Raw genomic sequence first — 98,719 nt, 5'->3', positions numbered from 1 at the left:
CAAAGGCGATCCCGATGGCCGCCAGGAGCCCATCATGAAATTTTATGTGCAGTTGTTCAAACCTGATGCCTTCTCACGATGCGTTTGACGTTGCTACTCTACATAACGATCTACTGTCGGTAATACCACGCGGTCGACGACAGACGCGTCTGGAACGCGCCGTATTCGGCGAGCAGATGGTCGAAAGCATCAGCGTCGTGATCGCGACAGACGATCACCAGATTTCCCTTCATGCGAATCTCCCGTTAGTGCGGTAGTGACAATCCGATATCAGGATTGATGATACCTGCTTCGTTGCGGGAGGCTCGGCGTCGTTTTCAGCGCGGGGCAGGGTGTCGGCGTGGGTTGGCTGAGCGGAGAGGGCGATACCGTCGCGCGCTGAATATTTCGGCGAGCGTCAGGCATTCACCAGGCATTCACCGCGGTGCGCGTAGGCGGCGCCGTATCGTCGGGCGGCAGTGCTTCGGTGCGGTCGCGCCCGCCGGTCTTCGCCGCATACAGCGCGGTATCGGCGCGGCTCATGAGACGCTCGGGCAGATCGTCGGGCGACAGTTCGGTGATGCCGATGCTCACGCTCAGCCCCGCCGAGGCCGGCAGCTTCGGCGAGGGCACCGCTTTCAACCGCAGCCGCAGACGCTCGACGACTTCGCGCCCGCCCCTCAGATCGGTGGCCGGCAGCAGCAGGCCGAACTCTTCGCCGCCGAGCCGGCCGACCGCGTCGGAGCCACGCAGCTCGGCGCGACACGTATCGACGAAATGTTCGAGCGCGCGGTCGCCGGCGGCGTGGCCGAAGCGGTCGTTGATCTGCTTGAAGTGGTCGAGATCGGCGATCGCCATGCACAGCGGCTCGCGCCCCGCGTGCGCGCGATCGATCTCGTGGCGTAGCAGGTCGAGGAAATAGCGCCGCGACAGCGCGCCGGTCAACGCATCGTGCCGCGCCTCCGCCGACAGCAGCGTATTGGCCGACTGCAACTGCTCGGCGAGATCGCGTGTCGCGCGATGGTGGCGCCGCTCGCGCACGTAGGACACGGTGATCACCCACGCGAGCGCGACGGTGCCGGCCAGCGTCAGGAACACCAGCAGGTGGTCGCGCTTGTGGTTGCGCAGCAGCTCCGGCCACGCGGCGAGCGGATCGACCAGGTGCGCGGAGAGCCCCGAGTTCAGGCCGCCGCGGTTCTGATAGAGCGCCGGGGCCGGCTGTTCGATCATGCCGAACAGCTGCGCGGCGACCGACGCCGGCACCCACGGCGCCTGCTCACGCACTTGCGTGTCTTCGCGGATCAGCATGTCGGGGAACGTCTCCCGGCGGTAGATGATGCGCCGCTCGGCGGGGCTCATCAGCGTGACGCGCGAGTTCGGCAACGCGTGGCCTTCGAGCGCGCTGTTGTGCGCCATGATGATGACGCCGTTGTCGTCGGACACGAAGGTGCCCGCGTGCGCGACCCAATGGCGCAACCGCGCGATGCCGACCTTCGCGACCACCGCGCCGACCAGCAGCCCGTCCGCGTACACCGGCGCGGCGATGAAGATGCCCGGCTCGCCGCTCGCGCGACCCACGCCGTAGGCTTCGGAGAATGCGCCGAGCAGCGCGTTGGTCAGATAGCCGCGCGCGCGCATGTCCACGCCGACGAACGATTGCTGCGCACCCTCGGGGTTCGACATCGTGCCGCTCGACGCAACACAGATGCCGTTCGCGTTGACGATCCAGACCTGATCGAGCCCGGAGAAGCCCTGCGCTTCGTGCAGGAACCTGCTGACCCCGGCCATCTTCGGATCCTTGAGCAAGGCGGCTCGCAAGGCGGGTTCCGCCGCCTCGCTGTTCACGGCATAATTCTGCGATTGCACGAGGGCACGCTGGACCACGTCCATTTCGGCCATGGTTGCGGGGATGGCGCGGGACATCGCGAGGTCGCTGGCAATCACTTCAGCCATGTTGTCGACGATCGACGTGGACATTTGCCGCTGCGTGTGCAACGCCGCGTCCAGCTCTTGCTGTACCATCCGGTCCGCGACCATGCCAGCCACGAACCAGCAGACGAGTACGATCAGCACGAAGCTGACCGGCCCGGCTACCTGGCGCAAGGTTGTCCTGTTCATCGACCCTCTGATCCGTCTGGCTGTGACATGCAACTTGCTCGTTCGTGGGCAGCGCGCTCTCAACGCTGTGTCGTTATCTGCATCAGCTGCGGTTTTGTCCCGTCGCGAGCGACGTGCGCTGCGCCGTCGCCATGCCCGGGATGATCCGCTGATAAACAGGTACGTCGTTTCCCGATTTTAACCGTCGCGGGGCACGATGCCACCGTTATTGCAGGGATGCCGCCCGCATATGCCGCGCCGATCAGGTTCTTAACGGCAGCCGCGCCGCTTTCTTGATAGCTGTGCGGGCCAATGAAGCGATCGAGCGACGACGGCCGGGGCGACGCGCCGATGTGGCTTGCGCGCCACGCCGCGAGACGGCCTCGCGACGTGTCACGCTGAAGCACGCGGCAGCAGGGTACAGTGCGCGCGGCGACGCGTGCCGGGGCTTGCTGAAGCCTTACGCCACGGCCTCGCGAGGCCGTATCGCAATTTGCGGCGAAAGGTTGTGCCTGAAACATGGGATGGTGTAGTGTCGTGCCGTCCAAAACGAGGAAAGCCCGCCAGCCCTCGGGCGGCGCCCGCGGCGACAGGAGTTCGGCGTGATGGTTGTGGCCGTGGGCGACGCGTTCACGAACCAGTCCATTGCCGGACCATGTGTCTCCAACGCTAACGATTTACCACGCACGCGCGTTTTGCCATGCCTGATTTCCGCTTTCCGGACCGACCCATAGACCGCCGCGGAGCAGCCGCGGCCTCCTTCGAGCGTTCGAATGCCTGTTTGAAGAGGGAGGGCATCTGATGGATTTCAGCTTCAACCTGAAGCGCACCGCCAATGCATCGGCATGGCGCGTGTTGCCCAACCGCTGGGACTTCGTCGCGTTCCCGCTGATCATCTGCCTGATCGCGATGGCGTCGATCGGCTTTCACGAGACGCTCGCGCCGATGTCGACGCTAAAGACGCAGGCGATCTCGCTCGATCCGGCCAACCTGCCCGAGTACGCGATGCGCACCACGCTGCGCATGCTCGCGGCGATGGTCGCGTCGCTGATCTTCACGCTGGTCTACGGGACGCTGGCCGCCAAGAGCCGCCGCGCCGGTCTCGTGCTGGTGCCGATTCTCGACATCCTGCAGTCGGTGCCGGTGCTCGGCTACATCTCGTTCACGGTCACGTTCTTCCTCGCGATGTTCCCGGGCCGCGTGCTCGGCGCCGAACTCGCCGCGATCTTCGCGATCTTCACGAGCCAGGCGTGGAACATGACGTTCAGCTTCTATCAGTCGCTGCGCACGGTGCCGCGCGATCTCGACGAAGTCTCGCGCGGCTTTCATCTGACTTCATGGCAGCGCTTTTGGAAACTCGAAGTGCCGTTCTCGATGCCCGGCCTGATCTGGAACATGATGATGTCGATGTCGGGCGGCTGGTTCTTCGTCGTGGCTTCAGAAGCGATCACGGTCGGCAATCATACGGTTACGCTGCCGGGCATCGGCGCCTACCTGGCGCAGGCGATCAGCGACAAGAACCTGCACGCGATCGGCTGGGTCATCCTCGCGATGACGGTCGTGATTCTCGCCTACGACCAGTTGCTGTTCCGTCCGCTCGTCGCGTGGGCGGACAAGTTCCGCATGGAGTTCACGAGTTCGGGCGATGCGCCGCAATCGTGGCTGCTCGACCTGATCCGCCGCACGCGGCTGATTCACCGGTTGCTCGTGCCGCTCGGCTGGATGTTCGCGCGCGCGGCTCGGGTGCGCTTCCAACTGCCGGCGTTCAGCGCGCCGCGCTTTCACATCCCGCAGCGCGAGAAGAACTCGAAGCTCGGCGACTTCATCTGGGCGGCGATCGTGCTGCTCGCCACGGTGTATGTGGTGTATCGCGTGTTCCTGTATGTGCGGACCGGCGTGACGCTCGACGAGATCGGCCACGTGTTCGTGCTGGGCCTGATCACGCTCCTGCGCGTGGTCGTGCTGATCGCGATCGCTTCCGTGATCTGGGTGCCCGTCGGCGTGCTGATTGGCCTGCGCCCCGCGCTCGCGGAAAAGATGCAGCCACTCGCGCAGTTCCTCGCGGCGTTCCCGGCGAATTTGCTGTTTCCGGTATTCGTGATCGCGATCGTGCGCTTTCACCTGAATCCGGACATCTGGCTGTCGCCGCTGATCGTGCTCGGCACGCAGTGGTATATCCTGTTCAACGTGATTGCAGGTGCAAGCTCGTATCCGAACGACTACCGCGAGGCGGCCAAGAATTTCCACATTCGCGGCTGGCAGTGGTGGCGTCAGGCGATGCTGCCGGGCATTTTTCCGTACTACGTGACCGGTGCGATCACCGCGTCGGGCGGCGCGTGGAACGCGAGCATCGTTGCCGAGTTCGTGCAGTGGGGCGATACCAAGGTCGCCGCGCATGGCCTCGGCGCCTATATCGCGCAGACTACCGCGGCGGGCGACTATCCGAAGATCATCGTGGGCATCGCCGTGATGTCCCTGTTCGTGACCCTGTTCAACCGTCTGCTGTGGCGTCCGATGTACGCCTACGCCGAAGGCAAGCTCCGTCTAGATTGAGAAATGAAGGCTTAACGCGATGCAAAATCCTAAAGCTGCTATGACCGCCGCGCCGATCCAGACGCCGCCGAAGCCCCCGCGCCTCGGCGAGGAAATCCTGCGCGTGAAGGACGTGTGCCGCGGCTTCAACAAGACGCAGGGCGAACTGCTCGTCCTCGACGACGCGAATCTGTCGCTGCGCGAGGGCGAGATCGTCGGCTTGCTTGGCCGTTCGGGCTCGGGCAAGTCGACGCTGTTGCGCATCATCGCCGGTCTGATCGAGCCGACCGACGGCGAAGTCACGTACATGGGCAAGCCGCTCGCAGGCCCGGCCAAGGGTGTCGCGATGGTGTTCCAGACCTTCGCGCTGTTTCCGTGGCTGACCGTGCTGCAGAACGTGGAAGCGGGTCTCGAGGCGCAAGGCGTCGGTGCGTCGGAGCGGCGCACGCGCGCGCTCGCCGCGATCGACCTGATCGGCCTCGACGGCTTCGAAAACGCGTATCCGCGCGAGTTGTCGGGTGGCATGCGCCAGCGCGTCGGCTTTGCGCGCGCGCTCGTCGTCGATCCGACGCTGCTGCTGATGGACGAGCCGTTCTCCGCGCTCGACGTGCTGACCGCCGAAACGCTGCGTACCGACCTGCTCGATCTCTGGACGCAGGGGCGCATGCCGATCAAGGCGGTGCTGATCGTGACGCACAACATCGAGGAAGCGGTGTTCATGTGCGACCGCATTCTGGTGCTGTCGTCGAACCCGGGCCGCGTGATCGCCGAGATCAAGGTGCCGTTCAAGCATCCGCGCAACCGTCTGGACCCGGCATTCCGCCGCCTCGTCGACGAGATCTACGCGAAGATGACCGCGCGTCAGACCGACGAAAAGACCAAGAAGGGGCTGGAGCTCGGTAGCTGGCTGCCGCATGTGTCGACCAACCTGATGGCCGGTCTGATCGAAACGCTCGCCGCCGCGCCGTATCACGGCCGCGCGGACATGCCGGAAATCGCCCGCTCGCTGCATCTGGAGGTCGACGATCTGTTCCCGATTGCCGAAGTGCTGCAGCACCTCGGTTTCGCCGACGTGCGCGAGGGCGACATTTTCCTGACGCCGCCGGCGCGCGTGTTCTCCGAGTTCGGCACGCAGGAACGGAAGATGATGTTCGCCGAGCATCTGCTGCGGCACGTGCCGCTCGCGGCGCGGATCAAGAAGGTGTTGAACGAGCGGCCCGGACATCGCGCGCCGCGCGTGCGTTTCGAGCAGGAGCTCGAGGACTTCCTGTCGGACAGCGCGGCGGAAGAGACGCTCGACGCGGTCATCAACTGGGGCCGTTACGGCGAGATCTTTTCGTATAACGACCAGACCGAAATCTTCAGTCTGGAAGACGTGGAGTCTTAAGCCTGGGTTGCCGCGGAAACGACTGCGGTTCAGACAAAAAAGCGGCGAGGAAAACCTCGCCGCTTTTTTATTGCAGATTGCCCCAGCGTGTAACCGCCGGCTCGGCCGTGGCCCACTTCCAACCCTTGTCCTGCTGGCACGCGCTCGCCGTGAACCACCTCTCGGGCGCGTTCGGGCCGTCGCCGTCCTGCACCGAGAACACGAAATCCTTGCACAGCGCGAGCGCCGAGCTGAACGCGCGGGTCACGCGCACCTCGCCATGGCCGTTTTCGATCGGCAAGGTGTGCTTGACCGACCACGGTTTCGCTTCGCCGACCGGCATCGTGCCGACCAGCGCCGCCATCAGATCCTGCTGATCCTTGTGCATGCTGCGCATGTAGCGCGCGACCGCTTCGTCGGTCGCGGCCTGCACGGCAACGCCGACGCCGAGCGCGACGGCCGGATTGCTGGTCACGAGGCCCGACGCGACACCCGCCGCCGCGCCGCTCGCGGCGCCGATCGACGCGCAGCCGCTCGCCAGCAGGCTCGCGCCGACGCATAGCGCGCCGGCCGCGATGAGCCGCATCCGATCACCCATCGGAACGCCGAGCGAACGTAATTTCATTGCAGCGCGCCCCAGCGCTCGGTGGCGGGTTCGGCCGATGCCCAACGCCAGTCCTTACCATCACGGCAAACCGATGCGATGTAGAACGCGCTGCTCGCGGGCTTGTCGCGCGTTGCGTTTTGATCGACGGAAAAGACGATTTCCTTGCAGTCGAGCGGGCCGGTGCTGATCAGACGGCTGACGGTCACGCGGCCGTGTTCGTCGTCTTCGATTGGGAAAGAGTGGGTGATGCTCCACGGGGCGACCGCGCCGACCTCGAGCGGACCGGCCGCCTGCGCGATGCTGTTCTGCGTATTCGTGTGAACCACGCGCTCCGAGTACTGCACACCGGCGCGCGCAGCGGCGACCGCGCCAAGACCGATACCGGTCGCGACCGCCGCATTGCTGGTGACCTTGTTGGCGACCGCGGCGCCCGCGACACCGGCGCCCGCGACCGCGCCTTCCGTGTACAACGAACTACAGCCGCTCATTGCCGACGAAACCGCCAGCGCCAGCGCGATCAGCGCTGTTACGTGGGGGCGTTTGCCAGCGACAACGGACTTCGCGTTGACAGCCCACACCATGTTCTTTTGCATTTCTCCCGTCCCCGCCCGTACAGGTGCCTGCGTTCACGCTTCGCGCGTGTAAACGAAGGACACGTCGTTCATTACGCAGCCGCATTGTGCAGGATGCGTTTTGTAATTGGCAGCGAAAAAATGCAAGAAATTGCAAAACATCGTGCGCTGCGATGTTTTCTGTCGCATGGGCGGGCTTACCTGGCTCTGCCAGGTATTGGGGACATCAGGTGAATTTGCCGTCGGCGTGAGACGTTGAGCACGTGAATTCGGTGCCGCGAAACGCGCGGCGAAAGGATCATGACGAACAGCGCAACAGCTGGCCGCCGCCATCGGCGGACGGCTCGCGTTGCACCGTGCCTATGAGTCGGCTTCGTCTTCCCCGCTTTCGTCGCCGTATGCGCTCAGCCGGTTGTACAGCGTTTTGAGGCTCACGCCGAGCGCTTTGGCAGCGCGTCGCTTGTCGCCGCCGCAGTACTTGAGGGTGCCGAGAATGATCTGCTTCTGCGCGTCGGCGAGCGGCGTGCCGATCCACACGCTCATCGCGTCGCCTTGCGTGACCGCTTTCTTGACTCGCGACGCAAGATGCGGATGCGGCAATTCGACCGTCTTTTCCGCGAGAATGAACGCGCGATATACCGCGTTCTTCAACTCGCGCACGTTGCCCGGCCACGACCATGAACGCAGCGTTTCGATCGAGCGTTTGCTGAAGCTCTTGTTGGTGCCTTCCTGCTGATTCAATTGCGCGAGGAAGTGTTGCGCGAGCAGCTCGCGATCGTTTTCGCGCTCGCGCAGCGGCGGCGCGCGCAGCGGAAACACCGCGAGCCGGTACATCAGATCCTCGCGCAAGCCGTTTTCCTTGACGGCTACGGCGGGGTCGCGATTGGTCGCGGCGATCACGCGCACGTTGCCGCTGATCAACTCGTTGCCGCCGACGCGATAGAACGTGCCGGTTTCGAGCGCGCGCAGCAGCTTGACCTGGCGCACCGGCGCCATTTCGGTGATTTCGTCCAGAAACAGCGTGCCGCCGTTCGCATGTTCGAAGTAGCCGACGCGGCCCTGGACCGCGCCGGTGAAGCTGCCTTTTTCGTGGCCGAACAGTTCGGCTTCGATCAGCTCGTCGGGAATCGCGCCGCAGTTCACGGCGACGAACGCGCCGTCCTTGCGGCCGCTGCGCTCGTGGATGGTGCGGGCGATCAGCTCCTTGCCGGTGCCCGATTCGCCGATGATCAGCGCGGTCGCGTCGGTATCCGCGACGCGTTCGATCTGTTCGTACAGATCGAGCATTACCGGCGACGAGCCGTACAGCAGCCCGTACGATTTCAGTCCCGCGACGGCGTCCGCGACGCGCTGCTTCGCTTGTGGCGAAGCACTGCCACCGGCGGACACGGTGGGCGAGTCCAGATCGATTGACGCCATAAAAAGGGAAGTCCTGTGCAAATGGAGTTCGTGTTGCGGCGCGCAGGCCTTGAATGCGATAGACCGTACAGCCACTATCTCATAAAAGACGATTTAACCACTTCGACACTGATTCCGGCAATCGAACTGGCAGCCACTGAAACAGCCGTGCGCGCAATCGGTCGAAAGTGCGCGAAATTGGTTTTATCAGCGCGCTGGAGCGGTAAATATACCGGGCACATGCATTGCATCATTGACCGTTTGATCGAGTCGTGCGAGGTTTGACGGCTACGTCGCAGCGCCGCCGGCCAGCGCAAACCGGCAACCCGCATCGTGCGCCCGAAGCCCGAACTGTTGCACCGGTCGACGCACCGATTCCGCGGCAACGCACGAACGCCGAATCAGACGAGGAGTGAACGATGACTGACACCACACAACAACTTGCACTCGGCGGACAGAAGATCGTCGAGGATCTTCGGGTGCTGCTGAGGGACTCGGAGGAAATGCTGCGGCTCGCCGCCAACGTGCCGGGCGAAGGCGTCGACGCCTTGCGCGGCCGGCTCGGCACGCACGTGGAAACGCTGCAATCGGCGCTCGGGGATGCGCAACGCAACGTGCATCGCCGGTATCGCGGGGCGGCGGTTAGCACCGAGCACTATGTGCGCCATAACCCGTGGCGCTCGCTCGCGCTCGCGGCGGGCACCGGTTTTCTGCTCGGCGTGCTGGTCGCGCGTTAGACGCGGCGCAGCGAGCGGCGCTCGCATCGGCTCGCCGGAAGGCGTGGCGCACGCTTGGCACGGCTGCATTCATCCGCATCACGATCCAAGGAGTTCATGATGACACGACCCACAATTGGTTTTTTTGGCGCATTGATGGCAATCGGCGGCTTCCTGGCGGTTCGCTACGTGCAACACAAGCGCACGGGCCAGGTCTCACCGGCGCGCGAGCTGAGCCGCTGGGAAAACGAGGGCGGCGCGGTGGCGGCGCCGGCGACCTTGTCGACCGAACTGGCGCCCGCCTCGCACAGCGGCAACGGCTCGGGGCAGGTCAACGGCGAACACCGCGCATGGCCGTTTCCGCGCGGCTGACGCGGTTCGCTCGAATGCAACGCGGCCTGCGGCCGACGCCTGGAACGGGATTGTTAAATGAATCTTATAAAGCCGTATAATAGGTAAATAGGCAACAATGACGCGGAAGTTGGCGCAAATTTGGCCATCATTGTTGCAATTGTTCATCAAATGGTCGGCGGAACGGAACGCAGTCGATTCCGCGTCATGCAGCCGACCGGACCCAGCGGCATGCCCATTGGCATGTTCCGCATATTTTCTGACCCACGCTTGCAGGCTTTCGAAACGCGATGCCACATGTACTCATTGTCGATGACGACGCAGGTACCCGCGAGGCACTTTCCGCCGTCATCGGGGAAGACGGGCTGACCACCGCCACCGCGGGCGATCTGCGCGAAGCGCGTATTCAACTGATCCGGCAGATGCCGGACGTCGTTTTCACCGACCTGAAGCTGCCCGACGGCAGCGGGGTCGATCTGTTCGAAGATCTCGATCCGCGCTCCGGCGTCGAAGTGATCGTGATCACCGGCCACGCGACGGTCGAGTCGGCGGTCAGCGCACTGAAAATGGGCGCGGCCGACTACCTCGTGAAGCCGATCAACATGCAGCGCGTGAAGTCGATCCTGTCGCGCCTGCCGCGCGCCGGCGACCTGAAGGCCGAAATCGGCACGTTGCGCGGCGAGTTGCGCCGCATGGGCCGCTTCGGTCTGATGCTCGGTAATTCACCGGCGATGCAGGAGGTCTACGACCAGATCAGCCGCGTCGCGCCGACGGCGGCCTCGGTGATGCTCGTCGGCGAATCGGGCACCGGCAAGGAAGTTGCCGCGCAGACGCTGCACGAGCTGAGCCTGCGCCGCAAGCACGCGTTCCTCGCGGTCAACTGCGGCGCGATTTCGCCGAATCTGATCGAATCGGAAATGTTCGGCCACGAGCGCGGTTCGTTCACCGGCGCGGACCGGCAGCACAAGGGCTATTTCGAGCGCGCGAACGGCGGCACGCTGTTCCTCGACGAAATCACCGAGATGCCGATCGAGCTGCAGGTAAAGCTGCTGCGCGTGCTCGAGACCGGCATGTTCATGCGCGTCGGCACGACCAAGGAAATCGAAACCGACGTGCGTCTGATCGCGGCCACCAATCGCGATCCCGAGCAGGCGGTGCTCGAAGGCAAGCTGCGGCTCGATCTGTACCACCGGCTGAACGTGTTTCCGATCAGCCTGCCGCCGCTGCGCGAGCGCGGCAAGGACGTCGAGCTGCTCGCGCAATCGTTCCTCGATGAGCTCAACGAGCGTCACGGCACGAAGAAGCATTTCCCTGTCGCGGTGAAGGACATGCTGCTGTCGTATCCGTGGCCGGGCAATGTGCGCGAGCTGAAGAACTACGTGCAGCGCGCGCACATCATGTCGAGCGGGGATTCGGATAGCACGGCGACGGTGCCGTTGCAAATCACGCTGTCGAAGCCCGCGGCCGGCACCGCGATCACGATCCCGTTCGGCACCTCGCTCGCGGAAGCCGACCGTCAGCTGATTCTTGCGACGCTCGAGCAATGCGGCGGCGTGAAGACGCGCGCCGCGGAAATTCTCGGCATCAGCCTGAAGACGCTGTACAACCGGCTCGTCGAGTACGGCAACGATGCGCGCGACGACGGCGATCCCACCGACGAATCACGCGCACTCGGCGGCGCGGACGCCTGATCCGCGCCTCGTTCGCACGTCATCCGCGTCCCAGTATCCGCCCGCCCGGGCTTCCGGGCGGGTACCCGAACGGCACAAGCCTTGCTGCGCTCCGGTGGAACGCAAAACGAGGTCACCGACATGCCGCACCTGCCGCCGCACCTGTCGCATTACGCCGCCGTTTCCGCGCCGTCCAGGCGGTTGCACGCTCATCGGCCCGAACCGGTCGAGCCGCCCACTGCACCTCCCATCGCGCCGCCGGACCCGGCCGAACCCGACACGATCCCCGGTCCGACACCCGATCCGATCGAACCCGTCGAACCGGTCACGCCGCCGATTGGCGATCCGCCGCCGCAGCCAACGCAAACGCCTCAGGCCGCCGACCGTCCGTCGCGACCGCGGCAATGTTGATACGGCGTCGATGTCGGCGCCTGACGCGCACTCGATGGAACCACATCCCGCACTGCAAGGCGTCATGCCCTGGGTCGGTGCAGAGCATGCTGTACTTGTTACAAAGCCGGCGCATGTTTTACCGGCAATTTACGGTTTCGCCCCCTAGACTGTAGGGATGCCGCGATAAGCGGCAGGCTTCCCCCGGAGGCACGATCATGAGACACCCCGCATTGCGACGTTCCGCGCGGCACTCCAAGCGCGGGCCACGGCCGGCCGAGGTCGAGGCTGAGCCGGTGGTGTCGCCGGACCCGGCCGCGCAGAATCGGATCGCCCCGCATACGCCGCCGGACGGCGAGCACAACCAGGGCGGGGTGCGTCAGGAAGGCCTCGAATACCAGCGCGATCTGGGCTCGGAGCAGGATGCCTGAGGCAGCGTAGCACCCGGGCGGGGGGTGTCCCGGCGACCGGGATACCGGTAAGAAAGACCTCCGCATTCGTCGGATTTAACAGAAAAATTTTCTTCGCCATCCGTGATGATTGCGGGGATTCGCTCGTTTGTCACATTTTCATACAACTTTATTTCTGATATCTCATATATCGGCACGATGATTGCGTGCACCGTTTTGGCGCAATTCCGCATACAACGAAACAATGGAGCACTAATGAGCAGATTGATCGTGGTATCGAATCGTGTCGCACCGATTCAGGAAGCGCGTCCGGCAGCGGGCGGGCTCGCGATCGGCGTGCTGGACGCACTGAAGGAGACCGGCGGCGTCTGGTTCGGCTGGAGCGGCGAAACGGTCAGCGAGCCATCCGCGCCCGTGATCGAGAAGCAGGGCAACGTCACCTACGCGACTGTGGGCCTCACCAAGCGCGATTACGACGAGTACTACCGCGGTTTTTCGAACACCACGTTGTGGCCGACCTTCCACTATCGCAACGACCTGTCCCGCTACGACCGCGAGGACTACGCGGGCTACCAGCGCGTCAACGCGACGCTCGCGAAGCAGCTCAAGGAACTGCTCAAGCCCAGCGACATCATCTGGGTGCACGACTATCATCTGCTGCCGTTCGCGCGCTGCCTGCGCGAGCTCGGCGTGAAGAACCCGATCGGCTTCTTCCTGCACATTCCGTTTCCGGTGCCCGAAGTGTTGCGCACGATTCCGCCGCATGAAGAACTCGTCAAGGCGATGTGCAGCTACGACGTGATCGGCTTTCAGACCGAGGCGGATCGCCAGTCGTTCGTCGACTATATCGAGCGCGGTCACCATGGCACGTCGAGCGAAGACGGCATGGTGCACGCGTACAACCGCTTCCTGAAGGTCGGCGCGTACCCGATCGGCATCTATCCCGACGCGATCGCGAAGGCCGCCGAGCAGTTCACCGACCGCAAGGCGGTGCGCAGCCTGCGCGACGGCATGCGCGGGCGCAAGCTGATCATGAGCGTCGACCGGCTCGATTATTCGAAGGGGCTGGTCGAGCGCTTCCAGGCATTCGAGCGGCTGTTGCAGAACGCGCCCGGCTGGCACGGCCGCGTGTCGCTCGTGCAGATCGCGCCGCCGACCCGCGCCGACGTGCAGACCTATCAGCGCATCCGGCATACGCTCGAAGGCGAGGCGGGCCGCATCAACGGCCGGTTCGCGCAGCTCGACTGGACGCCGATCCAGTATCTGAACCGCAAGTACGAGCGCAATCTGCTGATGGCGCTCTTCCGCCAGTCGCAGGTCGGCTATGTGACGCCGCTGCGCGACGGCATGAATCTGGTGGCCAAGGAGTACGTCGCGTCGCAGGATCCGGCCGATCCGGGCGTGCTCGTGCTGTCGCAATTCGCGGGCGCGGCCGAGCAGCTGCCGGGCGCGCTCGTCGTCAATCCGTTCGATCTGTCGCAGATGGCCGAAGCGCTCGAGCGCGCATTAGCGATGCCGCTCGCCGAACGTCAGGCGCGTCATGCGGACATGATGGAGCCGATGCGCGAGAGCAACCTGTCGGTGTGGCGCGATACGTTGCTCGATGATCTGCGCCACGTCGCGACCGCGTCTTCGGTGACGGCCAAAGCGGTAAAGCTCGCTGACGTGACGGCATCGCCCTGAGCCGACACGCGCGGCCCGCGCAGGCGGGCCGCGCGTGTGCCGCTCACGTCGTGCATGGAGTGACAGGGAAGATCAAGGCAGAAAGGCGTGCATCGCCTCGTGCGATGCACGCCTTTTATCGTGCATGTCTTGCGCGCGTAACGGCCACAGCCCTCAGGCCGGCTGCGCCGCCTTCTGCGTGACCCGCATCGTGCTGACGACCGCCGCGACCGCCGAGAACCCCGCGGCCACATACAGCGCGATGATCGTCCCGCTCTGCGGCGCGACGCCGAAGATCAGCGCGACCAGCGCCGCGCCGAGCGTTTGCCCGGTCAGGCGCGCGGTGCCGAGCATGCCGCTCGCGCCGCCGCTGCGTTCGCGCGGCGCGGACGACAGCATCGTGCGATTGTTCGGCGACTGGAAGATGCCGAAGCCCGCGCCGCACAGCGCCATGCGCCACGAAATCTGCAGCGCGTCCGGGTGAGGCCCGAGCGTCGCGAGCAGCAGCAGGCCGACCGTCATCGCGGCGAGCCCGATGCCGCCGAGCCAGCCGGCCGATACCCTGTCCGACAGCACGCCGGCAATGGGTGCCGCGATGATGATGATCGCGGGCCACGGCGTCATCAAAAGACCCGTTTCGACCTGCGACATGCCGAGCGTTTCCTGCAGCAGGAACGGCAGCGACACGAACGCGAGCATCTGCGCGCAGAACGAGCAGACCGACGTGCCTACCGACAGCGCGAACACCGGAATACGCAGCAGGTCGATCGGCAGCAGCGGGGCGGGCCGCGTCAGCTGGCGACGCACGAAGAAGTAGCCGATCACCAGCGCTCCGAGCGCCTCGAGCGTCACGTAGCCGAAATGCTCGCCGTGGCCGAGGCCATCGACCGCGATAATCAGCAGGCCGAACACGAACGCGTTCATCACCGCGCTCAGATAGTCATACGGGGATTCGTGGCCGGGGTTCATCGGCAGCGCCTTGAAGCCGCCGACGATCGCCGCGATTCCGATTGGCACGTTGATCGCGAACAGCCACGGCCAGGTCGCGATCGCGAGCACGCCCGAGGCGACCGTCGGCCCGACCGCCGACGACACCGCCACCACCATCGCGTTGATCGAGACGCCGCGCCCGAGCTGGTTAGGCGGATAGATCATGCGCACGATCGCTGTGTTCACGCTCATGATGCCGGCCGCGCCGAAGCCCTGGACCACTCGCGCGAGCGCGAGCGTCGCCAGCGAGTTCGACAGCGCGCAACCGAACGACGCGACCGTGAACAGGATCAGGCCCGACAGATAAATGCGCCGGTAGCCGATGCGGTCGCCGAGCGACGCGAGCGGCAGCAGCGAGATCGTGATCGCGAGCTGATACGCGTTGACGACCCAGATCGACGCGGCGGCGCTCGCATTGAGGTTGCGCGCGATCGTCGGTAGCGCGACGTTGGCGATCGCGCTGTCGAGCACCGCGAGCGTCAGCGAGAGCGCGATGACGAGCATCGCCCAGTAGCGTTGTGGGACCGGTAGGCCCAGTTCCTTGCCTTCGAAGCGGGAAGTGGAGGGCGTCGAGCCGTCCGTGCGCGGGGAGGGTGCGTGCATCGATTGTTTGATTTGTCGGAGATGTTGGCGCGCCTGTGCGCGGCTCACGCGCTGGCCGCTGCGGGCGTATCGGTCGGCGCGGCGCCGGCGTTACCGGGCGCCGGCGCCGCGCGTGCGTTATTTGAGTTCGTAAAGGCCCGTGTGGGTCGTCGAATCGATTTCGTTCAGGTGCGTCATGAAGCGCGCGACCGCGTTGGTGGTTTCCGCGCTGACCGGCAGATGCGGCACTTTCAGCGCATGCAGCCGGAAGATATAGCGATGCGTGCGATCGCCGCGCGGCGGCGCGGCGCCGCCGAAGCCGACCGTCCCATAGTCGTTGCGCACCTGCATCGCGCCCTGCGGCAGCAGCGAGCCGTCGGCCTTGCCGGCGTTGCGCGGCAGCGAGCGCGCGTCGGCCGGAATGTTCACGACGACCCAATGCCAGAAGCCGCTGCCGGTCGGCGCGTCGGGATCGTGAACGGTGAGCGCGAAGCTTTGCGTGTCCGCGGGCGGCGCTTCCCATTGCAGCGACGGCGAGATGTTTTCGCCGTCGCCGCCGAACGCCTTGTCGTTGTACTCGTGGGCTCTCGGCATGAAGCCGTTGGTGGGAAAATCGTCGGACCAGAGACGGAAGTCAGCCATGATGTGCCTCCCTTGTTGATTGGTTCTGGGATCGTCGGAGTTCGCGATGTCGCGGCGGGCGAGGCGCATCTCGTGGCATGCCGAAGCGCGTGAGGACGTGCCGCGAAAGCGCCTGGAAGCACCCGGAAAACGCCGCCGAAGCGTGCCTCGAAGGCAGCTCGAAAGCGCGCCGGGTGAGCCTTCCGAGTGTAGCACCAGCGGCCGCGAGACTCGCGCGAGCCGGGCAGGTCGCGCGCGGTTTTCAGCCGCGTTCCTCGAACTCCGGCGCGTCGCTTCCGATCCACGCGACGAGCCGCTCGATCACGCCCGCGATATCGCGATTCGCGCCCCGCAAAGCGCATTCCCACACGACCGCGACGCGCCAGCCGCTCGCGAGCAGCGCGGCGCGCACCTTGTCGTCGTTGCTGCGATTGCGGCCGATCTTGTCGCGCCAGAAGTCGGGCCGCGTCTGGGGCCATTTGAACAGATGACAGTCGTGGCCATGCCAGAAGCAGCCATGCACGAGCACCACCGCGCGATAGCGCGGCAGCACGATGTCGGGGCGGCCGGGCAGATCGCGCGCGTCGAGCCGGAAGCGCAGGCCCCGCCGATGCAGCAGGCTGCGGATCAGGATCTCCGGCTTGGTGTTGCGGCCGCGAATGCCGGACATCATCCGGCTGCGCGTCGCGCTATCGACGATATCGACCATCGTCAGCGGGCCAACGGGTCGCGCGGCCGCTCACGCGTAGAGCGGCAGGGAGTGTTTCGACGCATCGCGGGTCGGGTGGGCAAGCAGGGTTTGCACATGCGGCAGCATGATACGCGCCACTTCGCGCATCACCGGCATCACGACGCTATTGCCGAACTGCCGGTAGGCCTGCGTATCGCTGACCGGAATCCTGAAGGTGTCGGGAAAGCCCATCAGTCGTGCGCATTCGCGCGGCGTCAGGCGACGCGGGCGCAGCGCCTCGCCCTGATAGACGAGAATTTCGGAGCCGTCCTTGTGATAGCGCGCCGACAGCGTGCGCGTCACGCTGTCCGGATAAGCCATTCCGAAACCGAAGCCGTTGCCCGCCGCACGATGCTTGGCCGCGTAGTTTTGCAGATACGTCCACAGCTTCGGGGTGAGCGTGTACTTCGGCTGCACGCGTCGCGCGGCGTGGTCGAAGAAGCGCTCGTGGTCCCACGGCAGCACCGGTTCCGTGCCGTCCGTGCGATGCAGGATCGCGCCGAGCCGCGGACCCTGTTCGGGCAGGCGCAGGTCGTCCCATGTGAACCCGGTCTTGCCGCGAAAGCCCACCACGATGATGCGCTCGCGATGCTGAGGCGTGAAATGCTGGCCATCGATCACGCGGTAGTGCACCTCGTAGCCGAGCTCGTCGCGCAGCGTTTGCAGGATCACGTCGAAGGTGCGGCCCTTGTCGTGCGACAGCAGGTTCTTTACGTTTTCGAGCAGGAACGCGGCGGGGCGCTTCGCGGCGATAATGCGCGCGACGTCGAAAAACAGCGTGCCCTGGGTCGTGCATTCGAAGCCGTGCGGCCGGCCAAGCGCGTTTTTCTTGCTGACGCCGGCGATCGAAAACGGCTGGCACGGAAAGCCGCCGAGCAGCACGTCGTGGCTCGGCACGTCCTCGGCGGGAAACGTGACGATGTCGCCGATCAGCGCGTGCGCGCCGCCGCTCGCGGAGTTGTCGCCGTGGTTCTCGCGATAAGTCCGCGTCGAGAACTCGTTCCACTCGCTGGTGAACACGCATTCGCCGCCGTGCGCCTCGAAGCCCATGCGAATGCCGCCGATACCCGCGAACAGATCGATGAAGCGGAAGCGCGCCGCGTCGCCCGCGTGTTGCGCCTCACGCGCGCCTTGCCGCAGCAGATCGCGCAACGCGGGTTCCAGCATCGCGGGACAAGGCGTTTCACCTTTTTCCCAGCGACGCACCGTCTTGATGTCCTTGCCGACATGGGCTGCGATTTCGCGTTGGGTAAAACGGGCGCGCGCCTGCTTGAGCAGGTCGAAGGGGGCGGCGAGGGTCACGTGGCGTCCTTGCTGGGAATTTTTGCGGACATTATGACCTAAGGTCGTCCCCTTTCCCTATTGTCGGCGCCGATTGATCAGGAATTTTTCGCGATACGTCGCGCCGCTGCGTTTGTTTGCGGCGAAACATGCCTGTGACGAATGCGGATATACGCCTGTCCCGTGACACTGGCTTCCGGCGTTGCGGCGTGTGTTGGCGGCCGCGACCTCGTGCCCGGCCGCTTTTTTTGCGGCGCGCAAGACGAGCGGCGTGCCGGCTTGGCGCCACGCGTGCGGGTGCAGCGGGTGCAGCGGGTGCAGCGGGTGCAGCGGGTGCAGCGGGTGCAGCGGGTGGGGCGGATGCGGACGCGCTCAGGCCGACTTCACCTTCTTCACCGGGGCAGCCCGCTCGAATCGAGAGGTCGGCGCGGGCGCGAAGCGTTCCCATTCGGGCAGCGGCGTCGAGGCCAGCCGGTCGAGTTGCAGCAGCAGGCTGTCGACTTTGTCCAATTGGGCGGTAGAAAGCTGGCCGCTGTCGACCAGCGCGGTCAGTCGTTTGCGCCAATAGGTGGCTGGCAGGATCGGACCGCCGAAATCGCCGCGCAGCGACACGTGCATCACCCGCGCGATGTGCGCGATGTCGTGGTCGATCAACGCAGCTTGCGATGATCCCGAAATCGTAGTCTCCGTGCGGTCCATGACTCCTCCCTGAGCGCATTTACGGCGGTGCGCGGCGAGACTTTAGGCCTTTGGATAAAAAATTTGCCCGATCGCGCGTCGGCGTTCGTCGGTGCCGCGGCCCGGCGCGCGGAGCAGGTCCCGGGAACAGCCGTTGCTGCTTCCCACACACCGGCGCGATACCGCGCCGGCATTTCGGTCGACTACGCATATGGGAGCCGAGCATGAACAAGGATCAAGTGAAGGGCGTTGGCGAGCAGGTCAAGGGCAAGGTCAACGAGGCCGTCGGCAAGGCCACGAACGACCCTGCGAAGGAACTCAAGGGCGACCTGCAGCAGGGCGCCGGCAAGGTGCAGAAGGCCTATGGCGATGCGAAGGAAAACGCCAGGGACGATGCAAAGCGCGGTCGTCACTGAACCCGTTCGGTGCAGGTTGCCGTCACGGCGGAGGCGTCGCGATCGTCGCGGCGCCTTTGCTTTTTGTACGGCGCAGGTCGGACACGACGCGTCCGATTTTACAAGTTGGGTCACGGCTGACGTTGGCGCGGCGGCCGGCCTGGGAGTAACCCGTGATCGCGATGATCGGCATTCCGCACGCGCTGCGAGCCCTTTAGACTTGGCGCAATCCCATCAGGAGGTCGCGCCAATGACACCCGAAAAGATACTTTCGATGTTCGAACGGCAGTATTTGGAAGGCAAGGCGCCGCCCGATCTCGAAGCGACCTGCGCGAACTTCGCGACGTGGCTCGCGGCCGCGTGGGAACTGCTCGACAGCACCGAAAAGACGCTGCTGCTGACGGTCGGCGCGGCGCTGTGGCGCGAGGGCTTCAACGTGCGCGCGGGTACGGCGACGAAGGACTTGTGGTGAACCGCCGATCGCGAACGGCGCTGTTGCCGCAGCGTTTGTAGGGGCTTCACGCGGCCTCGCACGCGTTGTGGCGAGTCGGTTTATATTGGGCGGTCTTGCAATTTCTGTCCCATAGGGCGACCCGAACCCATGACCGACTTATCCGCTTTCGCGATCACGAAGAAATGGCCGGCCGAGCATCCGGACCGGATTCAGCTCTATTCGCTGCCGACACCCAATGGCGTAAAGATCTCGATCATGCTCGAGGAAACCGGCTTGCCGTACGAGCCACATCTGGTGCGCTTCGATACCAACGATCAGATGACACCGGCGTTTCTGTCGTTGAACCCGAACAACAAGATTCCGGCGATCCTCGATCCGAACGGTCCCGACGGCAAACCGCTGCCGCTGTTCGAATCGGGCGCGATCCTAATTTATCTCGCCGACAAAAGCGGCCGGCTGATCCCGCAGGACGCCGCCGGGCGCTACGAGACGATCCAGTGGGTGATGTTCCAGATGGGCGGCATCGGTCCGATGTTCGGCCAGGTCGGCTTCTTCCACAAATTCGCCGGCCGGGAGTACGAGGACAAGCGTCCGCGCGATCGCTACATCGCCGAATCGAAGCGGCTACTCGGCGTGCTGGAGCAGCGCCTGGAAGGACGCACATGGGTGATGGGCGATCAGTATTCGATCGCCGACATCGCGATCTTCCCGTGGGTGCGCAATCTGGTCGGCTTCTATGAGGCGGGAGAACTGGTCGGCATTCAGGACTTCCCGAACGTGCGGCGCGTGCTGGCGGCGTTCGTCGAGCGTCCGGCGGTGGTGCGCGGCCTGAATATTCCGCAGCGGCCGGCTTGATGGCCTGTTGCGCGCGCTCGTCGCGTTCATGCCGGGCGTTCCGAAGCGTTCGGTCATGCGCGCGTGAGCGCCTGGCATGCGCTGTCGTCGTTTCTGCGCTTCGACGGTTTTTCGTGTCCTTGAGATTAATACCGCTGAGCGCGTATAACCTTTGAGGTGAGTAAAGTTCTTACCGGCTTATCGGGCGAGAATCGCGCGACAGCGCTGTGACGCGACCGGACGAAAAGGTGAAGCAATGAGCGCCGTTACATTGTTCGCGTGGTCCGTTCCGGCGTATTTCCAGGATTCCGTGGTCGACCATACATGGGTGACGACCTACGACAGCCGCGTGAAGATTTACCCAGCGCTGGCGGACGTCCTGATCGCGGGCGAGCACTATTGGTACAGCTGGGGCAGCTTCCACGCCCGAGGTGGGACGCCGGTCAGTGCGGATGGTTTTTTGGCTTCCGGCGCGGCAAATCTGCTTTATGCTAGTTGTCTATGTAAGCCCGATGTGGACTCGAACATCGATCCGGCCGCTCGTGGAACGATATTCAGCTATGGTCGCGATGGTGTATGCCATCAGCTGTCAAACCAGATTCTTTGGGCGACCGGCAGCGGTGGAGCGGCTCCAGCTACCGTCCGCATGTCCAGGGGCTACTGGTTGAGCATCGCGATCTTCGGAACATACGGCAAGCAGCATGCTGCATGGGCGAGCAAGAAGATTCAGTGCTCGACACCAAGCGGGAGTGACGCGATGAAGCCAGGACATCAGGAATCCGATGTCGACGATTTTCAGGAGCATCTTCAGGCGACTTTGAAGGGTCCCGACGCGGATGCGAAAATCAAGTCGTTGATGAATCATCGACGCGCATTTATGGTGCAGGTCGAGCGTTTGCAACATGCCCCGCAGGGCGGCGATGTTCCGTCCGCCTCGGAGCTGAACCAGGCCTATTCGTCTTTTCTCCACGACGCTGCTGACATTCTGGGTCCCGAGGACTTCGAGCGAGTTTTTGGTGAACGCCCAAAGGATCAGATGAACGTCGTCGATCCTTCGATATACGAGCAAAGTGTCCGTCGGCCGATGCAAAAATAATGGAGCCGCTGGACTGGCGTCGTCTCAAACGCGTTTCGCGATCACCGTCGTCGAACTCGCAATGTCGAGATTCTTTTTTGCGCTTAGCTGCTTCACAAACGATCGATCCAGCAACGTCGGCGGTCCTTGCAGAATTTCTTCGACCGTGAGCGCCTTGAATTCCTTCAGCGCATTCTCGTCGAGACCATCGGCCCATTCGCTCATGATCCAGTAAATCGACCAGATGGCCGATGTCGATTCCGGTACGTACACACGCTCGACATTGATCGCAGATCCGAAGAGGTTGAGAATCCCCTCGGCTGTCATGTTGTAGTAGTGATGCGGGTAGCCGTGAGTGGGTTGAGTGAGCGGAACCACCACGACCAGATCGCCTCCCGGCTTCAGCACGCGAAGAATTTCTTTGGCGGCAGTGAATGGGTCCTTCACATGTTCGAGGACATTCAACGACAGAAGGCCATCGAACGATGCATCTTTGAATGGCAGAACTTCGCCGACACCTCGCACGTCGGTGGATGGATAGTTGGTGATGTCGAAATTGATCACGTTTTCGTAGATCGCGGGACGGCTGCCGGCCCCACAATCCAGAATGATCCCCGACGGATGGCGCTCGATCATACTCAGTGCATCCTGATCGTACAGATTGCTTCCGGCCAGGTCCGAGTCGTAAATGTCGAACTGGGAGCGCAGATCGGGCGACAAAAAATCGAAAAATTCTCCGTCGTCACTAAATGGCATATCAGTGCGAAGGACAGACGCTATTCTTTTTCTTCGTTCCTGCCTGGATTGGGCCGCCACCAGTGCATCTTGCCTGCGATGACTTTCGGCGCTTCCGAAAACTTCGAAATGCGATCTTCCTGATCGTAATGCGCCGAGCCTGACAGCCTCAGCGACGTCCGGATTTGCGGCGAGATAGGCCTGCTCACAAAAATTCAACGCGGTAACGCATTCAAGCGCTTGATCCATGTCGGTCCTCGGAAACGTTTCGAAGTCGGCTCGCAGATTATAGCGATCCGAGATTTCCGGGAGCGCCTGATTTTCCGGGGTTGTCGAACGGGTGGTTCGCCTGGAAGGCGGATCGGCAACAAAAAGCACCGCAGCGCAAGGTGTGCGGGGCTTTTAAGAGCGGACCTGGCAGCCGGTTGGGCGCTTGGTCCCCTTGGCCTACTACAAATACGCTCACTATCTTTCTGTTGCTTTGACGCATGCACTGTGCCGTGCGGGGTGCCGCGTGGCAGGCCGCCGCGCGAATGAATGTCATCGATTGTGTCGGATCTGTCGCTCCGTTCACAGCTTTGTGCTACGTATAACCCCTTCAAATCGATCTGGAGGGGGCGCATGTTGATGGGGCTACAGACAGATGGCGATTGACTTCGAAGTCGGAACGCATCGGTGCTGCACGCTCTACACGCGACAGGAGTATCGCGGTAGTGCGTTGAGCAACGAGGCTCGTGCCGGACGTCAGCTCATTACCTAGGCAGGATTGCGGGAACTCACGCGCGACACACGTCAGCTAGCGCGGCTCGTCGAATTCATGCGCAACGCGCGCAGTGGCGCATACGCGAGTAGCGCTGCTCCAGAGCAGACCGCCCGGGCGCTCCAGAACGCCGTCGAACGTGGCGATGTGATCGCAGTCGTGCCCACGCCGCGTACGTCGCGCGGAGGCGGTGCGCCTATTGAGCGGAAGATCCGGCCGTACTACGCGACCGTCACGCCGTCGCAGCTATTCAGGCGCGCGCTGCCTGTGGTGAGTGCCGGGCGTTCATTCCAGCGTCCAGTACTTCCGCGACTGGCCGCCGACGATGATCTCGCCATCTGGTTCGCCCGCCCCGGTGACGTGCTTCCGGATGGAACCATCGCTACGCCGGTATCAACGCCGCTGGGCGATGCGCAGGCGTTCGACTATCAGCCCGACATGCCGGGTGGCGCAGCAGATGAAGTTGCCGGGATGCCGTTCAAAGGCACGCCGGGGACGTGGATCTCCAGTATGCCGGGGACGATGCCGCAGTTGCGTCAGTTCGGGCCGAATGGCACGCCGCTAGCGGACTTTGACCTTGAAGCGCACCACGGCATCCAAATCCGCACGCGCACAATTGGGACGGCTACATCCGCGACGAGGGCGCGCCGGTCTCCTTGCTCCCTTGGTAAATCGATATGACGGATGAAATATTGAAGGCGTGGGGCTATTTCCACGATTGGTATCTGGACAGCGTGGTCATTGGCCCGAATACCGAGCCCCGGACGCTGACGCTAGGCCTGTACCTTGCCAACAGGCGCGCGTTGGTCACGTTCAACGGCGTGACGTGTGTTTCGGTTGAGCATCTTGGCTTGCTGAATATCGTCTACGGCATTCACATCGTTGCCCCGGACGACGCGAAGCACGCGCGGGCCAGTGCTGTGCTCGAAGCTGGAGAGCGACTTACCGACAAGAAAGCCGCACTGCTTGCTTTCATCTATTCCACTCTCGGTGCCGAACTCGCGATTGAGTGTGACTCGCTTGAGGTCCGTGAGACCGATGGCGGAACATGTGGCCCTCGGCTCCCGTGATCGCAAAACGAAAGCGGGACCGCCTCGCTGGCGAGCGTGGTTGCTTCGTTCAGAAGTACGCGCGTAAGGCGCACGCCCGGCATGATCGGAACGACCGCCGATACGACCGGGAGATCGAGAAAGCGATGCGGGCGGTACGCGCAGACGAGCTTTCCGAACTGCTGTCCGGCGACGGCAACGAGGACGAACTGCCAGAAGCGCTGAGCGGCACGGTGGAGATTGACGAGTACCGCTAGAGCGGGCACGAATGGATGGGCTAGTGGCAATCGAAATCCAGGCGAGAGCCGGCAACCTTTGTGTGGTCTATGCTCGAGCGGAAAATTGCGGCGACACCGGGAGTAGAGAGGTACGCGCTGGCCGCAAACGCATCGTCACTGCCAGCCCGACCACTTTGGCGAGGGACGAACCGCAACAGGTGAAGCTCGCTGAATTTCTGCGCGATGCCTCCGCACCGTCTCACGTTCGCGGCGACTCGTCAGTGCAGATTGGGCCCATGTTCAATACTTTTCTGGGCAACGCCGGGAAGCTATCTGGTCCCCCTGACAGGAATCGAACCTGTATCTAGCGCTTAGGAGGCACTTGTTCTATCCATTGAACTACAGGGAGAGGACCGGGCCGGACAGATCGGCGAGGACTTGGTGAGTCCAGACTGACCAGCGAGCGCAGAGTATATCAAACCGGCGCGGGCAAGAGGAGAGCCAAGCCGGCAGCCGCCCGCGCCTCGCACAAATCCCGCAAAAACAAACGGCCCAGCAGACATCGCCTGCCGGGCCGCGCAAACCACCTGAGCATCTGGCGAAGCGCACGCAACCGCGCCTATCGCCGCAAGCTCATCTCACTGTCAAAACTCCACCACCGCGAACTCCGCCTTGCCCACGTCGCACAGCGGGCAGCGCCAGTCTTCCGGAATGTCGGCGAAACGCGTGCCCGGTGCGATGCCTTCTTCGGGCAGACCGTCTTCCTCGTTGTAGATCCAACCGCAAATCAGGCAGACCCAGCTCTTGAATTCCGTCACTTCGATTACTTCGCTCACGACACGCTCTCTCATTCAATGCAATGGCCGGCTTGCTCTGCCCCTTTATGGGGCGGCGCGGCGACCCGCAATATTACCGGAATTTGTCAAATCAGCCGCAGACGACCGATGCGGCGCCGCCCCAACGCCTCTGCGGCGAGCCCGGGTTCGCGCGACGGGCCTCGTCACACAAGCCGTGTACGCTTTGGCCTGCAAGCTATTTGATTGGACAGATGTGGCGCTCGCATCGCACGTATTGCGACGATCGGTCTCGGAGAGGCCGCGGCCGCTGGCGGCGCCGCATCGCCCGGTTTCGTTTCCAAAGGAGAAAACGATGTTTAAAAACAGATGGTTGGTCGGCGTCGCGGCGGCTGGGCTACTCGCCGGGTCGGGTGTGGCGCAGGCGGCGGGCGTGACCTTCGTGCAACCGGCGGACGGCGCCACCGTCACCAATCCGGTGCACGTCGTGTTTGGCCTCGACGGCATGAAGATCGCGCCCGCCGGCACGCTGACGGACGGCACCGGGCATCATCACCTGCTGATCGACGGCAAGCCGCTGCCGAAGGGCGAGGTCGTCCCCGCGACCGACAAGTCGCTGCACTTCGGCAAAGGCCAGACTGAAACCGATCTGACGCTGCCGCCGGGCGACCATACGCTGACGCTGCAATTCGGCGACGGCGCGCATCGCTCGTATGGGCCGGAGATGAGCAAGACGATCACGGTGCACGTCAAGTAAGCAACTGCTTGAAAGGCCGGGCCGGCGCGCGCGTCGCCGGCCCGCGCCGATAGCGTTGCACACTGTGTCGCGCGCTTCATCGCACGGATGTTCCCGCCCGGCATACCTGCGACCGGCCCTGCGCCCGGTACAATGAGCAGTTCCGACTCATCGCTGTCTTCTCCCATTCCCATGTCGCTTTACACCATTACCGGAGCGCAGCTCGCGTTCGGTCACGTCGCGCTGCTCGACCACGCGGATTTCTCGCTCGAAGCGGGCGAGCACGTCGGGCTGATCGGGCGCAACGGCGCGGGCAAGTCGTCGCTGTTGAAAATCGTCGCCGATCTGGCCAAACCCGACGACGGCCTCGTCACGCGTCAGCAGCATCTGAGCACGGTCTACGTGCCGCAGGAGCCCGAGTTCAACGCCGACGACACCGTGTTCGACGCGGTCGCCGCCGGACTCACCGAGGCGCGCGCGCTGCTCGACGAATACGACGCGGTCGCGCATCAGCTCGCCGACACGCCTGAGGGCGCCGAACACGACGCGCTGCTCGCGCGCATGAACACGCTGCAATCGTCGTTGGACGCCGCGGACGCATGGAATTGGAGCACGCGCGTCGCGACCACGCTGCAGCAGATCGGCCTGAACGGCGAAGCCCGTGTCGGCTCGCTGTCGGGCGGCATGCAGAAGCGCGCCGCGCTCGCGCGCGCGCTCGTCGTGCAGCCCGACGTGCTGCTGCTCGACGAGCCGACCAACCATCTCGACTTCGACGGCATCCGCTGGCTCGAAGATCTGCTGGTGTCGTTGCGCGCCGGGCTGCTGTTCATCACGCACGATCGCGCGTTTCTCGACCGCGTCGCGACGCGCATCGTCGAGCTCGATCGCGGGCGGCTGCTGTCGTATCCGGGCAATTTCTCGGCGTACCAGACGCGCAAGGCGCAGCAGCTCGAAGTCGAGCGCATCGAGAGCGAGAAGTTCGACAAACTGCTCGCGCAGGAAGAAGTGTGGATTCGCAAGGGCGTCGAGGCACGCCGCACGCGCAGCGTCGGCCGCATCGCGCGCCTCGTGCAGATGCGCAACGAGCGCGCCGAGCGCCGCAACGTGCAGGGCAACGTGAAGCTCGACGTCGGTCAGGGCGAGAAGTCCGGCAAGATCGTGGCGGAACTGACGGACGTGACGAAGCGCTATGGCGAGCGCGCGGTGGTGGACCGCTTCACGGCCACGGTGATGCGCGGCGACAAGATCGGCTTCGTCGGTCCGAACGGCGCGGGCAAGACCACGCTGTTGAAGCTGATCCTCGGTCAACTCGCGCCGGACGAGGGCAACGTGCGCGTCGGCACGAATCCGCAGGTCGCGTATTTCGATCAGATGCGCGCGGCGCTCGATCTGGAAAAAAGTCTCGCGGACACGATCAGCCCCGGCAGCGAGTGGGTCGAAATCAACGGCCAGAAGAAGCACGTGATGAGCTATCTCGGCGACTTCCTGTTCGCGCCGGAGCGCGCGCGTTCGCCGGTCAAGTCGCTGTCGGGCGGCGAGCGCAACCGGCTGTTGCTCGCGCGCCTGTTCGCGCGCCCGGCCAACGTGCTGGTGCTCGATGAACCGACCAACGATCTCGACATTCCGACGCTCGAACTGCTCGAAGAACTGTTGATCGACTACGACGGCACGGTGCTGCTCGTCAGCCACGACCGCGCCTTTCTCGATAACGTCGTGACGTCGGTGATCGCATCGGAAGGCGGCGGCAAGTGGCGCGAATACGTCGGCGGCTTCACGGACTGGCAGACGCAGCGCGATCGCTCGGAGCAACTCGCGCTCGAAGCGCAGAAAGAATCGAGCAAGGAAGCGCCGAAAGAAGCGGCGCCGAAGGACAGCGCGTCGGGCCGCAATGCGCAGCGCAGCGCGAAGCTGTCGTTCAAGGAACAGCGCGAACTGGAGGCGCTACCGAAAATGATTGCCGACCTCGAGGCCGAACAGAAGGCAATCGGCGCGCAGCTCGAAGACGGCTCGGTGTTCGCGAAAGATGCACGCGAAGGCGCGCGTCTGACCGAGCGCTATGCCGAGATCGACGAAGCGTTGATGCTCGCGCTCGAACGTTGGGACGAGCTGGAAAACCGCGTCAAGTAGCGCGGCGTGCGCGGCCGGCACAAAAACAACAGAAAGCGCCGCCGCGCACGGCACCGAAATTCAGCCGGCGCGCGCCCGTGCATTTTCCGCCGATACCTATCGCGCCGCCGTCCTGCGAGCCGTCCATCCTCCATTGCATGTCCCCCAACGCCCGCCGCGCCTTATCCAGTCGGCCAATTCAGCGCGGGGTCAATTGCCGCCGTGATCGAAATCAGTACAATACCCCGCGAACAGGCTTCCCCGGCGGGCTGTGCGTCCATGTCCGGCATTCGAGCGCGCCAACGGAAGCCGCGCGACAAAACAGCTTGCCCGCATCGCGGGCGCTCCACCTAACCCCGTTGTTTCGTTTCGCTTTTTTTGAATACTCAACGCATTGTCCACGGCCCTGTCCACAGGACCTGTGGACAACGATGAACCGACGCACCGAGTCAATCATGTCTACGAAAAAGCCAAACGCCGCGTATAGCGAAGCGTCGATCAAGGTGTTGAAGGGTCTGGAGCCGGTCAAGCAACGGCCCGGCATGTACACCCGCACCGAGAATCCGCTGCACATCATTCAGGAAGTCATCGACAACGCATCGGACGAGGCCCTCGGCGGCTACGGCCGGCAAATCACAGTCACGCTGCACGCGGACCATTCGGTCTCGGTCGACGACGACGGCCGCGGCATTCCGTTCGGCCTGCACCCCGACGAGGGCGTACCGGTCGTCGAAATCGTTTTCACGCGCTTGCACGCGGGCGGCAAGTTCGACAAGGCCGCCGGCGGCGCCTATACGTTCTCGGGCGGTCTGCACGGCGTCGGCGTGTCGGTCACCAACGCGCTGTCCACGCGGCTCGACGTCACCGTGTGGCGCGACGGCAAGGTCGCCGAACTGAGCTTCGCGCACGGCGACGTCGCGAAGCCGCTCGAAGTGCGTGCCGCCACCAAGGCCGACAAGAAATCCGGCACGCGCGTGACCGCGTGGGCCGATCCGAAGTACTTCGATTCGCCGAACCTGCCGCTCGGTGAATTGCAGCGTCTGTTGCGCTCAAAAGCGGTGCTGCTGCCGGGCGTCGAGGTCACGCTCGTCAACGAGAAAACCGGCGAGCGGCAAAGCTGGAAATACGAAGACGGCCTGCGCGGCTATCTGCTCGAAGGCATGAACGGCAGCGATCTGCTGATTCCGCTGTTCGAGGGCGAGCGCTACGCGGAAAGCTCGCGTTCGAGCGAAGAGACGTTCGCCGAAGGCGAGGGCGCGGCGTGGGTGGTCGCGTGGAGCGAGGAAGGGCCGCTCACGCGCGAGTCGTACGTGAACCTGATTCCTACGCCCGCGGGCGGCACGCATGAGTCGGGCTTGCGCGACGGTCTTTATCAGGCGGTCAAGAGCTTCGTCGAGTTGCACAACCTGCAGCCGAAGGGCGTGAAACTGCTCGCCGAAGACGTCTTCGCGCGGGTATCGTTCGTGCTGTCGGCGAAGGTGCTCGATCCGCAGTTTCAAGGGCAGATCAAGGAGCGCCTGAATAGCCGCGATGCGGTCAAGCTCGTGTCGTCGTTCGCTCGGCCGGCGCTCGAACTGTGGTTGAACCAGCACGTCGAGCATGGCAAGAAACTCGCGGACCTCGTGATCAAGCAGGCGCAGGCGCGCACGCGCGCGGGGCAGAAGGTCGAGAAACGCAAGAGCTCGGGCGTTGCCGTGCTGCCCGGCAAGCTGACCGATTGCGAATCGACGGAAATCGGCCGCAACGAGCTGTTCCTCGTCGAGGGCGACTCGGCGGGCGGCTCCGCGAAGATGGGCCGCGACAAGGAATACCAGGCGATCCTGCCGCTGCGCGGCAAGGTGCTGAACACATGGGAAACCGAACGTGATCGCCTGTTCGCGAACAACGAGGTGCACGACATTTCAGTGGCGATCGGCGTCGATCCGCATAATCCGGACGACAAGATCGATCTGTCGAATCTGCGCTACGGCAAGATCTGCATTCTGTCGGATGCGGACGTCGACGGCTCGCATATCCAGGTGCTGCTGCTCACGCTGTTCTTCAAGCATTTCCCGCAACTGATCGAGCGCGGTCACGTGTGCGTCGCGCGTCCGCCGTTGTTTCGCGTCGATGCGCCCGCGCGCGGCAAGAAGCCCGCGCAGAAGCTCTATGCGCTCGACGAAGGCGAGCTCGAGGCGATTCTCGACAAGCTGCGCAAGGACGGCGTGCGCGACAACCAGTGGTCGATCAGCCGCTTCAAGGGGCTCGGTGAAATGAGCGCCGAGCAGCTGTGGGACACGACGATGAATCCCGACACGCGCCGCCTGCAGCCGGTCGCGCTCGGCGAACTCGACTACGATGCGACCGTCGCGCGCATGACGATGCTGATGGGCAAGGGCGAAGCCGCGTCGCGCCGCAGCTGGCTCGAAGAGAAGGGCAACGAAGTGGAAGCGGACATCTGAGCGCATTGCGCCTCAATGCGGCATATGACACTGCAAGCCAAACACGGACACGGAATCTAGATGGACGACGATAACACTCTCGACCTTTTCAACGAGCCGCCGTCGGACAGCGACGTGCTGACGCTCGGCAACTACGCGGAGCGCGCGTACCTCGAGTATGCGGTCAGCGTGGTCAAGGGCCGCGCGCTGCCCGATGTTTGCGATGGGCAGAAGCCGGTGCAGCGCCGCATCCTGTTCGCGATGAACGAGATGGGCCTTGGCGACAACGCGAAGCCGGTCAAATCGGCGCGCGTGGTCGGCGACGTGCTCGGTAAGTATCACCCGCACGGCGACCAGTCCGCGTACGACGCACTCGTGCGTCTCGCGCAAGACTTTTCGATGCGCTATCCGCTGATCGACGGCCAGGGCAACTTCGGCTCGCGCGACGGCGACGGCGCGGCGGCGATGCGTTACACCGAAGCGCGCCTGACGCCGATCGCGAAGCTGCTGCTCGCCGAAATCGATCAGGGCACGGTCGACTTCATGCCGAACTACGACGGCTCGTTCGAAGAGCCGAAGGTGCTGCCGGCGCGTCTGCCGTTCGTGCTGCTCAATGGCGCATCGGGCATCGCCGTCGGCCTCGCGACGGAAATTCCGTCGCACAACCTGCGCGAAGTCGCAGGAGCGGCGGTCGCGCTGATCCGCAATCCGAAGCTCTCGCATGCGGAGCTGATGCAGCATGTGCCCGGTCCGGACTTCCCCGGCGGCGGCCAGATCATTTCGAGCGAGGCGGAAATCGCCACCGCGTACGAAACCGGCCGCGGCAGCCTGAAGGTGCGCGCGCGCTGGAAGATCGAGGATCTCGCGCGTGGCCAGTGGCAACTCGTGATCACCGAACTGCCGCCGAATACGGCCGCGCAGAAGGTGCTCGAGGAAATCGAAGAACAGACCAACCCGAAAATCAAGCTCGGCAAGAAGACGCTGACGCCCGAGCAGTTGCAGACGCGGCAGACGCTGCTCGGGCTCGTCGACGCGGTGCGCGACGAATCGGGCAAGGACGCGCCGGTGCGTCTCGTGTTCGAGCCGAAGTCGAGCCGCATCGATCAGACCGACTTCGTCAACACGCTGCTCGCGCATACGAGCCTCGAATCGAACGCACCGCTGAACATGGTGATGGTCGGCGGCGATGGCCGGCCGCGTCAGAAGGGCTTGAGCGAAATCCTGCACGAGTGGATCGCGTTCCGTTTCGCGACGGTGACGCGCCGCACGCGGCATCGTCTGTCGAAGGTCGACGACCGCATCCATATTCTCGAAGGCCGGATGATCGTCTTCCTGAATATCGACGAAGTCATCCGCATCATTCGCGAATCGGACGAGCCGAAGGTCGCGCTGATGGCCGCGTTCGGTCTCACGGACCGCCAGGCCGAGGACATCCTCGAAATCCGGCTGCGTCAGTTGGCGCGCCTCGAGAAGATCAAGATCGAGAAGGAACTGGCCGAGCTGCGCGACGAGAAGGCCAAGCTCGAAGAGCTGCTCGGCAGCGAACCGGCGATGAAGCGCCTGCTGATCAAGGAAATCGAAGCTGACGCGAAACAGTATGGCGACGAGCGCCGCACGCTGATCCAGCAGGAAAAGCGCGCGACGTTCGAAGCGCGCGTGGTCGACGAGCCGGTCACCGTCGTGGTGTCGCAGAAGGGCTGGGTGCGCGCGCTGAAGGGCCACGGGCTCGATCCGGCCGGCTTCAGCTTCAAGGCAGGTGACGGCCTCTACGCGGCGTTCCAATGCCGCACGCCCGATACGCTGATCGCGTGGGGTAGCAACGGGCGCGTCTATTCGGTCGCGGTGGCTCAACTGCCGGGCGGACGCGGCGACGGCGTGCCGGTCACGTCGCTGATCGAGCTCGAATCGGGCAGTCATTTGATGCACTACTACGCGGCGTCGGCGGAACAGGCACTGCTGCTCGCGTCGAGCAACGGCTTCGGCTTCATCGCGAAGGTCGGCGATATGGTGAGCCGCGTGAAGGCCGGCAAGTCGTTCATGACGATCGACGCCGGCGCCGCGCCGCTCGCGCCGATGCCGATGCTGCCGGACGCGGCGCAGGTCGCGTGTCTGTCGTCGGGCGGGCGTCTGCTCGTGTTCGGCCTCGACGAGATGAAGACGCTGTCGGGCGGCGGCCGTGGCGTCACGCTGATGGCGCTCGACGACAACGAAACGCTCGTGCAGGCGCTCGCGATCAATCAAGCAGGCGTGATGCTGATCGGCACGCGTCGTGGCGGCCGCGTCGACGAGGAGAAGCTGGCCGGCGCCGAGCTTGCGGCGCATGTCGGCAAGCGTGCGCGCAAGGGACGCGCGCCCGCCAGCAAGCTGAAGCTCGACGGCATGCGTCCGGTGCTGCCGGCCTAGTGGAGTCGATTTAACGAAGTTTGACGCTGCAAACCCGTGAGCGCCTGCTAGCATGCGGGGCGCTCGCGGTCTGTCGCAGCAAAGTCCGTCGCGCGAAGGGCGTGGAAGCAAACGGGGCGCGGCGGCGTCGCGGCCAGATGAACGGGCCGCGATCACAACGACAAAACACGACGCAATAGACGTCGATACCCGGAACTGCCTGCATCACGTATGGTCGAACGCGCTCAGTTGGTGCTGAGCGGGATCGCGTGTCCTAAATGGTGTGGCGTCGTCGGGAGAGGAAAACTACATGAACAAGGCTATCGAAGTCGCGCTTTTTCTGCATCTGCTCGGGGTGGCGGTGTGGGTCGGCGGTATGGTGTTCGCGCATTTCTGCCTGCGCCCTGCGCTCGGCGATCTGTCGCCGCAACTGCGCCTGCCGCTGTGGGAGTCGGTATTTGGCCGCTTCTTCAACTGGGTCGGGGTGTCGGTGCTCGTGATCCTGATCAGCGGCGGCTTCCTGCTGATGCAATTCGGCGGCGCTCATGCTAGCTGGCCGCTGCATGCGATGGCCGGTCTCGGCATCGTGATGATGCTGACCTTCGGGCATATCCGCTTCGCCGTATATCCGCGCATTCGCCGCGCGGTGCAGGCGCAGAAGTGGCCAGATGGCGCGCAGGCGGTCGGCACGGTCCGCCGTCTCGTGCTGATCAATCTCGTGCTGGGCGTCGTGACGATCGGCTTCGCTGTGCTGTCGCGCGGGTTCTGATCGCCGGAGCGCCGGACCGCCGGATCGCCGGATCGCCGGATCGCCGGATCGCCGGATCGCCAACGGCGCAGCAGGCTTCGTGCGGCCCGCGACGCATCACGTCGTGGCGCCGTACGCGAGCCACAAACCGCACGCCACCGCCACCGTTCCATACACGGCATACACCGGCACCTTCAGCTTCGCGAAGCACATCGCGGAGAATGTCGCGGTCAGCAGATAGATCGGCTCCAGCGGTACGCGCACCGCAATGCGCAGTACCGCGACCGCGAGAAACGCGGTCGTGACCGCGCGCAGAATCCTCATGCCGTGCTCGAAGCGCGGGTTCACCTTCAACTGATGCAGATGCCGCTGCGCGAGCACGACGAGGCAGCCTGACGGCACGAATAGCGCGAGCGTCGCGATCAGCGCGCCGAGCCAGCCATCGACGAGATAACCGAAGAACGGGACCACGTTCAGCAGGGGTCCCGGGGACAACGGCGACAGCGTAAACGCGAGCGTGAAGTCGTTATCGGACACGCCGACCGCCGGCGTGACGAACAGCGTCTTCAGCACCGGCAACGCCGAGAAGCCACCGCCGAACAGCGTCATGCCGGCGCCCGCGAGGCGCGGCCACAGCAGCGCGAGGTCATAGCGATGCGGCAGCGGCAGCGCAAACAGCACGAGCAGCACGCCGAGCGCGGCCAGTAGCCGATAGTCGCCGCGCTGGAGCGACACGGCGAGTCGCGAGTCGCGCTCCCGACTCGCGAACCAGCCGGCGCCGAAGGCCGCGCCGAGCATCACCACATACGCCGCGGCGCTGTGCGCATAGAGCAGCGCGATGCTGCCGAGCAGCGCCGCCGTCCATTCGAGCTTGCCCCGCAAGAGCGCGCGGGTTTGCTTGTACCAGGTGAGCGCGATCAGCGTCGCGAGCACGACGCTGAAGTGATGCAGCAGGGTTTGCGACGCGATCGTGTGCACGATGGGCGTGCGATAGAAGATCGCGAACAGCGTCATCAGCGTGAAGAAGGGCAGTACGCTCGCCACCCCAGCGACCCATGCGCCCGTGCGTCCGCGCAGCGCGTGCCCGAGCTGCACGGCGACGTTGCAGCCGACGGGTCCCGGCACCATCCACGCGAGCGCGATCAGGTCCGAGAACGCCACGCGCGAGAGCCGCCCCTCGCGTTCCACGTAATGATGCTCGAGCTGCGCCATCAACGCGAGACCGCCCCACGACAGCGCCGACAGGCCGCACACGACCCGGAACAGCGTCCATAGCGGTTCCCGTTGCCCGCGGCGGGCAGCCTCATCGCTCGTGATGGTCTGCATCGGCGCTGCACGGGCCCCGCCGTGCGGGCGCCCGTCCTTTAATTGTTGCTGGATAGGCTGCTTGCGCTGTGGGCTTCGTGCGCGACGCGGCGGCCGCCGACGCTGTTCATGCCGCATACCCCGAAGCGCTCGAGCAGTGCCGGGATCGCCTCCACTGGCACCGGCCGCGAGAACAGGAAGCCCTGTGCCTCGATATGGCCGAGCGCGGCCAGCCACGCAATCTGCTCTTCGGTCTCCGTGCCTTCGACCACCACCGTGAGCCCGAGCGAGCGCGCGAGGTTGACGATCGCGGTGACCATCACGCAGACGCTGCGGTCGCCCGGAATCGCCTGGACGAACGAGCGGTCCACCTTCAGCGTATCGACGGCAAAGCGGTTGAGATAGGACAGCGAAGAGTAGCCGGTGCCGAAATCGTCGAGCGCGATGCGTACGCCGAGACGCTTCAGCGCGAAGATTTTTTCGGAGACCACTTCCGGAAATTCCATCATCGTCGTTTCGGTGATTTCGAGTTCGAGGCGACGCGCGGAGATGCCGCTTTCCTCGATCGCGCGCGAGACCGTTTCCAGCAGATCGCCGCGCCAGAACTGCACCGCCGAAATGTTCACCGCGAGCGATAGCGTGTCGTAGCCCTGCTGCTGCCATTGCGCGAGCTGACGGCATGCGGTCTCGATCACGAAGTCGCCGATCGGCACGATCAGGCCGGTCGACTCGGCCACGGGGATGAACTCGTTGGCCGGGATCAGTCCGTGCTGCGGATGGTTCCAGCGCACGAGCGCTTCGAAGCCGGTGATGCAGCGGCGCTTCAGATCGATTTTCGGCTGATAGGCGAGGAACAGTTGCCCCTCGGCCAGTGCGACGCGCAACTGCTGCTCCCACTTCATCAGATGGTCCGCGCGATGCGACAGATGCGGCGAATAGAACTGGTAGCAGTTCTTGCCGGCGTCCTTCGCGCTGTACATCGCGAGGTCGGCTTTCTTCAGCAGGTCGATCTCGCTTTCGTTGGCGACCGAGTACAGCGCGATGCCGATGCTCGCATGCAGCACGAACGCGCTGCCGCGCACCTCGAACGGCTTCGAGAACGCTTCGCCGGCGGCTTCGGCGAGCGCGACCGCGCGCTTTTCGACATCGTCGCCCTTGATCACGACGACGAACTCGTCCCCGCCGATGCGGCTCAGCGCGCCGTCGTCGCCGACCGCGGTGGCGAGGCGCGAGGCTGTCATCTGCAGCACGATGTCGCCGGCGTTGTGGCCGAGCGTGTCGTTGACGGTCTTGAAGTTGTCGAGGTCGATAAAAAGAATCGCGAGGCGGCCCAGGTTGAACGGCTGCGCGACGTCATGGCGCAGCGCCTGCAGCGTCGCGTAGCGATTGCGCAGGCCGGTCAACAGATCGTATTCGACGAGTTGCGTCATCTCGCGCTCGCGGCCTAGCAGTTTGCCTATCAGGCCGGTCGCGACCGCGAAGAAGCTGAGCATCGCGAGCGAGATGAAGCCCGCCATCAACAGATAGACGTTGCGCGTGTGGTTGTAATCGGCGAATTCTTCGCCCTGCGAAAGACCGACGAGCACGCCGAGCGGATAGCCGTCGATGTGCCGGTACGACACGATGCGCGTGACGTTGTCGATCGAATCGACGTAGGTGCCCGACACATGCTCCGAGGTCGGATACGTGCCGCTCGCGGTGAACGTACTGCTCGTCCTGCTGGCGTTGCCGGTGCGGCGCGCGAGCACGGTGCCGCTGTCCGAGATCACCGCGATCACGCCTTCGCGGCCGATCGCCGCGTTGTTGTAGAAGTCCGACGTAAAGTAGCTCGGGTCTTCGGAGACCACGATGACGCCCGCGAACGAGCCGTCCGGATGATTGAGACGCCGCGTCATCTGCAGCGTCCAGTGACCCGACACGCGGCCGAGCACGGGCTTGCTGATGTACAGCTGGTCGTCGTTTTCGTGCTCGTGGACCTTGAAGTGCTCGCGGTCCGACAAGTCGATGTGAGCGGGGTTGAGTTCGGCCGTATTGGCGATCAGTCTGCCGTGCTCGTCGATTATCGACACCTGCACGAGCGTTTCGCTTTGCACGACGCCCTTTTCGACCGTGCTCGCGAGATCGAAATGATTGGGCGTCTTTTCGAACTCGTACTTGACGAAGCGCGTGATCTGATCGACCTGGTGAATCGCCTTGATGGTGTGCTGCTCGAGCGCCGCGGAAAGTATTGCGGAAGACGCCATCGCTTCGCGGTACGTCGCGTCCCTTTCTACCGACAGCCGCGCGAAGATCACGGTCCACAGCAGGATCAGTACGAGTACCCCGAGCGCGGGAATGACGAGCAACGCGCGCCGGCGCGTGACCAATGGATCGCGTCGCGGCCTGGCTTCGCGCAGCTTGGAGAAGCGGGACTGAGTCATCGCGCGGGCCTTGGCTGGGTGCGGGCCGCCTGCAAACGCATGGGCATCGACTGCGCGAAATAGATGGATGGCTGCATGGTGACCAAGATGCCAAAGCTGCTGCGCAGGAGGAGAGGGCGTGGCGCCGCGCCGGACCGTCCACAGGTCATCGGATACGGTTCGATATTACTGAATGCCACTGGATTAAGGAAGCTTCCGGGCATGGGGTATACGCTCGCGCGGCCGGCGCCCACGTGTGGCTGTTCACGTTGCCTGCATCGCCGGTCTTATGACGCGACCGGTCCGTGGTTTGTCGAAGACTTCATCGGCAACGGTGCCTGCCACTCGGCAGCTTCTGGCAGGGCTTTTGCAATCCGGCCGCGATGAATTCGGAGAACCAGGTATGGCGACGCCATCGCGCTGCGGCTTTTTGTGGTGTGAAGCGGCGGCATGTGGCGTGTCGCCGTGGCGTGCGCGCGAAGCCGCAGCTCGCTTACGCGAGCCGGCACGTGCCGTCGACGATCGTCACCGAAGGCCCGCCGATCCAGATCTTGCCGCGCGCATCGTCGTAGTGGACCGACACGTGGCCCGCGCGCCCGAGCGCGGTGCCCTGACGCGCCGTGTAGCGCGCGGCGGGACGACGGTGCTGCAGGTTCAGCAGACCCGCGAGCGCGGCATTGGCGCTGCCCGTCACCGGGTCCTCGCCGACACCGAAGCCGCCGCCCGCCATCAGGCAACGGACCTCGAACGTCGCGGGGCCGTCGGCGTCGTGCGGTCCATACACGGCGACGCCGTGCGTGTCGACCGAATGCGCGAGCTCGGCGAGCGCCGCCGCGTCGGGTTCGAGCGCGAGGCAGGCGCGTGCCGAATCGACCCGCACGACGAGCCACGGCGCACCGTTGTCGACCGCGCATGGCGGCGCGCTGAAGTCGATCGCCTGACTACGTAAAGCCGTAGACAGCGCTTCGTAACGATGCCCGGCGAGCGGTGTCACGCGCGCGGGCGGCGCGGCGAACGCCCATGCGTCGTGCATGTTGTCGCCGCCGTCGAGCGCTTCGAGTTCGACGAGACCCACGCCGCATTGCTGGATCAGCTTGCCGGCCTGCTTCGGCTGGTAGCCGCTTTCGCGCAAAGCATGCGCGGTGCCCAAGGTCGGATGACCCGCGAACGGCAACTCGCCCCCCGGCGTGAAGATGCGCACGCGATAGTCGGCGGCCGCGTCGGTCGGCTTTAGCAGAAACGTGGTTTCGGACAGATTGGTCCAGCGCGCAATGGCCTGCATTTGCGCGGTATCGAGCGCGTCGGCATCGAACACGACGGCAAGCGGATTGCCCTTGAACGGTGTCGACGTAAACACGTCGACCTGTTTGAAACGAACGGTGTGAGCGGACATCGATAGGCCCCGGCGCAATGGACGTTGAGGGAGTTCGCGGATTCTATCCGCCTGCGCGGCGGCGATCCACCATCGCCATAAAACAAAAACGCGCCGCCGGTGCGTGACACCGGTCGGCGCGTTTGAATCGCAATGCGGCGTGAATCAGGTGCCGATCTCGCGCGACACCGCACGCATTGTCACATCGCGTCGATGCTATTGGACCTCGGCGATCAGCTCGATCTCCACGCACGCGCCGAGCGGAATCTGCGCGACGCCGAACGCCGAGCGCGCGTGCTTGCCGCGTTCGCCGAACACGTCGGCGATCAGCTCGGACGCACCGTTGGTGACCAGATGCTGCTCGGTGAACTCGAGCGTCGAGTTGACGAGGCTCATCAGCTTGACGACGCGCGTGACGCGGTTCAGGTCGCCGACGTGCGCATGCAAGGTGGCGAGCAGATCGATCGCGATCGAGCGCGCGGCGGCCTTGCCTTCCTCGGTGGAGAGCGTCGCGCCGAGCTTGCCGAACCACACCTTGCCGTCCTTCTTGGCGATGTGGCCCGACAGGTACACCGTGTTGCCGCTTTGCGCGCTCATCACATAGGCCGCTGCCGGCGCACCCGCCGCCGGCAATTCGATGCCGAGTTCCTTGAGCTTGTCGTACACATTCGATTGAGCCATATCGTTTCCTCGTTTCGGTGAGATTGCATGAATGCAGGCGGGGCGAAGTCCGCACGCAACGCGCGTGCAAGCTTCGCCCCGATGGCAGTGCGGCTAACGCCGTTCAGATTTTCGCGCGCACGAGTGCGGCGAGACGCGCCACGCCTTCGTCGATTTTAGCCGGTGGCACCGTGACGAACGACAGACGCAGCGTGTTGTGCTGGGCTTCGCTCGCGAAGAACGGAGCGCCCGGCACGAACGCGACATTCTGCGCGACCGCTTCCTCGAGCAGCTTCATCGTGTCGATGCCCGCCGGCAGATTGACCCAGATGAACATGCCGCCTTCCGGACGGTTCCAGCTGACGCCTTCGGGCATATAGCGCTCGAGCGCGGTGAGCATCGCGTCGCACTGGTTGCGATACAGCTCGCGGATCGTCGGCACGTGCGTGTCGAGAAAGCCGTCCTTGACCACCTCGTGCACGATGCGCTGCGTGAAGCTCGGCGTATGCAGGTCGGTGGCCTGCTTGGCCTGCACGAGTTTGAAGATCAGTTCCTCGGGCGCGATGATGAAACCGACGCGCAGACCCGGCGCGAGCACCTTCGAGAACGAGCCGAGATAGACGATGTGATCGGGCGCCATCGACAACATCGTCGGCAGCGGTTCGCCCGCGTAGTCGAGCGCGCTGTAGGGATCGTCCTCGATCACTGGGAACGGCGCGGTCTTCGCGAACTCGGCGAGCGCGCGGCGGCGTTCGACCGGCAGACGGCGGCCCGTCGGATTCTGGAAATTCGGCTGCGCGTACAGCAGACGCGCGCCATTGGTCAGTTCCGGCTTCAGGCCCTCGGGGATCAGGCCCTGCTCGTCGGTTGGCACCTGCACGTAGTGCGGCTCGTACATCGAGAACGATTGCAGCGCGCCGAGGTAGGTCGGCGTTTCGACCAGCACCGGGCTATCGACGCAGATCAGCACCTTGCCGAGCAGGTCGAGCGCCTGTTGCGAGCCGGTCGTGATCAGCACCTGCGACGCACGGATCTGCGCGCCGTTGATCGAGTAGCGCTGCGCGACCCATTCGCGCAGCGGCAGATAACCTTCGGTCGCGCTGTACTGCAGCGCCGCGGCGGGCGTGTCGCGCAGGATGCGGTCGGACGCCTCGCGCATGCGCTCGGCCGGGAAGGTGGCCGGCGAGGGCAGGCCGCCGGCGAAGGAGATGACTTCGGGCCGTTCCGTGACCTTCAGGATCTCGCGGATCGCGGAGCTCGTGAGCTTGCGCGCGCGTTCGGACAATTGCCACGTCGGGGCTTTCAGGTCGCTTTGGTCCATGATCTCCTCTGCTGGTATTTCTGGAACCGGTCAAAAACTTCAATTATCGCGCGACTGGCCAACCATTGCCGCTGGGGTGCCACCGGGGTTGCCACGGGGGTTGCCCAATCAAGCGCTGCTTATCCGAGGGTTCGAGAACCCTCGGGTGTTTCGAATTCGGCGACGAGCGCCGCCGCGCCGTCGGTCGGCTGTACGTCGAGCAGATGCGCGGCGCCGAGCCAGCGCAGTTGCTCGCCAATCAGCTCTGGCCGCGGATGCACGGCTTTCAACGCTTTCAGCGCGAGGTTCGTCGGCGCCAGCGACTGCGACGGATGCCGCGTCGAGTCCCACTGGATCAGCGAGGGCAGCACGCCGTCGCCGGCGCCTTGCCACGCCGGGAACGACCCGTCGTCGGGCACCGTCAGGCCCCACGCGAAATCGCCGCGCGTCATCGGCACGACCGGCGCGATGCGCTGCGGATACTGCGCTTGCCACGTCGCCAGATGCTTCGGCCGCTCGACGCGCGCGACCCAATGCGACAGATACGGACCGTTTTCCAGTCGCGCCTGCGTCGCCGGGTCGTCGAGCGCGAACAGGCGCGGGCGCGGCGCGGTGCCATCGGTTGCGTCGGCCGCGGCGTGCGGATCGATGGCGATCACTTCCAGGTAGACGCCGCCCCACAGGCCGAGCAGGCGATTGTGGGTCCGCATCAGCGGATGCGCGCCACCGCCGGCCGGCGCGACGCCGAGCGTATCGGCGACGTACTGGACGCCTTCGTCCAGGGTGCGCGCGGAGACGACGAGGTGATCGAGACTGAGCGATTGGGCTGTCAGGGTGGTCATGGCGGATCGACGGAAAACGCTGTTCTTCGCAAGGGCCAGTTGCGCGCCACGCTTGAAGGCTGCGCTGCCGGGGCCGTAAGCATAACCGTTTGCCGGATCGGCGGGCCATGCGGATGGATTTACATGGTGTCACCAGCCTCGCGGGATTCAAATGTAACGGCCGTGACCTGCACAGTAACGGTACAATCGGCGCGATACTATTCGGTACAGTTGGAGTCCGTCATGTCCGTCCCGCTTGCCCAGATTCCTGCCCCGCACGACACCGCGTCGTTGACGCTGGTCGAACAGCTGGTCCAGTGGGCGCGGCGCCGCATCGAGGAGCGCGTGTTCCGCCCCGGCATGCGCATGCCGTCGATCCGCAAGCTCGCGCTCGACAAGGGCGTGTCGCGCTTCACGGTGGTCGAAGCGTACGAGCGGCTCGTCGCGCAGGGTTTTCTGGAGTCGCGGCGCGGCTCCGGCTTCTATGTGCGCGAGCGCCAGGGCGGCGCGGCGACGGTCTCCGAGCTGCACCCGCGCGCCGAGACGCTGCCCACGCCGGCCAATATCGACGTCGTCTGGCTGCTGCGCAACATGCTGCACACCGGCGCGCGGCCCGAGCGCAGCCCGGGCCTCGGCTATCTGCCGGCCCGCTGGCTCGACGGCGAGTTGATCACCAACGCGCTGCGCACGCTCGGCCGGCAAAGCGGCATGCAGATGCTCGGCATCGGCACCGCGCAAGGTTTCCTGCCGCTGCGTCAGCAGTTGCAGACGCGGCTCGAGGAGCTGGAGATCGGCGCGTCGCCCGAGCAGATCGTGATGGTGTCGGGCATCACCCAGGCGATCGACCTCATTTCGCGCATCTACGTGAAGCCGGGCGATGCGGTGATCGTCGGCGATCCGGCGTGGTTCCAGATGTTCGGCTGCTTCGCGTCGCAGGGCGCGCGGCTCGTCGGCATGCCGTACACGCCGGACGGCCCCGATCTCGACGCGCTCGAAGCGCTGGTCCAGGAATGGCGCCCCAAAATGCTGGTGATCAACTCGGTGCTGCAGAACCCGACCGGCACCTCGCTGAGCGCCGCCCAGGCGTTCCGCATCCTGCGGCTTGCCGAGGCGTACGACTTCATCGTCGTCGAGGACGACATCTACGGCGACCTGTGCCCGCCCAGCTACGCGGGTACGCGGCTCGCGAGCCTCGATCAGCTAAAGCGCGTGATCTACCTCGGCAGTTTCTCGAAGACGCTTGCGCCGAATCTGCGCGTCGGTTTCATCGCATGCGCGGCAGAGGTCGCGATGGTGGTCGCCAATCAGAAGATGCTGGTCGGCATGACGAGCCCGGAGTTGAACGAGCGCGTGATCTACAAGATCCTGACCGAGGGCCACTACCGGCGGCACGTCGAGCGCATTCGCGCACGGCTCGACGGCGTGCGCGAGAAGGCCGTGCGGATGATCGAGAAGACCGGCATGAAGCTGTTTCTGACGCCGACGGCCGGGATGTTCCTGTGGGCCGACACCGGCGTCGACGCGGGCGCGCTCGCCGCGGCCGGGCACGAAGCCGGCTATCTGCTGACGCCGGGCGGGCTGTTTTCGCCGCAGCAGTCGCCGAGCACGTGGATGCGCTTCAATATCGCCAATTGCGGCGATCCTGAATTACCGGCGTTCCTGAGCCGTTATCTCGACGGCGTCGCGCGCCGCGCCTCTTGAAACCGCGCCGGAGCGCCCCCATTTGCGCGGACGATCCGGCGGTCCGGCGCTCCGGCACGGCGAGCCCGAACTGCGGTTCGAATCCGCTTCGGCCGCCGCTCATCCCCCATTCGCAACCGAGAGGAAGTCCGACCATGGCACAAGAAACCATGAGCTTTCAGGCAGAAGTGAAGCAACTTCTGCAACTGATGATCCATTCGCTGTACAGCAACAAGGAAATCTTTCTGCGCGAGCTGATTTCGAACGCGTCCGACGCGGCCGACAAGCTGCGCTTCGAGGCGATCGAAAACAGCGCGCTGTACGAGAACGATCCGAACCTGCGGATTCGCGTGTCGTTCGACAAGGCCGCGCGCACCGTCACGATCGACGACAACGGCATCGGCATGAGCCGCGACGAGACGATCGCGCACCTCGGCACGATCGCGCGTTCGGGCACCAGGGAATTCTTCGGCAAGCTGTCGGGCGACCAGCAGAAGGACGCGGCGTTGATCGGCCAGTTTGGCGTGGGCTTCTACTCGGGCTTCATCGTCGCGGACAAGATCACCGTCGAGACGCGCCGCGCCGGTCTGCCGGCCTCGGAGGGCGTGCGCTGGGAAAGCGCGGGCGAAGGCGATTTCGCGGTCGAGACGATCGAGCGCGCCGCGCGCGGCACGACCATCACGCTGCATCTGCGTGCCGATGAGGACGAACTGCTGTCGTCGTATCGGCTGAAGTCGATCATCCAGAAGTACTCGGACCACGTCGCGCTGCCGATCCTGATGAAGAAGGAAGAGTGGGACGCGGAAAAGAGCGAGATGGTCACGAAGGACGAGGACGAGACCGTCAACCAGGCGAGCGCGCTGTGGACCCGTTCGAAGAACGACATCACCGACGATCAATACAAGCAGTTCTACCAGCACATCTCGCACGATCATCAAGATCCGCTGACGTGGACGCATAACCGCGTCGAAGGCCGCAGCGAGTACACGCAACTGCTGTACGTGCCGGCGCACGCGCCGTTCGATCTGTGGAACCGCGAGCAGCGCGGCGGCCTGAAGCTGTACGTGAAGCGCGTGTTCATCATGGACGACGCCGAGCAACTGCTGCCCACGTACCTGCGCTTCGTGAAGGGCGTGGTCGATTCGGCCGATCTGCCGCTCAACGTGTCGCGCGAAATCCTGCAGGAAAGCCGCGACGTGAAGGCGATCCGCGAAGGCGTGACGAAGCGCGCGCTGTCGATGCTGGAAGAACTGGCCAACGCGGACAACGACGCCGATAAGGAAAAGTACGCCGGCTTCTGGAAGGAATTCGGCCAGGTGCTGAAGGAAGGCATCGGCGAGGACTTCGCCAATCGCGAGCGCGTCGCGAAGCTCGTGCGCTTTGCGACGACGCATACGGGCACGGCCGAGCAGACCGTGTCGCTGGCCGACTACGTCGCTCGCATGAAGCCCGAGCAGACGAAGATCTACTACGTGACCGCCGACACGTGGCAGGCCGCGTCGAACAGCCCGCATCTCGAAGTGTTCCGCAAGAAGGGCGTCGAAGTGCTGTTGCTGACCGATCGCGTCGATGAATGGATGCTGTCGTTCCTCAACGAATTCGACGGCAAGCCGCTGCAAAGCGTCGCGCGCGGCGACCTCGATCTCGGCGCGCTGAACGACGAGGAAAAAGAGGCGCAGGAGAAGATCGGCGAAGCGTTCAAGCCGCTCGTCGAGAAGATGAAGGAAGCGTTGAAGGACAAGGCGAAGGACGTGCGTCTGACGTTCCGCCTGACCGACTCGCCGTCGTGCCTCGTTGCCGACGACGGCGAAATGAGCGGCTACCTGCAGCGCATGCTGAAGGCCGCGGGCCAGCAGGCGCCTGAGTTCCATCCGATCCTCGAAGTGAATCCGGAGCACGCCCTCGTGAAGGGTCTGCATGCCGATAGCGCGAATTTCGACGACTGGTGCCATCTGCTGTTCGATCAGGCACTGCTCGCCGAAGGCGGCGCGCTGGAAGATCCGGCGAGCTTCGTGAAGCGGACCAATGCGTTGCTGCTGTCGCGCGCGGGTTGAGCGTGAGCCGAAAGCGTTGATGTCGTTGCTGGATTGACGCCCGGTAGTTGAGAAATGCGCTGCTTCGGCAGCGCATTTTTTTGCCTTCTGGTTTGCGTCGGCTCCCCTGGCTGAAGGCGCGCGCACGATCGCCGCGGTCGTCGCCGCGAAAAATTACCGTCGGAGCACGCCGCTATAATCCGACACCATGCCTATCCGTTTCGATCCCGCCGACGCCCACTGGCGCGTCGCGCCTTTGGCCACTTTCAGCGCCGCCCAGAAAGACTGGCTGACCCGCGGCGGTTCACTGACCGCGCACCTGCGCGCGCTCGGCGCGGTCGCGGTGCGCGTGACTCGCGAAGCCGTCGCGCTGCCGTGGCCCGACGAAGCCGTCGCGCTCGGACTCGCGCCGCGCGCGCCGGTGTGGGTGCGCGAAGTGGTGCTGTCGGTCGATGGCGTGCCGTTCGTCGCCGCGCATAGCGTGACGCCGCGTGCCGCGAGCGTCGGCATCTGGCAGGCGACGCGCCGGCTGCGCACCCGGCCGCTCGCGGAGTTGCTGTATAGCGATAGCCGTGTCGCGCGTTCGTCGCTGGTGAGCCGCAGGGTGGGGCAGCGGCATCCGTTGTATCGGTTGGCCGCGCATGAGATCGACGGCGGCGATCGGCATGCGCCGCATGCGCTGGTGGCGCGTCGCTCGGTGTTCGAGCGGCATGGCGCGCCTTTGATGGTGACCGAATGCATGTTGCCGGCACTGTGGGAGCATTTGCGTGCGTTGGACGCGGCCGCTCGCGCGCACGCTGCCGCGTCAGGCACCGGCGCGGCGCATATCGCGCACGCGCGGGTGCGCGAGCACGGTCGTCCGCTCGATCACACCGCGTCGCGCGCGCACAGCGTGCCGCGCAGCGCCGACGAGCGGAGCCGCTGATGTCGTTCAAGCGTTGCTTTGCGCCTGTCGTCGACGCTGATACGCGGGTCTTGATCCTCGGTAGCTTGCCGGGCGAGGTGTCGTTGGCTCACGGCCAATACTACGCACACCCGCAGAACAAATTCTGGTTACTGGTCGGTGAAGCGATAGAACGGGATCTGGTTGGTATGGACTATTCGACGCGTCTCGAGACGTTGCTCGAACACCATATCGGACTATGGGATGTCGTTGCCGAGGCTCGTCGAGCAGGAAGCCTGGATAGCCGGATTCGCGACCATGCCAGCAACGATCTGATTGCTCTGATCGATACGCTGCCGAAACTGGCTACCATCGCCTTCAACGGGGGGACGGCGGCCAAAATCGGGATGAAAGCGTTGGGCGAGCGGGCAGAGCAATATCGGCTTGTCCGTTTGCCATCGAGCAGTCCCGCCCATGCCTCGGTTTCATACGCTCAAAAGCTGGACATATGGCGACGGCTAACCTGCGTCTGATCGACCGACAGGATGCCATTCGCAGTCATAGATCGAGCGCAAGAAACCGTGTGCCTTCGACTGGATTCTCGTAGTAGGGCGCGGTTTCGACGAACCCTAACCGCTCGTAGATGAGCTGTGCAAAACGGGTTTGCGGAACCGAGTCGAGAACCAGCGTCGAGAATCCCAATGTCTTCGCTTTCCCGATCACCGATGTGACGAGCGTTTCGCCAAGCGACAACCCTCTGAATGCTTCACGAACATAGAGCCGTTTGATTTCCGCAGTCTCTGCCGTATGGCGCAGCAGCCCCGCGCAACCGGCGAGCTCGCCGCCGGCGTCGGCGACGAAGAACATGCCGGATGGCAGCGTATAAACGTGTTCGAACGCGTCCATTTCTGCATCGAATCCACGATACGACAGATCCATATCCAGCCAGCGGACATACTCGCGGATCACGGCGACGAGGTTGTGCGTGTCGGCGGGGAAAACGGCTTCGCGAACGATCGGCCGCGGCGTTTGCATGGCGGCTCTCAGATCCATACGTCGTTGTCGGCCGTTCTTTCGTTGGTCGTATCGCCGGTATTGACGACGCCGCGCGGTTCGATGAGCAGCAGCTTCACCTCGGACTCGGCATACGGCTTGTGCTCGACTCCCTTTGGCACCACCGCCATTTCTCCGGGAAACAGTTCGATCGAGCGGTCGCGGAAGTCGATGCGCAACCGGCCTGCGAGGACGATGAACGTCTCGTCCGTATCGGCATGCCGATGCCAGACGAAATCGCCGGCTATCTTTACGACCTTGAACTGATAGTCATTCATTTCAGCCACGACGCGCGGCTGCCAGTGGTCGTCGATCTGACTGATCTTGTCGAGCAGGTTGATGGTCTTGTATTGGCCGCGTTGCTCGGGTGTCGGCTGGGAATCGCTGTGCATGGTGGCTCCATTCGGGTGATACCTGGAACAGAGCATAGTCCCGCCGCCGGCGAGTGTCTTGAACGATCGTGCAAGCTTGCGTTAGCCGGCGCGCCGATCGCTCGTCATCGCGAGCCAACGTGCGGGAGGGATTCCGTATGCGTGGCGAAAATGTCGGGTCATGTGGCTCTGGTCGGCGAAGCCGGCTGCCGCCGCCGCGTCCACGAGGGAAACGCCGCGCAGCATCATCGCGCGCGCGGCTTCGAGCCGGCGCATGACCAGGTAGTGATAGGGGCTAGTGCCGTAAAAAGTTCGGAAATCGCGCGACAGGCTCCAGCGGTCCTGCCCGCTGAGGACGGCAAGTTCATCGAGCGTGACGGTGTGCGTGCACGATGCGTGCAGATATTCGCGTGCTCGCTGCGCTGCCGCGAAATCCGCGGACTTGCGCGTCTGCCGCGCGCCCGAGGCGTTATCCAGCGCGAGCGCGAGACCGGCGAGCGCGTCGTCACGTTCGAGCGGCTCCGCGTCGCCAAGCATCTGGCGCAGCGCTGTCTGCGTGGCTTCGAACAGGCGCGGATCGGTCGTGACGCCGCCTTCGACGAACGGCAGGGGGCGGCCGCCGAGGACTTCCTGGATCGCGGCGGGTTGCACGTAAATCATCTGATAACGAAATCCCTCGTTCGTGCCGGCCTGACCGTCGTGCACTTCGTCGGGATGCAGGACCATGGTCTGTCCGGGCAGGCTGGTGCGCAACCCGCGCCTGTAATGGAAGCATTGGACGCCGGCGAGGGTCAGGCCGATCGCGTAGGTGTCGTGCCGATGCATGGAGTACGCGTTGCCGTGGAAAAACGCTTCGATGCGTTCGACTCCGTGGGTGGATTCCGAACGGGAAATCCAGTCGGATTGGGCTTTGCTGGTATCGCCGTCCATCACACGCTCCGGCTTGGTTTGGCAGATCTGCGGGAACATCGATATCGGAGGATTGTACCGGTGCGAATGTTCGCACGCTTGGCATGCACGATGGCGCGACTGACGTCAGTCTCTCGTCGCGGGTCCGGTCCTGAGCAATTGCCTACTCACTCAGTAACCGTTTTACTTCATCAAGGAGGGAAGCCGTCGTGTAGCCCCACAAAACAGGATCGAACTGGCGGCCAAACCGCTCCTTGAACGCTGAGTCCAACGTCTCTGGATAGTCGGCTTTGAATGAATCTATGTCAGATATGAGCGCGTCAATGTCAGTCGTTGACATTTTGTCGGTATAGGAAGAAACGAGTTCTTCTACTGAGTTTCCGAAAAGGTCAAAATCTTCGTGGAAACGAGAGCGAATCAACCCCGTCAGATTGCCATATTCCTCACCGTCAACCATACGATAAGCCTTCACTCCCTGTCTGCGTGTTGAGGGGCGCGTGCGTGAAAATGCCCGCGACAATGGCGGGCCTTCGTTATAGTCTGTCCCGAGCAATTGCCTACTCACTCAGTAGCCGCTTCAATTCGTCAAGGAAGGAAGCTGTGGTGTAACCCCACAACTCCGGGCCGAACTGGGAGCCATACGCCTCTTCGAATGCATCGTCCAGATTGCTAAAGTTCTCTCTCTCGAAGTTTTCAATTTCAACAAGTATGTTCCTTAAACTCTCTCGTGAACTATCTCTTCTGTAGCAACCTACGATCACTTTGATGGTGTTACCCCAGTACGAAAAATCCTCGTTAAGGTACACACCAAAGAGCTGGTTTAGTTCGGGGTACAGCGGATTTTCATTCATAACTGCGTCTCATAAGTCGATGAACGCCGTCAGGACGTAATAGGGCATTCCATTGTATATCTCCCGCTTAAGTACCACCAAAACCTTGTTTCCTTTCGAAAATTGTCCTGTCTTCCTGACAACCCCGTAACCCACGTCCCCAGATATGTGCCTTGTTAAACGCAACGGAGCACTCGTCGTAGACTGAGACCAGGATCTGATGCGGGTGGTTTCACCCATCATCACTTCCGAAATGGCTTTCTCGGCAGTCTTCTGGTCTTTAATTGATGTCGCCGCTTTTATCCGCGGCTCATCTTTCAGTCTTTGTCGCAACCAGGCCTCATCCTTTCCCACATGCTTCAAAAGTGTATGCCCGCCAACCCCGCGAAGCGTCTTCGCTTCATGCATGTTCAGGTTGATCTCGCCCATCGTGATACGCGCAGCCCGCACCGCCTTGATTGACCCGGCAAAGCTGAACGGCACGACCATGTCAAGTGACAGTCCGATATTGTTGGCCATGTCAGGACTTGCCTTCATTGCCTCGGCCAGCTTCGTCGTGCCCTGCTGGGTCAATGTGGCCGTATCCTGGCCCGTCCAGACCTGACGCAAACCAGCCGCCGCCGTATCAGAACCATGTACGCCGAATACGACACACCCTGCTTTGGTGAGCATGGTCGGTTCCGGGATCACACACAACGCACTTGCGCCGACCATTTCCAGCACGCCACCGACGATTTGCAACCCGCCCCATAGCCGGTTGGAAAGCATTTCGGTCTGGGTGATTGACTGCCTTGCCAGTACCGCCGCCAATTGCGGCGCACTGAGCACCACGCGCACGCCGTCCGCATCCTGTTGATACGACATTCCGAACTTCTCCTTAGTTGTTGGGACTGCCACGCTAGCAGGCGACAACAGGGAGAGGAATGGGCGACGGATGAAAATTCGGGATCTGATTTATTCAGGCGTACTGTTCTCTTGCTCCTACTTTAGACATGGCGCGGGCTGCGGTCGCGGCGAATCTGTGCATCCCGTTGCGGAGAGACGCGTATGAGCGTTGTACCCGTCATTCTCAAATACGAAACGTACAACGAGACGCCATGCTATGTTCTGAGGGCGTATCTATACTGAGTTCGAGCAATGAGAAAATCTGAATACCCTGAGCTAAGTCAACTATTTGGTGTTTACCTGAACCAGGATTTCGACATATGGGGTGAGATCGCCTCGAAAGTCGGGTAGCCCGGAATCGACGCCCATGCCTGCGCCCGCCGTGATCAGAATGCCGCCGGCCTCGCGTATCCAGTCAGCCGCGATCGTCATTGCTCTGCCGTGTCCATGCAAGCTCCCGTTGTTCACATGCCGAATTCTCCTCGCAGCCCCAAAATGAGGCAGAATCCAACCGTGCGACCCGCTGCGCGACGCAGTCCGCCGTGTTCGCTTAATCGTTCCGCTTTGGCGTTCCAGGGCCCCGCGTCGCCATCCGCCACGCACAGCGTTTGTGTCCTAGCGTTGCCGTTTTCCTGATCGACGTTTGCGCATCCTGTCCGTATCTCGTGCGAGATGCCTCTCAACCGCCCGCCCAGAGCCTAGCAATGACGACCCAGCAACCGACCATCATCTACACCCTTACCGACGAGGCCCCGCTGCTTGCGACGGCCGCGTTCCTGCCGATCATCCGGACCTTCACCAGGCCGGCCGGCATCGAGGTCGAGACCAGCGACATCTCGGTCGCGGGCCGCATCCTCGGTGAGTTCCCCGAGTTTCTGACCGAAGCGCAGCGGGTGCCCGACAACCTCGCGGAACTCGGTCGCCTGACCTCGTTACCCGACACCAACATCATCAAGCTGCCCAACATCAGCGCATCGGTGCCGCAACTGACGAGCGCGATCAGGGAACTGCAGGCGAAGGGCTACAAGGTGCCCGACTATCCGGAAGATCCGAAGACCGACGAACAGAAGGCGATCCGTCAGCGCTACTCGAAGTGTCTCGGCAGCGCGGTGAATCCGGTGCTGCGCGAGGGCAACTCGGACCGTCGCGCGCCGGCCGCGGTGAAGAACTACGCCCGCAAGCATCCGCACAGCATCGCCGAATGGAGCATGGCGTCGCGCACGCACGTCGCGCACATGCGGCACGGCGACTTCTATCACGGCGAAAAATCGATGACGCTCGATCGCGCGCGCGACGTAAAGATGGAACTCGTCACGAAGAACGGCAAGACGATCGTGCTGAAGCCGAAGGTCGCGCTGCAGGACGGCGAGATCATCGACAGCATGTTCATGAGCAGGAAGGCGCTGCTAGCGTTCTATGAAGACCAGATGGAAGATGCGCGCAAGACCGGCATGATGCTGTCGCTGCACGTGAAGGCGACGATGATGAAGATCTCGCACCCGATCGTCTTCGGCCACGCGGTGAAGGTGTTCTACAAGGACGCGTTCGCGAAGCACGGCAAGCTGTTCGAGGAACTTGGCGTGAACGTCAACAACGGCCTCGTCAATCTGTACGAGAAGCTCGAGACGCTGCCGGAATCGCAGCGCGAGGAGGTGATCCGCGACCTGCACGCGTGCCACGAACATCGTCCGGAACTGGCGATGGTCGATTCGGCGAAGGGCATCTCGAACCTGCACGCGCCGAACGACGTGATCGTCGACGCCTCGATGCCGGCGATGATTCGCCTCGGCGGCAAGATGTGGGGCGCCGACGGCCGTCCGAAAGACACCAAGGCGGTGATCCCGGAGAGCACGTTCGCGCGCATCTACCAGGAGATTATCAACTTCTGCAAGACCAACGGCGCGTTCGATCCGGTCACGATGGGCACCGTGCCGAACGTCGGCCTGATGGCGCAGAAGGCGGAAGAATACGGCTCGCACGACAAGACCTTCGAAGTGCCGGAAGACGGCGAGGCGCGCATCGTCGATCTGGCCAGCGGCGAGGTGCTGCTCACGCAGAACGTCGAGCAGGGCGACATCTGGCGCATGTGCGAGGTGAAGGACGCGGCGATCCGCGATTGGGTCAAGCTCGCGGTCACGCGCGTGCGCAATTCCGGCATGCCCGCGGTGTTCTGGCTCGACCCGTATCGCCCGCACGAAGCGGAGCTGATCAGGAAGGTCGAGGCCTACCTGAAGGATTACGACACCACGGGCCTCGACATCCAGATCATGTCGCAGGTGCGCGCGATGCGTTACACGCTCGAGCGCGTCGTGCGCGGGCTCGATACGATCTCGGTCACCGGCAACATCCTGCGCGATTATCTGACCGACCTGTTCCCGATCATGGAGCTGGGCACGAGCGCGAAGATGCTGTCGATCGTGCCGTTGATGGCGGGCGGCGGCATGTACGAGACCGGCGCGGGTGGTTCGGCGCCGAAGCACGTGAAGCAGCTCGTCGAAGAGAACCATCTGCGTTGGGACTCGCTCGGCGAATTCCTCGCGCTCGCGGCGTCGCTCGAAGAACTGGGCATCAAGACCGGCAACAACCGGGCGAAGATCCTCGCGAAGACGCTCGACACCGCAACCGGCAAGCTGCTCGACAACAATCGCAGCCCGAGCCCGAAGACGGGCGAACTCGACAATCGCGGCAGCCAGTTCTATCTGGCGATGTACTGGGCGCAGGAGCTGGCCGCGCAAACGGACGACGCCGCGCTCGCCGCGCAGTTCGCGCCGCTCGCGACGCAGCTGACTGCCAACGAGCAGGTGATCGTGGCGGAGCTTGCGTCGGTGCAGGGCGCGCCGGCGGACATCGGCGGCTATTACAAGCCGGACTTCAACAAGCTCGAAGAGGTGATGCGGCCCAGCCGCACGCTGAACGAGGCGCTTGGGGCGGTACGCGTCGAATGACGTGATGCGTGAAGTGAGGTGATGTGAAGACGAGCCGCCGGTGGGCGGCTCGTAGCAGGGAAGGGCGGCCAGTGCTACCGGCGAACGCGTTCAATACTGCACGACGATCGCGACCCGCCGGTTGGCCGCTCTTGCCGCCGCGTCATTGCCGGCGACCAGCGGAAAATTGTCCGCCCGTCCGATCGCGGCCAGCCGATGCGGCTCGATCCCGCGCTCGACCCGATACCTGACCACTGCGCCCGCGCGAGCCGACGACAGCTCCCAGTTGGGCGCATACTTCGTGGTCGAAATCGGCACACTGTCGGTATGCCCCTCGACGAGCACATTCCCCGTCGCATCCTTTTGCAGTCCCTGCGCGATCGGATTGAGTACATCGAACGAATCGACGACCTTCATGTCGTCGCAGCGAGTGGAAAGTTCGACCTTGCCTTCCGTGATCAGAAAGACTACGGGCTCACCCGAGTAGCCCTCGGAATAGATGATCTCGCCGGCCGCTGCACCAGGAGGAAATGCGCTGCAAGCTGCGGACGGTGACGGAGAACGGCGATAAAGCGCGCCGTGAATCGTTTGCGCGTGGCGTAATGGCGCAGGTTGGTCGCGACCCAGCGGCCGCAAAAGTGAGTTCGTTGAAAGCAGTTTGTGAGCGGTCGATTTGAATGAGCGAACCGCAGCGAATGCTATGCTCTCGTTCGACCAAAAATATTGCGCCTGTCGCGCGACATCCCTACATGACGAATCTGATCAAGCGCGCTTCGGCCGAGGCGCGCGCTTTCCGTAACCGCGACGCCCAAGCCATCGGCGGTAAACAGAAAATGGCCCACAAAAAGGCGCCCAAATCCACGCGCAACGCGAGCGGCACCGTCGAGCACGACGCACACGACGCGCCGCAAATCGAAGCGCCGCGCAAGCCGCGCTTCGCACCGGTGACGTTCTCCGAAGAGGGCGGCGTGCGCTACCTGCATTTCGGCACGGAATGGGTGCAAGGCGCGATGCGTCTGCGCAAGCCCGATCACATCGAACTCGAATACGCGCAGCAGATGATGGCCTGGCTGCTATTCCTCGAAACGCCGAAGCGCATCGTGCAGCTCGGGCTCGGCGCCGCGTCGCTGACCAAGTTCGCGCACCGCTTCCTGAAGAGCGCGAAGGTCGAGGCCGTCGAACTGAATCCGGCGGTCGTCGTGGCCGCGCGCACGATGTTCGAACTGCCGCCCGACGACGCGCGTCTGAGCGTGCATGAAAGCGACGCGTGGGACTTCGTCAACGAGAGCGCGAACCACGGCACCATCGGCGCGCTGCAGATCGACGTCTACGACGCGACCGCGCGCGGCCCAGTACTCGACAGCGTCGGCTTTTACCGTGCGGCACGTGCGTGTCTGACCGACGCGGGCATCGTCACGGTGAATCTGTTCGGCGATCATCCGAGCTTCGTGCGAAACATGAAGCGTCTGAACGAAGCCTTCGACGGTCGCGTCGTCGCGCTGCCCGAAGTGCACGACGGCAACCGTATCGCGATCGCCTTCTCGGGCCCCGCGCTCGACGTGCCGTTCACCGCGCTAGAGGCGCGCGCGAAGCTGATCGAAGCCGAGCTCGGCTTGCCGGCGCGCAAATGGATCAAGGGCCTGCGCGAATCGACGGGGCAGACGGGCGCATCGTTTGCGATCTGATCAGCGCGCGGAGAATGAAGCGGCCGTACCGGCGTAGCGGTCGGCACGGCCGCTTTGCTTCCGGTATTTTTTTCACGTCTACGCCGCAACGTCATCCAGACTGCATCGTTGGCGCTTCCGTCGCGTTGTTGGACGCCGACGCGCCTCGGGTCGTCCCTGCTTGACCGGGTGTTCGCCACTCCTATACTCTTTCGAGGCTTTCGGGGAGCCCGTGGCTGACCGCGGGACGACCACCCGCTGAGTTCCACCTCGCGTCGACCGCGGGCAGATAAATTCTAAATAGGAAACAGGAGACGTCATGGCTCACGACGCCGACGTGAAGAAAGCCAGCAAGCACTGGCTCTGGCTATTGCTGCTACCGTGGATCGCGATGATCTGGGTGCCGTCCTACAACCGGATCGAGCCGCAGCTGTTCGATTTCCCGTTCTTCTACTGGTATCAGCTGCTGTGGGTGCTGATCAGCGCGGTCATCACCGCGTTCGTCTATTCGAAGACCAGGTCCCGCTATACGGGTCGTACGAACGGGGGCGCGCAACGATGAACCCCATTGCAACTTTCGTCTTCGTTCTGTTTTTCATCGGCGTCACGATTCTCGGCTTCGTCGCGGCCCACTGGCGGCGCGGCGATCTCGCGCATATCGAAGAGTGGGGTCTCGGCGGCCGGCGCTTCGGCACGATCGTCACGTGGTTCCTGCTCGGCGGCGACCTGTACACCGCCTACACGTTCATCGCGGTGCCGGCGCTCGTGTTCGGTGCGGGCGCAACGGGCTTCTTCGCGCTGCCGTACACGATCCTGATCTATCCGTTCGCGTTCGTCGTGTTCCCGAAGCTGTGGAGCGTTGCGAAGCGGCACGGCTACGTGACCTCGGCGGACTTCGTGTCGGCCCGCTACGGCAGCCGCATGCTCGCGCTCGCCGTCGCGGTGACCGGCATCGTCGCGACGATGCCGTACATCGCGCTGCAACTGGTCGGTATCGAAGTGGTGATCGGCGCGCTCGGTTTCGACACGACCGGCTTCGTCGGCGATCTGCCGCTGATCATCGCATTCGCGATCCTCGCGGCCTACACGTACACGTCGGGCCTGCGCGCTCCGGCCATGATCGCGGTCGTCAAGGACATCCTGATCTACGTGACGATCTTCGCCGCGATCATCGTGATTCCGCCGCAGCTGGGCGGCTTCGGCCATATCTTCGGCGCGGTCCCGCCGGCCAAGCTGCTGCTGAAGTCGCCGGACGTGTCGAGCCTGAACGGCTATAGCGCGTACGCGACGCTCGCGGTGGGTTCGGCGCTCGCGCTGTTCCTGTATCCGCACTCGATCACCGCAGTGCTGTCGTCGAAGTCGGGCAACACGATCCGCCGCAACATGGCGTTGCTGCCGGCGTATTCGCTGGTGCTCGGCCTGCTCGCGCTGCTCGGCTTCATGGCGCTCGCGGCCGGCGTGAAGGACATGCCGGAGTTCGCGCCGTACTTCAAGGCCTTCGGCCCGAACTTCGCCGTGCCGGCGCTGTTCCTGCACTTCTTCCCGTCGTGGTTCGTCGGCGTCGCGTTCGCGGCGATCGGTATCGGCGCGCTGGTGCCGGCGGCGATCATGTCGATCGCGGCGGCGAATCTGTACACGCGCAACGTGCACAAGGAGTTCGTCAACCGCAACATGACGCACGAGCAGGAGACCAACGTCGCGAAGCTGGTGTCGCTGATCGTCAAGGTCGGCGCGGTGGCGTTCATTCTCGGTCTGCCGCTCACGTACGCGATCCAGTTGCAACTGCTCGGCGGGATCTGGATCATCCAGACGCTGCCGGCGATCGTGCTGGGTCTCTACACGCGCGTGCTCGACTACCGGGGTCTGTTGCTCGGCTGGGCGGCAGGTATCGCGACCGGCACGTGGATGGCGATTTCGTTGAACCTCGCGAGCTCGATCTTCACGATCCATCTGTTCGGCATGGCGATTCCGGGCTATGCGGCCGTGTGGTCGCTGGTCGTGAACCTGGTGGTGTCGGTCGTCGTGAGCCTGGTCGTGCGCGCGGTGGGCATGCAGCGCGCCGAGGACCGTACGCATCCGGAGGACTACCTGGACATCGTCGAAGGCTGATTCCAGCTGCAAATCACGTTCTGAAACACGCAACGCCCGCCGACGGAAGTTGGCGGGCGTTTGTGTTTGCGGGGCACTCCAGGGCAGGATAGCGGAACCGTCCTTTCACGCGTTCGCCGCGCGCCGCCATGGCTGCTGCCGATACTCCCACCGTGATCTCCCGCCGCGCGGCACTCAGCCGGATGGTGCGCGCGGTCACGTCGCCGTATTACCGCTACCGGCACGCGAAGGTACTGCATAGCCTGCGCGTCGGCCTCGCGATGCTGGTGTCGATTCTCGCGACGACCGGCATCGATATTCCGCACGGCATCTGGTCGTCGGTGACGTTGCTGGTCGTGATCGGCGGCTTGCAGCATCACGGCAATATCCGCAAGAAAGCGGCCGAACGCGCGGCCGGCACGCTGCTCGGCGCATCGATCGGGCTCCTGTTGATCGTGCAACAGCACTTCATCGGTTCGCTGCCGCTCACCTATGTGCTGGAGGCGATCATCGCGTCGATCTGCGCGTGGTTCGCGATCGGCTCGTCCGGCTATATCGGGCTCCTGACCGCCATCACGATGTGCATCGTCGCGGGCCACGGCGACAATCTGATCGACGTCGGCCTGTGGCGCACGCTGAACGTGCTGATCGGTATCGTCATCGCGCTGGCGTTTTCGTTCGCGTTTCCGCTGCACGCGACGTATTCGTGGCGCTACGGCCTCGCCGCCAATCTGCGCGAATGCGCGGGCATCTACGCGCGGCTGCTCGACGGCGAAACGATCACCGAGGAGGAGCAGATCAAGCGCTTCCTGCGGATCAACAAGCGGCTCGTGCAACTGCGCTCGCTGATGCCGTCGGTCGCGAAGGAAATCGACGTGCCGCAGTCGAGGCTCGAGGAGATCCAGCGGCTGCATCGCTCGGTGCTCAGCTCGCTGGAACTGCTTGCCACGGGGCCGCTGATGAACGCCGATGCCGCCGCGCGCACCGCCTATGCAGCGCATTGCGGCGCCGAGGTGCGCGCCGTGCGGGCGATCCTGTTGTCCACCGCGCGCGGGCTGCGTTTTGGCCGTCCGTCGCGCTTTGGCATTCCGGCCGCGGCGCCGCCCGCAAAGGGGCACGGCGACGTGACCACCGCGTTGCCGCCCGACTGGCAAGGGCCGTACTGGCTCGGTCAGCGGCTCGCGGAGCAGGTAGACCGGTTGCGCGCGCTATTGCTGGAGACCGAGCCGAACTGGAACATCGAGCGGCACGAGCGGGCGACGCGTGGTAGGTAGGTGCTAGAGCTGGCCTGCCCCTAAGCCTCAAACCTGCGGCGGCAGCGTGACCATCCACATCATGCCGAAGCGGTCCACCACCATTCCGAAGCCCTTGCTCCAGAACGTTTGCTGGAACGGCATCACGACCTGGCCGTCATCGGCGAGCGCGTTGAAGCATTTTTCCGCCGACGCGCCGTCATCGACGGTCAGCGACAGACTGAAGCCATTGAACGGGCCGGCCGCCGGATCGCAGTTGCCGTCGGAAGCCATCCACGTGCTCGAGCCCAACTGCACGCTCGCGTGCATGATCTTGTCGGCGAGTTCGGGGCGTGGCGGATTATGCGCGTCCGGCGGCGCTTCCTTGAACAGCATCTTGAAGGTCACCTGGGCGCCGAGCTTGTCGGTGTAGTAATCGAGCGCTTCCTGGCAACGGCCGTTGAAGAACACATAGGGCTGAACGTACATGATCGTCTCCATGGTCAGGCGTTGGGCGGCCGCCGTCGTTCCTCGCCAGCGGCGGTGGGGAGAGGCGTGAAGTCGATTGTAGTCGGTGGCGGCGCGTCGATTGTGACGCTATGTCGCCGGTGGCGACGCAGCGTAAACGAAAAGCGGCGCTGAACCGTGAGGTCCAGCGCCGCCTGTCATGGATCGCATTGGCGCGGAGCCGCGCGGCGAGCGTGAGCGTCACTCAGCCGGCCACGCCCGCGGCCTCCGGCGCCTCAGCGCAGCGTGTCGATCAGCTTTTCCAGCTTCACCGCGTCCGCGGCGAACGTGCGGATGCCTTCGGAGAGCTTCTCGGTCGCCATCGCTTCGTCGTTGAGGAGGAAGCGGAACGACTTCTCGTCGACCGGCACGCGCTCGATGTCCGCGTCGTGCGATGTCTCCGGCGACAGCTTGCGTTCGACCTTGTCGGTGCTCTCGTGCAGTTTCTGCAGCAGGTCGGGGCTGATCGTCAACAGATCGCAGCCGGCCAGTTCCAGAATCTGCGAGGTCGTGCGAAAGCTCGCGCCCATCACCTCGGTCTTGTAGCCGAACTTCTTGTAGTACGCGTAGATGCGGCGCACCGACTTGACGCCCGGATCGTTGGCGCCGCCGTCTTTCACTTCGTCCCATGCGCTGCCGGCGTTCTTCTTGTACCAGTCGTAGATGCGGCCGACGAACGGCGAGACCAACTGCGCGCCAGCTTCCGCGGCGGCGGCGGCCTGCACGAGCGAAAACAGCAGCGTCATGTTGCAGTGGATGCCTTCCTTCTGCAGCGCCTCGGCCGCGCGCACGCCTTCCCACGTCGACGCGAGCTTGATCAGCACGCGGTCGCGCTCGATGCCGTGTTCCTTGTACAGCGCGATCAGCTCGCGGCCTTTCGCGATCGAGCCTTCGACGTCGAACGACAGGCGCGCGTCGACTTCGGTCGACACCCGCCCCGGGATGATCTTCAGGATTTCGGTGCCGAAGGCGATCAGCAACTGGTCGATGATCGCGCCGGGCGGCTTCGACGCATGCGCCTTCACGGTCTTTTCGAGCAGCGGCCGGTAGTCGTCTTTCTGCACGGCCTTCAGAATCAGCGACGGATTGGTGGTCGCATCGCGCGGCTTGTACTGCGCGAGCTGCTGGAAGTCGCCGGTGTCGGCCACCACGGTGGTGTATTGCTTGAGTTGGTCGAGTGCGGTTGTCATGTTCGGGCCTTCAGGGCGCGTGTGCGCCATGGTTCAGGAGAAATGAGGACGCCGCCGCGCCGGCAGGAGGAATCAGCCGGCGCCGGCGGCCGCGGGTCAAGCCGCAGCGCGTCCCACGATGGCTTGGGAAACGCTGCCGGATACATCTATTCTATGGCGGATCGCCGAGGACGGTATGAACACCGGGTATGGACAGCCGGGCGTGGCGATCCGTTCACACGCGCCGCGCGTTCAGCACGACTTGCGTCACCACGCCGGCGACGAGCCCCCAGAACGCCGAGCCGATCGATAGCAGTGTGAGCCCCGAGGCGGTCACCATGAACGTGACGAGCGCCGCCTCCCGCTGCCTCATATCCTGCATCGCGTTGGCGAGCCCGCTCATGATCGAGCCGAACAGCGCGAGCGCCGCGACCGACACGACCAACTCCTTCGGGAACGCCGCGAACAGCGCGGCGATCGTCGCGCCAAACACGCCCGCGAGCAGATAGAAAATGCCGCCCCATACGGCCGCTGTGTAGCGCCTGGCGGGGTTTTCGTGCGCTTCGGGGCCGGTGCAGATCGCCGCCGTGATCGCGGCAAGATTGATGCCGTGCGAGCCAAACGGCGCGAGTAGCAGCGACGCGACGCCGGTCGTCGCGATCAGCGGCGCGGACGGGGTCGTATAGCCGTCGGCGCGCAGCACCGCGATGCCCGGCACGTTCTGCGAGGCCATCGCGACCACGAACAGCGGAATGCCGATGCTCACGCAAGCCGCCACTGAAAACGACGGTATCGTCAGCACCGGGTGCGCGAGCGCGACGTGAAAGTGGCTGAAGTCGAGCAGCCCGAGGCCGCCGGCGGCTGCAGTGCCTGCCACGAGCGTGGTCGGAATCGCATAACGCGGCACGAACCGTTTGACGATCAGGTAGGTGAAGAACATCGTCAGCACGAGTGCGGTCTGGTACTGCGCGGCACGGAAAATCTCGATGCCGATCTCGAACAGGATGCCCGCGAGCAGCGCTGCCGCAAGGCCGGACGGAATCCGCTTCATCAGCGCGTCGAACCAGCCGGTGACGCCGACCAGCGTCAGCAGCGCCGCGCAGAAGATGAATGCGCCGATCGCCTGCGCATACTCGACATGCGGCAGCGACGACACCAGCAGCGCCGCGCCCGGCGTCGACCATGCGATCACTATCGGCGCGCGAAAGCGCAGCGACAGGCCGATCGTGCAGAGGCCCATGCCGATCGACAGCGCCCAGATCCACGACGAAATCTGCGCGTCGCTCAGATGCGCGGCCTGGCCCGCCTGAAACATCAGCACGAGCGAGCTCGTGTAGCCGGTCATCGCCGCGACGAAGCCCGCGACGATCGTCGACAGCGACGTATCGGCGAGCAGATTGAAGCGCCTGGGCGACGTGGCGGCGGGGGACAGCTGGGGCGACGGGGACGAACTCATGCGAAGGCTTTCTTGTTGTGGAAGTTGAAGCGTCGGGACGTGGATTCTGGAACGGCGGGCGTTACTTGCTCAGCACCCGCATGGCCGTCTCGAGGCCCGCGAGCGTCAGCGGATACATGCGGTGGCCCAGCACTTCGCGGATCGCGCTGACCGACTGCCGGTACGGCCACAGCGCTTCCGGCTCCGGGTTCAGCCACGCGAAGTGCGGGAAGTGATCGGCGAGCCGGCGCAACCACACCGCGCCGGCCTCGGCGTTGTTGTACTCGACCGAGCCGCCGGGCTGCAACACTTCGTACGGGCTCATCGTCGCGTCGCCGACGAAGATCAGCTTGTAGTCGGGCGTGAACTTGTGCAGCACGTCCCACGTCGGTGTGCGCTCGGCGTGGCGGCGGCGGTTGTGCTTCCACAGGAAGTCGTACACGCAGTTGTGGAAGTAGTAGAACTCGAGGTGCTTGAACTCGGCCTTCGCGGCGGAGAACAGCTCCTCGGTGCGCTTCACGTGATCGTCCATCGAGCCGCCGACGTCGAGCAGCATCAGCACCTTCACGTTGTTGTGCCGCTCGGGCACCATCTTCAGATCGAGCCAGCCGGCGTTCGCGGCGGTGCTGCGGATCGTGTCGGGCAAATCGAGTTCTTCCGCCGCGCCTTCGCGGGCGAACCGGCGCAACCGTCGCAGCGCGACCTTGATGTTGCGCGTGCCGATTTCGACCTGGTCGTCGTAGTCGCGATACGCGCGCGCTTCCCATACCTTGACGGCCGTGCGATTGCCGGCCGCGTCGCCGCCGATGCGCACGCCTTCGGGGTTATAGCCGCCGTGACCGAACGGCGACGTGCCGCCCGTCCCGATCCACTTGTTGCCGCCCTCGTGGCGCTCTTTCTGCTCGTCGAACAGTTCCTTCAGGCGCTCCATCAGCTTGTCGATGCCGCCCATCGCCTCGATCTGCGCCTTTTCCTCGGGCGACAGGTCGCGTTGCAGCTTCTTCTTCAGCCAGTCGGGCGGAATCTCGAACGCGAGCTCAGAGGTCGCCGCGACGCCGTTGAAAAAGGCGCCGAACGCCTGGTCGAACTTGTCGAAGTACTGCTCGTCCTTGACGAGCGTGATGCGCGAGAGGTAGTAGAACTCGTCGAGCGACGGCGCGATCACGTTGGCCTTCAGCGCTTCGAGCAGCGTCAGGTATTCCTTCACCGAGACCGGCAGGCGGGCGGCGCGCAGCGAGTAGAAAAAGTCGATCAGCATGCTGGATGTCCTGCGGCGCGGCGCCCGCTCAACGGTTGTTGCGGTTCATGAACAGCAGCCGCTCGAACAGGCTCACGTCCTGTTCGTTCTTCAGCAGCGCGCCGTGCAGGGGCGGCACGATCTGCTTCTGATCGGCCGAGCGCAGTGCTTCGGGCGGAATGTCTTCGGCGAGCAGCAGCTTGAGCCAGTCGAGCAGTTCGGAGGTGGACGGCTTCTTCTTCAGCCCCGCGACGTTGCGCAGCTCGAAGAAGCTCTGCAGCGCCGCGGCGAGCAGATCCTTCTTGATGCCGGGGTAATGCACGTCGACGATCTGCTGCATCGTCGTCGCATCCGGAAACCTGATGTAGTGGAAGAAGCAGCGGCGCAGGAACGCGTCGGGCAACTCCTTCTCGTTGTTCGACGTGATGATCACGAGCGGGCGATGTCTGGCGCGCACCAGCTCGCGCGTCTCGTACACGTAGAACTCCATGCGGTCGAGTTCGCGCAGCAGGTCGTTCGGGAATTCGATGTCGGCTTTGTCGACCTCGTCGATCAGCAGCACGCTCTGCTCGTCCGATTCGAACGCCTGCCACAGCACGCCCTTGACGATGTAGTTGCGGATGTCCTTCACGCGCTCGTCGCCGAGCTGCGAATCGCGCAGACGCGACACCGCGTCGTATTCGTACAACCCCTGCTGTGCCTTGGTGGTCGACTTGATGTGCCATTGCAAGAGCGGCATGCCGAGCGCGGCGGCGACTTCCTCGGCGAGCATGGTCTTGCCGGTGCCGGGTTCGCCCTTGATCAGCAGCGGACGCTTGAGCGTCATCGCGGCGTTGACCGCGAGCTTGAGGTCGTCGGTGGCGACGTACTGCGATGAGCCTTCGAAACGCATGACGAGATGCTCTTGTGCGGGAAAAAACCCAGTATAAGTCAGAAGGCCTGTTGGTCTGAAACCGGCTCACGTATGGTGTCAGCCGCGCAGTGACGCGGCGGCGGTGCCGCTGTGGCGTCGTTGCGAAGCCGCCATGGGCATGGCGTGGGGACCGTCCCGGCGGGCGTTGCGCGGCCCCCGTGTCTGGTGGACGTTCGGCGCGGCGGCGCGGTACAATGAGCCCGATTTTTTTGGCCTGCGCGGCTGCCCTACAAGAAGAACGGCGCGGACCGCTGCCTTTGTGGGCACCCGTTTCCCCTCAAGCCAGGTTACATCTATGAATAAATTCGTCGGCAAACACGTCGTGATCGTAGCGCTGTCGGTGCTCGCGGGGTATGCGGCCAATGCGCAGGCAGCGGATGTCGTAGGCAACGCCAAGGCGGGCCAGGACAAGGTCGCGATGTGTATCGGCTGCCACGGCATCCCTGAATACCGCACGGCTTATCCAGAGGTTTTCCGCGTGCCGAAGCTCGGTGGCCAGAATCAGGCGTACCTCGAAAACGCGCTGCGCGCCTACAAGAAGGGCGACCGCCATTTCGCCACGATGCACGCGATCGCGGTGACGCTGTCGGATCAGGACATTGCCGATGTCGCCGCGTACTACGCAGCGCAAACTGCCGCTTCGAAAAACAATCCCGACAAGTGATCGGCGTCGGTCACCAGCACATCCAATTCGCGGGATAGGAGATTTCATGATCAAGCCCCAACAGGCACTCCACACGGTATTCAAGGCGGTCGGCGCGGCGGCGGTCATCGGTCTGGCCGCAGCGAACGCAGCCCACGCGGCCGACGCCGGCAAGGGTAAGGTGCTCGCCGACAGCCACAACTGCGCGGCCTGCCACGGTCCCAACCTGAACAAGCCGGTGAGCCCGGAGTATCCGAAGCTGGCCGGTCAGTACGCCGACTATGTCTACTGGGCGCTGCGTCAGTACCAGATGGGTACTGGCAATCCACACCTCGGCCGCAACAACGCGATCATGCAGGCACAGGTGCAGAGCCTGTCGCTAGGCGACATGAAGGACATCGCCGCTTACATCGAATCGCTGCCAGGCGATCTCGTGCAGAAGAAGTAAGCGTCGGGCGCCGGTTTCGCGCCGAAGCTTCAAAAGCAAAACACCCCGCCTTGGCGGGGTGTTTTGCTTTGAGGGCGTCGTACCTCGGCGTGCTGGCGTCGTGCCGCGCCGGAGTTTCCAGTCGGCTCAGTCGCGCGTCGCGCGCCGTTCGATGCGCTGCAGATACGCGTCCGTGTCCGGCGGCGTGCCGGTGCGCTGCGCTTCCCAGATGGTTTCGCCGAGGCAGTCCATGATCGCGTGCTGCGCCTCGTGGGTAGAACCGAGGCGCGCGGCGAGCCGCTCATGCGCGGCTCGAATGCCGGGCGGCTGATCGATCGACAACTGCTCGGAGATCGCCAGGTGCATCGACAGGTGCAGGAACGGATTGGTCTGGCCGCGCTCCGGCGAATAGTCCTGCGCCTGGGCGGCGGGACCATCGGCGAGATCGGCGTGATATTCGGGATGCTCGACGATCCAGTCGGCGGCGATCGCCTCGAGCGGCGTCAAAATCTCGCCCTGGCGCTGTTTGCGCCAGGTGTCGGTGAAAAAGAGGCGAACTTCGTCGCGGCTGGGATTGAACATCGTGGAATCGGTGCGTGGGAGTGGGGGCGCGGAGCGCGACGGTGCGGGTCCGCAGTGCGCGCTGCGCGTAAGGCACTATTTTACGCGGCGGCCGCGTGGGCTGCAGGCGCGCTGCACGGCCTCGGGTTTCGAGCTGGGCCGGCCTTATAGATCGGGTGGCGGGGTCTTCGGCCGGAACTCGCACAGCGGCTCGATCGCGCAATGCCAGCATTCGGGGCGGCGCGCCTTGCACACGTAGCGTCCATGCAGGATCAGCCAGTGGTGCGCATCCTGCCTGAATTCGGCGGGCGTGAATTTTTCGAGTGCCGCTTCGACCGCGCGCACGTCCTTGCCGGGCGCGAGGCCGGTGCGGTTGGCGACGCGGAAAATGTGCGTGTCGACCGCGATGGTCGAATGGCCGAATGCGGTGTTCAGGATCACGTTGGCCGTTTTGCGGCCGACACCGGGCAGCCCTTCGAGTGCCTCGCGATCCTCGGGCACCTCGCCGCCATACTGGTCGAGCAGAATGCGGCAGGTCGCGATCACGTTCTTCGCCTTCGTGCGATACAGACCGATCGTCCTGATATAGCTCGCGACGCCTTCCTCGCCGAGGTCGAACACCTTCTGCGGCGTGTTCGCGACCGGAAACATCCTGCGCATCGCCTTGTTGACCGACACGTCGGTCGCCTGCGCCGACAACAGCACCGCGATCAGCAGTTCGAACGGCGTCGTGTACTCGAGCTCGGTGGTCGGATGCGGATTGAGGCTCTGAAGCGTTTCGTAGATCGCGCGGCGTTTGTTCGCGTTCATGCGGAGCGGGTCCGTGTGAGTGGGCCGGGTTGCGTCGGCATGGTCAGCGCGTGGTTGGCGGCGAGTTGCACGGCGGATTGGACTCGTTTGACTCATTTGACTCGTCGGACTGCTGCTCCGAGCCGGGCGTGTCGCCACCGCTGGCAAGACCGAGACGGCGGCGGCGCGCTTCGGCGGCGTCGATCTGTGCCTGCACGTCGGCGCTGACGTTCTCGGTGTTCAGCGGTCCCTCGCCTTTCGCGGCCAAGTCTTCCTTCTTCTTGCGCGCGCGTTCGAGCGCGGCCTGGATGATCGCGCGTTTCTTCGCTTCCGCGTCGTCGGCAATCGGGGCGGCGGGAACCTCGGACGGCACTGTCGCGCCGCTTGCCGCAACCGCGTCCGGCGCAGCCGGCGGCGCGCTTGCGGCTCGCCGCGCCGCGGCGCGCGCTTCGGCGGCGTCGCGCTCGCGCGCGAGACGGGTCTCGTGGCGGTTATGACGCGCCCGCGCCGCGTCCGCGTGGCTTTGGCTCCATGCATCCCAGCCGGTGGCCTCGCCGGTCACGGGGAGCATCGTGATGCAGTCGACCGGGCAGGGCGGCACGCACAGGTCGCAGCCGGTGCATAGCTCGGCGACCACGGTGTGCATCTGTTTCGGTGCGCCAACTATCGCGTCGACCGGACACGCCTGCATGCACAGCGTGCAGCCGATGCACACCTGTTCGTCGATAACCGCCAACGGACGCGGACGTTCGACGCCATTGGCCGAATTGAGCGGAATCACCGGTTTGCCGAGCAGCGCGGCGAGGCGCGCGATGCCCTCGGCGCCGCCGGGCGGGCACTGGTTATAGTTCGCCTCGCCATTGGCGACGGCTTCGGCATACGGACGGCATGCGGGATAACCGCACTTCGTGCATTGCGTTTGGGGCAGCAGATCTTCGATGCGATCCGCGAGTGTTTTGACGTCTGTCACGGTTGCGGCGCGGGGGTTTGCCGTGCGATCGCACGACCTGAACTAAATAGCACATTATCGCCGATTTCCCGGATTGCCATTCGCAATCCATGTGCCATAATCGAAGCGCTTCATTCGAAAGACCGCAGAAAAGGGTGTGTTTCCCAACCACGACGCGCCCGCTAAACGCCGCCACAAAAAGGCTCGAGGAGAGGCCGGCGGCGCGATCCGGAGAACGCGGCTCACGAAGACGATGCCACCATGAATCAGCCGAAAATCAAAAGAGATCCTGAAGGCACGAGGCGCCGCATCTTGCTCGCGGCGGCGGAAGAGTTTGCAAATGGAGGGCTGTTCGGCGCGCGGGTCGATCAGATCGCTCGCCGCGCGGAAACCAATGAACGAATGCTCTATTACTACTTCGGTAGCAAGGAGCAGCTATTCACCGCGGTACTCGAGCACGCGTTCAGCGCGCTCAACGAAGCGGAACGCACGCTCGAACTCAACGGAATCGCGCCGGTCGAGGCGGTTACGCGTCTCGCGCATTTCGTGTGGGACTACTACCGCGATCATCCCGAGTTGTTGAGGCTCATCAACAACGAGAATCTGCATGAAGCACGCTATATGCAGAAGTCCACGCGCATACGCGAAATGATTTCGCCGATCGTCGCCACGCTCGGCGGCATTCTCGAACGTGGGCAGCGCGCGGGGCTGTTTCGCACGAACATCGACCCGCTGCGCTTTTACGTGACGCTCTCGGGCATGGGCTACTACATCGTGTCGAACCGTTTCACGCTCGAGGCGACGCTCGGCCGCGATTTCAGCAGCGCTGCCGAGCGCAGCGAGGTGATTCAGATGAATACCGAACTGCTGCTCGCGTATTTGTTGAGAAAGTAACGGGCACTGCCGCGGTGATCATGGCCGCGGCAAAAAATCAGTATCACGAACAAAGCGCGATAAAAAAGCCAACGGCCTCGAACGGGACCGTTGGCTTTTTATATGCTAATGCAAGTTTGATGCTCAGGCTTCGACTTTTTCTTTCGCCGTTTTTGCTGCCTTGTTGTGCTCGAGAATGAAGTCGCGCAATTGCGGGTAAATGATCGTGCGCCAGCGGCGGCCCGAGAAAATGCCGTAGTGGCCGCATTTCTCCGCAGTGAAGTGACGCTTGTTCTTCGCCGGAATGCCGCTGCACAGGTCGTGCGCCGCGTAAGTCTGGCCGTCGCCCGAAATGTCGTCGAGTTCACCTTCGATCGTAAACAGCGCGGTCGTCGTGATGTCCTGCGGCCGCACCGGTTCGCCGTTGACGACCCACGTGCCCTCGGCAAGACGGAACTCCTGGAACACGACGCGGATCGTGTCGAGGTAATAATCGGCATCCATGTCGAGCACCGCGTTGTACTCGTCGTAGAACCGGCGGTGCGCTTCGGCGTCGTCCTCGTCGCCGCGCAGCAGGCTCTGGTAGAAATCCCAGTGCGACGCCGCGTGACGCTCCGGATTCATCGCGACGAAACCGGTGTGCTGCAGGAAGCCGGGATAGACCTTGCGGCCCGCGCCGGGATAGTTCGGCGGCACCGTGAAGATCACGTTGTTCTCGAACCACTCGTACGAGTGCTGCGTGGCCAGCGAATTGACCGAGGTCGGGCTCTTTCGTGCGTCGATCGGGCCGCCCATCATCGTCATCGTGCGCGGCGTGTCCTCGCCGCGGCTCGCCATCAGCGAAATGGCGGCGAGCACCGGCACGGTCGGCTGGCACACCGAGATCACGTGCAGATTCTTCGCGCCGATATGGCGAATGAATTCCTGGATATACGCGATGTAGTCGTTCAGACCGAACCAGCCGGCTTCTAGCGGCACCATGCGCGCGTCGAGCCAGTCGGTGATGTAGACCTTGTGGTCTTGCAGCAACGTGCGCACGGTATCGCGTAGCAGTGTGGCGTGGTGTCCTGACAACGGTGCGCAGACGAGCACGACCGGTTCGTCTTTCAGTTGGCTGACAGCTTCGCTGTCGTCCGCGAAGCGCTTGAAGCGCATCAGACGGCAGAACGGCTTTTCGATGAACGTCTGCTCGACGATCGGAATGTTATGGCCGTCTTTGACAATCTGGTGAATATTGAACTCGGGCTTTTCGTAGTCCTTGCCGAGCCGGTAAAGCAGTTCGTAGCCGGCGGAAAGGCGCGTGGCGCCCGGCACATAGGCTAGCGGACTGGCCGGATTCGCAAATGATTTCGATGCGGCCTGAGCCCAGGCGGTGAGGGGGCTCAACATCGCCCGCTGGAATTCATGAAATTGATAGAGCATGTTTGCTCCGTTTTAAGCGGTTCGCATGGGGCTTCGCAAACACGCGTGAGGCGTTGCGGCGGGCCATTGTGGTTGTAGGCACATTATTGTCGGCCGACAGTCAGATCGATAATATCGAACAAGGCAAATTTGTGCAATGCAACAATATTCGCATTCAGTGTACGCAAATTGTCACTGCGTCATGCTAATGGCGATGCTGCTCCGCCGCTATCAGGGCTTGCCTGATCCTCAAGCTCCATCGCGCGGATGCCGTTATGCGCCGGATGGCCGGTCGCCTGCGCCATCTCCTGCTCGTGCTTCATCAGGTTCAGTCCGGTGTTCACGAGCGCCACGTGGGAGAACGCCTGCGGAAAATTGCCGACGAGACGTTTATCGACCGGGTCGTACTCCTCGGACAGCAGGCCGACGTCGTTGCACAGCGCGAGCAGCCGCTCGTACATCTCGGTTGCCTCCTGCACGCGTCCCTGCAGCGCAAGGTTATCCACCATCCAGAACGAACATGCAAGAAAGGTGCCTTCCCCCGGTGGCAAGCCGTCGTCGTATTCCGTGGTGCGGTAGCGCAGCACGAAGCCGCCGTGCATCAGGTCCCGCTCGATCGCCTCGACCGTGCCCTTGATGCGCGGATCCTGCGGCGGCAGGAAGGCGACCAGCGGCATCAGCAGCACGCTCGCGTCGAGCTGATCGCTGCCGTAGTACTGCGAGAACGCGTTGAGCTGCGGATTCCACGCCTTCTCGCAGACCTCGGCGTGGATCGTGTCACGCGTCGCGCGCCATTCGTCGAGGGGGCCGTCGAGCTTGAACATTTCGGCCGAGCGGATCGCGCGGTCGAACGCGACCCACGCCATCACCTTCGAGAACGTGAAATGCTCGGGGCCGCCGCGCGTCTCCCAGATGCCTTCGTCGGGTTCGCGCCAGATCGTGCTCAGGTGCTCGAGCAGCGCGCGCTGCACGCTCCACGCGGTGACGTCCGCCTGCAGGCCGCCGACGCGCGCCAGATGCAGCGCGTTCATCACCTCGCCGTAGACGTCGAGCTGACGCTGCCCGACCGCATTGTTGCCGATGCGCACCGGTTTCGCGCCCTCGTAGCCGGGCAGCCAGTCGATTTCGGATTCGGGCAGGCGCCGCTCGCCGCCGATGCCGTACATGATCTGCAACTGGTCCGGCGCGCCCGCCATCACGCGGCCGAGCCAGCTGCGCCAGGCGCGCGCTTCGTCGTAGTAGCCGCCGCGCATCATCGCGAGCAGCGTGATGGTCGCGTCGCGCAGCCAGCAGTAGCGGTAGTCCCAGTTGCGCGTGCCGCCGAGCCGCTCGGGCAGCGACGTGGTGGGCGCCGCGACGATGCCGCCGGTCGGCTCGTAGGCGAGCGCGCGCAGCGTGATCAACGAGCGGCGGATCGGCCCGGCCCAGCGTCCTTCTACGGTGCCGCGCGCCGCCCATTCGAGCCAGTGGTTCTCGGTGCGCGCGAGCGACGTGTGCGGATCGCGCGCGGGCGGAATGCGCAGATGCGACGCCGCGTACGCGAGCGAGAACGGCACGCGCTCGCCCTCGGTTACCGTGAATTCCGCGACGGTCTTCATGTCTTCGCCATGCAGTTCGACCGGCGTGCGCAGCACCGCGTTGTCGGGGCCGACGATCGCCTTGATGCCGCTGTCGTGCTTGAGCTTGTCGACCCACGGAATCGAGAAACCGTAGTCGAAGCGCAGCACGAGTTCCATCTTCATGCGCACGGTGCCGCGCTTGCCGACGACGATGCGGATCAGCTCCGACCAGCCGTTGCCGGGCGGCATGAAATCGATCAGCGTGACGGCGCCGTCGGGCGTTTCGAAGTCGGTTTCGAGGATCAGCGTTTCGCCGCGATAGCGCCGCGTGATGGTCGGCGCGCCGTGCTCGCCCTCGGTGGCGGGGGCGAGCAGCCAACGGCCGTTGTCGGGCGAGCCGAGCAGCGCGGCGAAGCAGGCGCCCGAGTCGAAACGCGGCCAGCAGAGCCAGTCGACGGAACCCTCGCGGGAGATGAGCGCGGCGGTATGGCCATCGCCGATGAGTGCGTAGTCTTCGATGTGTGCAGGCATGGAAAGCGTGTCGGAAAACGAGTCGTTATTACGGACGGCGACAGCAGCCGCGCTTCGAGTGGGTGTTCTTACCGGACCACGATCGGCAGTGTTTGGTTCACCGCACAGTGCGGTAAAACGCGGGTTGGAAAATTGTCAAATCCATGCATACAATCAAATTTCATGCCGATGTCCGGCGACCTGCCGGACTGCGAATCGGCCTTGCTCATGGCGGTTGCAGACGCCGTTTCCGAGGACGAAAGCCATGCTGAACCCTTCGAAATCCGATTGCATCACGATTCTCTCGGCCGCCAGCCAGCTTGCCGGCGACTCCATGTTGCCACTCGATCATGGCCGGCTCGGCCTGAGCCGCAACGGCATGCTGGCTGCCGCCTCCTTCCTGGTCGAGCGGGCCTGCTTCCGGCGCTATCAGCAGGATGCCGATCATTATGCGGTCGGCGCGCTGTCGTTGCAGGGGCGCCTGCGGCTCGAACAGCTGGCGAACGGTTGAGCGGTAGGGCCGAGCGTTCGTAGCGCAGGTTCCTGGCGTATCCGCGCCGGCCATCCGCCACATCCCTTCGTACCGCGCCTTCGCATTTCCTATCCGTATCTTCACGCCGCGTCGCGTCAGGTCGATCGTTCACGTGGCGCGGGCGGTCGCGCGCGTCCATCTTGCGCGCGATGCCCGCTTCCCGCATATATCACGGCGTGACATTTGCCGAGCTCTCACACGGGCGAGTGGCGCTGGCACCCAGCGAACCTTCCCTTCGTGCGAAACCACCTCGATACCGGACGCAAATCTCACGCCCGGCGTCGCGGCGCCTGTCGCTCACAGATGCGACGAGCCCACGCCGAAGATCCCGATGATGCCGATGATGATCAGGTAAAGCGCGACGATGTAGTTCAACAGGCGCGGCATGATCAGGATCAGGATGCCGGCGATCAGCGAAACGAGCGGGCCCAGGCTGAGAGTGACGTTCATGGAGACTCCGTGGTTGAGACGCGTGATGCGCGATTGAGAAAACGATTGAAAAACGTCCCGCCGCGCGGGACCCAAGCCGCTGGCGCAGACCGTGCCGCAGCGATGGATTCACTGCATGATCCGACCTGACGCTCTTATACTGACTTCGACAACAACAACGTGGAACGACGCTCGATTCGCGGCGCGGCAGACCAGACACCGTTACAACCGCTCGTACCCCGGCTCATACGCGAGCCCGTACCAGACAACCGATGTCGAGGAGGTCTCATGCTTCACAGTCGCCGTGCCGTCGGGCGTGTTGCCGTGCGCCCAGTTCCGACTTCCGTTTTTACTTCTGTTCTTGCCGGTGTTGCATTTCAGGGTTCCCGTCCGCGTGGCGCTGACCGCGCCGCTCCATCTGCCGCGGATTGCACGGCGGAAAGCACCGCCCGGCGCGCAACGCGGCCAGCGCCGTTGCGGGCCGCCCGTTCGATAATAAGGGGTTTCGCGCTCATGGTTTCGATTGTTGCTTCGCACGCGTATGCGCAAGATTCTGGCCCGGTCCCCGCGGACGGCGTCTATACGATGCTGGTCGGTACTTACACCAGCGGCAAGAGCGAGGGCATCTACGTCTTTCGCTTCGATACGAAGACGGGCGCGGCGACCCAGGTGTCGGTCGCGCAGACGGTCAATCCGTCGTTTCTGGTCGTGAGCCGCGACCGCCGCTTCGTCTATTCGGTCAACGAACTGCCCGGCGACAACGGCCCGGCCACGCAGCGCGGCGGCATCAGCGCGTTCGGCTTCGATGCCGCGCGCGGGCAGCTGACGTTTCTGAACAAGGTGTCGTCGGACGGCAATGATCCGTGCTATCTGAGCATCTCGGTGGACGGCAAGTATCTGCTGAGCGCGAACTATTCGGTCGCGCCCGATCCGGGCGGCAGTTTCGCGGTGTTTCCGCTGCAGGCGAACGGCCAGGTCGGCACCTCGGTGCAGACCGTGCATCACGAGGGCGGCGGTCCGGTGAAAGGGCGGCAGGACAACTCGCACGTGCATTCGACCGTGTTCTCGCCTGACGGCCGCTATCTGTTCGCGCAGGACCTCGGCGCCGACAAGCTGTACTCGTACCGCTACGCGCCGCAGAGCAGCGCCGGCGCGGGTCCATTCATCGCGACGGACTGGGGCTACACGCAGCAGAAGGCCGGCACGGGTCCGCGCCATCTGATCTTTGGCGCGGACGGCAAGCACGCGTATCTGACGAGCGAACTCGCGGCGACCGTCAGCACGTTCGACTACCACGACGGCAGGCTGAAACTCGTGCAGACGCTGCCATTGAGCGAGCCTGACTTCAAGGGGAAGGTGGGCGCGGCGGCAATCCATATGTCGCCGGACGGACGCTTCGTGTATGCGTCCAATCGCGGCGACGCGAACGAGATCGTGATCTTCTCGGTCGATCCCGCCACTGGACACCTGAAGCAGATCGGCCGGCAGTCGAGCCTCGGCAAATCGCCGCGCGAGTTCACCATCGATCCGACCGGCAACTGGCTGATCGTCGGCAATCAGCTGAGCGACACGGTCTATGTGTTCAAGCGCGATCCGCAGACGGGGCTGCTCGATCCGAATCCGAAGCAGCATTTCGACCTCGGCTCGCCGGTCGACTTCAAGCTGGTATCACCGTCGTGATGCGCGGCACGCGCGGGTAAATGAAAAACGGACAGCTCACATCCTGAGGCTGTCCGTTTTTTCTTCCGGATCATCGCCGACCCGGTTAGCGATTCACCGGGCGCTCATTCCGCCGGCCCCGGAGCCAGCACTTCGCGGCTGCCGTTGATGCTCATCGCCGACACGAGGCCGGCCGTCTCCATCTGCTCGACGAGCCGCGCCGCGCGGTTATAGCCGATGCGCAACTGCCGCTGCACCGACGAGATCGACGCGCGCCGCGTGCGTACGACGAACGCGACCGCTTCGTCGTACAGCGGATCGGCTTCCGCATCCGGCGCTTCGCCGAACAGGTCCTGGGCCGCGCCGCCATCGGCGGCCGGGCCGTCGAGAATGCCTTCCTCGTATTGTGGCTCGCCGAACTGCTTCAGATATTCGACGATCGCATGCACTTCCTCGTCGGCGACGAACGCGCCGTGCACGCGCTGCGGGTAGCCGGTGCCCGGCGGCAGGAACAGCATGTCGCCCTGACCGAGCAGCGACTCGGCGCCCATCTGGTCGAGAATCGTGCGCGAGTCGATCTTCGACGAGACCTGGAACGCGACGCGCGTCGGAATGTTCGCCTTGATGAGACCGGTGATGACGTCGACGGACGGCCGCTGCGTCGCGAGGATCAGGTGGATGCCGGCCGCACGCGCCTTCTGCGCGAGCCGCGCGATCAGCTCCTCGATCTTCTTGCCCGCGACCATCATCAGGTCGGCGAGTTCGTCGATGACGACGACGATCAGCGGCAGCGGCGCCAGCGGCTCGGGCGCATCGGGCGTCAGCGAGAACGGGTTGCCGAGCTTCTTGCCCTTCGCCTCGGTGTCGCGGATCTTCTGGTTGAAGCCGGCGAGATTGCGCACGCCGACGGCCGACATCAGCCGGTAGCGCTTTTCCATTTCGCCGACGCACCAGTTCAGCGCGTTGGCCGCGAGCTTCATGTCGGTGACGACCGGCGCGAGCAGATGCGGAATCCCTTCGTAAACCGAAAGTTCGAGCATCTTCGGGTCGATCATGATCAGGCGCACTTCCTCTGGCGTCGCCTTGAACAGCAGCGAGCAGATCATCGCGTTGATCGCGACCGATTTGCCCGAGCCGGTCGTGCCGGCCACCAGCATGTGCGGCGCCTTCGCGAGATCGGCGACGACGGGATGGCCGGTGATGTCCTTGCCCATCGCAAGCGTGAGTCGCGAGTGCGAGTTCTGGTAGACGCTCGCCTCGAGAATTTCCGAGAGGCGGATCGTTTGGCGCTTCGCGTTCGGCAGTTCGAGGCCCATGCAGGTCTTGCCCGGAATCGTTTCGACCACGCGGATCGACGTGAGACCGAGACCGCGCGACAGGTCCTTCATCAGACCGACGATCTGGCTGCCGCGCACGCCGAGCGCCGGTTCGACTTCGAAGCGTGTGATGACCGGACCCGCCGATGCGCCGACCACCGTCACCGGCACCTTGAATTCCTGCAGGCGCTGCTCGATCAGCAGGCCGGTTTCGCGGAGCTTTTCATCCGGGATCGGTTCGATGTCGGCATCGGCGGGGGCGAGCAGATCGAGCGTCGGCAGTTCGACCATCGATGCGGCCGGCGCATGGAACTCGAAGCCGTTGACCGGCGCGTGGCCGGGCAGCGGCGGGCGGGTGGCGGGCTCGGCAGTGGGTTGGTCGGCGGATTGGACCTGCGGTTGCGGTGTTAGCGCGGGCGAAGACGACGGAGCGGGCGACGGAGCGGGCGACGATTCGGCGGCCGGCGTGTTCGCGACAGGCGTTGCGCTTGCGCCGACCGAAGGCTCGATGCTGGTCGCCGGCGCGACGAAGCCCGGGAAACGGACTACGTTCGAGACGACGGCCGGTGCGGTTGCCGGCATAGCGAGGTTCGCCGCACTCGTCGAAGTCGACGACGGCGAGTCGTTTGCGGGGGTGTTCGCGGCCTCGTTCACAGCGGGCAGGGCAGGGGCGTGCGACGTCGCGGGCTCACCTGACTGCGCACTTTCGCTGGCGAGTTCCGAGACCGTCGCGCCGGACCACGGCGGCATGCTTGCGTTCGACGGCGCGGCGGCCTCCGTCTGCGGCGAGTCCGCTGACGCGGCCGCGCGTTGAGCCGCGGCGGGGCCGAGCTTGCTCTCCCAAGGCACGAGTGTCTTGTCGATGACGATTTCGGCTGCCGGAGCCAGCGCTTGCGGAGGCGTCGCGGTGTCGGCGGTGGCCGGTTCGACGGTTCGCGCGGATTCCTCCCTCTGCGATGCCGGGACGCTGGTGTTTGTCGCTGTCTGCGTCGAATCGTTTTGGACCGCCGGTGCGTCTTCTTGCGAAGCATCGTCCCGTAGGCTGGCTGCGAAGCGCTCGAATGGCGTCGCCGTCGGCGACTCATGTTGCGGCGCGCTTGCGGCGGGTTCGGTGGCGGCAGGCTCAGCCACAGCGGATGCCGATGGCTCGACAACCGCGGATTCGACAGCCGCAGCAGCCACGGCGGCCACCGACTCGATTGCAGTCGTCGTCTGCGGCGCAGCCGTAAGCGGCGCATGAATGACGGGCGGTTCGGTCGGCCATTGCGCAACCGCGTCGTTGCCGCCCTCGACCGACGTCTCGGACTCGGCCACCGCACGCTCAGCCGGCATCTCGACCGATGCGGTTTCTTGCTGCGACTGCGCCGGCGACACCATCCGCGCCGAACTCTCCACGCTCTGCGCCTGCGGCGCCGCAACCGTCTCGCCGTTTTCGACAGGTAGCACGTCCCGCTGCGCCGGTGGCACATCGAACGTCGTCGACGCACGCTCTGCATCGTCAATCTTCGCGCTATCGGCGCCACGGCTGCGCGCCAGGCTCACGCCGGCCATGTCGGTCCAGCGCGCGGCGTTTTCCGCGATGCTGCGCAGCGTTTCCTCGACGCTCGCGGGCGGCGCGACCGTCGACGCGTTCGTCATCGTTCGCGTGAAGTTCGGTGTAGGCCGGCTCACGGTCGACGGCGAGGTCACGCTATTGGCGCGCGAAGCGGCCGGGAACGGTTGACGCGGCGTTGCGCCGCGATTGAGCGGCGCGCTGCCGTCGGCCGGACGTGACAGCGACGACGGGCGGCTTGCGCGGCCCGCGGCATTCACCGATCCCGCTGTGATGCCGATACCGGCGCCCGAGGCGGCGGCGCGGCCCGCCATTGCCTGTGCCGCTCGCGCCGACACGCCGGCCGCGTTGGCGGCCGTCGCCGCCAACGCGGCACTGGAGCCGAACGACGCGGCCGCACGCTGATCTCCGACCGAGCGCCGCCCGACCTGCGCAGCACCATCACGAGCCGACATGCCCGATGCGGCCGATGCACCCGCCGCACCCAGCGATGCCGCCGCCGTCGCCGCGCGCGGCTCCGTCGTGCGCAGCCAGCCGGCCGGCGCGACCGGCTCGGTCGGCACGAATGGTGCGGCGGATCTGTCCGCAGCCTTGTCCGCATGCAGCGCCTGGGTTGCCGTCGACGTTGCCGGGCGCGGCGACGCGCCCGACCCCGTGCGTAGCACCGGCTCGGTCTGCTTGACCGGCCCGCGCGCCGCGTCGGCGGCCGCATCGGCTCGCCAGCTTGCGCCGGCGCCACGGGCGGAAGCGTCCTTGCTACCCGCGATGCCAGCCGCCGCGGTGCCGGCAGCAGCGGCGGAGCCCGCGCCGCGCCCGCTCGCGGGCGGACGCCACACCGTCGGCCGCGCGTAGCGACCCTTGTTATTGCGCGGCGCCATCGTGTTGGTAGCAGGCGACACATGCGACGGCGCGCCGTCGTCGACGCTGCGGTGGCGGCGCGCATCCTCGTCGCGCTTCGCGAGTCCCCGCGATAGACCGAGGCCGAACGCGCCGTCGGCCCAAACGGCGACGTCGCTCCAGCGGAAGTCGACGAGCCACGGCAGGCTGATCACGAGCAGCGCGAGCGCCGCGAGCGGCGTGCCGACATGGCCGAGCAGATGTCCAAGCCCCGCGGCGAGCGCATGACCGAAACCATTGATGCCGGCAATGCCGATCAGCGAGCCCTCGAGCGTGCAACTCGCGATCAGCACGCAGACGAAGCCGAGCCACAGCCGGATCGTGCCGGGGCCGCGCAGACCCGCGCCGCCCGGCAGCATCGACTTCGCGAGGCGCCACAAAAGAGGAATGAACCAGACGGCCGACCCGCCGAACCAGCCGAAAACTACCGTGTGCATACCAGACATCTACGAATGACGGAGCGCGCGAGAAGCGCAATCCGTCGAGTTTAAACGGCGCAGCGCGCGGCTTCGAAGGCCGGCGCGAATCCCGAACGCGGCGCAAACTCGCATCACTTGTCGCTGCGATCGAACATCAGGGTGTCGCCGTTGTCGAGGATCAGCTGCATCTGCTGCGGCGCTCGCATCTGCACGCCGGTGCGATCGATCCGCTCGAGCGCATCGAGGAACGGCTTCTCGATGTCGCCGCCCGGCGAGGCGCACGCCATGCGTGTGCCGGCGAGGGAACCGAAGCTCAGCTTGCCGTCCTTCAGCATGTACGATCCCATGAAGCGGTTGCAGCCGGAAAAGCCGCTCGCGTGACGCCGGCCGCCTTCGGTCGACAACGTCAGCGTGAGCGGTTTCTGATCCTTCGACGGCACCGCGCGCGCCGTGCCGTCGGCGTTCTTCCACGAGCTCAGCACCCAGCTGGTGTCGTCGAGCAGTTGCGCAGCGGCGGGATTGAACGGATCAGGCGGCGGCGCCGACGAGTCCGGATGCTTCGGGATGGCGCACGCACCGAGCAGCGCGGCGATGCTCAACGCGGCGACGGCCGTGCGCAGGCACGGAATGATGCGCGCAAGAGGTCGCGGGCGGGAGCGGATGAGCATGGCGTCGTTCCTGTTCAAACTGGCGAAGGCGTAAGGGTAACGTACTAAGCTTGTCGTGCGCGAGCGATGCTCGCGGTGACGTGATCGCGGCTGCGAACGTCACCGCGGCGGCACGGTTCCGCTCGACCGCCACGGCCTCGCGAGCGCACCCAAAGCGCACCCTGAGCGGCACCCTGAGCGCCGCGCGGCAAGGGGCCCGCATGTTAACATCGCGGTCTATCCAATCCCACCCTCATCCCGACTTTTATCTGGAGTTCCCATGCAGATCGGCCAACGGATCGGCACGCCCCTTTCTGAATCCGCGACGCGCGTGATGCTGCTCGGCGCCGGCGAGCTCGGCAAGGAAGTGATCATCGCGCTGCAACGGCTGGGCGTCGAAGTGATCGCCGTCGACCGTTACCCGAACGCGCCGGGCCATCAGGTCGCGCATCGCGCGCATGTGATCGACATGACCGACCGCGCCGCGCTGCGCGCGCTGGTCGAGCAGGAGCGCCCGCATCTGATCGTCCCGGAAATCGAGGCGATTGCCACCGACGAACTCGCCGCGATCGAAACCGAGGCGCTCGCCGAGGTGATCCCGACCGCGCGTGCCACCCAACTGACGATGAACCGCGAAGGCATCCGCCGCCTCGCTGCGGAGGAGCTTGGCCTCGCGACCTCGCCGTACGCATTCGCCGATTCGCTCGACGAACTGCGCGCGGGCATCGCGAAGGTCGGCTATCCGTGCGTCGTGAAACCGGTGATGTCGTCGTCGGGCAAGGGGCAGTCGGTGCTGCGCAGCGACGCCGACGTCGAACCCGCCTGGCAGTACGCGATGGCGGGCGGCCGCGTGAATTTCGGGCGCGTGATCGTCGAGGGTTTCATCGACTTCGAATACGAAATCACGCAGCTCACCGTGCGCGCGATCGACCCGGCGAGCGGCGCGGTCGGCACGTATTTCTGCGATCCGATCGGCCACGTGCAGGTCGCGGGCGACTATGTCGAATCGTGGCAGCCGCAGCCGATGAGCCCGCTCGCGCTCGAGCGTTCGCGCGAGATCGCGCACAAGGTGACGGCGGCGCTCGGCGGCCGCGGCCTGTTTGGCGTGGAACTTTTCGTGCGCGGCGACGACGTATGGTTTTCGGAAGTCAGCCCGCGTCCGCACGACACGGGGCTCGTCACGCTGTGCTCGCAGCGCTTCTCGGAGTTCGAGCTGCATGCGCGCGCGATCCTCGGCCTGCCGGTCGATACGTCGCTGCGTGCGGCGGGCGCGTCGGCGGTGATCTACGGCGGTCGCGACGAGGCCGGCATCGCGTTCGAAGGCGTCGCGGCCGCACTTGCGGTGCCCAATGCGGATCTGCGCCTGTTCGGAAAGCCGGAAAGCTTCGTCAAACGTCGCATGGGCGTCGCGCTCGCGACCGGCGAGAACATCGAGCAAGCGCGCTCGCGTGCCAGGCAGGCGGCGGCCGCGGTGCGGCCGGTGTCGGCGAAGTAACGGGCAGGCGGCGAGGCGCGGTGCAAAAGTGTGCGGGACGCCCACGAAAGAGCCCACCGCATTCGTTTCCGGCTTATCGAAGCAAAGAGATCGGAGTAGAGGATCGTATGGCGCTTGAATCTCGCAACAATCCATGGCGCGGCGCGCTTCGCCGGGTCGGCGCACTCGGCGTGGCGTTCGCGTTGTGCGCCGGCATCAGCGGCTGCGGGCTCGCGGCCGCGCCGTGCCGGATCGCTTCGGCGGGACTGAAGATCGTGCCGGTGGTCGGCCACGTCGCCGCTGCGCCGACCGATGCGTGTGCCGGCGTGATCGATCCTTGAAGCGTCGTCTAGCTGTCCGTGAATCGCCCATGAGCTGCCTGTGACTCGGCCGTGGCTCGGCTGTGACCGGCGTCGCGGCCGGTGTTGCCTTCCCTGCCTGACCCCCGCAACAATCGAGGTGTTCGATGAAGACATGGCGTGTTGCAATCCTCACGACAGCAGCATGGACGGTGGCCTGGCTGGCGGCATCTTCCGGCGGCGCATCGGCCGCGCCATTGCAGTTCAAGCACTTCGAGGGCAAGAACCACCAGACGCGCAAATACACCTGCGCGACCGGCAAGATCCTGCAAGTCACCTACTGGACCGCGCGGAACGGCCAGAGCTTCGCCGTGCTGCCGGTGAAAGGCGCGTCGATGCTGTTCGTCAACACGATCTCGGCGTCCGGTGCGAAGTACCAGGCCGGCAGCTATACGTGGTGGACCAAGGGTCCGCGCGCCAACCTGTACGACCTGACGAGCGGCGAGAACGCGCCGCCGATTCTCTCCGACTGCGTGACCGCGATTCGCTGATTTGCTGATCGGCGGACACGAGCACCGCATGCGGCGGCTTCATCCCCGACCGCCGCCTGCTTTTTCTCGCGCCTGGCTTCCTGTCCCCCGCGCGGCTTCGTCCGCTCGCGCGCATCGTTTCCGTTCGAGTAGTAAGCTGTCCGGCATGGCGTTCGCCATGCCGTTTGCCATGCCGCGCGCGCGGAGCGGTGTTTCGCGCGCAGCCGTCGTTGTCGTCTTCGATTGTCCGTTCCCCGAGTCATCAAGCGAGACCCTCAATGAAAGCATCGGACCTGTTCGTCAAATCGCTGGAAGCCGAAGGTGTCGAGTATGTGTTTGGCATCCCCGGTGAAGAAAATCTCGATCTGCTGGAGTCGCTGCGCCGCTCGAAAATCCGTCTGATCCTCACGCGCCACGAGCAGGCGGCCGGCTTCATGGCCGCCACCTACGGGCGGCTCACCGGCCGCACGGGAGTATGTCTGGCGACGCTCGGCCCCGGCGCGACCAACTTCGTGACCGCGGCCGCCTACGCGCAGCTGGGCGGCATGCCGATGCTGATGGTCACGGGCCAGAAGCCGATCAAGTCGAGCAAGCAGGGGCACTTCCAGATCGTCGACGTGGTGCGGATGATGGAGCCGCTCACCAAGTACACACGGCAGATCGTGTCGATTGGCAACATTCCGGCGACGGTGCGCGAGGCGGTGCGCCGCGCCGAAGAGGAGCGGCCCGGCGCCACGCACCTCGAACTGCCCGAGGACGTCGCGCACGAAGAGGGCGACGGCAAGCCGATTCCGAAGAGCTACAGCCGCCGTCCGGTCGCCGAGGAAAAGGCGGTCGCGCGCGCGGTCGAGGCGATCACCGCCGCGAAGCATCCGCTGCTGATGATCGGCGCGGGCGGCAACCGCAAAACCACCACGAAGATGCTGCGCGAGTTCGTCGACCAGATCGGCATTCCGTTTTTCACCACGCAGATGGGCAAGGGCGTGATCGACGAATCGCATCCGATGTGGCTCGGCAACGCGACGCTGTCCGACGGCGACTTCGTGCACCGCGCGATCGAGCTCGCGGACTGCATCATCAACGTCGGTCACGACGTGATCGAAAAGCCGCCGTTTTTCATGCGCAGCGGCGAGGCAGGCGAGAAGACCGTGATCCACGTGAACTTCCTCGGCGCCGAAGTCGATCCGGTGTATTTCCCGCAGATCGAAGTGGTCGGCGATATCGCCAACGCGGTGTGGCAGCTCAAGGAGAGCCTGAAGACGCGTCAGGAGCATTGGGACTTCACGCGCTTCAAGGAGATCAAGGAGCACTTCGAGGCGCATCTGGTGAAGGGCCAGCACGACGATCGCTTCCCGATGTACCCGGTGCGGATCGTCAACGACGTGTACGAGACCACGCCGGTCGACGGCATCGTGTGTCTGGATAACGGCATGTACAAGATCTGGTTCGCGCGCTACTACCGCGCGCACGAGCCGAATTCGCTGCTGCTCGACAACGCGCTGGCGTCGATGGGCGCGGGGCTGCCGTCGGCGATCGCGAGCAAGATCGTGCATCCGGAGCGCAAGGTGATCGCCGTGTGCGGCGACGGCGGCTTCATGATGAACTCGCAGGAGCTCGAAACGGCGGTGCGGCTGAAGCTCGATCTGGTGATCCTGATTCTGCGCGACGACGCGTTCGGCATGATCCGCTGGAAGCAGGAGAACATGAACTTCCCGGACTACGGCATGACGCTTGCGAACCCGGATTTCGTCGCCTATGCGCAGAGTTATGGCGCGCAGGGGCATAGGATCGAGGCGGCCGAGCAGTTCGCGCCGCTGTTGCGCGAGTGCTTCGCGACGCCGGGCGTGCACGTGATCGACGTGCCGATCGACTATTCGGACAACGAGCGCGTGCTCAATCGCGAGATCAAGCGGCTGTCCGCGCGGCTTTGAGCCTCTGCATCGAATCTAGGAGAACGCGACATGTTGCAGAAAACCTATCCGTACTACCTCGCCAACGAGCCGGTGGCCGCCAACACCGATCTCGAAGTCACCGACAAATTCAGCGGCGAAGTCGCCACGCGCGTCGCCATGGCCGACGCGGCCGCGATCGACAGGGCGATCGGCCAGGCGGTCGATGCGATGCCCGCCATGCGCGCCTACCCGCCGTTCAAACGCCAGGCGGTGCTCGAACATTGCGTCAAGCGCTTTCGCGAGCGCTACGACGAACTCGCGCTCGCGCTGTGCATCGAGGCGGGCAAGCCGATCAACGATTCGAAGGGCGAAGTCACGCGCCTGATCGATACGTTCAAGGTCGCCGCGGAGGAGAGCGTGCGGATCGACGGCGAGATCATCAATCTGCAGATTTCGCCGCGCGCGAACGGGTATCACGGCTATGTGAAGCGCGTGCCGATTGGGCCGTGCTCGTTCATCTCGCCGTTCAATTTTCCGTTGAACCTGACCGCCCACAAGGTCGCGCCGGCGATCGCGGCCGGCGTGCCGTTCGTGCTGAAACCGGCGAGCCGCACACCGGTCGGTGCGCTGATCATGGGCGAAATTCTCGCGGAAACCGATCTGCCGAAGGGCGCGTTCTCGATTTTGCCCGCGCATCGCGACGGCGCCGACCTGTTCACGACCGACGAGCGCTTCAAGCTGCTGTCGTTCACCGGGTCGCCCGCGGTCGGCTGGGAGTTGAAGCGCAAAGCCGGCAAGAAGAAGGTGATTCTGGAGCTGGGCGGCAACGCGGCGGCGATCGTCGACGCTGACCAGGGCGGCAAGCTCGACTACGTGGTCGACCGGCTCGCGTTCGGCGCGTTCTATCAGTCGGGGCAGAGCTGCATCGGCGTGCAGCGGATTCTCGCGCACACGAGCGTCTACGACGCGCTGCGCGAGAAGCTGATCGCGAAGACGAAGTCGCTCGTGATGGGCGATCCGAAGAACGAAAAGACCTTCGTCGGGCCGATGATCTCCGAATCGGAAGCGAAGCGGCTCGCTGGCTGGATGGAGGGGGCGGTGCAGGCGGGTGCGCAGATCGTCGCGGGCGGCAAGGTCGACGGCGCGATGTTCGAGGCGACGCTGCTGGAAGGCGTGAAGCGCGACACCGATCTGTATCGCAAGGAGGCGTTCGGACCGGTTGCGATACTCGAGCGCTTCGACGATTTCGAGGCGGCGCTCGCGCAGGTCAACGACAGCGACTTCGGCCTGCAGGCCGGCGTGTTCACCGATTCGCTCGCGCATGCGCATCGCGCGTGGGATGCGCTCGAAGTGGGCGGCGTCGTGATCAACGACGTGCCGTCGTTCCGCGTCGACAACATGCCGTATGGCGGCGTCAAGGATTCGGGGCTCGGGCGCGAGGGCGTGCGCTACGCGATCGAGGACATGACCGAGATGCGGCTGATGGTGATGCGCGAGACGTGGTGAGGGGCGATCTGACGTGAGCGGGGGCGGGCGACCGTTCGCAATGGGGCCAGTGCGGGCGCGGGGACGGCTGACGAACGCCGCGCGCCGCCCGCCGAAGTGCCCGGCTGTCACGCCACTGTCGTCTGTGCGCACTACGCTGCGACCGAAGCAACGGCCGCGAGCCGCCGGCCAGCCAGCCGTCACGAGCGTTTTTGCTGAAGTGCTACAATGCTCGGCTTTCGGCGGATGCTTCCGCCAGCCGGAGCCGGCCGCATTATCCGAACTCAGACGGGTCTCGCGCGGAACGACGTGGCTCCGCCTTCATCCTGATGCCCTCAGCGGTCCCGACCGCTGCCGCGCGCATCGCGCCACGCGCCTTTTTAGCGAAAGCCACCATGTCCGACACAGCCGTCACGCCAAGCACCGAGACTTTTGATCAATTCGGCCTCGCGCCCGACATCCTGAAGGCCATCAAGGAATCGGGCTACACGTCGCCCACGCCGATCCAGGCGCAGGCGATCCCGGTCGTGCTGGCGGGCCGTGACGTGATGGGCGCCGCGCAGACCGGCACCGGCAAGACCGCGAGCTTCTCGCTGCCGATCATCCAGCGCCTGCTGCCGCAGGCCAGCACGAGCGCGTCGCCGGCGCGCCATCCGGTCCGCGCGCTGATCCTCACGCCGACCCGCGAACTGGCCGACCAGGTCGCCGCGAACGTGCAGGCCTACGCGAAGCACACGGCGCTACGCAGCGCGGTCGTGTTCGGTGGCGTCGACATGAATCCGCAGTCCGAGCAGCTGCGCCGCGGCGTCGAAATCCTGATCGCGACGCCGGGCCGTCTGCTCGATCACGTGCAGCAGAAAACCGCGAACCTGGGCCAGGTGCAGATGCTCGTGCTCGACGAAGCCGACCGCATGCTCGATATGGGCTTCCTGCCCGACCTGCAGCGCATCCTGAACCTGCTGCCGAAAGAGCGCCAGACGCTGCTCTTTTCCGCGACGTTCTCGGGCGAAATCAAGAAGCTCGCCGCGACGTATCTGCGCAACCCGCAGACCATCGAAGTGGCGCGCAGCAACTCGACCGCGACCAATGTCACGCAGATCGTCTACGAAGTCGCCGAGGGCGACAAGACCGGCGCGGTTGTGCAGCTGATCCGCGAGCGTGGCCTGAAGCAGGTGCTCGTGTTCTGCAACAGCAAGATCGGCGCGAGCCGGCTCGCGCGCAGTCTCGAACGCGACGGCGTGGTCGCGACCGCGATTCACGGCGACCGCACGCAGAGCGAGCGCATGCAGGCGCTCGATGCGTTCAAGCGCGGCGAAGTCGAGGCGCTCGTCGCGACGGATGTCGCCGCGCGCGGTCTCGACATCGTTGAACTGCCGACCGTGATCAACTTCGACCTGCCGTTCAACGCCGAAGACTACGTGCACCGGATCGGCCGCACGGGCCGCGCGGGCGCATCGGGCGACGCGCTGTCGCTGTGCAGCCCGAACGAGCGCAAGCAACTGGCCGACATCGAGAAGCTGATCAAGCGTCCGCTCGACTTGCAGCGCCTGACCGTCGATGCGCCGGTGCGCCATCATCACGAGGACCGTCCGCCGCGCCGCGATCGCAGCGAATCGCGCGACGAGCGCGGCCGCCGTCGCACGGGCGGGGCGTCGGGTTCGTATGACCGTGCGCATCATCATCGCGCGCAGCCGGTCGACGATTTCTTCCTGAAGCCGTACGAGCCGTCGCCGGCATCGGTGCTCAAGATCGAGGAGACGGCCGCGTCGAACTCCGCGCCGCAAAAGACGGCGCCGAAGCGGCAACTGGCCGCGTTGCTCGGTGGCTTCGGAATGCCGAGGAAGACGCCTTCGTCGTCGTAAGACGGGCTGTCGGGTTCAGAGCTCGGGGTGCAACGCCTCGAGCGTAAAAACGGTGGGGCCGCGCGGTTCGAAGTCTCGGAAAACGCAGCAGGCTTCACGCGTGCGCATCATCGGGATGCGCGAATGTTCATCCGTTTTGCCCAGGCCGCGGTCGCGGCGCTGTAGAACTGCTCCAGCGTCGTGGGCGGCTCGCTTCCCAACTTCAGTCCCAGATGCCGTGCCGCCGCGCCTAGTGCTTCGAGCGGCTTGTCGCTATCGAGCGCGGTCGCGCCGTTCTGCTTGCTGAGTTTCTCGCCGTGCTCGTTCGTGACGACCGGCACATGCAGATACTCGGGCGTTGCCACACCCAGACAACGCTGCAGATGAATCTGCCGCGCCGTCGAATCCATCAGATCCGCGCCGCGCACGATGTGCGTGATGCCCGCGTCCGCATCGTCCACCACCACCGCCAGCTGATATGCCCACTGATCGTCCGCGCGGCGCAGCACGAAATCGCCGACCTCGGTCGCGAGATTTTGCGTCTGCGGACCCTGCCAGCGGTCGTCGAACGTGATCACGGCGGGCTCGCCGTCGGGCACGCGCAGGCGCCACGCGCGCGCCGGCTTGCCATGCAGACCCGTGCGGCAAGTGCCGGGGTAGGCGAGTGTGGTGTTGCGCGCGTGCGCGTGCAGCAGCGAATCGGCGATTTCCTTGCGCGTACAGCCGCACGGATAGACGAGACCGGCCGATTTCAACTGCTCCAGCGCGTGCTGATAGCGCGCCGTGCGCTGGCTTTGCCAGACTGGCGTTTCGTCCGCGCGCATGCCGAAGCGTTCGAGGGTCGCGAGGATGTCCTCGGCGGCGCCGGGCATCGTGCGCGGTCCGTCGATATCTTCGACGCGCACGAGCCACGCGCCTCGCTGCGCGCGCGCGTCGAGCCAGCTCGCGAGCGCGCTGACCAGCGAGCCGAAATGCAGCGGGCCGGTCGGCGACGGCGCGAAGCGTCCGCGATAGGTCATGGTTTGGGGACGACAGGCGAGGCGCCCGCGTCGCGGGGCACCCCGGCTGTCATTACGCGGCGCACGCGGCCTTGCTGTCCGGATGGCACGCCGGACAGGTCTTGCCCGCGACGTACATCGGCGATTGCTGTTGCTCGGGCGTGACCACCGCGCGGCAGCCGAAGCATTGCGCGGTCGCGGTCGGTTCGAGTTGCGGATTCAGCGCGGTGCGGTAGTCGAACACGAAGCAGTCGCCGTGATAATGCGCGCCGCCCACTTCCTCGAAGTATTTGAGGATGCCGCCTTCGAGCTGGTACACGTTCTCGATGCCGACCTCCTTCATATGGATCGCGGCCTTCTCGCAGCGGATGCCGCCCGTGCAGAACGACACCACCGTCTTGTCTTGGAGATCGGCACGGTTGTTCTCGATTACCTCGGGGAATTCGCTGAACTTCGTGATCCGATAGTCGAGCGCGTTGTCGAACGTGCCGACGTCGACTTCGAACGCGTTGCGCGTGTCGAGCATCACGACCGGACGGCCTTCGTCGTCGTGACCGCGGTCGAGCCAGGTCTTCAGCGTCGGCGCGTCGACGAACGGTGCGCGGCCGAGCTCGGGGCGGATCGCCGGCTTTTTCATCGTGATGATTTCGCGCTTGAGCTTGACCAGCATGCGCGTGAAGGGCTGCTTGTCCGACAGGCTTTCCTTGAACTGCAGATTCGCGAACTTGCCTTCGAACAGCGCGTCGTGGCGAATGTAGTCGATGAATGCGTCGGTGCTCTCGCGCGTGCCGGCGATGAACAGGTTGATGCCTTCCGGCGCGAGCAGGATGGTGCCGCGCAGGCCGAGCGCATTGCAGCGTTCGGTGACGAACGGGCGCCAGGCGGCGGTGTCTTCGATGGTCGCGAATTGATACGCGGCGAGATTGACGATACTCATGTGTGTTCTGCGGTAAAGATGGCCGGCGTGGCGAGGGGCGGCGGGATGTGCCGCCGCTGTTGCGCCCCGTATGAGACCCGGGGTTTGCCGCGCGGGTTCGCGCGCGTTTGCCGCGCGTTTGCCGGTTAAATAGCCACGTCGAGAGAGGCGAAACCGCTATTATCCCTCAACCCGGCATTTTCCCCGACCTGGCCGAATGGCTAACGAGTTGCGCTAGCGCAAACAGCGCTCGCTCCGACCTCGTCCTGGCCGGATGGCCAACGCGCCGTTTTGACCTGAAATCCGCAGAAGGGTGGAGTTACAATGTCGCCCATGTCAGATCCCCGCTTCGTTCATCTCCGCGTTCACTCCGAATTCTCGATTGCCGACGGCATCGTGCGTCTCGACGACATCGTCGCGGCGGCGGCCAAAGACGGTCAGGGCGCGCTAGCGCTTACCGACCTCGGCAACGCGTTCGGCCTCGTCCGTTTCTACCAGGAAGCGCGTGGCAAAGGGATCAAACCCATTGCCGGCTGCGACGTCTGGATCACCAATCCTGACGACCGCGACAAGCCTTCCCGCCTGCTGCTGCTGGTCAAGGACCGCCGCGGTTACCTGAACCTCTGCGAATTGCTCAGCAAGGCCTCGCTGACGAACCAGTATCGCGGCCGCGCGGAAATCGAAGCCGGCTGGCTCGAATCCGGTCTGGGCGAAGGGCTGCTCGCGCTGTCGGGCGCGCAGCAGGGCGACATCGGTCTCGCGCTGGCGGCCGGCAACGAAGAGGCGGCGAAGCGCCACGCGCAGCATTGGGCGAAGGTGTTCCCAGGCGGCTTCTATATCGAGCTGCAGCGCTACGGCCAGCCTGGCGGCGAGCAGTACGTGCAGCAGGCGGTCGCGCTCGCGGCATCGCTGAAACTGCCGGTCGTCGCGACGCACCCGATGCAGTTCATGACGCCGGACGACTTCACCGCGCACGAAGCGCGCGTGTGTATTTCCGAAGGCGACATTCTCGCGAATCCGCGTCGCCAGAAGCGCTTCACGGCCGAGCAGTATTTCCGCACGCAACAGGAAATGGCCACGCTGTTCGCGGACATTCCTTCGGCGCTGGCGAACACGGTGCAGATCGCCAAGCGCTGCAATCTGACGCTCGAACTCGGCAAGCCGAAGCTGCCGCTCTTTCCGACGCCCGACGGCATGTCGCTCGACGACTACCTGGTGCAGCTGTCGAAAGAGGGCCTCGAAAAGCGGCTCGAACAGTTGTATCCGGACGAGGCCGAGCGCGACTCGCAACGCCCGACGTACTACCAGCGCCTCGAATTCGAATGCGGCACGATCATCAAGATGGGCTTTCCGGGCTACTTCCTGATCGTCGCGGACTTCATCAACTGGGCCAAGAACAACGGCGTGCCGGTCGGGCCGGGCCGGGGGTCGGGCGCGGGTTCGCTGGTCGCCTATGCGCTCGGCGTGACCGATCTCGATCCGCTGCGCTACAACCTGCTGTTCGAGCGTTTCCTGAATCCGGAACGCGTGTCGATGCCCGACTTCGATATCGACTTCTGCCAGCACGGCCGCGATCGCGTGATCCAGTACGTGAAGGAGAAATACGGCGCGAACGCGGTGTCGCAGATCGCGACGTTCGGCACGATGGCGGCGAAGGCGGCGGTGCGCGACATCGGCCGCGTGCTCGATCTCGGCTACATGTTCACGGACGGCATCGCGAAGTTGATCCCGTTCAAGCCGGGCAAGCACGTGACGATCGCCGACGCGATGAAGGAAGAGCCGCTGTTGCAGGAGCGCTTCGACAACGAAGACGAAGTGCACCAACTGCTCGAACTCGCGCAGCGCGTCGAAGGCTTGACGCGTAACGTCGGCATGCACGCGGGCGGCGTGCTGATCGCGCCGGGCAAGCTGACCGATTTCTGCCCCTTGTACACGCAGGGCGACGAAAGCGGCGTCGTCAGCCAGTACGACAAGGACGACGTCGAAGCAGTCGGCCTCGTGAAGTTCGACTTTCTGGGCCTGACCACGCTGACCATTCTGGATTGGGCCGAGCGCTACATCCGCCGCCTCGATCCGTCGAAGCAGGACTGGTCGCTCGCCCAGGTGCCGCTCGACGATCCGGCGTCGTTCTCGATCCTGAAGAAAGCGAATACGGTCGCCGTGTTCCAGCTGGAAAGCCGCGGCATGCAGGGCATGCTGAAGGACGCGCAGCCCGACCGCTTCGAAGACATCATCGCTCTCGTCGCGTTGTACCGCCCGGGTCCGATGGACCTGATCCCGAGCTTCTGTGCGCGTAAGCACGGCCGCGAGGTGGTGGAATATCCGGACCCGCGCGTCGAACCTGTTCTGAAAGAGACCTACGGCATCATGGTCTACCAGGAGCAGGTGATGCAGATGGCGCAGATCATCGGCGGCTACTCGCTGGGCGGTGCCGACCTGCTGCGTCGCGCGATGGGTAAGAAAAAGCCCGAGGAAATGGCCAAGCACCGCGAAATTTTCGCGGAAGGCGCGGCCACCAACGGCCTCACGCGCGAGAAGTCCGACGAAATTTTCGACCTGATGGAGAAGTTCGCGGGCTACGGCTTCAACAAGTCGCACGCGGCCGCCTACGCGCTGCTTGCGTACTACACCGCGTGGCTGAAGGCGCACCATCCGGCCGAATTCATGGCGGCCAACATGTCGCTCGCGATGGACGACACGGACAAGGTCAAGATCCTGTTCGAAGACTGCCTCGCGAACAGGATGGCCGTGCTGCCGCCGGACGTGAACCTGTCCGCGTATCGCTTCGAGCCGGTCGCCGAAGCCGACGGCAAGCGCTCGCGCACGATCCGCTACGGTCTCGGCGCGATCAAGGGCAGCGGCCAGAACGCGATCGAAGAAATCCTGCGCGCACGCGAGGAAGGCCGCTTCATCGACATCTTCGATTTCTGCAACCGCGTCGATCGGCGCATCGTCAATCGTCGCACGATCGAGGCGCTGATTCGCGCCGGCGCGTTCGACACGCTGCATCTGAACCGCGCGCAGCTGATCGCGTCGGTGTCGCTCGCGATGGAAGCGGCCGAGCAGGCGGCGGCCAATGCGCTGCAGGCCGGCCTGTTCGACATGGGCGACGCGCCGTCGCAAGGCCACGAACTCGTCGACGAACCGGAGTGGCCGGAAAAGCGCAAGCTGCAGGAAGAGAAAGCCGCGCTCGGTTTCTACCTGTCGGGCCATCTGTTCGATGCATACAAGGACGAAGTGCGTCGCTTCGTGCGCCAGAAGATCGGCGAGCTGAAGGAAGGGCGCGACAAGCTGGTCGCGGGCGTGATCGTGTCGCTGCGCACGCAGATGACCCAGCGCGGCAAGATGCTGATCGCGCTGCTCGACGACGGCACCGGCCAGTGCGAAGTGACGGTGTTCAACGAGGTCTTCGAAGAGCACAAGCAGTTGTTCAAGGAAGACGAGCTGCTGGTCGTGCAGGGCCAGGCGCGCAACGACGCGTTCACGGGCGGCATCCGCTTCACGGTCGAAACGGTGATGGATCTCGGCCGCGCGCGCTGCCGTTACGCGGATTCGCTGAAGGTGCAGATGAACGGCAACGCGGACGCGCAGGCATTGCGCCGGGTGCTCGAAGCGCACACCGCCGGCAAGGACGAGCCGTCCGCCACAGCCGCGCCGGCGGCCGCGCCGCGCGGCAATGGCGGTGGGCGTGGCGGCTTCGGCGGCGACGGCGGCCGTCAGCGTCAAGCGGTGCAGATTCCGAACGGGCTCGCGGTGCAGGTCGTTTATCGCAGCGAGCATGCGCAAGGCGAAATGCGTCTGGGCGACGCGTGGCGCGTGAAGCCGACCGATGAACTGCTCGCCGCGCTGCGCGGCGAGTTTGCGGGAAGCTCGATCGAAATCGTGTATTGAGCGAGGTCCGCGGTATGGATGGGCCGGTGCCGCGTGTACCGGCTAGCCCTAGCGCCCGCCCGTTTTTTCCAGGCGCGCCAGCTTCAGAAACCGGTAGTACACCGTCTCCGCATTGAACAGCGCGATCATCAGCCCGGTGCGGCCATCCAGAAAACCGCGCCGCAGCAGATAAGTCCGCACGAACGCCCACAGGCCGCGCCCGAGCGCGAGTCGAATGCTGCCTTTCTGCCCGGCCTCGTAACGCTGCCGCGCGCCGGCCGTCGAATACGCGTCGAGCTTGCGCAGCACACCCTCGTAGTCCTCGTACGAGTAGTGCATCAGCTTGCCGCTCAGGCGTTGCGCGGGCGTGTCGAACACGAGGCGCTCGTGCACGAGGTCGTCGGAGAAGCGCGCGGTGCCGCGTTTGAAGAGGCGCGGAATCCAGTCCGGATACCAGCCGCTGTGATGGACCCAGTGGCCGCAGAAACTCGACAGACGGTCCACCGCATAGACGTCGGCGGCGGGCGCGGCGAGCGTCGCGCGAATCGATGCGGCAAGTTCCGGTGTGACGATTTCGTCGGCGTCGAGCGACAGGATCCAGCTTGTCGTCAGGGCATCGACCGCGCGGTTCTTTTGCGGGCCGAAGCCCGGCCAGTCCGTCTGTTCGATGACACGCGCGCCGTTCGCGCGAGCGATGTCGGCGGTGCCGTCGGTGCTGCCGCCGTCGATCACGACGATCTGGTCGGCAAAGGCCACGGCCTGCAGGCATTCGGCCAGCCGCGCCGCCGCGTTCCGGGTGATGATGGCAACGCCAAGAGTGGTTTCTTGCATACCTGAGTTGCGTGGAGGACGAAGTGACGGAGCGGGTCGCGACCCGGCAATCGAGCAGCGAGTATACACATCTCATCCGGCCCCACACCACGGCGCCGATCCGTCAGGTGTTGCGCGCATGCCGTCGCGCGCCGAGCGCCGGCTGTCATCTGCAACCGATTACAATGCTCTTTTTTGATATTTCACGCGGCCGGCCAATCATGCGCCGCGTGCTCGCCGTTCCGCATTTCCAGAGGATTCCTTGAGCGCGAAGCCAACGTTAAGCAAACCCATGGGTTCAGGCGATGCGTCGTCGCCGGCCGTCGTCCTGCGGCGCCTGTGGCCTTTCATCAAGCCGCTGCTGTGGGTCGTGGTCGGCGCGATCGTCGCGATGGCGGTGAGCGCCGGCACCGACGCCGCCATTCCCGCGCTGCTCAAGCCGCTGCTCGACAAGGGCTTCGGCTCGCACGCGGTCGACAAGACCAAGTGGCTCGTGCCGGTCGCGGTGATCGGCCTCGCGCTGATTCGCGGCGTGTCGCAGTACGCGTCCGGCTATCTGCTCGCGTACGTGTCGAACAAGATCCTGCTCGAGCTGCGTCTGAAGATGTTCGACCGCATGATCCACACGAGCGTCGCGTTCTTCCAGCGCGAAACCGCGAGCACGGTGATCAACGCGATCGTCTTCGAGGTCAACCAGATCCTGAACGTGCTGCTGAGCGTGATGGTCACGCTCGTGCGCGACTCGCTGACGGTGATCTTCCTGCTCGGCTATCTGTTCTATCTGAACTGGCGCCTGACGTTGATCGTCGCGGTGCTGCTGCCGGGCATCGGCTGGCTGGTCGGCAAGATCAATCGCCGGCTGCGGCGACTGAACCGCGAGCATCAGCTGCTCACCAACGAGCTGTCGTATATCGTCGAAGAAACGGTGGGCGGCTACAAGGTCGTCAAGGTGCATAACGGCGAGCAATACGAGACGGACCGCTTCACCGCGATGAGCCGGCGCCTGCGCGGCTACGCGATGCGCATGACGGTCTCCGGCGGCCTCGCGCAGCCGTTGACGCAGTTCCTCGCGTCGATCGCGCTCGCGGTCGTGATCACGATCGCGGTGGTGCAGTCGTCGTCGGATCAGACGACGGTCGGCGGCTTCGTCGCATTCGTCACGTCGATGCTCCTGATCATCTCGCCGCTCAAGCATCTGATGGACGTGAACCAGCCGTTGCAGCGCGGCATGACCGCGGCCGAGCTGATCTTCGGCCTGATCGACGAGCCGGCCGAGCCGGAAGGCGGCGGCAAGCCGCTCGCTCACGCGCGCGGCGAGGTCGAGTTCCGCGACGTGTCGTTCACCTACGGCACGAACTCCACGCACAACCGCCATACGCTCGACCAGGTGTCGTTCAAGATCGCGCCGGGCGAGATGGTCGCGCTCGCGGGTCCGTCGGGCAGCGGCAAGACCACGCTGGTGAATCTGTTGCCGCGCTTCTTCGATCCGACCGGCGGCGCGATTCTGGTCGACGGCGTCGCGCTGCCCGAGTACGACCTGCACGCGCTGCGCAGCCAGATCGCGATGGTGAGCCAGGACGTCGTGCTGTTCAACGACACCATCGCGCACAACGTCGCGTACGGTCAGGAAGTCGATGCGGAGAAGGTCAAGGCGGCGTTGCGCGCGGCGAACCTGTGGGACACCGTGCAGGCGATGCCGCAGGGCATCGAGACGCTCGTCGGCGACAACGGCATGATGTTGTCGGGCGGCCAACGCCAGCGTCTCGCGATCGCGCGCGCGATCTACAAGAACGCGCCGATCCTGATTCTCGACGAAGCGACGTCGGCGCTCGATTCCGAGTCCGAGCGCCACGTGCAGGCGGCGCTCGAAACGCTGATGAAAGGCCGCACCACGCTCGTGATCGCGCACCGCCTGTCGACGATCGAGCGCGCCGACCGCATCCTCGTGATGGAGGCGGGGCGGATCGTCGAGCGCGGCAGCCATCGCGAACTGCTCGAGCACGACGGCTTGTACGCCCATCTGCATCGCATCCAGTTCCAGCAAAGCCCGGTTTGATCCGGCGCATTGCGAATGGGAGCGCGGGCCGGTGTTGCGTTTAAGTCTCAATTTATTGCGCTTTTTCGGCGCTAATCGCATGCTGGCGGGCAATCACGGTCCGCCTCGCGGAAATCGACTGCCCATGTCTCACGACGATCCGAGCAAGCCGCTCGTCTCTATCGAGCTCGTCGACTCGACGCCGTGCTGTTTGTCGCGCTCGCTGTTCGATATCACCGCGAAGTCGCGCTGCGCGACGCGATTGCGCGATTTTCTGCTGAGCAACCATGTGCCCGGCTGCGCGATGCTCGTCAATCGCGCGGCGCTCGAACGCGCGCTGCCGTTCCCGCCCGGCGTCGCGATGCACGATTGGTGGCTCGCGATGGTGGTCGCGTCGTTCGGCGAGATTCGCCACGTCGCAGCGCCGGATCTGAAGTATCGGCAGCATGACGGCAATGCGGTAGGCGCGAGCGCGACCAACGAGCGCGGCGCGTCGCGCGGACTTTCGTGACCGATGTGGCGTCGCCAGGCACCGCGAGATCCTATCGTCGTCTTCAGGCCTTTCTGCCCCGCACGACCCGCTTGATCCAGATGCCCGGCGCGTAGACCATCGGGCAACTCGCATACAGGAACATCCGAATCCGCAGCCCGAGCTTCACGCCGGCGCTGCGCGTCACCAGCCCGAGGCGTTCGCCGAGGCTGCCCGCTTCGAACATCGCATGGATGAACTGCTCGCGCGCGAGCTTCGGCGCCATCGCCGCGCGCATGCGTTCGCCCACACCGGCGATCTGAGCGTCGCGCTGCAGTTGCGCGAGCTCCGCGAGTCCGTAGCGATTGCTTTGCCGCATCCGCGCGATCAGCTCGTCGACCGACTGGTAGCGGCGCTTGCGCGAAAGTCCGCCGCGCCGATAGCGCACCAGCGGTTCGCGCAGACTGATCGCGCCGCCCGACAGGATCGCGCGCAGCACCATGATCTGATCCTCGGCCGCGGCGCCCGGCAGCATCGGCCCGAAGCGCTCGATCAGGCGTCGCGACCACGTATGTGCCGCGCCGATCAGCCATGGACGCTCGACGAGCCAGTCGTCGAAGCTTCGATAGCGATCGAGCTCGGTCGGGCTCACGCGCTCGTGCACGTGACCCGCTTCGTCCATGTCGGCGAGATCGGTGGCGATCAGGTCGGGGCGGCGCCCATGCGCGAGCCAGCAGTCGACGACGCGCTCGCAGCGCTCGGGCGCCGACATGTCGTCGCCGGCGGCGACGAACAGCAGCTCGCCGTGCGCGAGCTGCGCGAGTTGCGACAGGTGCGCGCTGATGCCCTGGTTCGCGACATTGCGCCGTGCGATCACGCGATGCGGGCCCGCGTAGCCGGCGAGCGCCGCTTCGATCGCGGCGTAGGTGGCGTCGCTGGACGCGTCGTCGGAGACGATGATTTCGAGCGACTCGTAGGTTTGCGCGAGCGCGCTGCGCACGGCGTCGCCGATCTGCTCTGCCTGGTTGTAGGCGATCACCAGCATCGAGACGAGCGGGCGGGTGGTGTCGGCGGTTGCGGCGGACGGCGGGCTATCGGTCATGGAGTCGGGACGAAGGCGATTGGCCTAGATTCTAGCCGCTGACGGCCGCGCCGCGCGACGCACGCGGCAAACCCGGGCACCCCGAGCTGAGCCCGGCGAAACCCATCCTTTACAATTGCCGCTGCCCCGAAACTGCGCACCCACGGCCTCGCCCGCGCGTGCGCCTCACCGAGACCGATCCTTGTCAGAGCCAACCCGCGACGCAGCCCTCGACCCGAACCGCCGCCCCCTCACCGACATCGCGCTGACCGCCCAGGCGCTGAAGAACAGCGGTGGCGCCGAGCGTTACACGCGCGACGTGATCGCCGGCCTGCATCGCATGGGTTTGCGCCCGACGCTGTTCGCGCGCGAGATCGACCGCGCGCTGCCCGAGGCCGCGTGGATCGATGCGCAGCCGCTCGACGTACGCTGGGCGCCGCGCAAGCTGCGCAACCTCGCGTTCGACTGGCGTCTGAAGCAGCGGTTGAAGCGGCATCGTCCGGCGTGCGTGTTCTCGATCAATCACTCGACGCATGCCGACGTCGCGTTGTGCGGCGGCACGCATCCGGGTTCGCTCGAAGCCGCGGGCCGCGCGCCGCGCCGCAGCGACGAATGGCAGATCGAGCTCGAGCGGCGCGTCTACACGCGGGCGCGCTCGATCGTCGCGCATTCGCAATTGATGAGCCGCGAGTTGCAGCGTTTTTATGACGTGCCGGCCGCGCGGATCGACGTGCTCTATCCGCCCGTCGATACCGCACGCTTCAGGCCGCTCGACCCCGCCGCGCGCGCGGCCGTGCGCCGCCAGCTCGGCGTGCCCGACGATCGCGTGATGTTCGTGTTCTCGTCGACGAGTCACGAGCGCAAGGGCTATCCGCTGCTCGAAGCGTTTTTCTCGCGCACGACGCTGCCGGTCTGCCTCGTCGTCGCGGGACGCCCGGTGCCGAAAACCGGCGACACAATTCGTTACGCGGGTTACAGCAAGGAGATCGAAAAACTGTTCGCGGCCGCCGATTTCACGGTCGTCGCGTCGGCGTACGAGCCGTTCGGGCTCGTCGGCGTGGAGTCGGTGATGTGCGGCACGCCGCTCGTGATCGCCGACAACGTCGGCTCGGCGGAGACGGTGACCGGTGCCGCGAAGATCGAGTTCTCGCGGCAGACCGCGGGCAGTTTCGAGCGCGCGATCGGCCAGGCGGTCGAGCGCGTGAAGAGCGGCGCCGCGCGCATCGCGACGCCGCGCGACAGCCTCGTGTACGACCCGAGCGTCGACGCGCACGTCGCGGCGCTTTACGAGGTGTTCACGCGAGGATGAGGGCGGCGCTCCGCGCTCGGGTTGCCGCTTCTCGTCAAATCAAAATCAATCGCGCGGCTGCGTCTCGCGCACGACCGCGGCTGGCGCCGGCGTGGTCCGCACTTCGCTTCGCAACTCGCGCTTGCGTGCATCGATCACCGCCAGCAGCGTCGCCACCAGCGAGGCGAGCAGCACCGCCACCATCATCGGCACCAGCACGTCGATAGTGAGCCCGAAGATCACCGTGCTCGCCGCGACCGCGAGACCCGCGTACGACGCGGCGCGAATCGCCGGATCGGTCGCATGCCGGTGTCGCCAGAAATACACCGTGATCCCGTAGTAGAACAGCAACAGGCAGATCACGCCGACCGCGCCCATCTCGGCGAGCGTCGAGAAAAAGTCGCTATGCGCGCGCTCGTTGACGATCTCGGCCTTCACTTCGCCGCGCTTTGCCATCACGCCGAGCTCGTCGACCAGATGGCCTTTGCCGACGCCCCACACCGGATGCCGCTCGAACATCATCCGCGACGCGTTCCACAGTTGCAGGCGCAGGCCGGTGGCCGTGTCGTCCTCGCCCTTGCGCATCATCGACACGTCGTTCGGCACCTCGGCAAAGCGCTTCTGAACCCGTTCGGTCGACAACAGACCGCCCGCCCCGATCACGATGACGAGCGTCGCGATCAGCAGGCGCTTCTTGTGCGTGAACCAGTGGTACTGCATGCCGAGCAGCACGACGAACACCGGCACGGCGACCCAGCCGCCGCGCGAGCCCGACAGAAACGATGCATAGCCGCCCGACACCAGCGCGAGCACGCGCGGCACCAGCACGCGCCAGTCGCGCGGATTGTCCCAGCCAAGCGTGAACACCGACAGGAACCCGAGCAGCAGCGCGGTATCGCCGAACGGAATCGCGTTCGTGTACGAGTTGTTCAGGCGGTTCGCGTCGGTCCAGCCGCCGGGCGGCTGATCGATGAACGCCCATGCGCCGACCGCGAGCGCGCCGGCCGCGCAGCCCCAGCCGATAAAGCGCAGATTGCGCGACGGCAATTGCCGCAGCAGCAGGAACACCAGAAGCGCGAGCACGAAACGCGACGCATTGTCGAACTCGCGTGGCAGCCAGTAGCCGAGCACCAACTGCTGCGCGCCGATCCCGACGACGAACGCGAGCATGCCGATCGTGAACCAGCGGTAGGTCCGCAACGCGGAGAAATAGCCCGGCATGCGCCGGTTGACGATGGCCGCGCCGAGCGCGAGCGCGACGAGCGCGAAAAAGCAGTAGCCGGTGCCGCCGCGCCACATCAGATTGACCGCGGGCGCGAGAAACAGCAGAGCCGACGTGAGCCAGACCAGACTGGAAGCAAAAATCATAGGTCTACGTTATCGATGAAAACACTACCGTTCCGGTGGTGAAATTGCAGGGGGTGCCGGACCATTTGAGTTTCTCAAGACGGTAGAGCGATCCGGATTATAACCATGCGCTTCCTTGCGAAATGCTTGCTGCCGCACGCGGAAGGTTCCGCTGGTCCGCGGCATGCGGGTGGGGCGGCCGCGGGCGGCGTC

The 98,719-nt window shown here is 64.6% G+C and carries 87 protein-coding genes, 1 tRNA gene and 2 pseudogenes; 44 read left to right on the top strand and 46 right to left on the bottom strand.

Annotated elements, in window-relative coordinates; genetic code table 11:
• Positions 1-110: 110 nt before the first annotated feature.
• Entirely contained in the window at positions 111-233 is a 123-nt protein-coding gene (locus tag F6X39_RS36935) for a hypothetical protein (protein ID WP_262414780.1), read from the bottom strand.
• Positions 234-405: 172 nt separating this feature from the next.
• Complete coding sequence (locus F6X39_RS22710; protein WP_187618195.1) at positions 406-2,097, bottom strand: sensor domain-containing diguanylate cyclase; 1,692 nt, start codon at positions 2,095-2,097, stop codon at positions 406-408.
• A gap of 780 nt (positions 2,098-2,877) precedes the next feature.
• On the opposite strand from F6X39_RS22710, the gene F6X39_RS22705 reads away from it, so the two are divergent.
• A complete protein-coding gene (locus tag F6X39_RS22705; RefSeq protein WP_187618194.1) occupies positions 2,878-4,629 on the top strand; it encodes an ABC transporter permease in 1,752 nt (583 codons plus the stop codon).
• A gap of 19 nt (positions 4,630-4,648) precedes the next feature.
• Positions 4,649-5,995, top strand: coding sequence for an AAA-associated domain-containing protein (locus F6X39_RS22700; RefSeq protein ID WP_026225663.1), 1,347 nt, complete (start codon positions 4,649-4,651; stop codon positions 5,993-5,995).
• Between the two features lie 67 nt (positions 5,996-6,062).
• Here F6X39_RS22700 and F6X39_RS22695 read toward each other — a convergent pair whose 3' ends face one another.
• The 3 genes from F6X39_RS22695 to F6X39_RS22685 all read right to left on the bottom strand — a co-directional run bounded on the left by F6X39_RS22695 (position 6,063) and on the right by F6X39_RS22685 (position 8,572).
• Positions 6,063-6,599, bottom strand: coding sequence for a hypothetical protein (locus F6X39_RS22695; protein WP_187618193.1), 537 nt, complete (start codon positions 6,597-6,599; stop codon positions 6,063-6,065).
• Positions 6,596-7,174: a hypothetical protein gene (locus F6X39_RS22690; protein WP_187618192.1), complete on the bottom strand. Its 579-nt coding sequence runs from the start codon at positions 7,172-7,174 to the stop codon at positions 6,596-6,598. The genes F6X39_RS22695 and F6X39_RS22690 overlap by 4 nt, the downstream gene beginning before the upstream one ends.
• Positions 7,175-7,513: 339 nt before the next feature.
• Positions 7,514-8,572 carry a sigma-54 interaction domain-containing protein gene (locus tag F6X39_RS22685; protein ID WP_187618191.1) on the bottom strand — a complete coding sequence of 353 codons (1,059 nt, stop codon included), beginning with the start codon at positions 8,570-8,572 and terminating at the stop codon, positions 7,514-7,516.
• A 398-nt stretch (positions 8,573-8,970) separates the two neighbouring features.
• On the opposite strand from F6X39_RS22685, the gene F6X39_RS22680 reads away from it, so the two are divergent.
• The 6 genes from F6X39_RS22680 (at position 8,971) to otsA (ending at position 13,771) form a co-directional block, all read left to right on the top strand.
• Positions 8,971-9,288, top strand: a complete 318-nt coding sequence (locus tag F6X39_RS22680) for a YqjD family protein (protein ID WP_187618190.1) — start codon at positions 8,971-8,973, stop codon at positions 9,286-9,288.
• 99 nt (positions 9,289-9,387) lie between these two features.
• The gene (locus F6X39_RS22675; protein ID WP_184021408.1) at positions 9,388-9,639 is read left to right on the top strand and encodes a hypothetical protein; all 252 of its coding nucleotides are present in this window, start codon (positions 9,388-9,390) and stop codon (positions 9,637-9,639) included.
• A gap of 269 nt (positions 9,640-9,908) precedes the next feature.
• A complete protein-coding gene (locus F6X39_RS22670; protein ID WP_090803573.1) occupies positions 9,909-11,309 on the top strand; it encodes a sigma-54-dependent transcriptional regulator in 1,401 nt (466 codons plus the stop codon).
• Positions 11,310-11,429: 120 nt separating this feature from the next.
• Positions 11,430-11,699, top strand: a complete 270-nt coding sequence (locus F6X39_RS22665; RefSeq protein WP_187618189.1) for a hypothetical protein — start codon at positions 11,430-11,432, stop codon at positions 11,697-11,699.
• A gap of 197 nt (positions 11,700-11,896) precedes the next feature.
• Complete coding sequence (locus tag F6X39_RS22660) at positions 11,897-12,109, top strand: hypothetical protein (RefSeq protein ID WP_187618188.1); 213 nt, start codon at positions 11,897-11,899, stop codon at positions 12,107-12,109.
• A 234-nt stretch (positions 12,110-12,343) separates the two neighbouring features.
• The gene (gene otsA, locus F6X39_RS22655) at positions 12,344-13,771 is read left to right on the top strand and encodes an alpha,alpha-trehalose-phosphate synthase (UDP-forming) (RefSeq protein WP_184021412.1); all 1,428 of its coding nucleotides are present in this window, start codon (positions 12,344-12,346) and stop codon (positions 13,769-13,771) included.
• Positions 13,772-13,924: 153 nt separating this feature from the next.
• Here the strand turns inward: otsA and F6X39_RS22650 are convergent, their stop codons facing one another.
• The 5 genes from F6X39_RS22650 to F6X39_RS22630 form a co-directional block, all read right to left on the bottom strand.
• Positions 13,925-15,343, bottom strand: coding sequence for an MFS transporter (locus tag F6X39_RS22650; protein ID WP_187618187.1), 1,419 nt, complete (start codon positions 15,341-15,343; stop codon positions 13,925-13,927).
• A gap of 117 nt (positions 15,344-15,460) precedes the next feature.
• On the bottom strand, positions 15,461-15,964 hold the full coding sequence (locus F6X39_RS22645) for a YbhB/YbcL family Raf kinase inhibitor-like protein (protein WP_018419796.1): 504 nt from the start codon (positions 15,962-15,964) through the stop codon (positions 15,461-15,463).
• A 241-nt stretch (positions 15,965-16,205) separates the two neighbouring features.
• On the bottom strand, positions 16,206-16,652 hold the full coding sequence (locus tag F6X39_RS22640) for a very short patch repair endonuclease (RefSeq protein WP_090803578.1): 447 nt from the start codon (positions 16,650-16,652) through the stop codon (positions 16,206-16,208).
• Between the two features lie 30 nt (positions 16,653-16,682).
• Positions 16,683-17,975, bottom strand: coding sequence for a DNA (cytosine-5-)-methyltransferase (dcm, locus tag F6X39_RS22635; RefSeq protein WP_187618186.1), 1,293 nt, complete (start codon positions 17,973-17,975; stop codon positions 16,683-16,685).
• A gap of 351 nt (positions 17,976-18,326) precedes the next feature.
• Positions 18,327-18,653, bottom strand: coding sequence for a hypothetical protein (locus tag F6X39_RS22630; RefSeq protein ID WP_184065550.1), 327 nt, complete (start codon positions 18,651-18,653; stop codon positions 18,327-18,329).
• A gap of 203 nt (positions 18,654-18,856) precedes the next feature.
• On the opposite strand from F6X39_RS22630, the gene F6X39_RS22625 reads away from it, so the two are divergent.
• Positions 18,857-19,048, top strand: a complete 192-nt coding sequence (locus tag F6X39_RS22625; protein WP_187618185.1) for a CsbD family protein — start codon at positions 18,857-18,859, stop codon at positions 19,046-19,048.
• Between the two features lie 22 nt (positions 19,049-19,070).
• Here F6X39_RS22625 and F6X39_RS22620 read toward each other — a convergent pair whose 3' ends face one another.
• Positions 19,071-19,220, bottom strand: coding sequence for a hypothetical protein (locus F6X39_RS22620; RefSeq protein WP_187618184.1), 150 nt, complete (start codon positions 19,218-19,220; stop codon positions 19,071-19,073).
• A gap of 57 nt (positions 19,221-19,277) precedes the next feature.
• Between F6X39_RS22620 and F6X39_RS22615 the strand changes: the two genes are divergently transcribed.
• From F6X39_RS22615 to F6X39_RS22605, 3 genes are all read left to right on the top strand, one after another.
• Positions 19,278-19,499: a hypothetical protein gene (locus tag F6X39_RS22615; protein ID WP_184021431.1), complete on the top strand. Its 222-nt coding sequence runs from the start codon at positions 19,278-19,280 to the stop codon at positions 19,497-19,499.
• A gap of 129 nt (positions 19,500-19,628) precedes the next feature.
• Positions 19,629-20,336 carry a glutathione binding-like protein gene (locus F6X39_RS22610; RefSeq protein ID WP_184009513.1) on the top strand — a complete coding sequence of 236 codons (708 nt, stop codon included), beginning with the start codon at positions 19,629-19,631 and terminating at the stop codon, positions 20,334-20,336.
• 235 nt (positions 20,337-20,571) lie between these two features.
• Positions 20,572-21,411, top strand: coding sequence for a hypothetical protein (locus F6X39_RS22605; protein WP_187618183.1), 840 nt, complete (start codon positions 20,572-20,574; stop codon positions 21,409-21,411).
• 24 nt (positions 21,412-21,435) lie between these two features.
• On the opposite strand, the gene F6X39_RS22600 is transcribed toward F6X39_RS22605, so the two are convergent.
• Positions 21,436-22,374, bottom strand: coding sequence for a class I SAM-dependent methyltransferase (locus tag F6X39_RS22600; protein WP_187618182.1), 939 nt, complete (start codon positions 22,372-22,374; stop codon positions 21,436-21,438).
• A 517-nt stretch (positions 22,375-22,891) separates the two neighbouring features.
• On the opposite strand from F6X39_RS22600, the gene F6X39_RS22595 reads away from it, so the two are divergent.
• Genes F6X39_RS22595 through F6X39_RS22585 form a run of 3 tightly spaced genes read left to right on the top strand, consistent with a single transcriptional unit; the run spans position 22,892 to position 24,191 of the window.
• A complete protein-coding gene (locus F6X39_RS22595; protein ID WP_187618181.1) occupies positions 22,892-23,566 on the top strand; it encodes a hypothetical protein in 675 nt (224 codons plus the stop codon).
• On the top strand, positions 23,563-23,955 hold the full coding sequence (locus F6X39_RS22590; protein ID WP_262414779.1) for a hypothetical protein: 393 nt from the start codon (positions 23,563-23,565) through the stop codon (positions 23,953-23,955). The genes F6X39_RS22595 and F6X39_RS22590 overlap by 4 nt, the downstream gene beginning before the upstream one ends.
• The gene (locus F6X39_RS22585) at positions 23,934-24,191 is read left to right on the top strand and encodes a hypothetical protein (protein ID WP_222945288.1); all 258 of its coding nucleotides are present in this window, start codon (positions 23,934-23,936) and stop codon (positions 24,189-24,191) included. The genes F6X39_RS22590 and F6X39_RS22585 overlap by 22 nt, the downstream gene beginning before the upstream one ends.
• A 295-nt stretch (positions 24,192-24,486) precedes the next feature.
• On the opposite strand, the gene F6X39_RS22580 is transcribed toward F6X39_RS22585, so the two are convergent.
• Together F6X39_RS22580 and F6X39_RS22575 are read right to left on the bottom strand one after the other, a co-directional pair.
• Positions 24,487-24,561 (bottom strand) — tRNA-Arg (locus F6X39_RS22580).
• Between the two features lie 235 nt (positions 24,562-24,796).
• Positions 24,797-24,988 (bottom strand): rubredoxin, encoded by a 192-nt coding sequence (locus tag F6X39_RS22575; RefSeq protein ID WP_184009557.1) that lies wholly within the window; start codon positions 24,986-24,988, stop codon positions 24,797-24,799.
• A 313-nt stretch (positions 24,989-25,301) separates the two neighbouring features.
• Between F6X39_RS22575 and F6X39_RS22570 the strand changes: the two genes are divergently transcribed.
• From F6X39_RS22570 to F6X39_RS22550, 5 genes are all read left to right on the top strand, one after another.
• Positions 25,302-25,703 carry a DUF4399 domain-containing protein gene (locus tag F6X39_RS22570; RefSeq protein WP_187618179.1) on the top strand — a complete coding sequence of 134 codons (402 nt, stop codon included), beginning with the start codon at positions 25,302-25,304 and terminating at the stop codon, positions 25,701-25,703.
• Between the two features lie 171 nt (positions 25,704-25,874).
• Positions 25,875-27,809: an ATP-binding cassette domain-containing protein gene (locus tag F6X39_RS22565; protein WP_187618178.1), complete on the top strand. Its 1,935-nt coding sequence runs from the start codon at positions 25,875-25,877 to the stop codon at positions 27,807-27,809.
• Between the two features lie 434 nt (positions 27,810-28,243).
• The gene (locus F6X39_RS22560) at positions 28,244-30,229 is read left to right on the top strand and encodes a DNA topoisomerase IV subunit B (protein ID WP_184065576.1); all 1,986 of its coding nucleotides are present in this window, start codon (positions 28,244-28,246) and stop codon (positions 30,227-30,229) included.
• 60 nt (positions 30,230-30,289) lie between these two features.
• Positions 30,290-32,611 carry a DNA topoisomerase IV subunit A gene (parC, locus tag F6X39_RS22555; RefSeq protein WP_187618177.1) on the top strand — a complete coding sequence of 774 codons (2,322 nt, stop codon included), beginning with the start codon at positions 30,290-30,292 and terminating at the stop codon, positions 32,609-32,611.
• Positions 32,612-32,900: 289 nt separating this feature from the next.
• On the top strand, positions 32,901-33,359 hold the full coding sequence (locus F6X39_RS22550) for a CopD family protein (protein ID WP_187611041.1): 459 nt from the start codon (positions 32,901-32,903) through the stop codon (positions 33,357-33,359).
• Positions 33,360-33,455: 96 nt separating this feature from the next.
• Here the strand turns inward: F6X39_RS22550 and F6X39_RS22545 are convergent, their stop codons facing one another.
• The 6 genes from F6X39_RS22545 to F6X39_RS22520 all read right to left on the bottom strand — a co-directional run bounded on the left by F6X39_RS22545 (position 33,456) and on the right by F6X39_RS22520 (position 41,207).
• The gene (locus tag F6X39_RS22545) at positions 33,456-34,664 is read right to left on the bottom strand and encodes a chromate transporter (protein WP_187618176.1); all 1,209 of its coding nucleotides are present in this window, start codon (positions 34,662-34,664) and stop codon (positions 33,456-33,458) included.
• Between the two features lie 38 nt (positions 34,665-34,702).
• The gene (locus F6X39_RS22540; protein ID WP_187618175.1) at positions 34,703-37,063 is read right to left on the bottom strand and encodes an EAL domain-containing protein; all 2,361 of its coding nucleotides are present in this window, start codon (positions 37,061-37,063) and stop codon (positions 34,703-34,705) included.
• 472 nt (positions 37,064-37,535) lie between these two features.
• On the bottom strand, positions 37,536-38,435 hold the full coding sequence (locus tag F6X39_RS22535) for a PhzF family phenazine biosynthesis protein (RefSeq protein ID WP_187618174.1): 900 nt from the start codon (positions 38,433-38,435) through the stop codon (positions 37,536-37,538).
• A 195-nt stretch (positions 38,436-38,630) separates the two neighbouring features.
• A complete protein-coding gene (locus F6X39_RS22530) occupies positions 38,631-39,095 on the bottom strand; it encodes a RidA family protein (RefSeq protein ID WP_187618173.1) in 465 nt (154 codons plus the stop codon).
• Between the two features lie 103 nt (positions 39,096-39,198).
• Positions 39,199-40,395, bottom strand: a complete 1,197-nt coding sequence (locus tag F6X39_RS22525) for a PLP-dependent aminotransferase family protein (protein WP_187618172.1) — start codon at positions 40,393-40,395, stop codon at positions 39,199-39,201.
• 119 nt (positions 40,396-40,514) lie between these two features.
• A complete protein-coding gene (locus F6X39_RS22520; protein WP_187618198.1) occupies positions 40,515-41,207 on the bottom strand; it encodes a VOC family protein in 693 nt (230 codons plus the stop codon).
• A gap of 231 nt (positions 41,208-41,438) precedes the next feature.
• Between F6X39_RS22520 and F6X39_RS22515 the strand changes: the two genes are divergently transcribed.
• The 4 genes from F6X39_RS22515 to F6X39_RS22500 all read left to right on the top strand — a co-directional run bounded on the left by F6X39_RS22515 (position 41,439) and on the right by F6X39_RS22500 (position 46,324).
• Positions 41,439-42,896: a PLP-dependent aminotransferase family protein gene (locus F6X39_RS22515; RefSeq protein ID WP_187618171.1), complete on the top strand. Its 1,458-nt coding sequence runs from the start codon at positions 41,439-41,441 to the stop codon at positions 42,894-42,896.
• A gap of 134 nt (positions 42,897-43,030) precedes the next feature.
• Complete coding sequence (htpG, locus tag F6X39_RS22510; protein ID WP_187618170.1) at positions 43,031-44,929, top strand: molecular chaperone HtpG; 1,899 nt, start codon at positions 43,031-43,033, stop codon at positions 44,927-44,929.
• A 187-nt stretch (positions 44,930-45,116) separates the two neighbouring features.
• Complete coding sequence (locus F6X39_RS22505; RefSeq protein ID WP_187618169.1) at positions 45,117-45,833, top strand: chorismate--pyruvate lyase family protein; 717 nt, start codon at positions 45,117-45,119, stop codon at positions 45,831-45,833.
• A complete protein-coding gene (locus F6X39_RS22500; RefSeq protein ID WP_187618168.1) occupies positions 45,833-46,324 on the top strand; it encodes a DNA-deoxyinosine glycosylase in 492 nt (163 codons plus the stop codon). Before F6X39_RS22505 ends, F6X39_RS22500 begins: the two co-directional genes overlap by 1 nt.
• Before the next feature lie 25 nt (positions 46,325-46,349).
• Here F6X39_RS22500 and F6X39_RS22495 read toward each other — a convergent pair whose 3' ends face one another.
• The 7 genes and pseudogenes from F6X39_RS22495 to F6X39_RS22460 form a co-directional block, all read right to left on the bottom strand.
• Positions 46,350-46,844: a GNAT family N-acetyltransferase gene (locus F6X39_RS22495; protein WP_262414778.1), complete on the bottom strand. Its 495-nt coding sequence runs from the start codon at positions 46,842-46,844 to the stop codon at positions 46,350-46,352.
• Positions 46,835-47,236 (bottom strand): cupin domain-containing protein, encoded by a 402-nt coding sequence (locus F6X39_RS22490; protein WP_187618167.1) that lies wholly within the window; start codon positions 47,234-47,236, stop codon positions 46,835-46,837. Before F6X39_RS22490 ends, F6X39_RS22495 begins: the two co-directional genes overlap by 10 nt.
• 81 nt (positions 47,237-47,317) lie before the next feature.
• Positions 47,318-48,145, bottom strand: coding sequence for an AraC family transcriptional regulator (locus F6X39_RS22485; RefSeq protein WP_187618166.1), 828 nt, complete (start codon positions 48,143-48,145; stop codon positions 47,318-47,320).
• Between the two features lie 142 nt (positions 48,146-48,287).
• Positions 48,288-48,596, bottom strand: a complete 309-nt coding sequence (locus F6X39_RS22480; RefSeq protein ID WP_316251713.1) for a contact-dependent growth inhibition system immunity protein — start codon at positions 48,594-48,596, stop codon at positions 48,288-48,290.
• A gap of 85 nt (positions 48,597-48,681) precedes the next feature.
• On the bottom strand, positions 48,682-48,975 hold the full coding sequence (locus tag F6X39_RS22475; protein ID WP_187618165.1) for a contact-dependent growth inhibition system immunity protein: 294 nt from the start codon (positions 48,973-48,975) through the stop codon (positions 48,682-48,684).
• A gap of 9 nt (positions 48,976-48,984) precedes the next feature.
• Positions 48,985-49,818, bottom strand: coding sequence for an RNase A-like domain-containing protein (locus F6X39_RS22470; RefSeq protein ID WP_187618164.1), 834 nt, complete (start codon positions 49,816-49,818; stop codon positions 48,985-48,987).
• Positions 49,819-50,172: 354 nt separating this feature from the next.
• Positions 50,173-50,271, bottom strand: a pseudogene (locus tag F6X39_RS22460) (NAD-dependent deacetylase); the annotation flags it as partial.
• Positions 50,272-50,543: 272 nt separating this feature from the next.
• Here F6X39_RS22460 and F6X39_RS22455 point away from each other — a divergent pair.
• Positions 50,544-52,784 carry an NADP-dependent isocitrate dehydrogenase gene (locus F6X39_RS22455; RefSeq protein ID WP_187618162.1) on the top strand — a complete coding sequence of 747 codons (2,241 nt, stop codon included), beginning with the start codon at positions 50,544-50,546 and terminating at the stop codon, positions 52,782-52,784.
• 90 nt (positions 52,785-52,874) lie between these two features.
• Here the strand turns inward: F6X39_RS22455 and F6X39_RS22450 are convergent.
• Positions 52,875-53,168: pseudogene (locus tag F6X39_RS22450) on the bottom strand (OmpA family protein); the annotation flags it as partial.
• A gap of 344 nt (positions 53,169-53,512) precedes the next feature.
• Here F6X39_RS22450 and F6X39_RS22445 point away from each other — a divergent pair.
• From F6X39_RS22445 to F6X39_RS22430, 4 genes are all read left to right on the top strand, one after another.
• Entirely contained in the window at positions 53,513-54,448 is a 936-nt protein-coding gene (locus F6X39_RS22445; RefSeq protein ID WP_187618161.1) for a spermidine synthase, read from the top strand.
• A gap of 298 nt (positions 54,449-54,746) precedes the next feature.
• Complete coding sequence (locus F6X39_RS22440; protein WP_184059463.1) at positions 54,747-54,989, top strand: DUF3311 domain-containing protein; 243 nt, start codon at positions 54,747-54,749, stop codon at positions 54,987-54,989.
• Entirely contained in the window at positions 54,986-56,536 is a 1,551-nt protein-coding gene (mctP, locus tag F6X39_RS22435) for a monocarboxylate uptake permease MctP (protein WP_184059461.1), read from the top strand. Before F6X39_RS22440 ends, mctP begins: the two co-directional genes overlap by 4 nt.
• Positions 56,537-56,664: 128 nt before the next feature.
• The gene (locus tag F6X39_RS22430; protein ID WP_187618160.1) at positions 56,665-57,789 is read left to right on the top strand and encodes an FUSC family protein; all 1,125 of its coding nucleotides are present in this window, start codon (positions 56,665-56,667) and stop codon (positions 57,787-57,789) included.
• Between the two features lie 27 nt (positions 57,790-57,816).
• On the opposite strand, the gene F6X39_RS22425 is transcribed toward F6X39_RS22430, so the two are convergent.
• The 5 genes from F6X39_RS22425 to F6X39_RS22405 all read right to left on the bottom strand — a co-directional run bounded on the left by F6X39_RS22425 (position 57,817) and on the right by F6X39_RS22405 (position 62,987).
• Positions 57,817-58,236, bottom strand: a complete 420-nt coding sequence (locus F6X39_RS22425) for a VOC family protein (protein ID WP_187618159.1) — start codon at positions 58,234-58,236, stop codon at positions 57,817-57,819.
• 254 nt (positions 58,237-58,490) lie between these two features.
• Entirely contained in the window at positions 58,491-59,444 is a 954-nt protein-coding gene (tal, locus tag F6X39_RS22420; RefSeq protein ID WP_187618158.1) for a transaldolase, read from the bottom strand.
• A gap of 214 nt (positions 59,445-59,658) precedes the next feature.
• Positions 59,659-60,879: a benzoate/H(+) symporter BenE family transporter gene (locus F6X39_RS22415; RefSeq protein WP_187618157.1), complete on the bottom strand. Its 1,221-nt coding sequence runs from the start codon at positions 60,877-60,879 to the stop codon at positions 59,659-59,661.
• A gap of 61 nt (positions 60,880-60,940) precedes the next feature.
• A complete protein-coding gene (locus F6X39_RS22410) occupies positions 60,941-62,116 on the bottom strand; it encodes a vWA domain-containing protein (RefSeq protein ID WP_018419886.1) in 1,176 nt (391 codons plus the stop codon).
• Between the two features lie 28 nt (positions 62,117-62,144).
• On the bottom strand, positions 62,145-62,987 hold the full coding sequence (locus F6X39_RS22405; RefSeq protein WP_187618156.1) for an AAA family ATPase: 843 nt from the start codon (positions 62,985-62,987) through the stop codon (positions 62,145-62,147).
• Between the two features lie 316 nt (positions 62,988-63,303).
• Here F6X39_RS22405 and F6X39_RS22400 point away from each other — a divergent pair, with 316 nt between their 5' ends.
• Complete coding sequence (locus F6X39_RS22400) at positions 63,304-63,672, top strand: c-type cytochrome (protein WP_184021535.1); 369 nt, start codon at positions 63,304-63,306, stop codon at positions 63,670-63,672.
• Positions 63,673-63,718: 46 nt separating this feature from the next.
• Positions 63,719-64,099 (top strand): c-type cytochrome, encoded by a 381-nt coding sequence (locus F6X39_RS22395; RefSeq protein WP_187618155.1) that lies wholly within the window; start codon positions 63,719-63,721, stop codon positions 64,097-64,099.
• A gap of 126 nt (positions 64,100-64,225) precedes the next feature.
• Here the strand turns inward: F6X39_RS22395 and F6X39_RS22390 are convergent, their stop codons facing one another.
• The 3 genes from F6X39_RS22390 to rsxB all read right to left on the bottom strand — a co-directional run bounded on the left by F6X39_RS22390 (position 64,226) and on the right by rsxB (position 66,398).
• Positions 64,226-64,660 (bottom strand): DUF1841 family protein, encoded by a 435-nt coding sequence (locus tag F6X39_RS22390; RefSeq protein WP_018419890.1) that lies wholly within the window; start codon positions 64,658-64,660, stop codon positions 64,226-64,228.
• A gap of 144 nt (positions 64,661-64,804) precedes the next feature.
• Entirely contained in the window at positions 64,805-65,449 is a 645-nt protein-coding gene (gene nth, locus F6X39_RS22385; RefSeq protein WP_187618154.1) for an endonuclease III, read from the bottom strand.
• A 43-nt stretch (positions 65,450-65,492) separates the two neighbouring features.
• Positions 65,493-66,398 (bottom strand): electron transport complex subunit RsxB, encoded by a 906-nt coding sequence (gene rsxB / locus F6X39_RS22380; protein ID WP_187618153.1) that lies wholly within the window; start codon positions 66,396-66,398, stop codon positions 65,493-65,495.
• Positions 66,399-66,638: 240 nt separating this feature from the next.
• Here rsxB and F6X39_RS22375 point away from each other — a divergent pair, with 240 nt between their 5' ends.
• Entirely contained in the window at positions 66,639-67,271 is a 633-nt protein-coding gene (locus F6X39_RS22375; RefSeq protein ID WP_013088849.1) for a TetR family transcriptional regulator, read from the top strand.
• 123 nt (positions 67,272-67,394) lie between these two features.
• On the opposite strand, the gene F6X39_RS22370 is transcribed toward F6X39_RS22375, so the two are convergent.
• On the bottom strand, positions 67,395-68,672 hold the full coding sequence (locus tag F6X39_RS22370) for a polyhydroxyalkanoate depolymerase (protein ID WP_090803645.1): 1,278 nt from the start codon (positions 68,670-68,672) through the stop codon (positions 67,395-67,397).
• A gap of 179 nt (positions 68,673-68,851) precedes the next feature.
• Positions 68,852-70,741 carry a glycoside hydrolase family 15 protein gene (locus F6X39_RS22365; RefSeq protein WP_187618152.1) on the bottom strand — a complete coding sequence of 630 codons (1,890 nt, stop codon included), beginning with the start codon at positions 70,739-70,741 and terminating at the stop codon, positions 68,852-68,854.
• Between the two features lie 244 nt (positions 70,742-70,985).
• On the opposite strand from F6X39_RS22365, the gene F6X39_RS22360 reads away from it, so the two are divergent.
• Positions 70,986-71,231 carry a hypothetical protein gene (locus tag F6X39_RS22360; RefSeq protein ID WP_090803648.1) on the top strand — a complete coding sequence of 82 codons (246 nt, stop codon included), beginning with the start codon at positions 70,986-70,988 and terminating at the stop codon, positions 71,229-71,231.
• Between the two features lie 318 nt (positions 71,232-71,549).
• Here the strand turns inward: F6X39_RS22360 and F6X39_RS22355 are convergent, their stop codons facing one another.
• Positions 71,550-71,702 (bottom strand): DUF3096 domain-containing protein, encoded by a 153-nt coding sequence (locus tag F6X39_RS22355; protein WP_013088853.1) that lies wholly within the window; start codon positions 71,700-71,702, stop codon positions 71,550-71,552.
• Between the two features lie 492 nt (positions 71,703-72,194).
• On the opposite strand from F6X39_RS22355, the gene F6X39_RS22350 reads away from it, so the two are divergent.
• Entirely contained in the window at positions 72,195-73,361 is a 1,167-nt protein-coding gene (locus F6X39_RS22350) for a lactonase family protein (protein WP_187618151.1), read from the top strand.
• A 104-nt stretch (positions 73,362-73,465) separates the two neighbouring features.
• On the opposite strand, the gene F6X39_RS22345 is transcribed toward F6X39_RS22350, so the two are convergent.
• A complete protein-coding gene (locus F6X39_RS22345) occupies positions 73,466-77,542 on the bottom strand; it encodes an FtsK/SpoIIIE family DNA translocase (RefSeq protein ID WP_187618150.1) in 4,077 nt (1,358 codons plus the stop codon).
• 113 nt (positions 77,543-77,655) lie between these two features.
• Positions 77,656-78,192 (bottom strand): META domain-containing protein, encoded by a 537-nt coding sequence (locus F6X39_RS22340; RefSeq protein ID WP_187618149.1) that lies wholly within the window; start codon positions 78,190-78,192, stop codon positions 77,656-77,658.
• A gap of 259 nt (positions 78,193-78,451) precedes the next feature.
• On the opposite strand from F6X39_RS22340, the gene purT reads away from it, so the two are divergent.
• The 6 genes from purT to F6X39_RS22310 all read left to right on the top strand — a co-directional run bounded on the left by purT (position 78,452) and on the right by F6X39_RS22310 (position 85,713).
• Positions 78,452-79,666: a formate-dependent phosphoribosylglycinamide formyltransferase gene (gene purT, locus F6X39_RS22335; RefSeq protein WP_187618148.1), complete on the top strand. Its 1,215-nt coding sequence runs from the start codon at positions 78,452-78,454 to the stop codon at positions 79,664-79,666.
• A 107-nt stretch (positions 79,667-79,773) separates the two neighbouring features.
• The gene (locus tag F6X39_RS22330; RefSeq protein WP_187618147.1) at positions 79,774-79,986 is read left to right on the top strand and encodes a DUF6726 family protein; all 213 of its coding nucleotides are present in this window, start codon (positions 79,774-79,776) and stop codon (positions 79,984-79,986) included.
• Between the two features lie 125 nt (positions 79,987-80,111).
• A complete protein-coding gene (locus F6X39_RS22325) occupies positions 80,112-80,495 on the top strand; it encodes an MliC family protein (protein ID WP_187618146.1) in 384 nt (127 codons plus the stop codon).
• A 257-nt stretch (positions 80,496-80,752) separates the two neighbouring features.
• Positions 80,753-82,405 (top strand): acetolactate synthase large subunit, encoded by a 1,653-nt coding sequence (locus F6X39_RS22320; RefSeq protein WP_187618145.1) that lies wholly within the window; start codon positions 80,753-80,755, stop codon positions 82,403-82,405.
• Between the two features lie 30 nt (positions 82,406-82,435).
• Positions 82,436-83,872, top strand: coding sequence for an aldehyde dehydrogenase family protein (locus F6X39_RS22315; RefSeq protein WP_187618144.1), 1,437 nt, complete (start codon positions 82,436-82,438; stop codon positions 83,870-83,872).
• Between the two features lie 374 nt (positions 83,873-84,246).
• Positions 84,247-85,713, top strand: a complete 1,467-nt coding sequence (locus F6X39_RS22310; RefSeq protein WP_187618143.1) for a DEAD/DEAH box helicase — start codon at positions 84,247-84,249, stop codon at positions 85,711-85,713.
• A 107-nt stretch (positions 85,714-85,820) separates the two neighbouring features.
• Here F6X39_RS22310 and gluQRS read toward each other — a convergent pair whose 3' ends face one another.
• Together gluQRS and F6X39_RS22300 are read right to left on the bottom strand one after the other, a co-directional pair.
• The gene (gluQRS, locus tag F6X39_RS22305; RefSeq protein ID WP_187618142.1) at positions 85,821-86,711 is read right to left on the bottom strand and encodes a tRNA glutamyl-Q(34) synthetase GluQRS; all 891 of its coding nucleotides are present in this window, start codon (positions 86,709-86,711) and stop codon (positions 85,821-85,823) included.
• A gap of 52 nt (positions 86,712-86,763) precedes the next feature.
• A complete protein-coding gene (locus F6X39_RS22300; protein ID WP_184059422.1) occupies positions 86,764-87,627 on the bottom strand; it encodes a sulfurtransferase in 864 nt (287 codons plus the stop codon).
• 303 nt (positions 87,628-87,930) lie between these two features.
• Here F6X39_RS22300 and dnaE point away from each other — a divergent pair, with 303 nt between their 5' ends.
• On the top strand, positions 87,931-91,497 hold the full coding sequence (gene dnaE, locus F6X39_RS22295) for a DNA polymerase III subunit alpha (RefSeq protein WP_187618141.1): 3,567 nt from the start codon (positions 87,931-87,933) through the stop codon (positions 91,495-91,497).
• A gap of 48 nt (positions 91,498-91,545) precedes the next feature.
• Here the strand turns inward: dnaE and F6X39_RS22290 are convergent, their stop codons facing one another.
• Complete coding sequence (locus F6X39_RS22290; RefSeq protein WP_187618140.1) at positions 91,546-92,307, bottom strand: glycosyltransferase family 2 protein; 762 nt, start codon at positions 92,305-92,307, stop codon at positions 91,546-91,548.
• A 241-nt stretch (positions 92,308-92,548) separates the two neighbouring features.
• Here F6X39_RS22290 and msbA point away from each other — a divergent pair, with 241 nt between their 5' ends.
• Positions 92,549-94,342 (top strand): lipid A export permease/ATP-binding protein MsbA, encoded by a 1,794-nt coding sequence (gene msbA, locus F6X39_RS22285; RefSeq protein ID WP_187618139.1) that lies wholly within the window; start codon positions 92,549-92,551, stop codon positions 94,340-94,342.
• Between the two features lie 124 nt (positions 94,343-94,466).
• Positions 94,467-94,832 (top strand): hypothetical protein, encoded by a 366-nt coding sequence (locus F6X39_RS22280; RefSeq protein ID WP_262414777.1) that lies wholly within the window; start codon positions 94,467-94,469, stop codon positions 94,830-94,832.
• 43 nt (positions 94,833-94,875) lie between these two features.
• Here the strand turns inward: F6X39_RS22280 and F6X39_RS22275 are convergent, their stop codons facing one another.
• The gene (locus F6X39_RS22275; RefSeq protein ID WP_187618138.1) at positions 94,876-95,892 is read right to left on the bottom strand and encodes a glycosyltransferase family 2 protein; all 1,017 of its coding nucleotides are present in this window, start codon (positions 95,890-95,892) and stop codon (positions 94,876-94,878) included.
• A gap of 181 nt (positions 95,893-96,073) precedes the next feature.
• On the opposite strand from F6X39_RS22275, the gene F6X39_RS22270 reads away from it, so the two are divergent.
• On the top strand, positions 96,074-97,180 hold the full coding sequence (locus tag F6X39_RS22270) for a glycosyltransferase family 4 protein (protein ID WP_187618137.1): 1,107 nt from the start codon (positions 96,074-96,076) through the stop codon (positions 97,178-97,180).
• Between the two features lie 45 nt (positions 97,181-97,225).
• Here F6X39_RS22270 and F6X39_RS22265 read toward each other — a convergent pair whose 3' ends face one another.
• Positions 97,226-98,527 carry an O-antigen ligase family protein gene (locus tag F6X39_RS22265; RefSeq protein ID WP_187618136.1) on the bottom strand — a complete coding sequence of 434 codons (1,302 nt, stop codon included), beginning with the start codon at positions 98,525-98,527 and terminating at the stop codon, positions 97,226-97,228.
• Positions 98,528-98,719: the final 192 nt, after the last annotated feature.

This window comes from Paraburkholderia sp. UCT2 (assembly GCF_014397665.1).
Taxonomy (GTDB): Bacteria; Pseudomonadota; Gammaproteobacteria; order Burkholderiales; family Burkholderiaceae; genus Paraburkholderia; species Paraburkholderia tuberum.
The sequence above is the reverse complement of the archived record's forward strand: the minus strand, read 5'-3'. Positions and strand labels throughout refer to the sequence as shown.

Bases quoted from the DNA above. Each gene is read 5' to 3' on its own strand.
- F6X39_RS22405 (WP_187618156.1), bottom strand. From the start codon at position 62,987: ATGCGTTTCGAAGGCTCATCGCAGTACGTCGCCACCGACGACCTCAAG.
- F6X39_RS22425 (WP_187618159.1), bottom strand. From the start codon at position 58,236: ATGTACGTTCAGCCCTATGTGTTCTTCAACGGCCGTTGCCAGGAAGCG.
- F6X39_RS22710 (WP_187618195.1), bottom strand. From the start codon at position 2,097: ATGAACAGGACAACCTTGCGCCAGGTAGCCGGGCCGGTCAGCTTCGTG.
- F6X39_RS22630 (WP_184065550.1), bottom strand. From the start codon at position 18,653: ATGGACCGCACGGAGACTACGATTTCGGGATCATCGCAAGCTGCGTTG.
- F6X39_RS22705 (WP_187618194.1), top strand. From the start codon at position 2,878: ATGGATTTCAGCTTCAACCTGAAGCGCACCGCCAATGCATCGGCATGG.
- F6X39_RS22565 (WP_187618178.1), top strand. From the start codon at position 25,875: ATGTCGCTTTACACCATTACCGGAGCGCAGCTCGCGTTCGGTCACGTC.
- F6X39_RS22585 (WP_222945288.1), top strand. From the start codon at position 23,934: ATGTGGCCCTCGGCTCCCGTGATCGCAAAACGAAAGCGGGACCGCCTC.
- F6X39_RS22330 (WP_187618147.1), top strand. From the start codon at position 79,774: ATGGCGCTTGAATCTCGCAACAATCCATGGCGCGGCGCGCTTCGCCGG.
- F6X39_RS22410 (WP_018419886.1), bottom strand. From the start codon at position 62,116: ATGCTGATCGACTTTTTCTACTCGCTGCGCGCCGCCCGCCTGCCGGTC.
- F6X39_RS22590 (WP_262414779.1), top strand. From the start codon at position 23,563: ATGACGGATGAAATATTGAAGGCGTGGGGCTATTTCCACGATTGGTAT.
- F6X39_RS22685 (WP_187618191.1), bottom strand. From the start codon at position 8,572: ATGGCGTCAATCGATCTGGACTCGCCCACCGTGTCCGCCGGTGGCAGT.
- F6X39_RS22415 (WP_187618157.1), bottom strand. From the start codon at position 60,879: ATGAGTTCGTCCCCGTCGCCCCAGCTGTCCCCCGCCGCCACGTCGCCC.
- tal (WP_187618158.1), bottom strand. From the start codon at position 59,444: ATGACAACCGCACTCGACCAACTCAAGCAATACACCACCGTGGTGGCC.
- F6X39_RS22500 (WP_187618168.1), top strand. From the start codon at position 45,833: ATGTCGTTCAAGCGTTGCTTTGCGCCTGTCGTCGACGCTGATACGCGG.
- dnaE (WP_187618141.1), top strand. From the start codon at position 87,931: ATGTCGCCCATGTCAGATCCCCGCTTCGTTCATCTCCGCGTTCACTCC.
- F6X39_RS22640 (WP_090803578.1), bottom strand. From the start codon at position 16,652: ATGGTCGATATCGTCGATAGCGCGACGCGCAGCCGGATGATGTCCGGC.
- F6X39_RS36935 (WP_262414780.1), bottom strand. From the start codon at position 233: ATGAAGGGAAATCTGGTGATCGTCTGTCGCGATCACGACGCTGATGCT.
- F6X39_RS22325 (WP_187618146.1), top strand. From the start codon at position 80,112: ATGAAGACATGGCGTGTTGCAATCCTCACGACAGCAGCATGGACGGTG.
- F6X39_RS22275 (WP_187618138.1), bottom strand. From the start codon at position 95,892: ATGACCGATAGCCCGCCGTCCGCCGCAACCGCCGACACCACCCGCCCG.
- F6X39_RS22650 (WP_187618187.1), bottom strand. From the start codon at position 15,343: ATGCACGCACCCTCCCCGCGCACGGACGGCTCGACGCCCTCCACTTCC.
- F6X39_RS22680 (WP_187618190.1), top strand. From the start codon at position 8,971: ATGACTGACACCACACAACAACTTGCACTCGGCGGACAGAAGATCGTC.
- F6X39_RS22485 (WP_187618166.1), bottom strand. From the start codon at position 48,145: ATGGACGGCGATACCAGCAAAGCCCAATCCGACTGGATTTCCCGTTCG.
- F6X39_RS22530 (WP_187618173.1), bottom strand. From the start codon at position 39,095: ATGGCTCAATCGAATGTGTACGACAAGCTCAAGGAACTCGGCATCGAA.
- F6X39_RS22625 (WP_187618185.1), top strand. From the start codon at position 18,857: ATGAACAAGGATCAAGTGAAGGGCGTTGGCGAGCAGGTCAAGGGCAAG.
- F6X39_RS22495 (WP_262414778.1), bottom strand. From the start codon at position 46,844: ATGGATCTGAGAGCCGCCATGCAAACGCCGCGGCCGATCGTTCGCGAA.
- otsA (WP_184021412.1), top strand. From the start codon at position 12,344: ATGAGCAGATTGATCGTGGTATCGAATCGTGTCGCACCGATTCAGGAA.
- htpG (WP_187618170.1), top strand. From the start codon at position 43,031: ATGGCACAAGAAACCATGAGCTTTCAGGCAGAAGTGAAGCAACTTCTG.
- F6X39_RS22600 (WP_187618182.1), bottom strand. From the start codon at position 22,374: ATGGATCAAGCGCTTGAATGCGTTACCGCGTTGAATTTTTGTGAGCAG.
- F6X39_RS22690 (WP_187618192.1), bottom strand. From the start codon at position 7,174: ATGCAAAAGAACATGGTGTGGGCTGTCAACGCGAAGTCCGTTGTCGCT.
- F6X39_RS22670 (WP_090803573.1), top strand. From the start codon at position 9,909: ATGCCACATGTACTCATTGTCGATGACGACGCAGGTACCCGCGAGGCA.
- F6X39_RS22545 (WP_187618176.1), bottom strand. From the start codon at position 34,664: ATGCAGACCATCACGAGCGATGAGGCTGCCCGCCGCGGGCAACGGGAA.
- F6X39_RS22645 (WP_018419796.1), bottom strand. From the start codon at position 15,964: ATGGCTGACTTCCGTCTCTGGTCCGACGATTTTCCCACCAACGGCTTC.
- F6X39_RS22695 (WP_187618193.1), bottom strand. From the start codon at position 6,599: ATGAAATTACGTTCGCTCGGCGTTCCGATGGGTGATCGGATGCGGCTC.
- F6X39_RS22660 (WP_187618188.1), top strand. From the start codon at position 11,897: ATGAGACACCCCGCATTGCGACGTTCCGCGCGGCACTCCAAGCGCGGG.
- F6X39_RS22345 (WP_187618150.1), bottom strand. From the start codon at position 77,542: ATGCACACGGTAGTTTTCGGCTGGTTCGGCGGGTCGGCCGTCTGGTTC.
- F6X39_RS22610 (WP_184009513.1), top strand. From the start codon at position 19,629: ATGACCGACTTATCCGCTTTCGCGATCACGAAGAAATGGCCGGCCGAG.
- F6X39_RS22315 (WP_187618144.1), top strand. From the start codon at position 82,436: ATGTTGCAGAAAACCTATCCGTACTACCTCGCCAACGAGCCGGTGGCC.
- F6X39_RS22550 (WP_187611041.1), top strand. From the start codon at position 32,901: ATGAACAAGGCTATCGAAGTCGCGCTTTTTCTGCATCTGCTCGGGGTG.
- F6X39_RS22365 (WP_187618152.1), bottom strand. From the start codon at position 70,741: ATGCCTGCACACATCGAAGACTACGCACTCATCGGCGATGGCCATACC.
- F6X39_RS22375 (WP_013088849.1), top strand. From the start codon at position 66,639: ATGAATCAGCCGAAAATCAAAAGAGATCCTGAAGGCACGAGGCGCCGC.
- F6X39_RS22265 (WP_187618136.1), bottom strand. From the start codon at position 98,527: ATGATTTTTGCTTCCAGTCTGGTCTGGCTCACGTCGGCTCTGCTGTTT.
- F6X39_RS22400 (WP_184021535.1), top strand. From the start codon at position 63,304: ATGAATAAATTCGTCGGCAAACACGTCGTGATCGTAGCGCTGTCGGTG.
- F6X39_RS22470 (WP_187618164.1), bottom strand. From the start codon at position 49,818: ATGTCGTATCAACAGGATGCGGACGGCGTGCGCGTGGTGCTCAGTGCG.
- F6X39_RS22370 (WP_090803645.1), bottom strand. From the start codon at position 68,672: ATGCTCTATCAATTTCATGAATTCCAGCGGGCGATGTTGAGCCCCCTC.
- F6X39_RS22440 (WP_184059463.1), top strand. From the start codon at position 54,747: ATGGCTCACGACGCCGACGTGAAGAAAGCCAGCAAGCACTGGCTCTGG.
- F6X39_RS22395 (WP_187618155.1), top strand. From the start codon at position 63,719: ATGATCAAGCCCCAACAGGCACTCCACACGGTATTCAAGGCGGTCGGC.
- F6X39_RS22620 (WP_187618184.1), bottom strand. From the start codon at position 19,220: ATGCCGATCATCGCGATCACGGGTTACTCCCAGGCCGGCCGCCGCGCC.
- F6X39_RS22320 (WP_187618145.1), top strand. From the start codon at position 80,753: ATGAAAGCATCGGACCTGTTCGTCAAATCGCTGGAAGCCGAAGGTGTC.
- F6X39_RS22300 (WP_184059422.1), bottom strand. From the start codon at position 87,627: ATGAGTATCGTCAATCTCGCCGCGTATCAATTCGCGACCATCGAAGAC.
- gluQRS (WP_187618142.1), bottom strand. From the start codon at position 86,711: ATGACCTATCGCGGACGCTTCGCGCCGTCGCCGACCGGCCCGCTGCAT.
- F6X39_RS22490 (WP_187618167.1), bottom strand. From the start codon at position 47,236: ATGCACAGCGATTCCCAGCCGACACCCGAGCAACGCGGCCAATACAAG.
- F6X39_RS22430 (WP_187618160.1), top strand. From the start codon at position 56,665: ATGGCTGCTGCCGATACTCCCACCGTGATCTCCCGCCGCGCGGCACTC.
- parC (WP_187618177.1), top strand. From the start codon at position 30,290: ATGGACGACGATAACACTCTCGACCTTTTCAACGAGCCGCCGTCGGAC.
- F6X39_RS22290 (WP_187618140.1), bottom strand. From the start codon at position 92,307: ATGCAAGAAACCACTCTTGGCGTTGCCATCATCACCCGGAACGCGGCG.
- F6X39_RS22570 (WP_187618179.1), top strand. From the start codon at position 25,302: ATGTTTAAAAACAGATGGTTGGTCGGCGTCGCGGCGGCTGGGCTACTC.
- F6X39_RS22525 (WP_187618172.1), bottom strand. From the start codon at position 40,395: ATGGACCAAAGCGACCTGAAAGCCCCGACGTGGCAATTGTCCGAACGC.
- mctP (WP_184059461.1), top strand. From the start codon at position 54,986: ATGAACCCCATTGCAACTTTCGTCTTCGTTCTGTTTTTCATCGGCGTC.
- F6X39_RS22535 (WP_187618174.1), bottom strand. From the start codon at position 38,435: ATGTCCGCTCACACCGTTCGTTTCAAACAGGTCGACGTGTTTACGTCG.
- F6X39_RS22445 (WP_187618161.1), top strand. From the start codon at position 53,513: ATGACGAATCTGATCAAGCGCGCTTCGGCCGAGGCGCGCGCTTTCCGT.
- F6X39_RS22665 (WP_187618189.1), top strand. From the start codon at position 11,430: ATGCCGCACCTGCCGCCGCACCTGTCGCATTACGCCGCCGTTTCCGCG.
- F6X39_RS22515 (WP_187618171.1), top strand. From the start codon at position 41,439: ATGTCCGTCCCGCTTGCCCAGATTCCTGCCCCGCACGACACCGCGTCG.
- F6X39_RS22675 (WP_184021408.1), top strand. From the start codon at position 9,388: ATGACACGACCCACAATTGGTTTTTTTGGCGCATTGATGGCAATCGGC.
- purT (WP_187618148.1), top strand. From the start codon at position 78,452: ATGCAGATCGGCCAACGGATCGGCACGCCCCTTTCTGAATCCGCGACG.
- F6X39_RS22390 (WP_018419890.1), bottom strand. From the start codon at position 64,660: ATGTTCAATCCCAGCCGCGACGAAGTTCGCCTCTTTTTCACCGACACC.
- F6X39_RS22280 (WP_262414777.1), top strand. From the start codon at position 94,467: ATGTCTCACGACGATCCGAGCAAGCCGCTCGTCTCTATCGAGCTCGTC.
- F6X39_RS22700 (WP_026225663.1), top strand. From the start codon at position 4,649: ATGCAAAATCCTAAAGCTGCTATGACCGCCGCGCCGATCCAGACGCCG.
- F6X39_RS22540 (WP_187618175.1), bottom strand. From the start codon at position 37,063: ATGACTCAGTCCCGCTTCTCCAAGCTGCGCGAAGCCAGGCCGCGACGC.
- F6X39_RS22560 (WP_184065576.1), top strand. From the start codon at position 28,244: ATGTCTACGAAAAAGCCAAACGCCGCGTATAGCGAAGCGTCGATCAAG.
- F6X39_RS22605 (WP_187618183.1), top strand. From the start codon at position 20,572: ATGAGCGCCGTTACATTGTTCGCGTGGTCCGTTCCGGCGTATTTCCAG.
- F6X39_RS22505 (WP_187618169.1), top strand. From the start codon at position 45,117: ATGCCTATCCGTTTCGATCCCGCCGACGCCCACTGGCGCGTCGCGCCT.
- nth (WP_187618154.1), bottom strand. From the start codon at position 65,449: ATGAACGCGAACAAACGCCGCGCGATCTACGAAACGCTTCAGAGCCTC.
- F6X39_RS22455 (WP_187618162.1), top strand. From the start codon at position 50,544: ATGACGACCCAGCAACCGACCATCATCTACACCCTTACCGACGAGGCC.
- F6X39_RS22615 (WP_184021431.1), top strand. From the start codon at position 19,278: ATGACACCCGAAAAGATACTTTCGATGTTCGAACGGCAGTATTTGGAA.
- F6X39_RS22310 (WP_187618143.1), top strand. From the start codon at position 84,247: ATGTCCGACACAGCCGTCACGCCAAGCACCGAGACTTTTGATCAATTC.
- F6X39_RS22355 (WP_013088853.1), bottom strand. From the start codon at position 71,702: ATGAACGTCACTCTCAGCCTGGGCCCGCTCGTTTCGCTGATCGCCGGC.
- F6X39_RS22475 (WP_187618165.1), bottom strand. From the start codon at position 48,975: ATGAATGAAAATCCGCTGTACCCCGAACTAAACCAGCTCTTTGGTGTG.
- F6X39_RS22350 (WP_187618151.1), top strand. From the start codon at position 72,195: ATGGTTTCGATTGTTGCTTCGCACGCGTATGCGCAAGATTCTGGCCCG.
- F6X39_RS22360 (WP_090803648.1), top strand. From the start codon at position 70,986: ATGCTGAACCCTTCGAAATCCGATTGCATCACGATTCTCTCGGCCGCC.
- F6X39_RS22340 (WP_187618149.1), bottom strand. From the start codon at position 78,192: ATGCTCATCCGCTCCCGCCCGCGACCTCTTGCGCGCATCATTCCGTGC.